Annotated in this window: 91 protein-coding genes (1 of these 91 running past the window's edge); 44 read left to right on the top strand and 47 right to left on the bottom strand. The window is 46.6% G+C overall.

What is annotated here, in order from left to right; all coding sequences use genetic code 11:
• From M2134_RS05440 to M2134_RS05380, 13 genes are all read right to left on the bottom strand, one after another.
• Nucleotides 1-209, bottom strand: partial view of an EpsG family protein gene (locus M2134_RS05440; protein WP_280750949.1) — the 5' portion only. 982 nt of this gene lie to the left of the window's left edge; only the first 209 of its 1,191 coding nucleotides appear in the window; the start codon lies at nt 207-209; the stop codon falls past the left edge of the window.
• A 7-nt stretch (nt 210-216) separates the two neighbouring features.
• A complete protein-coding gene (locus tag M2134_RS05435; protein WP_280750948.1) occupies nt 217-1,293 on the bottom strand; it encodes a polysaccharide pyruvyl transferase family protein in 1,077 nt (358 codons plus the stop codon).
• 4 nt (nt 1,294-1,297) lie between these two features.
• Nucleotides 1,298-2,491 (bottom strand): Coenzyme F420 hydrogenase/dehydrogenase, beta subunit C-terminal domain, encoded by a 1,194-nt coding sequence (locus tag M2134_RS05430; RefSeq protein WP_280750947.1) that lies wholly within the window; start codon nt 2,489-2,491, stop codon nt 1,298-1,300.
• Nucleotides 2,491-3,513, bottom strand: a complete 1,023-nt coding sequence (locus M2134_RS05425) for an acyltransferase (RefSeq protein WP_280750946.1) — start codon at nt 3,511-3,513, stop codon at nt 2,491-2,493. Before M2134_RS05425 ends, M2134_RS05430 begins: the two co-directional genes overlap by 1 nt.
• Before the next feature lie 16 nt (nt 3,514-3,529).
• On the bottom strand, nt 3,530-4,729 hold the full coding sequence (locus M2134_RS05420) for a hypothetical protein (protein ID WP_280750945.1): 1,200 nt from the start codon (nt 4,727-4,729) through the stop codon (nt 3,530-3,532).
• A gap of 1 nt (nt 4,730) precedes the next feature.
• A complete protein-coding gene (locus tag M2134_RS05415) occupies nt 4,731-6,263 on the bottom strand; it encodes a lipopolysaccharide biosynthesis protein (protein WP_280750944.1) in 1,533 nt (510 codons plus the stop codon).
• Nucleotides 6,264-6,674: 411 nt separating this feature from the next.
• Nucleotides 6,675-6,959 (bottom strand): hypothetical protein, encoded by a 285-nt coding sequence (locus M2134_RS05410; protein WP_280750943.1) that lies wholly within the window; start codon nt 6,957-6,959, stop codon nt 6,675-6,677.
• A 452-nt stretch (nt 6,960-7,411) separates the two neighbouring features.
• Nucleotides 7,412-7,711: a type II toxin-antitoxin system RelE/ParE family toxin gene (locus M2134_RS05405; RefSeq protein WP_280750942.1), complete on the bottom strand. Its 300-nt coding sequence runs from the start codon at nt 7,709-7,711 to the stop codon at nt 7,412-7,414.
• The gene (locus tag M2134_RS05400) at nt 7,708-7,956 is read right to left on the bottom strand and encodes a hypothetical protein (protein ID WP_280750941.1); all 249 of its coding nucleotides are present in this window, start codon (nt 7,954-7,956) and stop codon (nt 7,708-7,710) included. Before M2134_RS05400 ends, M2134_RS05405 begins: the two co-directional genes overlap by 4 nt.
• Nucleotides 7,957-8,381: 425 nt before the next feature.
• The gene (locus tag M2134_RS05395) at nt 8,382-8,585 is read right to left on the bottom strand and encodes a hypothetical protein (RefSeq protein WP_280750940.1); all 204 of its coding nucleotides are present in this window, start codon (nt 8,583-8,585) and stop codon (nt 8,382-8,384) included.
• Nucleotides 8,586-9,054: 469 nt separating this feature from the next.
• Nucleotides 9,055-9,438, bottom strand: coding sequence for a GxxExxY protein (locus M2134_RS05390; RefSeq protein WP_280752527.1), 384 nt, complete (start codon nt 9,436-9,438; stop codon nt 9,055-9,057).
• A gap of 1,687 nt (nt 9,439-11,125) precedes the next feature.
• On the bottom strand, nt 11,126-12,319 hold the full coding sequence (locus M2134_RS05385; protein ID WP_280750160.1) for an MraY family glycosyltransferase: 1,194 nt from the start codon (nt 12,317-12,319) through the stop codon (nt 11,126-11,128).
• 2,022 nt (nt 12,320-14,341) lie between these two features.
• Nucleotides 14,342-16,225, bottom strand: coding sequence for a glycoside hydrolase family 97 protein (locus M2134_RS05380; protein ID WP_280751508.1), 1,884 nt, complete (start codon nt 16,223-16,225; stop codon nt 14,342-14,344).
• A 134-nt stretch (nt 16,226-16,359) separates the two neighbouring features.
• Between M2134_RS05380 and M2134_RS05375 the strand changes: the two genes are divergently transcribed.
• Nucleotides 16,360-16,806, top strand: a complete 447-nt coding sequence (locus M2134_RS05375; RefSeq protein WP_280751417.1) for a YhcH/YjgK/YiaL family protein — start codon at nt 16,360-16,362, stop codon at nt 16,804-16,806.
• A gap of 28 nt (nt 16,807-16,834) precedes the next feature.
• Here the strand turns inward: M2134_RS05375 and M2134_RS05370 are convergent, their stop codons facing one another.
• The 7 genes from M2134_RS05370 to M2134_RS05340 form a co-directional block, all read right to left on the bottom strand.
• Nucleotides 16,835-17,173 (bottom strand): STAS domain-containing protein, encoded by a 339-nt coding sequence (locus tag M2134_RS05370; RefSeq protein WP_280751418.1) that lies wholly within the window; start codon nt 17,171-17,173, stop codon nt 16,835-16,837.
• A 13-nt stretch (nt 17,174-17,186) separates the two neighbouring features.
• Nucleotides 17,187-19,118, bottom strand: coding sequence for a SpoIIE family protein phosphatase (locus M2134_RS05365; RefSeq protein ID WP_280751419.1), 1,932 nt, complete (start codon nt 19,116-19,118; stop codon nt 17,187-17,189).
• A 95-nt stretch (nt 19,119-19,213) separates the two neighbouring features.
• Nucleotides 19,214-20,692, bottom strand: a complete 1,479-nt coding sequence (locus M2134_RS05360; RefSeq protein ID WP_280751420.1) for a GNAT family N-acetyltransferase — start codon at nt 20,690-20,692, stop codon at nt 19,214-19,216.
• Nucleotides 20,689-23,148: an acyl-CoA reductase gene (locus M2134_RS05355; protein ID WP_280751421.1), complete on the bottom strand. Its 2,460-nt coding sequence runs from the start codon at nt 23,146-23,148 to the stop codon at nt 20,689-20,691. The genes M2134_RS05360 and M2134_RS05355 overlap by 4 nt, the downstream gene beginning before the upstream one ends.
• 7 nt (nt 23,149-23,155) lie before the next feature.
• Nucleotides 23,156-24,283 carry a hypothetical protein gene (locus M2134_RS05350; protein WP_280751422.1) on the bottom strand — a complete coding sequence of 376 codons (1,128 nt, stop codon included), beginning with the start codon at nt 24,281-24,283 and terminating at the stop codon, nt 23,156-23,158.
• A gap of 14 nt (nt 24,284-24,297) precedes the next feature.
• On the bottom strand, nt 24,298-25,566 hold the full coding sequence (locus tag M2134_RS05345) for a hypothetical protein (protein WP_280751423.1): 1,269 nt from the start codon (nt 25,564-25,566) through the stop codon (nt 24,298-24,300).
• 224 nt (nt 25,567-25,790) lie between these two features.
• Nucleotides 25,791-26,207, bottom strand: a complete 417-nt coding sequence (locus tag M2134_RS05340; RefSeq protein ID WP_280751424.1) for an organic hydroperoxide resistance protein — start codon at nt 26,205-26,207, stop codon at nt 25,791-25,793.
• A 153-nt stretch (nt 26,208-26,360) separates the two neighbouring features.
• On the opposite strand from M2134_RS05340, the gene ruvB reads away from it, so the two are divergent.
• The 5 genes from ruvB (at nt 26,361) to M2134_RS05315 (ending at nt 32,703) form a co-directional block, all read left to right on the top strand.
• The gene (ruvB, locus tag M2134_RS05335; protein WP_280751425.1) at nt 26,361-27,386 is read left to right on the top strand and encodes a Holliday junction branch migration DNA helicase RuvB; all 1,026 of its coding nucleotides are present in this window, start codon (nt 26,361-26,363) and stop codon (nt 27,384-27,386) included.
• Between the two features lie 3 nt (nt 27,387-27,389).
• On the top strand, nt 27,390-28,892 hold the full coding sequence (locus M2134_RS05330) for an oligosaccharide flippase family protein (protein ID WP_280751426.1): 1,503 nt from the start codon (nt 27,390-27,392) through the stop codon (nt 28,890-28,892).
• 53 nt (nt 28,893-28,945) lie between these two features.
• The gene (locus tag M2134_RS05325) at nt 28,946-31,081 is read left to right on the top strand and encodes a S46 family peptidase (RefSeq protein WP_348525027.1); all 2,136 of its coding nucleotides are present in this window, start codon (nt 28,946-28,948) and stop codon (nt 31,079-31,081) included.
• A gap of 135 nt (nt 31,082-31,216) precedes the next feature.
• On the top strand, nt 31,217-31,927 hold the full coding sequence (locus tag M2134_RS05320; protein WP_280751428.1) for an RNA polymerase subunit sigma-70: 711 nt from the start codon (nt 31,217-31,219) through the stop codon (nt 31,925-31,927).
• A 47-nt stretch (nt 31,928-31,974) separates the two neighbouring features.
• The gene (locus tag M2134_RS05315) at nt 31,975-32,703 is read left to right on the top strand and encodes a DUF3307 domain-containing protein (protein WP_280751429.1); all 729 of its coding nucleotides are present in this window, start codon (nt 31,975-31,977) and stop codon (nt 32,701-32,703) included.
• 137 nt (nt 32,704-32,840) lie between these two features.
• Here M2134_RS05315 and M2134_RS05310 read toward each other — a convergent pair whose 3' ends face one another.
• Nucleotides 32,841-33,926 (bottom strand): TlpA disulfide reductase family protein, encoded by a 1,086-nt coding sequence (locus tag M2134_RS05310; RefSeq protein WP_280751430.1) that lies wholly within the window; start codon nt 33,924-33,926, stop codon nt 32,841-32,843.
• A gap of 18 nt (nt 33,927-33,944) precedes the next feature.
• On the bottom strand, nt 33,945-35,114 hold the full coding sequence (locus M2134_RS05305; protein ID WP_280751431.1) for a C1 family peptidase: 1,170 nt from the start codon (nt 35,112-35,114) through the stop codon (nt 33,945-33,947).
• Between the two features lie 204 nt (nt 35,115-35,318).
• Between M2134_RS05305 and M2134_RS05300 the strand changes: the two genes are divergently transcribed.
• On the top strand, nt 35,319-35,582 hold the full coding sequence (locus tag M2134_RS05300; protein WP_280751509.1) for a tetratricopeptide repeat protein: 264 nt from the start codon (nt 35,319-35,321) through the stop codon (nt 35,580-35,582).
• Here M2134_RS05300 and M2134_RS05295 read toward each other — a convergent pair.
• The 13 genes from M2134_RS05295 to M2134_RS05235 all read right to left on the bottom strand — a co-directional run bounded on the left by M2134_RS05295 (nt 35,579) and on the right by M2134_RS05235 (nt 51,432).
• Nucleotides 35,579-37,336, bottom strand: a complete 1,758-nt coding sequence (locus M2134_RS05295) for a TonB-dependent receptor (RefSeq protein WP_280751432.1) — start codon at nt 37,334-37,336, stop codon at nt 35,579-35,581. The two genes, M2134_RS05300 and M2134_RS05295, sit on opposite strands and share 4 nt — an antisense overlap.
• A gap of 7 nt (nt 37,337-37,343) precedes the next feature.
• On the bottom strand, nt 37,344-40,343 hold the full coding sequence (locus tag M2134_RS05290) for a tetratricopeptide repeat protein (RefSeq protein ID WP_280751433.1): 3,000 nt from the start codon (nt 40,341-40,343) through the stop codon (nt 37,344-37,346).
• Between the two features lie 346 nt (nt 40,344-40,689).
• Nucleotides 40,690-42,009, bottom strand: a complete 1,320-nt coding sequence (locus M2134_RS05285) for a TldD/PmbA family protein (protein ID WP_280751434.1) — start codon at nt 42,007-42,009, stop codon at nt 40,690-40,692.
• A gap of 1 nt (nt 42,010) precedes the next feature.
• Nucleotides 42,011-43,543: a TldD/PmbA family protein gene (locus M2134_RS05280; protein ID WP_280751435.1), complete on the bottom strand. Its 1,533-nt coding sequence runs from the start codon at nt 43,541-43,543 to the stop codon at nt 42,011-42,013.
• A gap of 34 nt (nt 43,544-43,577) precedes the next feature.
• The gene (locus M2134_RS05275; RefSeq protein WP_280751436.1) at nt 43,578-44,801 is read right to left on the bottom strand and encodes an anaerobic sulfatase-maturation protein; all 1,224 of its coding nucleotides are present in this window, start codon (nt 44,799-44,801) and stop codon (nt 43,578-43,580) included.
• A gap of 162 nt (nt 44,802-44,963) precedes the next feature.
• The gene (locus M2134_RS05270) at nt 44,964-45,548 is read right to left on the bottom strand and encodes a hypothetical protein (protein ID WP_280751437.1); all 585 of its coding nucleotides are present in this window, start codon (nt 45,546-45,548) and stop codon (nt 44,964-44,966) included.
• 136 nt (nt 45,549-45,684) lie between these two features.
• A complete protein-coding gene (folK, locus tag M2134_RS05265; RefSeq protein ID WP_280751438.1) occupies nt 45,685-46,152 on the bottom strand; it encodes a 2-amino-4-hydroxy-6-hydroxymethyldihydropteridine diphosphokinase in 468 nt (155 codons plus the stop codon).
• A 4-nt stretch (nt 46,153-46,156) separates the two neighbouring features.
• A complete protein-coding gene (gene queA / locus M2134_RS05260) occupies nt 46,157-47,209 on the bottom strand; it encodes a tRNA preQ1(34) S-adenosylmethionine ribosyltransferase-isomerase QueA (protein ID WP_280751439.1) in 1,053 nt (350 codons plus the stop codon).
• Nucleotides 47,210-47,239: 30 nt separating this feature from the next.
• A complete protein-coding gene (gene truB, locus M2134_RS05255) occupies nt 47,240-47,962 on the bottom strand; it encodes a tRNA pseudouridine(55) synthase TruB (RefSeq protein WP_280751440.1) in 723 nt (240 codons plus the stop codon).
• A 9-nt stretch (nt 47,963-47,971) separates the two neighbouring features.
• Nucleotides 47,972-48,769: an undecaprenyl-diphosphate phosphatase gene (locus M2134_RS05250; protein ID WP_280751441.1), complete on the bottom strand. Its 798-nt coding sequence runs from the start codon at nt 48,767-48,769 to the stop codon at nt 47,972-47,974.
• Complete coding sequence (locus tag M2134_RS05245) at nt 48,766-49,008, bottom strand: DUF3098 domain-containing protein (protein ID WP_280751442.1); 243 nt, start codon at nt 49,006-49,008, stop codon at nt 48,766-48,768. The genes M2134_RS05250 and M2134_RS05245 overlap by 4 nt, the downstream gene beginning before the upstream one ends.
• A gap of 23 nt (nt 49,009-49,031) precedes the next feature.
• Nucleotides 49,032-49,910, bottom strand: coding sequence for a permease-like cell division protein FtsX (locus M2134_RS05240; protein ID WP_280751443.1), 879 nt, complete (start codon nt 49,908-49,910; stop codon nt 49,032-49,034).
• Nucleotides 49,911-50,106: 196 nt separating this feature from the next.
• Nucleotides 50,107-51,432, bottom strand: coding sequence for an ATP-binding protein (locus M2134_RS05235; protein ID WP_280751444.1), 1,326 nt, complete (start codon nt 51,430-51,432; stop codon nt 50,107-50,109).
• A 500-nt stretch (nt 51,433-51,932) separates the two neighbouring features.
• On the opposite strand from M2134_RS05235, the gene M2134_RS05230 reads away from it, so the two are divergent.
• On the top strand, nt 51,933-52,676 hold the full coding sequence (locus M2134_RS05230; RefSeq protein ID WP_280751445.1) for an ABC transporter permease: 744 nt from the start codon (nt 51,933-51,935) through the stop codon (nt 52,674-52,676).
• A gap of 1 nt (nt 52,677) precedes the next feature.
• Complete coding sequence (locus tag M2134_RS05225) at nt 52,678-53,448, top strand: ABC transporter ATP-binding protein (protein WP_280751446.1); 771 nt, start codon at nt 52,678-52,680, stop codon at nt 53,446-53,448.
• Between the two features lie 100 nt (nt 53,449-53,548).
• Here M2134_RS05225 and M2134_RS05220 read toward each other — a convergent pair whose 3' ends face one another.
• On the bottom strand, nt 53,549-55,042 hold the full coding sequence (locus M2134_RS05220) for an acetyl-CoA hydrolase/transferase family protein (RefSeq protein WP_280751447.1): 1,494 nt from the start codon (nt 55,040-55,042) through the stop codon (nt 53,549-53,551).
• A gap of 106 nt (nt 55,043-55,148) precedes the next feature.
• Nucleotides 55,149-55,604 (bottom strand): hypothetical protein, encoded by a 456-nt coding sequence (locus M2134_RS05215; RefSeq protein WP_280751448.1) that lies wholly within the window; start codon nt 55,602-55,604, stop codon nt 55,149-55,151.
• 265 nt (nt 55,605-55,869) lie between these two features.
• Between M2134_RS05215 and miaB the strand changes: the two genes are divergently transcribed.
• On the top strand, nt 55,870-57,243 hold the full coding sequence (miaB, locus tag M2134_RS05210; protein ID WP_280751449.1) for a tRNA (N6-isopentenyl adenosine(37)-C2)-methylthiotransferase MiaB: 1,374 nt from the start codon (nt 55,870-55,872) through the stop codon (nt 57,241-57,243).
• A 95-nt stretch (nt 57,244-57,338) separates the two neighbouring features.
• On the opposite strand, the gene M2134_RS05205 is transcribed toward miaB, so the two are convergent.
• From M2134_RS05205 to M2134_RS05185, 5 genes are all read right to left on the bottom strand, one after another.
• A complete protein-coding gene (locus M2134_RS05205; RefSeq protein ID WP_280751450.1) occupies nt 57,339-59,669 on the bottom strand; it encodes a beta-galactosidase in 2,331 nt (776 codons plus the stop codon).
• Between the two features lie 137 nt (nt 59,670-59,806).
• Nucleotides 59,807-61,732, bottom strand: coding sequence for a family 43 glycosylhydrolase (locus M2134_RS05200; RefSeq protein ID WP_280751451.1), 1,926 nt, complete (start codon nt 61,730-61,732; stop codon nt 59,807-59,809).
• Between the two features lie 6 nt (nt 61,733-61,738).
• Nucleotides 61,739-64,345, bottom strand: coding sequence for an alpha-L-arabinofuranosidase C-terminal domain-containing protein (locus tag M2134_RS05195; RefSeq protein WP_280751452.1), 2,607 nt, complete (start codon nt 64,343-64,345; stop codon nt 61,739-61,741).
• A gap of 26 nt (nt 64,346-64,371) precedes the next feature.
• Nucleotides 64,372-65,913: an alpha-L-arabinofuranosidase C-terminal domain-containing protein gene (locus tag M2134_RS05190; RefSeq protein ID WP_280751453.1), complete on the bottom strand. Its 1,542-nt coding sequence runs from the start codon at nt 65,911-65,913 to the stop codon at nt 64,372-64,374.
• A 155-nt stretch (nt 65,914-66,068) separates the two neighbouring features.
• Nucleotides 66,069-67,373 carry a BNR repeat-containing protein gene (locus M2134_RS05185; RefSeq protein ID WP_280751454.1) on the bottom strand — a complete coding sequence of 435 codons (1,305 nt, stop codon included), beginning with the start codon at nt 67,371-67,373 and terminating at the stop codon, nt 66,069-66,071.
• A gap of 374 nt (nt 67,374-67,747) precedes the next feature.
• Between M2134_RS05185 and M2134_RS05180 the strand changes: the two genes are divergently transcribed.
• From M2134_RS05180 to M2134_RS05170, 3 genes are read left to right on the top strand one after another with little or no spacing between them, the layout of a single operon-like run.
• A complete protein-coding gene (locus tag M2134_RS05180) occupies nt 67,748-69,721 on the top strand; it encodes an alpha-L-arabinofuranosidase C-terminal domain-containing protein (RefSeq protein ID WP_280751455.1) in 1,974 nt (657 codons plus the stop codon).
• 12 nt (nt 69,722-69,733) lie between these two features.
• Nucleotides 69,734-72,097, top strand: a complete 2,364-nt coding sequence (locus M2134_RS05175; protein ID WP_280751456.1) for a glycoside hydrolase family 127 protein — start codon at nt 69,734-69,736, stop codon at nt 72,095-72,097.
• Nucleotides 72,098-72,105: 8 nt separating this feature from the next.
• On the top strand, nt 72,106-72,798 hold the full coding sequence (locus tag M2134_RS05170; RefSeq protein WP_280751457.1) for an NUDIX domain-containing protein: 693 nt from the start codon (nt 72,106-72,108) through the stop codon (nt 72,796-72,798).
• 79 nt (nt 72,799-72,877) lie between these two features.
• On the opposite strand, the gene M2134_RS05165 is transcribed toward M2134_RS05170, so the two are convergent.
• Both M2134_RS05165 and M2134_RS05160 read right to left on the bottom strand, forming a co-directional pair.
• Nucleotides 72,878-75,019, bottom strand: coding sequence for a trehalase family glycosidase (locus M2134_RS05165; protein ID WP_280751458.1), 2,142 nt, complete (start codon nt 75,017-75,019; stop codon nt 72,878-72,880).
• 30 nt (nt 75,020-75,049) lie between these two features.
• Nucleotides 75,050-76,636: a glycoside hydrolase family 31 protein gene (locus tag M2134_RS05160; RefSeq protein ID WP_280751459.1), complete on the bottom strand. Its 1,587-nt coding sequence runs from the start codon at nt 76,634-76,636 to the stop codon at nt 75,050-75,052.
• A 673-nt stretch (nt 76,637-77,309) separates the two neighbouring features.
• Between M2134_RS05160 and araD the strand changes: the two genes are divergently transcribed.
• The 4 genes from araD to M2134_RS05140 are packed head-to-tail and all read left to right on the top strand — an operon-like array spanning nt 77,310 to nt 82,888.
• Nucleotides 77,310-77,993 (top strand): L-ribulose-5-phosphate 4-epimerase, encoded by a 684-nt coding sequence (araD, locus tag M2134_RS05155; RefSeq protein WP_280758142.1) that lies wholly within the window; start codon nt 77,310-77,312, stop codon nt 77,991-77,993.
• Nucleotides 77,994-78,047: 54 nt separating this feature from the next.
• Complete coding sequence (gene araA, locus M2134_RS05150) at nt 78,048-79,544, top strand: L-arabinose isomerase (RefSeq protein WP_280751461.1); 1,497 nt, start codon at nt 78,048-78,050, stop codon at nt 79,542-79,544.
• A 12-nt stretch (nt 79,545-79,556) separates the two neighbouring features.
• A complete protein-coding gene (locus tag M2134_RS05145; RefSeq protein ID WP_280751510.1) occupies nt 79,557-81,158 on the top strand; it encodes an FGGY-family carbohydrate kinase in 1,602 nt (533 codons plus the stop codon).
• 50 nt (nt 81,159-81,208) lie between these two features.
• The gene (locus M2134_RS05140; RefSeq protein WP_280751462.1) at nt 81,209-82,888 is read left to right on the top strand and encodes a sodium:solute symporter; all 1,680 of its coding nucleotides are present in this window, start codon (nt 81,209-81,211) and stop codon (nt 82,886-82,888) included.
• Between the two features lie 563 nt (nt 82,889-83,451).
• Here the strand turns inward: M2134_RS05140 and M2134_RS05135 are convergent.
• The 3 genes from M2134_RS05135 to M2134_RS05125 are packed head-to-tail and all read right to left on the bottom strand — an operon-like array spanning nt 83,452 to nt 86,246.
• Complete coding sequence (locus M2134_RS05135; protein ID WP_280751463.1) at nt 83,452-84,453, bottom strand: glycoside hydrolase family 43 protein; 1,002 nt, start codon at nt 84,451-84,453, stop codon at nt 83,452-83,454.
• A 29-nt stretch (nt 84,454-84,482) separates the two neighbouring features.
• Complete coding sequence (locus M2134_RS05130) at nt 84,483-85,154, bottom strand: DUF2461 domain-containing protein (protein ID WP_280751464.1); 672 nt, start codon at nt 85,152-85,154, stop codon at nt 84,483-84,485.
• 39 nt (nt 85,155-85,193) lie between these two features.
• Nucleotides 85,194-86,246: a winged helix DNA-binding domain-containing protein gene (locus M2134_RS05125; RefSeq protein ID WP_280751465.1), complete on the bottom strand. Its 1,053-nt coding sequence runs from the start codon at nt 86,244-86,246 to the stop codon at nt 85,194-85,196.
• A gap of 218 nt (nt 86,247-86,464) precedes the next feature.
• On the opposite strand from M2134_RS05125, the gene rsmH reads away from it, so the two are divergent.
• The 27 genes from rsmH to M2134_RS04995 form a co-directional block, all read left to right on the top strand.
• Nucleotides 86,465-87,376: a 16S rRNA (cytosine(1402)-N(4))-methyltransferase RsmH gene (gene rsmH, locus M2134_RS05120; RefSeq protein ID WP_280751466.1), complete on the top strand. Its 912-nt coding sequence runs from the start codon at nt 86,465-86,467 to the stop codon at nt 87,374-87,376.
• Between the two features lie 26 nt (nt 87,377-87,402).
• Entirely contained in the window at nt 87,403-87,747 is a 345-nt protein-coding gene (locus tag M2134_RS05115; protein WP_280751467.1) for an FtsL-like putative cell division protein, read from the top strand.
• Nucleotides 87,748-87,749: 2 nt separating this feature from the next.
• Nucleotides 87,750-89,906 (top strand): penicillin-binding transpeptidase domain-containing protein, encoded by a 2,157-nt coding sequence (locus tag M2134_RS05110; RefSeq protein ID WP_280751468.1) that lies wholly within the window; start codon nt 87,750-87,752, stop codon nt 89,904-89,906.
• 6 nt (nt 89,907-89,912) lie between these two features.
• Nucleotides 89,913-91,376: a UDP-N-acetylmuramoyl-L-alanyl-D-glutamate--2,6-diaminopimelate ligase gene (locus tag M2134_RS05105; RefSeq protein ID WP_280751469.1), complete on the top strand. Its 1,464-nt coding sequence runs from the start codon at nt 89,913-89,915 to the stop codon at nt 91,374-91,376.
• A gap of 9 nt (nt 91,377-91,385) precedes the next feature.
• Nucleotides 91,386-92,651, top strand: coding sequence for a phospho-N-acetylmuramoyl-pentapeptide-transferase (mraY, locus tag M2134_RS05100; protein ID WP_280751470.1), 1,266 nt, complete (start codon nt 91,386-91,388; stop codon nt 92,649-92,651).
• A gap of 1 nt (nt 92,652) precedes the next feature.
• Nucleotides 92,653-93,987 (top strand): UDP-N-acetylmuramoyl-L-alanine--D-glutamate ligase, encoded by a 1,335-nt coding sequence (gene murD, locus M2134_RS05095; RefSeq protein ID WP_280751471.1) that lies wholly within the window; start codon nt 92,653-92,655, stop codon nt 93,985-93,987.
• A gap of 11 nt (nt 93,988-93,998) precedes the next feature.
• Nucleotides 93,999-95,285 carry an FtsW/RodA/SpoVE family cell cycle protein gene (locus M2134_RS05090; RefSeq protein WP_280751472.1) on the top strand — a complete coding sequence of 429 codons (1,287 nt, stop codon included), beginning with the start codon at nt 93,999-94,001 and terminating at the stop codon, nt 95,283-95,285.
• The gene (gene murG / locus M2134_RS05085) at nt 95,282-96,388 is read left to right on the top strand and encodes an undecaprenyldiphospho-muramoylpentapeptide beta-N-acetylglucosaminyltransferase (RefSeq protein ID WP_280751473.1); all 1,107 of its coding nucleotides are present in this window, start codon (nt 95,282-95,284) and stop codon (nt 96,386-96,388) included. Before M2134_RS05090 ends, murG begins: the two co-directional genes overlap by 4 nt.
• Complete coding sequence (gene murC / locus M2134_RS05080; protein ID WP_280751474.1) at nt 96,388-97,776, top strand: UDP-N-acetylmuramate--L-alanine ligase; 1,389 nt, start codon at nt 96,388-96,390, stop codon at nt 97,774-97,776. The genes murG and murC overlap by 1 nt, the downstream gene beginning before the upstream one ends.
• Nucleotides 97,776-98,504: a cell division protein FtsQ gene (locus M2134_RS05075; RefSeq protein WP_280751475.1), complete on the top strand. Its 729-nt coding sequence runs from the start codon at nt 97,776-97,778 to the stop codon at nt 98,502-98,504. The genes murC and M2134_RS05075 overlap by 1 nt, the downstream gene beginning before the upstream one ends.
• Before the next feature lie 5 nt (nt 98,505-98,509).
• Nucleotides 98,510-99,898, top strand: coding sequence for a cell division protein FtsA (gene ftsA, locus M2134_RS05070; RefSeq protein ID WP_280751476.1), 1,389 nt, complete (start codon nt 98,510-98,512; stop codon nt 99,896-99,898).
• 23 nt (nt 99,899-99,921) lie between these two features.
• Nucleotides 99,922-101,262 (top strand): cell division protein FtsZ, encoded by a 1,341-nt coding sequence (gene ftsZ, locus M2134_RS05065; RefSeq protein ID WP_280751477.1) that lies wholly within the window; start codon nt 99,922-99,924, stop codon nt 101,260-101,262.
• A gap of 29 nt (nt 101,263-101,291) precedes the next feature.
• Entirely contained in the window at nt 101,292-101,741 is a 450-nt protein-coding gene (locus M2134_RS05060) for a GatB/YqeY domain-containing protein (protein WP_280751478.1), read from the top strand.
• A 13-nt stretch (nt 101,742-101,754) separates the two neighbouring features.
• Complete coding sequence (locus tag M2134_RS05055; RefSeq protein ID WP_280751479.1) at nt 101,755-103,173, top strand: carbon starvation protein A; 1,419 nt, start codon at nt 101,755-101,757, stop codon at nt 103,171-103,173.
• 110 nt (nt 103,174-103,283) lie between these two features.
• A complete protein-coding gene (locus tag M2134_RS05050) occupies nt 103,284-103,976 on the top strand; it encodes a CDGSH iron-sulfur domain-containing protein (protein WP_280751480.1) in 693 nt (230 codons plus the stop codon).
• 296 nt (nt 103,977-104,272) lie between these two features.
• Nucleotides 104,273-105,553, top strand: a complete 1,281-nt coding sequence (locus tag M2134_RS05045; protein WP_280751481.1) for a putative DNA modification/repair radical SAM protein — start codon at nt 104,273-104,275, stop codon at nt 105,551-105,553.
• Entirely contained in the window at nt 105,550-106,314 is a 765-nt protein-coding gene (locus tag M2134_RS05040) for a TIGR03915 family putative DNA repair protein (protein WP_280751482.1), read from the top strand. Before M2134_RS05045 ends, M2134_RS05040 begins: the two co-directional genes overlap by 4 nt.
• A gap of 71 nt (nt 106,315-106,385) precedes the next feature.
• A complete protein-coding gene (locus M2134_RS05035) occupies nt 106,386-106,814 on the top strand; it encodes an N-acetyltransferase (protein ID WP_280751483.1) in 429 nt (142 codons plus the stop codon).
• 12 nt (nt 106,815-106,826) lie between these two features.
• On the top strand, nt 106,827-107,093 hold the full coding sequence (locus M2134_RS05030; protein WP_280751484.1) for a GNAT family N-acetyltransferase: 267 nt from the start codon (nt 106,827-106,829) through the stop codon (nt 107,091-107,093).
• A gap of 1,091 nt (nt 107,094-108,184) precedes the next feature.
• Nucleotides 108,185-108,253: a hypothetical protein gene (locus M2134_RS15765; protein WP_348525030.1), complete on the top strand. Its 69-nt coding sequence runs from the start codon at nt 108,185-108,187 to the stop codon at nt 108,251-108,253.
• 54 nt (nt 108,254-108,307) lie between these two features.
• Complete coding sequence (locus M2134_RS05025; protein ID WP_280758141.1) at nt 108,308-108,412, top strand: hypothetical protein; 105 nt, start codon at nt 108,308-108,310, stop codon at nt 108,410-108,412.
• Nucleotides 108,413-109,130: 718 nt separating this feature from the next.
• Nucleotides 109,131-109,406 (top strand): NVEALA domain-containing protein, encoded by a 276-nt coding sequence (locus tag M2134_RS05020; RefSeq protein ID WP_280751485.1) that lies wholly within the window; start codon nt 109,131-109,133, stop codon nt 109,404-109,406.
• Nucleotides 109,407-109,534: 128 nt separating this feature from the next.
• Nucleotides 109,535-110,656 (top strand): 6-bladed beta-propeller, encoded by a 1,122-nt coding sequence (locus M2134_RS05015; protein ID WP_280751486.1) that lies wholly within the window; start codon nt 109,535-109,537, stop codon nt 110,654-110,656.
• Nucleotides 110,657-111,087: 431 nt separating this feature from the next.
• The gene (locus M2134_RS05010; RefSeq protein ID WP_280751487.1) at nt 111,088-113,028 is read left to right on the top strand and encodes a transglutaminase domain-containing protein; all 1,941 of its coding nucleotides are present in this window, start codon (nt 111,088-111,090) and stop codon (nt 113,026-113,028) included.
• Between the two features lie 392 nt (nt 113,029-113,420).
• Nucleotides 113,421-113,693, top strand: coding sequence for an NVEALA domain-containing protein (locus tag M2134_RS05005; protein WP_280751488.1), 273 nt, complete (start codon nt 113,421-113,423; stop codon nt 113,691-113,693).
• A 67-nt stretch (nt 113,694-113,760) separates the two neighbouring features.
• The gene (locus M2134_RS05000; protein ID WP_280751489.1) at nt 113,761-114,888 is read left to right on the top strand and encodes a 6-bladed beta-propeller; all 1,128 of its coding nucleotides are present in this window, start codon (nt 113,761-113,763) and stop codon (nt 114,886-114,888) included.
• 108 nt (nt 114,889-114,996) lie between these two features.
• Nucleotides 114,997-115,343: S26 family signal peptidase (locus tag M2134_RS04995; protein ID WP_280758140.1), on the top strand; the 347-nt coding region annotated here is incomplete at its 3' end.

Genomic DNA, 115,343 nt, shown 5'->3' with positions numbered 1-115,343 from the left:
TTTGGAACACTAAAAAAGTAGTCTTGATAGGCGGCGATATCACCAGCCATTTCTTTTGTAGTATTCAATAAGCCTAAATAAGAAGACATGAACAACCCTAAAATAAGAAGGTCTGCACTTTTAGTTTCTTTCTTCCAGCAATACATGGCATAAGAAACTATTCCCACTAAGGGGTTCAATAAAAAAAGTAATAAGAACAATAGTATCATACTCTTTTTAAAAACAGGATTTCAAGAAACCAATTGATAATTTTCGTATCTCATCCAGTTTTGCATAAATTGACGGATAGTCAATCTTTTGCTCCAATACATTATCTATATCCCTAACATCTTTCACCAAATGGTTTTCTAATCCCACATACTCCAACAAGGTCTCTATCCGATTGCTTCCTCCTCTTGGCAAATCAACAACCACAAATGGCTTTTCAAATAAAAGAGCAAATACAGTAGCATGGAAAGAGTTGGTTACAACATATTTCGCATTTCTAATTTCATTTAACCACTCCTGAACAGTGATATGTTGTAGATGCCTTATGGTATCCCAAAATAAGCCGGGCTCTTCAACATATGTACAAGAGAGTTCATTATGCTCCATCCCTCTCTCTTTTGCCCAACGAGAGAGTTCGATAGATTGCTTGGGCTTGCTAAGCATAATAGAAACAATTCGATTGTTTTCCTGTAAGGGATATTCCTTTAGAAGAGTTGATTCATAAAAATCACGCGCAAAAAGCAATGTGGGATCGACTACCAATTCCGCCTCTCTATCAAAATAGTTTTTACAGATCTCCACACCTGTATTTTCCCGAACCGAGACTTTTGCAAATGACTGAAGTAATTGTTTGATTAAGGCGGTGTTCTGTGGTGTATCATTCCACTCAGAGAGTCCAAAAGAGGCCGCATAAGAGATTTTTTTTACACCTTCCTGCGGAATAAAGTCCAAGAAATAATTAAGCCCTACCATTCGCCAATTCCATCGCCATACCTGATCACTCCCTACCACCACGGCATCAAAATTTTCCTCGGGAAATCCTTTGATTATGGATGATTGTGTTTGATACAACTTTGTTTTAGGCAAAAGATATTGCCGGGAAAATTGCTTAAAACGCAGCCAACCCCATATATGTTTGTACGACAAATGATGGTATAACCAGCGTAACAGATTCGTATAATCAGGGATGCGATTGATAATCCAAACATCATGTCCAAGCTCTCTTATTTTAGACAATAACGCATAGGTTTGCAATACCGCACCATAGTTTTTCGCATAATGGAATGTTAGGATACCTATTTTCATTTAACTATCTTTTATATATAATCCCTTTGACCACTCTTATGCCACTTCCGCCTAAGGCTTTCAGCATAAGCGATTTGGCTTTTCGGGTTAAGCGCGTAAGAAAAGGGTGTTTATTATATTTTAATATCAAACGATAGACCGACTCCCTGTATTGAATCTCTTCAAAGAACCGCTCTCTGTTTCTATGTTTCTTCGATGAGATGGCAATCGAAGGGTTATACGTTAGTACATCTTCGTAGTTAGCCTCCCAACAGGAAAGATCTTGTGTGTTTATAAAGTTGGCCACTTTCGTGGTATTTTCTATCACTACACTTAAACCTTTATTATCATCTATCTTAGGCATAACACGTTGTATGCCCCAGAAATCAGCGATAGTCAGATCACTTCCGCTTTTTAGTTCTTTACTTGGACAAATATAACAAGAAGGGCGTAAATAGAGATCAGAAAGGAATCCTTTTATGTATGTGTTTCTGCTTGAGAGCTCCAAAATCTTCGCCTCCTCTTTGGTGGCAGTATGATTCAGTGCAAAAGCATATTTTTTCCAACCATAGGTTTTATCCCGGAAGTTGATATATTGTATTGACTCTCTATTTCCGGCTGTTTCGTCTAAATACATACGCCAGACCTTCGGGGAAGGCACGCCATGGCAGATAAAATCCACAAGCAGTAAGTTGTCATATTCCTTACGCAGAAAGATCTTTAAGCCGGCAATCTGACAAGGTGTGCCGGAAAACAAGACAAGGCGTCCGGAGCCTAAAAACTGTTTGGCTTCCTGGTAGGTATTCTCTATTCTGCTTTGCACATATTTCGAGCCACGAAAGGCTGCCAGTCCCTCTTTTGTTTCCGTATAGTCATGTTTCACCTCCCAATTCTCGTCAAAGCGAGCACCAAAAACAACACCACCCGCCTCGATCACTTGCTCGGCCAATAATGTAAACACGCCTCCCGAAGAGCTTTGTCGGCGGATCTCTTCATTCTTGTTTTTGGCAGCATACACATGTATGGGAGTACGGGGAGCCCCTTGATGGAGTACAGGACATACCTTTTCACACAAACCGCAATCAATGCATATCCCAATATCTACCTTCGGATAAAGAAAACCTTCCTTATCCTCAGAGATAGAAATACAGTGTTTGGGACAACTCTGCACACAGGCAGAGCAACCGCAACAGTTTGCTTTTTCTGTAATTCGTATCATTAGAATCCTAAATATCCGGCAATTCGAGAGAAATACCTCTTAGAAGTCGCAATAAACAAAGATGAACACAAAAGTACCATGAATGCTTTTATAAACCAGGGCAGTGTAACAGGAAGCAAGCCGATAGCAGAAATAAAAAAGCAATGGCAAAGATAAATACCAAAAGATTGATTGCCAATATAGACAAAGAGCTGACATAAGAGATTCTTTACATTATATATAACAGATTCTGTATAAGAAGAAAACAACACCATGATACATCCAAAAGCATATACAAAAGCCGACAACTTGATACCAAATCCTTTTTGGTGATATGAATAGAAGAAATGACTTTCAGCAATAGATAATAGCCAGCCCAAAAAAAATAGGATCAAATAGGGTAATAGCTTATAATCACGTTTTGCATTCTTCCCCAAGTAAAGCCCTATGGCAAAAAACAGCATCCAAACAGGGAACAAACCTGCATATATCAGTAAAGGGATACTTACTCCTTTGATATGTAGTAAATAGGTAATCAACACAATCGAGATCATCGTTATTATACCGCTATAAATCACTCCTCTCAGTTTGAGCTTTGTTAAAATATTCGAAATACAGTAATATTGGAAAATAAGCGCTATAAAATAATAGACAGAATAGCCACATAAAAAGAGAAGAGAAAGAGCCATCAAGGGATTCTTTCCTCCATAAAGATCCATCACAAAATAGGGTATAGACCACAACAAACAAGGGTAATAAATTTTCTTAAGTTGCTTCTTCAGAAAAAGTTTTTTCTCATCTACCTTCATCTCTTTTTTTCCTATAAAGTATCCGGAAATCGCGAGAAATAAAGGAACAGCCACATTTAACAACTGCCGAAAAGCCAAATTAAATTCCTCATATACATTAAATTCAGATAGATCGATAGAGGGTGTTGTGTGAATAAAAACCACCAATGTAATGGCTATACCACGCAAAAAATCAAAATAAGTCTCCCGTTTGGGATTAACTTTTTCTTGGAGTCTGTTTTTTAGTTGAAACATCTACGGTTTGTCTTAATTACACTTTTCTTTTCCCTACCTGATACATTTTCTTTAAAAAATCCTTAAAACCACCCGAAGGGATATGGAGAATGGCCCATTCCTTAAAAACAACAGGAATACTACTTATATATGTAAATAAGGTTATTTGTTTTTTCAGATAAGGATACATTTCCAAATAGGTATCGTTATGAGTAATGCATTTTGCTACCAAAGTTTTCAGATATTGCTGTTTGTGTCTTTTGTAGTAGTCGATATCAAACATCGCATTATAGTAATCCAACCGTCCTAAGATATCTAACGCCAAGAGTGTTCGCGTGCATTTTTCACATCGACCACAATTCGTTGCAGTCATTGTACATACATTTAAGTACTTATAAGATGGTGCATATTTAGATACTTCTTGTGTTTTTTCTAAGCGCGACAAAGTGCCTCCTTCTGAGTAAAGCCTTAGGTTTTCTGTTGAAAACATATCCAAAACGAGAAGCTCCCCATACCCTGGAGAGATTGTGCTCATGTTGCGTACTGAAAATTCAAAAAAGGAATGCGATGATGCATAATAATAAGTTGCATATAATTTTTGAAGAACAAAAACAGCAAACATACTGGTAAAGGTATGTGTAACAAAATGTTCTTGTTGAAACATATCCATAATATTTGAATTCACTTCAACAAAGTCAAATCCATATTCTTGTGAAAATGCCTTTGCCTGTTGTTTCCTTGCTTCAAATAGCTGCGTAGCTCGTTCTCCTTCTCCATGCGAACCCACATTAAAGAATGTAAGATGTGTTATGTTGTGTTTCTTCATCTTCGTATTGGTATGCGAAGCTAAAACATGCAATGAGTCTATACCACAAGAGATCCCCGTTCCTACTCCGCTGCCACAAGGCAGCTCTTCTTCATCTACATCCGCCTCAAGGCGAATGGCATACATACGAGGATTTGCTTTAGAGAAAGAATCGATTAAATAAGTGGTGATCTGATAGTAGAGAGACTCACCCATAGGAGCTTCACAAATGATGTCATGATTGTTTTTCATGGCATAATGTAATATTCCAATTACAAAAGCATCCGAACGTTCATCACACAAGTAGTCTTTATATCGATTATCCACTTCAGCCCAAACGGTTTTCTTCTCGCCGTCAACAAATATGTCTGAAACTAAACGAGTCAAAGAGTTACCATTCGGTTCAATTCTTGGCTTTCCTATTTTTATCATATTATCGTTTAAATATTTTTTGTATTCCTTGAAGCAAAAGCCCCTTTTCTCCTTTATCTAATCCCCAAAGCCATATAAACAATCCGGTAACACCAACACACCATAAAGCATACAAACCTACAGATAGGAAATTGGCTATATTGCCAAAAAATAGCTTAGGGATGTATGAGGCAGATAAGGAAAATATTAAAATCAGTGAGACAGGGTATATTACTACCCGAAAATAGGCAGCAACCGGGAAAGAGACTGTCTTATACAAGACGGCCAACCGCATAAAGAGCCCAATAAAGTCGATAACAACTGCTATGTAAAATGTAGTATATACCGGATAGCCTAATTTGTACGCAATCCAGGTTAATGCCGCTATCAGAACAAACCCTACAGAAATAACTAACTGATAATTACGGATCTTTCCGGAGGCTTGTGAAACATAAGCTATTGGAGAGTATGTTGCTTGTATTAGCAAGTCTATTAATACTAATTGCGTAAAAAACACCGCATACTCAGGAACAGTTTTCAACCAAAGGCCTAAGATATATTCCGTATTAAACAAGATTGGAATGGCTAAGATAAATAGTAAAAAAAAGGAGGCCTTGGATGAGGTAAACACCAGTCTATACATGTATGTAGTGTTGCCTTCGGCATACGATTTTATGATTTGAGGACGTGTGGCCGTCATAAAATTTGCAACGAATGAATTAACGGCAGCGTTAACCTGCATAGCAACTGCCCGAGCGGCATTTAATGTAGGTCCAAAAAACATATTAATAAGGATATTAACCCCTTGGGTGCTTAATAGGTTGGTAATAGTGCCTGAAAGCATCCAGCCAGAAAAAGAGAATAATCCTTTCAATAGATTTTTATCCCAAATCCATCGCACGCGACACTCTTGGAAAGATCGTACGCAAACGATCCGATAAGCAAAACAGACCATGCAAGAGACAAGAAGCATTAGTAGTCCATAAAGCCATAGCTTATCCACGTTGATGATTTGAAGTAAAAATATTAATACTAATCTCAGTACCGCATCACCAATAGAGATATATGCATAAATAGACATGCGTTCATGAGCGATAATCGTTGCGTTATAAGAGACTGTCAGTAAATTTACTACAAATGTTAATACTGAAAAATGATAAATCCAAATGGCGGCATCAAACCTCTCAGCGGGGATAACCAGTTTATTACAGACAAACCAAAGACCAACCGTCTCGGCTAAAATCACAGCGATTATTGATAGGATGCAATAGGCGATAAAAGACATAGAAAAGACATCTTGAAGCGCTTCTCTATTGCCTTTGCCCATTTCATAATTCAAATAACGTTGCGTTGCTGTACTCAATGAACTATTCAAGAAAGACAGCATCGCGACCACCCCGCCTACTACATTATAGATACCAAAATCCTCCACACCCAATACCTTCAGAACTATACGAGAGGTGTAGAGTGATATGAACATTAAAAGCAACATGCGCATATACAGATAGCCTGTATTCTTCGCAATTCTTTTATTGTTTGCAGATATATCAGTCATGTAGGTTTGTTGGCTTTATTTGGCTAAAGCCATTTTTCAAGGGCGATGCCCATTCATTTGATTCACTTTATATATTTCCACCACCCCACTTTAAGGAGCTTTAGTTCGTTTTCTTACTTCGTGCGACTTGGTGTACTTGGTGGTTAGTTTTTTTACCACAAAGGGGCGCGAAGGCGCACGAAGGGGTTGTTTCTTTTCCTTGGTTGTCCGTCGGTTAAAACCGACGGCAATCGATAGGGCGATGCCCGTTCATTTCATTCACTACTTCTCTTACTTGGTGCGACTTGGTGAACCTTGGTGGTTAGATTTTTTTACCACGAAGGGGCGCGAAGGCGCACGAAGGGGTTATTTATTATTTAAAGCTTCGAATACTTTCTTGTATGGTGGATTTCACCGTGTTCCAATCTGCTTTTAGAAGTACCAGTGTCGATTCTTCGACTGTAACTGTTCGTAACATCTAAATTGTGTTTGGGGCACTTGGGTTATTGTAGCAATGAAAGCTAAAGATTTACGTTCTAAACTCCTTATCCCTAAAGCGATCTCTTTTAGCCGCTCTATGCCGTAATAATCGCGGATAAAAAGCCAGTCTTCCATAAGGCCATAGTCTAACACCCGTCCGACAATAAATGCCGCGTGTTTGTCCATATCTATATCGGCAGGATCTACATCCCAAAACAGATTCGCAGAAAAAGCCATAATTATATTAGTTGAAGTTGTAAAGATACTATTTTAATGGATAATTGATAAACTGTGGGGGTGTTTCTTTCCTTAGTGCGACTTGGTGAACCTTGGTGGTTAGTTTTTTACCACGAAGGGGCGCGAAGGCGCACGAAGGGGTTAGATTCCCTTTAGGCATATTCTATGATCAGCTTGGGGTCTATCTGGAAGACGTTATATCTTTATACTTTGTTTTCATTTCTTTACTTGGTGCGACTTGGTGAACCTTGGTGGTTAGATTTTTTACCACAAAGGGCGCGAAGGCGCACGAAGGGGTGTTTTTTTCTTTACCGTCGGTTAAACCGACGGCAAGAGATAGGGCGATGCCCGTTCATTTCATTCACTACTTCTCTTCCTTGGTGCGACTTGGTGTTACTTGGTGGTTAGTTTTTTTACCACAAAGGGGCGCGAAGGCGCACGAAGGGGGTGTTTTACGCCAAGTCCCGGGGGTTGGCACGACAGCACCAAATACGGGTTATAACAATATTATTACCATCTACAAAATAGACCACCTTGAAGATACCATCTTTTATAATTAAAGATCGAAATATGTATTCTCTCCCTTTCAAGTAAGGCTCAACAGCTGCCATATAAGGATGAGTACGTAATATTTCTATTTCATCCAGGATTAAATTATAAATTCTTGTAGCAATATGCACCCCCTTCGGGAAATAGAATTCATATATGTTATCCAGGTCTTCCCTTGCTGTATCATACCAAATAATATTCATAAGGTATGCCTTTTTCGCATCTCTTCCTGAGTCGTGAAATGGCTGTCATATCCCTCGTTGTAGGCTTGCATGGCTTCATCGGCAGAAGACTGGATTTCTTCTACTGAATACATACAAGGGTATTTGGGGCGAGTCAGCTTCTTTACCATTTGTGATACCTCATTCAACACCTCTTCACTATCTATATCGTTCAAGATGAGTTGCACTAACTCGGCCTTTTTTGCTTTCAATTCCAGTAAAGTCATAGTAGTCTGTTTTATTCAAAGATAGTAAAATTCTTTTAGAACCACAGAGTTTTTGTTTGTTTCTTTCCTTGGTTGTCCGTCGGTTGAAACCGATGGTAAGGAATAGGGCGATGCCCGTTCATTTCATTCACTACTTCTCTTACTTAGTGCGACTTGGTGAACCTTGGTGGTTAGATTTTTTACCACGAAGGGCGCGAAGGCGCACGAAGGGGTTAGATTCCCTTTAGGCATACTCTATGATCAGCTTGGGGTCTATCTGGAAGACGTTATATCTTTATACTTTGTGTTAATTTCTTTACTTGGTGCGACTTGGTGAACCTTGGTGGTTAGTTTTTTTACCACGAAGGGGCGCGAAGGCGCACGAAGGGGTGTTTTTTTCTTTACCGTCGGTTAAACCGACGGCAAGAGATAGGGCGATTGCTATTTTATATACTAATGTTATACTTTTCTAACCACACTTGTTTGTGCTGTACTACCGCATCCTGAATGTCTTGAAATAGTTTTTTGTGAACTAATTGGTTTTTATTCTTTGCCACTTTTGCTACTTCAGTCATCAACTGAGCAAGATGTTCATCGGTAGGTTCTTCCATACCTGTTAAGCGATAAGATTTCATTTGCTTCTTTGTCATAATCACCTCCCTCTCGTTTTATTCAAAGATAGTGAAATTCTTTTAGAACCACAGAGTTTTTGTTTGTTTCTTTCCTTGGTGCGACTTGGTGAACCTTGGTGGTTAGTTTTTTTTACCACGAAGGGCGCGAAGGCGCACGAAGGGGTTATATTATTTTAAAAAACCGATTAAATAATTCGTTTAATACTTGAGGGTCTCTGCGTTGTAGGCTCATTTAGTTTTTGTTTGTTTCTTTCCTTAGTGCGACTTGGTGAACCTTGGTGGTTAGTTTTTTTTACCACGAAGGGGCGCGAAGGCGCACGAAGGGGTTATATTATTTTAAAAAACCGATTAAATAATTCGTTTAATACTTGAGGGTCTCTGCGTTGTAGGCTCATTTAGTTTTTGTTTGTTTCTTTCCTTAGTGCGACTTGGTGAACCTTGGTGGTTAGATTTTTTTACCACGAAGGGGCGCGAAGGCGCACGAAGGTTATAATACTATTCTTTTGATGCCTTCTTTTAGATGCCTTACGTTAAAGTTAAACAAAAAACCTAATGTTATCTCAGACAACTTCATGTAGTTTATTGTTTGTGCAAAATGGATATCGGTAAATGCTTTTACAGCTTTGTTCTCTATAATCAACTGATCTCTTTCTACCAGGATATCAACCCTGTAACCGCAATCGATTAATTCTCCTTTATAGACTAAAGGCATTTCTTTCTCTTCTTCAACAAACAAACCGGCTTTTCGTAGTTCGTATGCAAGGCACTTTTGATAAGCATTTTCTAATAATCCTGGTCCTAATTCTGTGTGAACCTCAAAGGCACAATTTAGTACTATTGTTGCGATTCGTTCCTGTTCTGTTGTTACCATAGTCTTGTTTTGATTGTTTACTCACAAAGATAATGGTTTTTGAACAACGAAGTAACGCGAAGGTTTATATTGTTTGTTTCTTTCCTTAGTGCGACTTGGTGAACCTTGGGGTTAGTTTTTTTACCACGAAGGGACGCGAAGGCGCACGAAGGTTTATTCTGCTATTACTTGGTGCGACTTGGTGTACTTGGTGGTTAGTTTTTTACCACGAAGGGGCGCGAAGGTGCACGAAGGTTTATTCTGCTATTACTTAGTGCGACTTGGTGAACCTTGGGGTTAGTTTTTTACCACGAAGGGACGCGAAGGCGCACGAAGGTTTATTCTGCTATTACTTGGCGCGACTAGGTGTACTTGGTGGTTAGTTTTTTACCACGAAGGGACGCGAAGGCGCACGAAGGGTTATTCTGCTATTACTTAGTGCGACTTGGTGAACCTTGGTGGTTAGTTTTTTTACCACAAAGGGGCGCGAAGGTGCACGAAGGTTTATTCTGCTATTACTTAGTGCGACTTGGTGAACCTTGGGGTTAGTTTTTTACCACGAAGGGACGCGAAGGCGCACGAAGGTTTATTCTGCTATTACTTGGCGCGACTAGGTGTACTTGGTGGTTAGTTTTTTACCACGAAGGGACGCGAAGGCGCACGAAGGGTTATTCTGCTATTACTTAGTGCGACTTGGTGAACCTTGGTGGTTAGTTTTTTTACCACAAAGGGGCGCGAAGGCGCACGAAGGTTTATTCTGCTATTACTTGGTGCGACTTGGTGTACTTGGTGGTTAGTTTTTTACCACGAAGGGACGCGAAGGTGCACGAAGGTTTATTCTGCTATTACTTGGTGCGACTTGGTGAACCTTGGTGGTTAGTTTTTTACCACGAAGTAGCGCGAAGGCGCACGAAGGTTTATTCTGCTATTACTTAGTGCGACTTGGTGTTACTTGGTGGTTAGTTTTTTACCACGAAGGGGCGCGAAGGCGCACGAAGGTTTATTCTGCTATTACTTGGTGCGACTTGGTGTACTTGGTGGTTAGTTTTTTACCACGAAGGGACGCGAAGGTGCACGAAGGTTTATTCTGCTATTACTTGGTGCGACTTGGTGAACCTTGGTGGTTAGTTTTTTACCACGAAGTAGCGCGAAGGCGCACGAAGGTTTATTCTGCTATTACTTGGTGCGACTTGGTGTGTACTTGGTGGTTAGTTTTTTTACCACAAAGGGGCGCGAAGGCGCACGAAGGTTTATTCTGCTATTACTTAGTGCGACTTGGTGAACCTTGGTGGTTAGTTTTTTACCACGAAGGGACGCGAAGGTGCACGAAGGTTTATTCTGCTATTACTTGGTGCGACTTGGTGTGTACTTGGTGGTTAGTTTTTTTACCACGAAGGGGCGCGAAGGTGCACGAAGGGTTATTCTGCTATTACTTAGTGCGACTTGGTGAACCTTGGTGGTTAGATTTTTTACCACGAAGGGGCGCGAAGGTGCACGAAGGGTTATTCTGCTATTACTTGGTGCGACTTGGTGAACCTTGGTGGTTAGTTTTTTTACCACGAAGGGGCGCGAAGGCGCACGAAGGTTTATTCTGCTATTACTTGGTGCGACTTGGTGAACCTTGGTGGTTAGTTTTTTTACCACGAAGGGGCGCGAAGGCGCACGAAGGGGACTAATTAATAATTAATCATTAATAATTAATAATTACTCACGCTCTCTTCTCCTTCCGGTGTATGTCCACTTGGGATTTGGGGGTGGGAGGCGTCACCTCTTGGGTGGCGACGGCGGGCTGAGCCTGTGATGCTGCCTGTGCCTTATGACCTTTCATCAGCCAGATGTTTAAGGCGATCCATGAGAGGAGGTTGGCCAAAAAAATGAGGTTGATATCGAAGCCTTTGGAGAGGCAGAAGATATTGAAGATACCGTATAGGTAGGTGATCAGGATGATGGTGCCTGCCGTTTGTCGCGTGCTGAAGCCTTTTGCCAATAACACATGGTGGATATGGTTTCTGTCGGGCAGGAAAGGGCTCTGGTGGTGAGCGATACGCACGATCATCACACGCACCACATCGAACATCGGGATAAACAGGGTGGAGAAGGCGACCATATAAAGAGGTACTCTCGATAGGTGGGGCGCCACGATGGAGATATTGGTGGAGAGGCTCAGGCAGAGGTAGGCCAATAGATAACCTAAGGTCAGGCTACCGGTGTCGCCCATAAAGAGCTTCTTGCGTTGCTCTGCCTTACCATACAGATTATAATAGATAAAGGGGAGCAATACGCCGATGGTGGTCACGCTGATCAGGGCATAGCCCCACATCTGGCTCACGACAAACAGGGTGCTCAGGATAATCAGGGAAACGACACTGATGCCGGCGGCGAGTCCGTCGACCCCGTCAATAAAATTCATGGCATTGATAATCAGCACCACCAACAAGATGGTAAAAGGAATACCCAGCCAGGGGGCTATCTCATAGATGCCAAAGAGTCCGTTCAGGTTTTTCAGCCAGAGCCCGGAGAGGGGCAGGAAGGAGGCGACGAGGAATTGCACGTAGAACTTCGTACGATAACGCAGGCCTACCAGGTCGTCGCGCACGCCGATCAGATATAATAATAATGATCCACAAACAAAAAAAGCTATTTGTGACATCACCTTTCGAAAACCAATGGATAAATCAAAACCGGATAATAAATAAATGCCGATACATAAAAGACAGGCAAATAATACAACCGGTAAAAAAGAGAGTCCCCCTAAACGAGGAATATTCCCCGCGTGAACTTTCCGTTCGTCTGCCTCGTCATAGAGTCTTTTTTTATGACTGACCTTTAAGATTCCCGGCAGAAAAGCTGAAGTCAAAACGACTGATAAACAAAACGTTATCAACACAAATAACCATTCCATACTAACCAGATTTATACATCCATGTCCCGTCAGTCCCATACCGGGAAGACCCCCTCAAGTCAAATCTGACGACAAAATTACTTTAATAATCAACGTGTAAAAGATAAAACGGTAAAATAATAATCTATTTCACGGTAAATCTAATCATCCCAAAAAAATAGTAGAAGCATTATTTTATTTTGCCCCCTCAGCGAAATAACAAACCAGGGTGTGGAATTGTTCAAGGGGTGTTCAAAAAAAAATGGGATTTTTTTTTGGAGAAAGGAGAAAGGAGAAGGGGAGAAAGATAATGTCGGTAGGAGTTAAATCCCGCAGGGATTTCCTATTCGTAACCCTCGGTAAGAGAGCGAAGCGAACGACCGGGGGTATTCCGCTAATAATAACTAACGAACCCGGAATGGGTTCAACCCACTTCGGGGTTGCTTGTAGAGTAGGTCTTGTCTATCTGCCTACCTACCACGGGTTTGCTTCGCTACACCCGCGGTTACGAATAGGAAATCCCTGCGGGATTTATATGAAAATCTTCCCATCCCCTCCGATCCCCCCCAGCAGCCTGAGGCAACTGGCTACAGAGCTCCCTTCTCCTTTCTCCCTTCTCCCTTCCAATCCCAGCAGCCTGAGGCAACTGGCTACAGAGCGGGGCAATCTACGATTGCTATAAGAATTGCTCTGCGCTCCGCTAAGCGAACGTTGTTTAATCATTAACCATTAACAATTGCCCCCCCCTTTCTCCTTTCTCCCCCTTCTCCTTCACTAATCACTAACCACTAATCACTCCCTTTCTCCTTTCTCCTTTTCTCCTTTCTCCTTTTTTTTCGAAATGTTAAAAAATAATTTTTAAGCAAAAAGGCCTTTTTTGTAATAAATCCATACGTTAAAAAGTGTTACTCGCGGGACTAATTTAAAATAGCCCTACGTTTTTGCGCGAAAAATCGGGCGGAAGTTTTAAATCGTAAGTTGGGGGTTTTCGGCGAAGTGGGCTAAATTAACATAATTTAAGGTGTTTGGCGGGGTGAAAAAAGGAGGTATCGGCGGGGGTGGGGTGGGGGGAGAGGTTGACCCAAAAATGTATTGATAAATACTCAACACAAAGGCACGGAAAAAAGTGGAATACAGAGGGCACAGAGAAGCGCTATTGGCGCCTTCTCCCTCTGTGAACTCCATCTTTCAACTAATTCTTAGTGCCACTTGCAGGCATTGATCGATTGGGCGCAAGAGCATATCGATACCATTATGCAACATAGAGGGGGTAGAGAAGTTAGGAGAAGTTAGAGAAGTCAGAGAAGTTAAAGGTAAGCAATCATAGATTGCCCCGCTCTGTAGCCAGTTGCCTCAGGCTGCTGGGATTCAAATGAGAGGGGATGTGAAGGTTTTAGAAAGCCCGAAAGGGCTTCAACTTGGATAACCCCGTGCAAACCGTAGGTACAGCTCGGGGTTGAAGTAAGGTCTATATAATGAGCTCCGTAGGAGGTCAACTGTTGAGCCCCTACGGAGCTCGTTTTTTATTATACTCTCGTCCCCCGAGCTGCGCCTTAACGGCTTGCACGGGGTTATCCAAGTATAAGTCCTTCCGGACTTCAGTATATTCCAACCTTACAAAATTGGAAGATTTTCTTTATATGGCTGAAGGTTACAGTGGCCTGGAAGGCCGAGTCCCAACGGGTAAGCAGGCTGAAGGCCTGCGCCACCCTGGGTATCACGACAATACAAGAAATTGAGTTCTGAAGGAACGATAGATAATATGATGGGATATATGGCGATAGCGCCTGTAAATAGTGGATTTCTTCTTTCGTTCTTACAGAACTCATTTTTATGTATCCATGGAATCCCAGGGTGGCGCAGACCTCTGGCCTGCTTACCCGTGGGCTAAGTCTTCGTCCCGCTGGGACTCGGCCCTTCAGGCCCTCTGTGGCCTTCAGCCATGAATATATATTTCCACCTTACTTAATCTAAAGCCCCCCCTTTCTCCTTTCTCCTTTCTCCTTTCTCCTTTCTCCTTTCTCCTTCAACACTCCCTTTCCCCTACCGTATGACTGCCACAAATCCACCACGGGGGAGACAGTCGACAGCTATACTTTCTTTGTTGGTGATTTGCGTGGGAGCCTCTATGCGAAAGCTTCTTTCCTCCTGTCCGTCTTTGATCAGGGTGATTGTTTTAGGGGAATCTGTCAGGAAGTGGGTGGCAAAAGTCAGTGTTCTGCGTTCGTTTGTACCGTTGAGGCCACCGATATACCATACTTCCCCTTTGCGACGGGCTATGACAACCTCTTCACCCGGATAGCCGGCCAACAATTTCGTCTCATCCCAGGCAGTGGGTAGTCCCGACAGGAATCTCTTCACCTCATCGGGCAGGGCGGAGTAGCTCTCCGGACGGTCGGGCATATGCTGCAAGGCCGATTCGAACACAACCGGAAGCGCCAACTCGTGTCCGTGTGAGGTGATGTGCGGATGTTGCGAGTCAGAGAAGGTGCCGGGTGTATAGTCCATCGAACCGATCACGTTACGGGTGAACGGTAGGGTCGCGTTGTGTGCAGCCGCCCGCTCGGTTAATATCGGTAGGTTGTTATACCATTCGGCGCCATACACCGCCTCCACAGTCATCAGGTGCGGATAGGTTCGTTGCCAGCCACGGGGAATGGTGGCACCGTGGAAATTGATCATCAATTGATATTTGGAGGCATCCTCCAGCAGATCGATATAATAGTCCATCATCTTTGCGCCATCGATGGCAAAGAAATCGATCTTGATGCCTGAAACGCCCATTTCGTGAAGTTGCGCGTATTCTTTTTCCCGGTTCTCCTTATTGTTCAGGCGATCCAACGGCCCGGGAGCACCCGGCCCAATCCAGCTCGTTCCCGAGTTATACCACAACAGCGGTTTAACCCCTTTCTCCCGGGCATATTGCAGGGCATCCTGTATGGTTCCGCCGTTGGTCATCACATCCCATTCCCAGTCGATCAGGTTGTAAGGCCAGCCCATATCGGCTGCCAGGTCGATATATTCTTTCACCAATTGGAAATCTCGCGAGCCATGGTTATGCCCCCAGTAGATCCAGGCGGCAGCACCCGGCAGAATCCAACTGGTGTCGGCCACTTTGTTGGGATCCGACACATCGGTCACCAGGGTGGATTCGATAATATCGGCCAGCGTTCCGACGATCAGGACGCGCCAGGGAGAGGTGTAGTTCTTGTTGAAAGCGATCTTCTCATCCGGGCTGCACACCTGGTATTGGTCGGAGTGATCGCCATTGTATAAGCGAGAAGCGCTGTTGCCCTTCCGAATACCTGCTTCGGTGATCAATACAAAAAGAGAATCCTGCGGTTCAACCAACGCCGGGTAACCCCAAAGTGGCGAAGGACGTCTCCCTTTCGACTCCCCGTTGGTGGCCAAGGGGAAAAAGCCTTCGTAATCGATGGCATATTGTTGCATCCATCGGTTGGTTCCTTCGGGAATGGGATAGGTGGTGAGCTCCTTTGTCAGGTAGTCGCCTTCGGGGTTAGTCGTTTCTACCACATACCGGAAAGCCACTCCGTCGTTATACACCCGGAAAACTATCTCGATTGTTTGTTGCTGTTCGTTCTCAAAGCGGAAGGTACGTTCTGTGCCCTGATTGGTGCAATGGCTTTTCTTTCCGGTTATCATACGATAGTCCTCGTTGATCGGCAGAGCATCGGAGACGGCCATCAGCTTGAGGTGATCGAACTTATATTGTTCGGTTTCCACGCCTAACACCACATCGGAAAGGAGGCGTTTCGTTTGGCTTCCTGCCAGGTAGTCAATATAAAAAAGGGCTTTACCGTAACCGCTCTCCTGGGTATCTTCTACTTGCACAGTCAGGGCAATTTTCCCATTGGGCGATACAATCTTCCCCGGATCAGACGTGCAGGATGACAGAAAAAGAAACATCAAGGGTATGATGCAACAATAGATAGGTTTCATGTGGGAGTCTTTAGATGGTTTATACTCTTTGTTACTGCAAAAATAGAGCAATTAGTTATTATTTTGTAGTTTTATGCGGAAAATCATTAAAGAGAAAGAATATGATACATGATTCATTACAAAACACAGCGTGGGTAGAGGCTTTACACCCGTTGTTTAAGAAGGCTTTTGATTATATTCATTCCACAGACCTGAACAGTCTGTCGGATGGACGTTATGAACTAGAAGGCGCGGATATGTGGATGAATATCAACACCATCGAAGCGAAGACCACAGAGACGGCAGCGATGGAGACGCATGATAAATATATCGATATACAAATGCCGCTTTCGGGTGTGGAAACGATTGGTTGGAAGGCAGGTAGCGATTTGCAGGACACGACCAAGTCCTATAATGAGGAAAAGGACATCACCTTCTTTGGCGACAAGCCCACCTCGTACACGACGATCCATCCGGGTGAGTTCGCGATCTATTTCCCGGAAGACGGACACGCGCCGGGCATCGGCGAGGGCACGATCCGCAAGGTGGTGGTGAAGGTGAAGCTATAAGGAGAAAAGAAAAGATCAGATAGCCGCCCTATCGTTCGACTGAACGGTGGGGCGGTTTCGTTTTTGAGGATTCGAACGTAAACAGGGCGGAGAATCCGGTCATGTCGAATACCTCCCTGATCTCCGGTTTTAAGTCGCGGATGGTCAGTTGACCCTCACTGGCTATGACTGCTTTCTGAAGCAGGAGGAATTGGCGGAGTCCCGAGCTGCTGATGTATTCAAACGCGCTGCAGTCGAGTAGGATATTCGCTTGCGGGGTGGCTAATGGGAGTATTTGTTTTTCGAAATCATGTGAGCTAAGTGTATCCAGACGCCCTTCGATGCTGACGTGAGTGATTCCTGCTTCTTCGTTGATTTTAATTTTCATCGTAAAGTCTCCTTTATTTAATATAGTGGATTGCTAAAATTGTTAAGTCATCGCTTTGTTCCGCTCCGTTCACATGCCGGTTGACCGATTCCACGATGGTGTGAATAAGCTCTCTGGGCGATTGCGAAGCGGCGTTTTCCAATTCCTGTATCAGCCGTGTCTCGTGATATAAGGCCTGTTCCCGGTTCTCCGCCTCTGTCAGTCCGTCGGTGTAGAGGAACAGGGTGGATCCTTTCTCTATGGTCATCGTTTCGAATTGGTAAGGGAAACCGTCGAACAAACCTACCGCCATATTGGGTTTTACCTTCATAAAAGAGACCTTACCTTCGGGCGTGATCAATACAGGCGGATTATGCCCAGCATTGCAATAAGAGAGTGTGCCGGTTGAAAGATTCAGTATGCCGATAAACAGGGTAACAAACATATTCGCATCGTTTGTTTCGGCTATGGAGTTGTTCATCGACAAGACAATCTGAGCGGGATCGTCATAGTGCGTGGCCACCGAACGAAACAGGCTACGAGTTACCGCCATAAACAAAGAGGCAGGCACTCCTTTGTCGGATACATCTCCGATGGCGAAGTATAATCGATCGTTGTCGATGAAAAAGTCATACAGGTCACCTCCTACCTCTTTGGCAGGGCGCAACAGGGCAAACAGATCCAGATCGTTTCTGTCGGGGAAAGGCGGAAATATCTTGGGAATCATGCCCATCTGTATCTCACGGGCAATGTGCAGTTCGCTTTCGATACGTTCTTTTTTCGAGGTGGTCTCTTTCAATTCACGGGTGTAGTTGACCAGCTCTTGCTGCATAAAAGAGAATGAATTCTTCAACTCCATCATTTCATCTTTCGACTTGATATGTGGCAACTCGGCGTGGAAATTTCCCCGGGCAATCTCTCTGGCCGAATGGGAGAAGTCTGAGAGCGGTTTGCTTAGTTTATGCACGATACCCCGGCACAGGACATATAGGAACAGTAATCCGATAAGAAAGAAAAGGAGGGTGATGATTCTTGTTTTACGAAGCTCCCAGAAGATCTCCTTCTTATGGGTCACCATGCCCAGCGACCAACCATTGGAAGGAAGCGCTGTGTAATAGATATACGACTTGATATAATCGTCGACGGAGGTGTTTTCCAGTTCGGCCATGCCCGACTCTCCATTGGTCATACGTGTTCCCGCCTCCTTCAGAGCATCGATTCCAAACCTTTCCGCCACGCTGAATATCGATTCGTGCATGATGTATTCTTTGCGGGGATGGATGATATAGGTGCCGTTATGGGCAAGCAAGACCGAGTAGCTCGATGGATAGGGTTTCACTTCGTTGACCAGATCGGTTAGCCAGTCGAGCGAGACATCCGCCGTTAACACGCCGATAAAGGCGCCTTCCCGGTCGTAGAGCGGGGTGGAAAAGGTGGTCATCAACATCTGTCCTCCGCCTTCGTCGTAGTATGGATCTGTCCAATATGGACTGTTCAGCCGTTTAGGCGCCGCATACCATTCCATGGAGAAGTAATCATACTGCTCTGTTCCCAACTGAATGGTCTCGATTTCTTCTCCCTGACGACTGGAAAAGGGGGAGAAGTAATATCCCTTCTCCTCAAAATAATGGGGCTCGAAAGCCACCGCGCAGCCAAAGATATAGGGGTTGCTCTCGAGGATATCGCGTGTCAGACTGAACAGTGAGTCCGCCTCGATGCCCCGGTCGATGATCGCCCATTGGAAGTTATTATGTACTGTTTTGATGGAGGTAAATACATTCTCAATCTTATATTGCGTGATGGCCAGCAGGTTTTTGGCTTTGCCATGCGCCGAGTCGCGAATCGTACGACCGGTAAAGACCGAAAAGAATAAAAAAGAGATCAGAAAGATCGTTATCGTGCTCAATAAGACATAGAAACTAAGCTTGGCGGAAAACGAATACTGTATCTTTTTTATCCACTTCATGTCTGATTTGTTGATTTCAATCGTTAGAAAGCAAATATAAGATTAAATCACGTACTCTCCTTTTATCTTCGGAATAAATACAAATACCCAATATACTATTTTGTGCCATTTTCGTTTATTTCTTTATATCTCTCTTCAATAAAGTCGAGCATCCAGCTGTCTTTCTCCGGATCGGCCAACAGGGTCTCTTCTCGTATCCATGCCACATCGGTGGTATGTTGCATGATCAACAAATCACCTTTCTCTGTGCCCGGAAGTATGCCGGTGAATATGAAATTGGACTTCTCAGCCTCCTCAATGGCATATTCCAGGTGCGGATCGTTCATATAGAGATAGAGACACCAGGTTTTTGTCTTCTTAAATTCGGAGAGCTTTAACATACGACTTAAGAACGGGCTTAAATCGGCGCCTATCTGTTTCACAAAGACAATACCCAACTCAAACGTATCGTTGCGTTGAAGAGCTATGTCACATGCCGCAGGAAGGTCGCTCATCGCTGTCAATACTTCGTATGCAACATGGATGCGCTCGTAAATGCGTTTTATTTTATCGGCATGACGTGAAGGCAGGTATATCAGGCTTTTTCGATCGGTTATACTCTTATAGTATAGGATAAAAGTTTGCCGTTCAGACCTCTGCTTATCAAATTTTTTGAAATTTACGCTATTAGGGATATAATTGATCAAGGCTCCACAAGGCTTCAACCCGGCATTCAACGACACGCGCTGACTGGCTAAATGAATTGTCACACATTCGGTAAAGACGCCATTCCGACCGGAGCGAGCTATTTCATCCCGAAGAGCCAGAGCAAGTGATTCGGCAAGATGAAGTCCCCGGAATACCGGAGAGACCACTAACGAGCCCATTTCCATAATTCCTTTGGTTGCTTCCTCTTCTTTTCCGATGACAACTCCTGCCACTTCATTGTCTGAAGCAACCGCTGTCATAATGATCGTATCATCCCGCATAGCCTCTTCGCACAGATACCTGGGGTCGTACAACGCAAATTTCAGGTAAGAATAGCCATAAGCCGTGTACAGACAACGAGCTACATTCAAGGCTTCTTTTTCTTCAAACAGATGAACACGAATGTCTTCCGGTGTGTAATGAACAGCCGGTTTTGTTTCGTGTTTATATTCGGTGACCTGTGGGTTATTGATATGCTTTATCAGAATGGTTTCTTTCCCCTCAACGCCCAGATATCTGTATTCCAACTTATCGACCATCCGGGAAATGATATAGGTGCCCAATCCTTTTTGGTTGACGGCATCGTCTACACTATGGATCTGTGTCGGGTCGAACTGTTGCGCGTTTTCCCAGATAAAAGGAATGCCTAACTCGCGTATTTTGATTTCAATATACGACGAGGTATCTGTGATAAATACATCAAAAAAGTATTCTTCGTTGTTATCGAACGCATATTGAACGACGTTGGAAAGGACCTCTTCCAGCGCCAGTTGAAATTGTTTGTTTTCTTTCTCCGAAAGTCCTCTTTCCCTGCATAAAGCTTCGACAAAACTCAACGCCGGAGAAATGCACAAAAGATTGTTGGTAAGTTCTAATCTTAATTTCATTTTAACGTTCTCTTATCAATGATGTGTTTTAACTTGCCGCTATGACCGATATACTCCATATCAGCCTCTTTCATTTTTGACAACTCAACATCTAAATAACCGTAATCCAAGGCCTCTTCGAATGCGCTATCCTGTTCGCGCAAGGCAGCGATAAGCTCTTCTCTGGAGAAATGAACCAATCCGGTACGGAAAATAAGTCTCTCCACTTCACCGTCTTCTATGAATAATTGTAGTTGAGTGGGTTCGAGGTAGTTGTTTATAATTCCCGACAGTTTCATATAATTCAGGAAGCAACCTCCGACCCGGAAAATGTCTCCATACCTTCCTTGCAGCTCAAAACGCGGATTTTTCCGTCCACATGGACAATCATCTTCGATCCATCGCCCCAGGTCGCCGATCTCATAACGGCTCACGTCATGTCCTTCTCTGAATTTAGGCGAAAGTATGATACGTCCCGTTTCTCCTTTTTCTACCGGCTCATCGCTATCCATCCGAAGAATTTCCATATCCATGATGCCGGTGGCTAAATGATGGATTCCTCCTTCGCAGTATTCACAGGTATAACCGATCGGTCCCACATCGTTGGAGCCATAGCTGACAGACGAGATGATTTCCACACCAAATGTTTTTTTCAGCATCTCTTTGTCAGCCGGAGTCATGAACTCTCCGCCGTAATAGAGTTTCTTCACTCCGCCGTATTGTTGAAGTGCTGCCTTATGTTCCCGGAATAATTTTAATAGATACGAGGGCATTCCTACCAATGTGTTAATGCCTAGTTCAACGATATAATCGACGACCTCTTTTGTGTCGGATACTTCCGACATCGGATAATGTTTCGCATTCGCCAGTTCCAGGATGCATCCGAAACTGATAAATCCGCCATACAAATGTCCTACACTGAAGAGATTCATTACTTTATCTGTTTTCGGTTGCAGACCGATGGCAATCAGTGCTTCCGCAATACACCGCATCTCAAAATGATAATCGCGGTAAGAGTAAGGCGACAAAATTGTTTTCCCGCTCGAGCCACCGCTTTTCACATACAGTTTGCCGCTTTCTTCCCGAACCGGCAAAGCCATGAAAGCCTCTTTATCCATGATCGGCGTTTGGGTGGTAACCGGTTCGTATGGTTTTAGCTGATCGAAAGAGGCGATTTTTTCCAACTGTGACGAAATAACCGAAACACGCTTACAATAACAAGAAAGCGCAGAAACGCCATCGTGAGGTTCGCCGGGGTAGGAGGCGAATACACTGCCACATTCCACGATCCGGGTTGCTCCACAAACAGTAAACAGTTCTGATAACTCATATAATTCGTCCAACCCACAACCCAGCGAGACTGTTTGCAGAAACCGGCTCATCGGCAGGAAATAGCTGACCATCTCCTCTCGTTTCATCGGCTTCAACCAAATCGTGCGGAAAAGCGGAGAAGGGGTCAGCCCGGGAGAACGATTGATGTAGATCCGGAACGTCTGGTCGTCGGCTTCTATCAGTTCGCCTTCGTCCATACAACTTCCCAGTGTCACCATCAGGTTGGAAGAGGTGATTTGTGCCTGTTCGGCGCTCCCCATCGGCATCAGTGGTATTTGTGGGGAGACTGTCTCCAGGGCTTTCTTCAGCCGTTCGGCTACCGCCGGCAGCTCTTCATACGCACCTTCATAATATAAGCATTGCGGACTGGAACAAGCCTGCTGGTTTCCATCGCATATATCACGGGCAATGCCCAACAGGTTTTCATCGGTCAACCCTTTTGGGGTGAGGTAGCCAAAGCTAAGATGATGCCCCCAGGCAATAACCGGCGTTTGTGTCATCGAGCGAACACTTTCTATCGCTTCCGTTCCGCCCCAGGCCACAATAGAAGAGGCAAAATCGAACAAACGCTTCAAGGTCTCTTTTTCCGACGACGAAATATCCAGGGCATAGATATAATCTTTCAATGTGCCGGTGGCATCCGATTGGATCAGGCGATAAAGCAAGAGGGCTGAAAAACCATTCTCTTTGCTGCTCAACTTAACGATGTTGATGTTGCCTGTCATCAGCCCTTCCAGCACACTCAGTGCGCCTAACCCGGGCGCATTGCCCGCAGCAACGTGACAAAGCACGCCCAGCGGTTTGTAACATTCCAATATGTTTTCTTCCATATTAAAACGACGGAATACAAAAGGATCGATTCGCCCCAATTCATGACAAATTTTCTCCGTCATATATGACTTGCTGAAGGCCGTAGCCAATCCGCAGACTGTCGCTTTGGCCTCCTCTGCCTCCATGCCGGAGCGGATCAAGATCGCTTCCAATTCCGCATCGCCTTTTGCCAATCGGGAAGATAGAATTTCTCCGGCATTCAGTAATGCCTGTGTTGCAAGAGGTTTTCCTATCGTTTGAAGTATCGATTGTTCGATTTGTTCAATCTGATAAGAGTCCTGTATTTCGCCATTCAATAGATGTATCTTTTCCATAATCAACTTATTTTTTCAAAAATTCCGATGCGGCAATGGCACAACTCTTGTTCTTAGATGTTCCTGCGCGGCCCAGGATTTCAAAGTAAGGCGTTTCTAATCCGCAACCGCATTGCTCGGCAGGATAGAGAACCGCTTTGTCACCCATAACAATACTATGGGCTGGCGCTGACGAAATATAAGGAGAAACAAACTGAAGAAAACCCGGTTCGCCCATCGGCAAGACCTCAAGCGTTTTCATATCGCGAATAAACACACGCGACCAGGTCGGCACATGAAAATGATGGTGTTTACATTCCAGGTAAGGGATGGAATGTTCGACCGAACCAAACCCGTCGCAAAAACGATGATTGGGGATACCCAATATCTCCTCGCCTAATTGATATAATGCTAATTTCGATATTTGTTTACCGGCATATCCTTTCCAGCCACCTCCGAAAATGGTGCAAGAGTCAGGATGCAACTTCACCGGAGGCATCTTCAGATCACGCATCTGCTCTAATGTGAAATAAAAGAACGAGGGAAATCCCAGAATCCGGACAGGCAAACCTTGTGCGGCAAAGCGTTGAAAAGCGCGAATGATGCCAAACACATCAAATTCGTATCCTCCGCGACCGTTTTGTTTCAGGGCATATTCCACTTCGTTGACTTTCGTATATTTCAGCAGTCGCTTATCGGTGTTCGCTGTCCCTAAGGTTGAATCTTTCGGGATTTCATACGAATATAAGATGTAATTACAGACCTGTTCCGGTGCAACAAACCCCAGGTATTCCATCTCAAAATCAACCATCTGAATACCTAATCCGAGTGAGCGGGCATCAAAAAACATCTGGCTCATCTGACCGGTGGTGCCCGAAGAGGTAAAATGCTCCGCTACCATTTCATCCGGGATGCTTTTCACTACGTGCGTTTTGAAAAAGTCAGCATACAAAAAGGGTATATTCGCACAATCGTCGACTGTCATGAGCGAATCGATATCGAACTGTTTCTTCTCCAACAAACGGGCGTAGAAGGCATTGTTTTGTTGATGAAAACGAGTAATCTCCTTCATCCCTTCCACAAAAAGCCGGTTCATTTCCGGAGAATGATTATAGGCATCCGAACTATTACATAAAAAATCTGCGTGTTCTAACATGGCTGTTTCTCTTTTTAGCGTTTGATCCTATTATCGATGATACGTTTTATCTTACCGGTGCGTTCATTGTATTGCAAATCTTCAATCGTTCCGAAAATAAATTCCGGGGCATGAATATGTCCGGCTTCCATTTCTTCAACAAACGAATGACGTTCTTCGAATAAAATGCGCAGGTAGTCGGAACTATAGCGACAGGCATGCTCCGGATCATCGGTGGCAATGCGGAGGGTAAGCTTGTCTTTTCCATTAATATGACTAACTATCAATTGATAATTCAAGACATTTACTTCTTTCACTTGCGCCAGAATGCCCCGTATATCATCGTAATAAATCGAGATCGGTCCAATACGAGCCCCCTCTTCCGAACGCCCCAGGAGTTTGAACTTTCGGTTGAAGGTTCCTTCCGGTTCCAGCCATACTCCTCTATCTCCCAACGGATAGCGGATCATGGGTTGCAATAGGCGATACAGGGAGGTAACGACCAATTTGCCCTCGCGGTTGGCTTCGCGGATGACTTCGCCGGTATCTTCGTCGATAATTTCCAGAATAATGGCATGATCAAACGAACGGTGCTCGTTGAATCCGCAAGAGTCATCACAAAAGCCGCCCAATCCGCCATCCACCAAGGCATAGCAATAGGAACGTATTTGAACTCCCGGACTGATTGATGCGACAAATTCCCGCTGATCGGGGAAGAAGGTTTCTCCGCCAAAATAAATTTTATCGACAAACGAAAGGTCGATACTGTGTTCCTTGGCATATTGATAGATGGACATGAATGTGGTTGGCACACCGGCCAATACATTGATACGAAACTGAAGTATATAATGCACCATGTCCGCTATGGGTGTCGATCCCATAATCGGGTATTCCGTCACCTCTATCGGACAATCCAGCATATTGCTGTGAGAAAACAAAAAGCTTCCATACAATTGGCCGCCATAGAAAAGATTAGCTATTTTATCCCCTGTCTTGATACCATTATACATCAAAGCAAGTCCGCTTAACCGACTAAGAGTACCCCATTCCTCTTTTGTGTAGATGGAAAACTTGGGTGCGCTCGTCGTGCCGCCGCTTTTAAATGCGACACCACCCTGCATGACGCCGGTCAATAGGGTGTTGCTCTCGTCCGATGTGTTGGCATCCCAGAACAATGTCTGATCCAAAATCGGTAGTTCCGCTACGGAGGAGATATGCTCCGGTAGATTTTTGTATAACTCGCTGTAGAATGGTGAATGCTTTCGCGCATAGCTTATGACATAATCTTCATTGTAGAGTTTCATAAGGGTATTATTTTTGATTCGTTATTATAATGGATAAAACAAATGAAATCGGAATTTGTTCGCTCTTTTCATGTTGTTTTTAAGCCGCTGGGAGCAACCGCGTCTCAATCAATTAGGAGAACTTCCTCGCTCCCCCAAAAAGAAAACAGGCTGCGATCAAACGATCCGCAGCCTGTCCCATTAGGTTATGCAAAACAAGGCATCACTGCCTGATTAAAAAACCTTTATTCTGTTACTGTCTGTAATTCTACCTCTATGTTTCCTCGTGTGGCGCGTGAATAGGGGCAAAAAGCATGAGCTGCTTCGGCCAGTTCTTTCGCCTGTTCAGGGGATATACCGGTTGTTTTCACCACAATGACGGCGGATAGCTTAAATCCGTCGCTTACTTCGTTTAACGTCACCTTCAACGTCACTTCCGGGCGGATGCGCACCCCTCTATCAAGGGCCATCTTCATGTAGGCGCCTGAATAACAAGCGGAATAACCGGCGGCAAACAATTGCTCGGGATTGGTGTAATCGCCACCCGGACCTCCCATTTCCTTGGGGGGACGCAAATCAAGATTAATCACTCCATCTGACGATGTTACTCTTCCGGCTCTGCCACCTGTGTTGGTAGCTACGGCTGTATACAATGCTTTCATAATTCAATTTTTAATTGTTTATATATAGAAAACAAGACTGGAAGCGGAATTGTTTTAGCGGCGTAAACCCGTAGGACTCTTAAATTCATAATTCATAATTCATAATTAACAAACATATTATTACCTTTGTCGCTAAAACAGGAAGACACACACATGGAAGACGAATTCGATATACGCGAGGGTAGGATACCTGAAAATGAACGGGAATTTGAAAACGCCCTGCGCCCTTTGTCTTTCCATGACTTCAGTGGACAGGCCAAGGTAGTTGAGAACCTGAAGATCTTTGTGATGGCGGCGCGCATGCGTCGGGAAGCTTTGGATCATGTCTTGCTTCACGGTCCTCCCGGACTGGGGAAGACCACCCTTTCCAATATTATTGCCAACGAACTGGGGGTAGGCTTTAAGGTCACCTCCGGACCGGTATTGGATAAGCCGGGCGACCTGGCCGGCGTATTGACCTCCCTGGAAAAGAATGATGTACTCTTTATCGATGAGATCCACCGACTCAGTCCGGTCGTGGAGGAATATCTCTATTCGGCGATGGAGGACTACCGTATTGATATCATGATCGACAAGGGACCGAGTGCCCGTTCGATCCAAATCGATCTGTCTCCTTTTACATTGGTGGGGGCTACGACACGCAGTGGTCTTTTGACCAGTCCGCTCCGTGCCCGCTTCGGGATCAATATGCACCTGGAGTATTACGATGTGGAGACGCTGACGAAGATCGTACAACGTAGCGCTGATATTCTGCAGGTGCGATGCGAAGCCAATGCGGCTCTCGAGATTGCTTCGCGCAGCCGCGGCACGCCGCGTATTGCCAATGCCTTATTGCGCCGCGTGCGCGACTTTGCCCAGGTGAAAGGCAATGGCGATATCGACAAAGCCATAGCCTGCTATTCCCTCGAAGCGCTCAATATCGACCGCTATGGCTTAGACCAGATAGACAACCGCTTATTGACCACCATTATCGATAAATTCAACGGAGGGCCGGTTGGCCTGACCACGATCGCGACGGCTTTGGGCGAAGATCCCGGCACATTGGAGGAGGTCTATGAGCCTTTCCTGATCAAAGAGGGATTTATCAAACGTACGCCGCGCGGCCGCGAAGTGACGGAATTGGCCTATACCCACCTGGGGCGCAAGCGGGCCTCTTCCCAAGGATTCTTATTCGACTAAGCAATGGCCGGAGGAATGAAAAGTCTGGCCAAAGACACGGCCATCTATGGAGTAAGCAGTATCTTGGGAAAGATGCTCAACTGGCTATTGGTGCCGATGTATGTGCGGGTATTCGATGGAACGGGCGAGTTCGGGATCTACTCCAATGCCTTTGCCTGGGTGGCTATCTTACTGGTTATTCTTACCTATGGCATGGAGACGGGCTTCTTCCGCTTCATCAATAAAAAAGAGGAGAAAGAGCCGATGCGGGTGTATGCCACCACCTTGTTCAGCCTGGCGATTACCTCTGCTCTTTTCGTTGTGATTACCTATATCTTCATAGACCCGATCAGTCGCCTATTGCAATACGAAGCCTATCCCGATTACCTGAAGATGTTGTTTCTGATTGTCGGGTTGGATGCTTTCTGTTCGATTCCTTTTGCTTTTCTGCGCTATCAGAGTCGGCCGGTACGCTTTATGGCAATCCGCCTGACAAATATCGGGCTCAACATCGGGCTTAACCTGTTTTTCTTTCTTCTTTGCCCGGTTATCTGGAAGAGTATGCCGGAGGCGATCAGTTGGTTCTACCGCCCCGATTATGGCGTAGGTTATGCCTTTGTGGCCAATGTGATTACTTCTGTCGTTACCCTGTTATTGCTTATCCCCTCCATGCGTCCGGCATTCAAAAGCAAACCCAGTTTTCCTTTGTTGCGGCAGATGTTGCGTTACTCGTTCCCGATCCTGATCCTGGGTATTGCCGGGGTATTCAATCAGACGGCGGATAAGATCGTTTTCCGCTTTCTGTTCGATGATACACAATATGCCGACGAACAACTGGGTATCTACAGCGCCTGTTTCAAGATCGCGGTGATTATGGTCATGTTTATACAGGCATTCCGTTATGCCTACGAGCCTTTTATATTTGCTAAAAACAAAGAGAAAGGCAACCTGCGGGTCTACAGCGAAGCCATGAAATACTTTATCATCTTCGGGGTTTTTATCTTCCTGGGGGTGATGTATTACCTGGATATTGTCAAACTATTGTTCCTGACCCCCGACTATTATCCCGGATTGAAGGTCGTACCCATTGTGATGGCGGGCGAGTTTTTCTTTGGGATCTATTTCAACCTCTCGCTCTGGTATAAACTGACCGACCAGACCCATTGGGGCGCCTGGTTCTCGTTGGCGGGATGCGTCGCTACGGTATTGATCATTGTCGGGTTTGCTCCTGCCTACGGTTTTATGGCTTGTGCCTGGGCTTCGTTCTGTTGCAATCTGTTGATGATGCTGATCTCTTACTTCGTCGGGCAGAAGAAATACCCGATTGCGTACGATCTGCGTTCGGCAGCGTTATATATAGGGATCGGGATTCTATTGTTCGCGGCAGGTATGGCTATCCAATGCGAATCGATCTGGCTTCGGTTGGGGCTGCGGACGCTCTTGTTATTTGTCTATATAGGCATCGCTGTTCGCCGGGATATCGCCTTGCGCGATATGCCTTTTATCGGAAAATACTTTAAACGCTAAACAAAAAATAAATGTCAAATCAATCAATTAAAAAGGGAAATAAAATGAAAGTTATGAAGAGATTAGGAGTGATCCTGTTATTGGCTGTCATGACGTTAGGCAAGGCCTATGCGGATGAAGGCATGTGGGTTCTGAAAGAATTGAACAAAGTGAATCTGGCACGTATGGCGGAACTGGGCTTTACGCTTCCGTATGAGGAGCTGTATAACGAAACAGACCCGTCGTTGAGCAATGCAGTTGTTATCTTTGGTGGTGGCTGTACCGGTATTACGGTTTCCGAACAGGGGCTGTTGTTCACCAATCATCATTGCGGTTACGGTTCTATCCAGCAGCTGAGTAGCGTGGAACACGATTACCTGAAAGACGGTTTTGTTTCTCAACGTCTGGAAGATGAGTTGCCGGTTCCCGGACTGAGTGTGCTTTATCTGAAAGAGATCGTCGACGTGAGCGATCGCGTCATAGGCCAGATTGAAAGCGCGGATACCGAATTCAGACGCCTGAATATGGCTGATTCCATCGGACGCGTTATCTGCGACGAGGTAGGTCGGAACCAATTCCTTTCGGCCGATGTGGTTCCTTTCTATGCCAATAATAAGTATTTCTTAGTGGTATACGAAGTTTTCCGCGACGTGCGCATGGTGTTTGCACCGCCCAGCTCGGTAGGAAAATTCGGTGGCGACACCGATAACTGGATGTGGCCACGCCATACCGGCGACTTCTCTGTGTTCCGTGTGTACGCAAATGGCAACAACGAAGCGGCAGAATATGACCCGGCCAACAAGCCTTACCGTCCGAGATATGTGGCAGAAGTATCTATGCAGGGTTATCAGGAGCATGATTATGCCATGACAATCGGTTTCCCGGGAAGCACCAGCCGCTATCTCTCGTCCTGGGGTGTGAAGCAACGGATGGAAGACTCGAACGAGCCTCGTATCAAAGTGCGCGAAGTAAAACAGGGCATCTGGAAAGAAGCGATGTTGGCCAGTGATGCTGTTCGCATTAAATATGCCTCTAAGTTTGCCGGAAGCTCTAACTATTGGAAGAACTCTATCGGCATGAACCGTCAGTTGAAGAACCTGAACGTGATTGAACGCAAGCAGGAAGAAGAGGCTGCTTTCGCTAAATGGGTAGCTGCCGATGCCGGCCGTCAGGCGAAATATGGTGAAGTGCTCGACCTGTTGAAGAATGGGTATACCGGAACCGACGACTATACACGCAATGCCACCTTCCTGTCGGAAGCTTATATGAGCGGTGTTGAGATCGTTCGCTTGGCACGTATGGTTCAGAGCTTCGACGTGAAAGGCTCTACTGCCGAAGAGGTGGAGATTTTTATGGAAGACCGTATCCTGCCTTTCTTCAAGGACTACGAACCGACAATGGATCAGGATGTATTGGCTGCCATGATGCAGGTGGTGAAAGAGAATGTGGAACCGCAGTATCTGCCTGATATTTTCCCGAAAGTAGATAAGAAATACAAAGGGGATTACAAGAAATATGCCGCCGATGTGTTCAAGAAAACCAAATTGCTTTCGCCCGATTATATCAGAACCTTGGTGAGCGATCCGAAGGAATATAAGAAACTGCAGAAAGACCCGGCGGCCGAATTAAGCCTCTCTTCTCTGATGAGTATCTTTGAATTGCAACAGATGATGGGACAAAACTACTACGATATGGAGAAGGGCGAACGCCTTTATTTTGCCGGATTAAAAGAGATGTATCCCGAAAAGGCGCTCTCTTCGGATGCCAACTTCACCATGCGCTTGAGCTATGGCTCCATCCTGGGCTATCGTCCGTACGATGCTGCCTGGTATGATTACTATTCTACCCAGCGTGGTATCCTGGAAAAGGAGGATCCGACCAGCGATGAGTTCTGGGTACAACCGGAGATTCTCGACCTGATTCGTGGCGGCGACTACGGTGCGTATGCCAATGAAAATGGCGATCTGCCTCTTTGCTTCCTTTCAAATAATGACATTACCGGCGGTAACTCCGGCAGCCCCGTATTCGACAAGAACGGCCGCGTGATCGGTTTGGCCTTCGATGGCAACTGGGAAGCCATGAGTGGCGATATTGCCTTCGAACCCGACCTGCAACGCTGCATCGCCGTAGACATCCGCTACGTGCTCTATATGATCGACAAATGGGGCAAATGCTCCCGCCTGATTGAAGAGCTGACGCTGGCGAAGTAAGCGTTTTCAAGACAGGGGGTGCACCCTACGTCCACATAAGCCCATTAGCTTATAAATTGTTTATATAAGCTAATGGGCTTATAATTTGTATATATAAGCTTGAGAGCTTATATTTGTATAAAAAAGGGAATCACTATGAAAAGGGCAACCATATCAGCAGACATAATAGCTTCGTCGTCTCTATCAGCAAGAGAATTAGAACTACTAACTCAACATATACACAGTATTTTTGAGGAAATACAGCATTATCAGAAGGAGAATAACAAAGGAGATATAAGGATGCGCCTGGTTGCCGGCGATCTTATAGAGTGCCTTTTATTTAACCCCAATGATGCGTTACGGGTAGCCTTAATACTTAAGAGCGGTATAAAGTCGTTCCCGACAGAGGAAGTGTTAAATTATGATTTGCAAACGGATAAATATCGGAAACTGTTTGAAACATACGGCGTGCGTGTTGCTATCGGTATGGGGAATATGGATATCGAACTTGCTGATAAGAATATTTTGAAGGGTGAAGCAATTACTATTTCCGGACGATACATCTCTGAACAAAAGACATCGAATAAAGAAAGAGTAACCATAAAGAATACACTCTTCTTTGGTTCTAACAACGACTATCAAAACAACATATTCCAACCCGTATTATCACTCCTTGATACGATTTTTTCTAAAATGACACGCAAACAGAGTGAGATTATATTATGGAAACTGTTGGGATATTCTGAACAGGCGATAGCGAATAAGTTTGAAGTGTCTCAATCTTCTGTCAACCAGCACTCAAAAAATGCAGGATGGACTTCGATTGAAGAGGCTCTTGTTTTGTTTTCGACATTTGATTTCCGGTAGAGAAAAAAGGAGTTATATTTGTATTTCAACCCCAAAACCCGCGTACAATGGAAAAAATCTTATTAGCCCAACTTATTGCTCATATTATAGCTGACTTTTTTGCTCAACCCGAATGGTTTTGTCGTAAGAAGCAGCTCAATTATTTCGCTTCATGGCATGCTTATGTCCATGTTTTAATTGTTTTTACTCTCTCTTTCGGAATGACCTTTTCCGGAAGCTTTATCTGGTATGCTGTTGTTATCAGCGTAAGTCATTTTTTTATTGACGGACTGAAGTACATCATTCAGCGGCGATTTGAAAGTCTGAATAATTATTATCTATTCGTGGCAGATCAAGTGCTACATTTATTAGTTATAATCGGTGTGGTTTTTCTTTTTTGGACAATAAACCCATCAATACCTGCTTATTTGGAGTTGGTGACGATGAGGCAGCTATCCTTGTTGGCAGGAGTGCTTTTGTGTATGAAACCCGCCAACGTATTGATAAGAACCTGTCTCTCATCATTAGGATTTTACGACCCGGAGAAAGGAGGCAATGATCTCGAAAGAGCCGGACGATGGATAGGAACCTTAGAACGCCTAATCACGATGGTTTTAATTATCTTGCAACAATACACCGCAATCGGGTTTATTATTGCTGCAAAATCGATCCTGAGGTATAACGATAGTAAAACAGGCAAAACCGAATATGTATTGATCGGTACATTATTAAGTTTTGGAATTGCCCTGTTCCTTGGTATCATTATTAAAGAAGGTTTCTTTTGGATTCCCGCCTGATTGAAGAGCTGACACTGGCGAAGTAATACGTCTTTAAGGTTCTTAGAGTCTTTAAAGTCCCTAAAAATAAAAAAGTCCCTAAAGTCATCAAAGACTGTAGGGACTTTTCTTTGAGGGGGTTCTCCTCTCTCTCTCTCTTATTTTCCTTCCATTGCTTCGGCGACTGCGTTTTTCAGGGCTTCGCCGCGAAGGTTACGCTTCACGATCTTGCCGTCGGGGCCGAACAGGATGATATGCGGGATGCCGCTGACGCCATACAGGTCTGTCGGGATGCTTTGCGCGTTGAGGATCTGTGGCCAGGTGATGTCATGCTTGGGAATCGCCTCTTTGGTCTTTTCCAATTCGTCCCATACGGCTACGCCAAGCACTTCAAACTTATCACCTTTATACTTATTATATACCTCGGCGATGATCGGCGTTTCCTGAATACAGGGACCACACCAGCTTGCCCAGAAATCAACCAATACATACTTGCCCTTGCCTACATAGTCCGACAGGGAAACCTTACCGCCCTCTTCCGTTTCGATGGTGAAGTCCACGAAAGGCATGCCTTCGGCGGTTTTCTTTAATGCCTCATTCTGCGTGATGACCCGCTTGATTGCTTTTGTTTCTGCCAACCAGGGACCAACCTGCGGGATCAATTCTTCCAACTCCGCGGGTTCAGCCATATTGGAATATTCAATAAAGGCTCGGTAACCTACCGGGTTGTCGCTATTGGCTAAGAAATAATCTTTGATTTTGCCTAAGTAGACCGCGCGGAACTCATCCTGGAAATAGGCCTGTATGCGTTCTTGCTGCTCTTTCTGGTCAGCCACCTCTTCGCGGATCTCCGCTACCTTTGCCTGATAGCTCTTGATCATCGTATTGATCTCTTCCGTCATTGCGTTGAACTTCGTATTAAGCGGTGTCGTGGGTGAACCCAGATGTGTTTCGAAATCCAGATCAATCGTTCCGTTTTCGAGGATGAAATTAACATAGTTGGTACGTTCCACGTCGATGCGTGCCATGATCGGCTGGTCGATAGTTCCTGTAAAGACAAAGTTCTGCCCCTCAATAGTCGTTGAGTCTACGTTGGTGCTTTCGTCGTAAGAACGGATATAAATCATTTTCCCGTCGAACGAAGCATCGGGTAATGTGCCTTTTACCTCATACGATTTGGGCGTTTGTGTACAACCAGCTAAAAGGGTTGCGGCAACAGCAAGTAATAAATAACTGCGTTTCATTTTCATTTTGTTATGTATTTATAAATGTAATTTCGCTTTGATCTGCTTGGGAATCGCATCCTTATGTACCAGGATGAAAATGGTTTTGGCGCGTACGAAGCTTTCCGACATATTCAGGTAACCACCGAAGCGGTTGCGCTCTGTTCCCCAGGAGTTCTTGGTGATATAATAAGGTGTGCCGTTCTGGTCTTTCACCAGACCGGTGATATGCATCAGGTGGTCGTCGGTAGTCACAAACGACTCATAGCCTTGTTGACGGATCTCCGGCGTCACCTTCACCTCGGGGCAGGGGCTTTCAAACTTATAAGCCTCCTCCTGGCGTTGACCCGGGTTCATCTGTTCGAAGCGGGCACGGTCGGTTCCTGCGTAGTTGTCTACCTGCATGATGTCCGGATTGATCGCTACGCCGTTGACATGAGAGAATCCCTTTTCGCTTACATCGCCATCCCAACCAATCGTATAACCCTGTTTCAATGAGTAGTTCATGATCTCGATCAGTTCATCCAACGGTACGTTGTAGATCCGTTCATGTTCCCAGTTATCGGGCACTTCGATTTCGAAATGAGCATAATAGGGATGATGCGTATAGCTGCCAATCTCTACATAATCGTCGAGATTCAATCCCAGCGAAGCGGTAAACGATTGCGGCGTATACTCTTTTCCTTTGTATGTAAACTTTTCGGGCTTTTCACCCAGGTAGGTATCAAACAGGTGATTCACCAGTTTATAATATTCCGGACTCCGCTTTTTCATATCGATCGCCGGTTTGGCAATGGCCTCCATGAAACGAACCATTTCGCTATGGTTATGCAACTCACTGCCGTAGTTTAGTCCGCGATATACCTCTTCCGGCACAATGCCTACCTGACGGAAAGCACGGAGCGCCGTATGGGCAAGGCTTCCCTGGCTGATATTGCCATGGCCGCGGCGCAGGTAGTTGTCTTCCAACTGATTCATATACTTCTGGCGAACCAGGTACATCTCCGAGAGGTCGTATTCTCCTTTTCCCATGCGGAGCAGTTCCGCTTCCAGGAAAGAGACTGTAGCAAAGCACCAGCAGGTACCGGTAGCTGCCTGATTTTTCACCGGTGTGGCCGGCAAACGCACGATGTCTGTGAACTGATAACCCTGTCCGAAAGCGAGGCATGCAGACAAAATAAATGTGAAGGTAAGAAATGTTTTCTTCATGATCTTAATCTGTGTTTTGTGTTAGGTGTTTCTATTTTCCGCGATAAATATACGGACATTCAACGGAAATCAGTGTAATTCATCCGAAAAACAATATTTACTTAACGGCATATGAAGCCAATACGCAGATAGCGTAATAGAAAAACAGAAGCCTACTTTCGTAATTATTTCGTAGTTTTATGCAGTAAATAGTCAAAAGAGATGATGGAAGAGATCAAACAATTAATATATACCGGTCGGGTAGCAGAGGCAATCGAACAGCTCGACCGCTACCTGGAAACGAACGAAACCTCGGATGAGGCATGGTATCTAAGAGGCAATGCCTACCGCAAGTTGGGAGACTCGCGGCAGGCATTGAACAGTTACCTGCGGGCTATGGAACTGAATCCGGATAGCCCGGCTGTGCAGGCGCATAATATGCTAATCGATATCCTTAATTTCTACAATAAGGATATGTATAATCATTAGAAATTGATATTAAACCCACCCATCAGGTTGAATCCCTGCATGGGATAACCGGCATAGAGCTCATACTTCTGAAATAAGAGGTTGTTGAGCTTTACGTACAGTCCAAAGGTATCATTGATCGCGTAGGTGCCGGTGAAGTTGAGATCGTTCAGGTTCTTCATCTTCTCATCGCCAAATGCGGGACCGATGTAACGTCCTGTCTGTAGGTTATAATCCAACGCCAGGGTCAGCTTCTCTATCGGGCGAAGTGTGAAGTTGGCTGCGAATTCAAAGCCGGGAGCGCCGTACGCTTTGTGTTCCACTTCATTTCCTTCGGCATCTTCTGTGGTGACCTTCCAGTTGTTATACACCCCTTTCAAGCCCACCTCGAACAGGTTCTGATAAGCATATTTCAGAGAGGCACCAAACAGGAAGTGCTTAGCATCCGGCATAAACAGCGTCATCGCCTGGCCGAAGTCTCTGCCGTAGAGTCCGGTCGGGATAAAGAAGCAGTTGTAGTCGGTGATCTGGTATCCGCCGAACACATCAAACCAGAAGCCCGGGGCTACGCCACTTTTGATACCCACCATGGCATCCAATAGATTGTAGGACTTTGGTCCGGTGCTCCAGGGGTTGGCATAGCGGTTGACCCGTGAGAGTTCAAACAGGCTGTTGTTGCGCACGTGTCCACCGGCTTTGGCATAGAACTGGGTCTTATCGCCTATCTCCACATCGAAAGCTACATTGGGAGCGACACGGATCATGTCGAAATCGCCGGTGTTGAACATGATATGAGCACCCAACAATAAATGCCAGCGGCCTCCTTCCACCTGATAATAGGGGGAGATGGTGCCGACCAGGTAATTATTATAAGCCGAGTCGAGCGGTGAGCTATAGAAAAAATAGTTCATATTCGCCCGTACACCCACCTGCTGGGAGGTGGCGACGGGGGCAAAGAAGTCGACCGTTCCCTGTAGGCTGTTTTCGGTGACGCCGTCAATGGCTTTCTGATAGGCATACTTCTGGGAGAAGTTGGTATAACTCAGGTCTATCTTATAGCCTAAATTAGTAGCTCCGGGATTGGTAGCCAAACCGAGGTTGGCACCAAAACTCTGGTGCGTCTGGTTGGTTTCGCGATCACCGTAGGGCGACACCAAATCATCACCCTCATGCTCATCCCCGCTTACAATAGGGGAAGGATAGATGCCGAAGTAATTGAAAGCGCTGTATCCGTAATGCCCACCCAAAGTCAGGGTATGGCGATCGAACACATGGCGGAAGTTAATGCCTCCCAGGTTATCGTTCAGTTTGGCTTTGATCTTTTCATCATCCATCCACTCCTGCACATACTTGATCTTCCCGTTCGACGAACGATGTGAGAAGAATATATTCAACTGATCCTTGGGGGTACTCAGGATATGATAACCCACATCGCCACTCAGGTTGGTATAATTGCCTGCACCGAAGTTGAGGTAGCCGCGACGTTTGTTGTATTCCATCGCGGTGGCAACGTTTCCGGAGGGGAGCAGTGTCACCTCTTTGGCGGGAAAGCCGGGAATGGTCGTAGCCGAATAATCGATAGGGATCTTCCGTATTTCCGGTTCTTTCACCTTAGGCAGGCTATTCACCTTATTGGCGTCCTGCACCGTTGGGTCATATTCGCGCTCGAGTGTCATCTCCCGGTTGAGGTTTGCCTCTTCCTGGGCGTTCGCATGGAAAGAAGCCAATACAAATGTGATGGCACAAATGGCTTTTATATACTTCGTTGTTTTCATCCTCTTCTTACTCTTTGATTTTTTGTAAACGATCTTCTATCATGCCGGCAATATCGTCATTGCCTTTGTAATTGTTATTTAAGCTGTTCAGGTAGACCCGTGCCTGTACGTTATCGCCCTGGCGGATATAGATGTCTGCCCAAAGGATAAAGCCGCGTGCCAGCCAGTATTGGTGCGGGGTGCCGTTCGTGGCGAAATCATCCAACAGTTCGATGGCTTTCGCGTCTTCGTTGGTGTCGTAATAGAGCTGTGCCAACAGGTATTTGGCTTCTGCTCCGTAGGCGGTGCGGGTGTCGCGGCTTACCTCACGGAGGTCGTCCATCGCGGCTGTCGCTTTGCCTGCTTTCAGATTGGCTTTGGCACGAATATAGCGCGCCTCGGCAATCAGTTCGGGCGAGAGCTTAGCCTCTTTCAACAGTTCGCTGGCGGCAATCAGGGCATCCTGCGATTGGTTGGTGTAATAGGCCGAGCGCATCACACCCACCTTGGCAGCCTCTTTATTGACCGGATTCTCGGCAAAGAGTTGCAGTTGCTTGAATGTTTCCAGGGCATCGCCATAGCGTTCACCGATATACTCGATCTCTGCCTTGCGGGCAAGCGATTCTTCGCGGAAATTGGTATCGCCGCTATCCAACACACGGGTAAAATAGCTGTGTGCTTCGTTGTATTCTTTATTTCTGAAAGCGATATTTCCCAGGTAGTAGTTGGCATTGGAACTGAAGGCTCCACCCGGGAATGTTTGCAGATAGTTGGTCAGGCTGCGGCGTGCTCCGTCGTAATCGTTACGCATAAAGAGGCGTTCGGCAGCCAGGTAGGTGAGTGAATCCTGCTCGCTTACTTCGATGCGGACGCTTCCGCCCAGCGAATTTACATATTGTGTATAGGCATTGATATCGTTCAGTTCGATATAAACCGAACGCAGGTCGTTCAACGCCACGCGGGCCTCTTCGCTTCCCGGGTAACGGCTGATCACCTTTTTGTAGGCATCGGCAGCCTTTTGCGGTTGGTCTGTATTGAAATGGATCAAGCCCAGTTGCACGCCTGCCTTGCGCGACAAGCTACTGTTGGGGAATTGATTCATCAAAGATTCGAAGGAAGCGACCGCCTGGCTGTGTTCATTCAATAAGACATACGAGCGTCCCTTTTCGTATAAAGCATCGTCGACATACTGGGATTCCGGGAATTCACGGATGATACGATCCATTTCGCGTATCTTTCCGCGGTAGTCTTTCTGCAATCCCAACACATATCCCTTCTGATAAACCGAATAATCACCGGCTGAAGGCAATGCCTGAGCCGCCCGGTTGTAGTTGGCTTCCGCTTCAGCAAACTGGCGGTTCTGGAACAGACAGTCGCCGATCCGGTTGAAGGCATCGGCATAGGTGGCCGCCTGCTGGTTGCTTTCCAGTTGTGTATATTGGCGGAAGGTTGCCAATGCTTCGTGATAATTCTTTTGTTTGAAGTAGCCGTAGGCCATATTATAATGAGCCAGGGCATACATCTCCGTATTGCGTTGGCGGCTGTTATTGGTATACGTGCGGTAGTCCGTGATGGATTGCTGGTAGCGTTCCAAGCGATAATAGGATTCTCCGCGCCAGAAATAGGCCTCGTTACGTGCTTCAGGGTTCTGGTTCCCCATATCGATGGCCCGCGTGAAGTAGCGGATCGCCTCTTCTGTTTTTACGTTTGTAAAGGCCTGTGTGCCGAGTTGCAACAGGATATCCTGTTTGGCTTCCAGTATCTTACTGCTCGGTTGCTTGATCTTCTCGATCGAGGTCAAGGCCGCTTCGTAGTTCTTGGTGGTCAGATAAACCTCCACTAAGTAGTCGTTTACCTTATCAGCATAACGCGAATTGGGGAAATCATTCAGAAAATCTTCGAATATACTAACCGATTCGCCAAACCCGGTGAAGTTGGTTTCGTGAATAAGCAGGGCGTAATTGTAGAGGGCTACTTCGCGGATCTGCTCGTTGAACGGGGCGGTAGCCGCCGCTTCGAACGCCATACGGGCATTGTTCTTATCCTTTTGTTTCAGATAGGCCTGCCCGAGATAGAGGTAGGCATTCTGGGTCAGTTCGTCGTTTTCGCTCACTACCCGTCCTAAAGAACGGACAGCCTGGTTCTGATCTCCTTTGTTAAAGTAGCAGACACCCAGGATATACAGATCGCCCCGCTTGGGAGAGGTCGCCGCCGCTACATATTTACTCAAACGATCGATGGCTTTCTCTTCATTGCCTGTGTTGTAATAGGAGTTACCCAGCATGCGATACACCTCGGCATTGTTCTCATTGCCGGGATATAAAGAGAGCATCTCTTCGCCTTCCTGTATGACCCGTTCATATTTATTCTGGATAAAATTGATTTGGGTGATATAGTAAAGCGATTGCTCCTCGTAGGCTTTGAAATTGCGTAAGCGGGCAAATTCCTGCAAGGCATTGTCGTAATTACCTTCGGCATAGTCGATATAGGCCACGTAATAGGCTGCTGCCTCCCGGTAGGTAGACCCTATCTGCCGGATGCGGTTGAAGTAACCCTTCGCGGTGCCTCTGTCGCCTGTTTGCAATAAGGAGTAGGCTAAGCGGAACGAATAGGCCTCTTGCTGTTTCGCGCTGAGCATATCGATATTCGATTCGCGCAGCCAGAAAAGCGCTTTCTGATACTCTTCTTTCCCAAAGTGAACCGAACCGATCATGAAATTGATCTCATCCGCATGGCGCGTGTCGGGATAGGTGTCCAGAAAATCCTTTAATACCAGATCGGCCTCTCCACGTCCTTGCTGAAAAAAGGCAGAGGCGATCATGTAGTCAGCCTCCTGACGGCTGTCGGTGTCGATAGGTTGCTGCTTGAAAGCCTGAAGCTTATCGATCGCTCCCGCGTAGTTTTTCAACTCAAACAACTCTTTCCCTTCAATAAACAAACGATTGGGTGATTCGAACTGATAGGTTCGCTGCCCGATGGCCCCATGGGAGGCCAGGATCAGGCATAATGGAATAAGTAATTTTCTCATCACTGCTTAAGCTTTTTTGTACTAATACCTAACAATAGTAACTTTCTGTCAATAACAATTTTCAGTCAATAGCCACTCCCAATCAAAGTCCGCAAGGACTTCTATGTGGATAACCCCGTGCAAGCCGTTAGGCGCAGCTCGGGGTACTACCGGTCTCACAACAACCCCGTAGCGGGTTGAACCCACTTCGGGGTTCAGCGAGAGGAGCTATCTACTCCCCCGGGTTGACCCCCGGGGTTATCCAAATGAAAGTCCTTCCGGACTTTGACTGAACCGAAGGTCGTCGCTCACGGCAATAGTTACTTAACAATACTACGTGTTGCGGACAAAGATAGTGGATTGTTTGCTACAATCCACTAAAATCCACATCCTTAAATAATATAGACGGAATTTTCCAGCTTGTATTGTGTCGCGGGTCATTTCCTATCTCCAGGATATTATTGCACAAGGTCAGGATATTTCCGGTGATATTCATTTCGGAAACCGGTTGCGCTATTTTTCCGTTTTCGATCAGGAAGCCTTCGATCCCATACGAGAAATCGCCGGTCGAACTATTGCTGTTGCCGCCATTGAAGCCGGTCACCAGAACCCCTTTGTCCATATTTCGGATGATTCCCTCTTTGTCTTTCGTGCCTAAAGGCATGGTGATGATCGAGGGACCCGATATGGTCGGATCGACTCCCATCTTATTGGCGTTATAGGTATCGATGAAATAGGTTTTCAACACCCCGTTTTCAATGATCGGCATACGTCGGGTGGCAATGCCTTCCCCATCGAAATAGCGAGCACCGAAGGCACGCATCTGATGCGGCTCGTCTAAGAGGGTGAGGTTTTCCCCGGCCACTTTTTGTTGGAGCTTATCCAATAGGAATGAATTCTTCTGTTGGATAGCAGAGCCAGACATAGCGCTGATAAGCGGAGAGATCAATCGGCTGATATTGAGGTTATCGACAAGCATCGCGTATTTGCCCGACGCCACCTTACGTTGTCCCAGCTTTTGCAATACGCGCTCTAAGGCGGTGGTTCCTATCCCTTGCTTTTGCAGGGTGTCGAAATAGAGCGAAGAGTCCGACCAATAGGATTCGGGACGGGCTTCTCCTTCTCCGTGGATGCTGACACCGGCCGACAGGTGGTAGTAAGAAGAGGAGTTCTCCCCTTCAAAACCATTGCTGGCTACCCGGTAAGAGGCCTCTTTCCCATCTCCATATGAGGTATTGACGGAGATGATACGCGAATCCTTTCCCATGATCTCATCACAGGCCTTCATCGCCAGCTCCACTTTGCTGTCGGGGTCTATCGAGTCGAACCGGGCATCAAACAATTGAAGATCCGGCTCTCCCCCTTTGTAATAACGCGAAGGATCGGGCAGGGTGCGCGCTTTGTCTTCCGCCAGGAAGCGGGTGGCCTCGATGCCCCCTTTGATAAATGTTTCCAGTTCTTTCTTGTCCAGGCGATTGGTGGAGTAGCTCCCATAACGTCCGTCGACAAACAACTGGATACTCATACTGTTTTCCGATGCCTGTTGCAGGCGGTCGATCTTCCGGTCGCGCACCTCGAACGAGGAGTTCGATCCATAATAAATACTGATGCGCGAGGCCTGACATCCGTTCTTCAGGGCATATTCCATCGCCCATTGTGCCAATTTCTTATTTTCTTCCGTTATCATATTAGCTTTCTCCTCCTACCGTTAGTTTACTTACAAGGGCCGATGGCATACCGCAGGTCACCGGACAGCTTTGTCCGTCCTTGCCGCAGCTCCAGGTGCCGTTGTCCATCTTATAGTTATTGCCTACCATCGTCATGTCGGCCAACGCTTTCGGTCCGTTACCGATGATATTGATATCTTTGATCGGCTGTGTCAATTTGCCGTCTTCGATCAGGTAACCGTCTTTCACAAAGAAGGTGAAGTCGCCGGCACCGATCTGTACCTGTCCGTTGGTGAAGTTGGCGGCGTAGATACCGTTTTTCACCGTCGAGATAATCTCCTCTTCCGATACATTACCCGCCTCCATATAGGTGGCGCGCATACGCGGTATCGGCATGTGGCGGAACGACTCCCGGCGACCGTTACCCGTCGAGGCAATGCCGTAATGTTTCGCGCTGATGCGGTCGTGCAGGTAGCTGGTCAATACCCCTTCGTGTACGATATAGGTCTTTTGTCCGTCAACCCCTTCGTCGTCGATATTCACCGAACCGCGATTGAACGGAATCGTACCATCATCGACCACATTGATGTTCGCATTGCATATTTTCTTATTCAACTGGCTGGAGAATATAGAGGTGTTCTTGCGGTTGAAGTCGGCCTCGAAGGCATGCCCGATCGCTTCATGCAACAGGATACCCGATCCTCCGGCACCCATCACCACCGGCATCTCGCCTCCCTTCGGCTTGATGGCCTGGAACAGGATAGAGGTCTTTTCCACCGCCTCTTGCGCCATGGTGTCGATCAGCTCATCGGTCAGAAACTCTCTGCCCATGCGGAAGGCACGCGTGGCGTATGAGTTTTCCACCTTCTCGCCCTCCTGCATGACACACATCGCCATCATCGTCACCATCGGACGGTAATCGTAATACATCAATCCTTCCGAGTTGCAGAACAGAATATGTGAGGTGCTATCGCCGAAGGAGGCACGCACCTTGATCACCCGATTGTCTAAGGCAAAGACCTTATCATTCAGCTTCTGCAGATAGGGCATTTTCTCCTGGATAGCGATCTCGTCCCAGGCTGTTTTTACCTGATAATAATTATGGGCAATAGCCTTCTCCGTCAGATCGGCTGGCGCTTTGGCGCTGATCGTGCCCGTCGCGATACGGGCAGCCGTGCGAGCCGCCGTCAGCATCTCCTCCAGCGTGACATTTTCGACATAGGCATATCCGGTCTGATCACCGGCTAATACGCGTACCCCCATGCCGAAGTCGATATTGGAATGGGCGGAGTTGACCGCGCCATCCTGCAAACTGATATTATTACTGAACGAATGCTCAAAGAAAAGATCCGCGTAATCGCCTCCCTTTTCCAGTGCAGCCGTTAATACTTTTCGCAAATCACTCTCTGTTACTCCAAAATGCGCCAGGGCATAAGGAATACTCACCGCCTGATTGATGGCACCCGACGAAAGGGTCTCACCCAATAGCGAGGGTGCGGCTAATGATCCAAGCATCACCATTCCTCCTGTTTTAATAAATTCACGTCTTCTCATTATCTTATTGTTATCAATTATCAATTATCAATTATCAATTATCAATTAGCATCACATTCGCCGGAGGCCTCCCTGCCAGTATCTCTCTCTTCATGAAATCCATATAGGGAGCCACATGGGCAAAAAACTTTTTATATCCTTTACAAAGATAGTTCAATCCCGGTTCACCCGCTGCCGTGTGCAGGAAACGATTCTTCGGACACTCTCCATTACAGGCGAACAGATAGTCGCATGCCCGACATTCTCCGGGAAGCGTCGCCTGTTTGTTGTCGCCGAAAGCGATCTGCCGAGGGCTGTACATCATCTCAGTCAAGCTATGCGTATGGATATTCCCCAATTTGTATTCCGGGAATACATAATGGTCGCAGGCATACAGATCGCCATTGAATTCCATCACTCCGGCATGTCCGCATCGCTGAGCCATCGTGCATACGCCCGGCTCTTCGCCCACCCAGTTGGCCAGGGTCGCATCGAATAACTGTACAAAATAGGTGCCAACATCTTCTTTCACCCATTCGTCGAACAGTGCACAGAGAAAAGCGCCCCATTTCTCGCTGTCGACGCTAAAAGGAGCCAATCGTATCGCCGCGTCTTGCTCTTCGGGCGTCGTCAGGTGAGTGCCGTCATGGTGCAAGGCCACGCGCTCCACGATCGGGGCGAACTGGATATACCGGCAATCCATCTCTTTGAAGAAGTGGTAGAACTCCAACGGATAATCGACATTGTAATCGTTGACCACCGCCATCGCGTTGTATTCCACCCCATGTTTTTTCAACAGATCGATCCCTTTCCTCACCTTGAAGTAAGAGGGAAGCCCCTGCCGGTTGCGGCGGTATTCGTCGTGAAACTCCTGCGGCCCGTCGATCGAGATGCCTACCAGGAAATTATTTTCTTTGAAAAAACGGCACCACTCGTCAGTGAGCAAGGTTCCATTGGTCTGAATACAGTTATCGATCTGGCGGCCACCGCCATATTTTTTCTGTAGTTCGAGTGCTTTGCGGTAAAAGCTGATGGGGCGCATGAGCGGCTCCCCACCATGCCAGGTGAACAGAACCTGCGGCACGGTCTGGCACGCCAGATACTCCCGGACGAACTTCTCCAGGAGCTGTTCCGACATGATGTGATTCTTGATGTCCGGATACAACCTGCCCTTTTCCAGGTAGTAGCAATAGTCGCAAGCCAGGTTACAGACAGAACCAACCGGCTTAACCATCACATACACAGGTCTGGCAAATGGCGCAATAAACGAATTATTCATCCATACGAGGTTTCACGCTTTTATAATCAGACAGGAATCAGAAAGCCGAATCTGTATCCGGCTCTCATCACCTAATCCCCATCCTATACAAAGGTATGGTTTTCTGCGTAAACTCGTAAAAAGAAGAGGGATTTAAAGAAGATTTAGAAGTTGTTTTGAATTTTATTGTATGCCATTCTCATCCAAAACGATCGTAACCAGGGAATGGGTTGCATATCCTTTTGTTTCGACCGGCGCAATCGAGGATATCTCTTTCCCTTCAAACTCTATGCGCTTACAGATGGCATAAGAACAAGCCGGTTCTTGTTTCTTTTTGGGGATCTCCCAGTAAGAAACAATTTCATGTACCTCTTCATCGCCAAATAACCCCGGATATTTCAATTTGTAAGTAAGTGTTTTCATTTCCGGGCAATCATCCGCGGGAAGATAAAAATAGGAGGTAAAATAAGCATGGCCATCAATCCATGTGGAACGAAATACGGGCTGATTGACATCACTCCCTGAAAAGTTATAGATGTCATTATTCCAATTGTTACATGGCGCTGAAATAATAATATCCAATTCGTATATGGAGCCATCATTCAAAGGAGTGTTTTTTACTATAAAATCATTTCCCGAAGAATCGATGAAGTTAAAGAATAGATTGTATCCTATCTCTTCCGGCTCATGATCTCCCAAACAAGAGGATAGCTGAAACGCTGTTGTGATCAACAAGGCTATCAAACAGATTGACTTAACTGGTTTCATATTAAAACAGGTTTTATTTGTTAATGTATAAATTCGTGATGGTTTTTAGCCTTTTCAATATTTTATTATTGAATTATGTTGGTAAAAATAGATATTTTTTATTAAAAAGCAATTTCTTTTGTTTGGTTCCCCTGGATTATACCCCTCTGCAATCCGCCATTATCTCCTCCATGGTTTTGTGCAGGATGGGGTGTATGGCTTCGGGGGCGATCTCTGCCAGGGGCTGCATAACGAAAAGGCGTTTGTGCATATGCGGGTGGGGGATGGTCAATGTGTCGGTTTGCATGATAAGGTCGTCATACATCAGGATGTCGATATCGATGATGCGGTCGTGGTAGGTGCCGTGGCTCTTCTCGATGCGTCCCATTTCGATCTCGATCAGGCGGGTGGCGTTGAGCAATTCCTCGGGCGTAAGCTTGGTGACCACTATCAACGCCGCGTTTAGGAAGGAGTTGTCCGACTCGAACCCCCAGGGTTCGGTCTCATACATAGACGAAAGGGCGAGAATATCTCCCGCCCTTTCGGCCAATAAACCGGTTGCCTCAGTTAGGTTCCCGCGTTTATTTCCTATATTGGTTCCTATGCTTAGAAAGGCAATGGCCATCGTGTTAGTCAACAATCAGCATGGCGTCGCCATAAGCGCCAAAACGATATTTCTCTTTGATAGCCTCTTTATAGGCTTGCATAATCAGGTCGTATCCTCCGAAAGAGGCAGTCATCATCAACAGGGTAGATAATGGCAGGTGGAAATTGGTGATCATGCAGTTTGCTACCTTGAAGTCGTAAGGCGGGAAAATAAACTTATTGGTCCATCCTTCAAACTCTTTCAGGTGACCATCGGTGCTGACGGCTGTTTCGATGGCACGCATAACAGAAGTGCCTACGGCGCAGATACGGTGTCCGCCATCAATGCCTTTGTTTACGACATCAACCACCTCGCTGTTGATATTCATTTGCTCGGAATCCATTTTATGCTTGGTCAGATCTTCCACATCGATATCGCGGAAGTTGCCCAGTCCGGAGTGAACCGTTAGGAAAGCGAACTTACAGTCTTTGATCTCCAGGCGCTTCATCAGTTCGCGGCTGAAATGCAGACCGGCAGCCGGAGCGACCACAGCGCCCTCTTCCGTAGCAAAAATATTCTGGTAACGCTCTTCATCTTCCGGCTCGACAGCACGCTCGATGTATTTAGGCAGTGGCGTCTCGCCCAGTGCGTAGAGTGAGTTTTTGAAATCATCGTGATTCCCGTCATACAAAAAGCGCAAGGTACGTCCGCGCGAAGTGGTGTTGTCGATCACTTCCGCTACCATGGAGTCGTCTTCGCCGAAATAGAGCTTGTTGCCGATGCGTATCTTACGTGCCGGATCGACCAATACATCCCATAAGCGAAGTTCCGGATTGAGCTCGCGCAACAGGAATACTTCGATGCGCGCCCCTGTCTTTTCTTTATTGCCGTAGAGGCGGGCAGGAAACACTTTGGTGTTGTTGAAGATAAACACATCACCGGCATCAAAGTAGGCAAGCATATCTTTGAAGTTGAGGTGCTCAAACTCCCCGTTTTTACGATGAACCACCATCATACGCGCTTCGTCTCTGTTTTTGGTCGGATGCAAAGCGATCAGTTCTTGCGGCAGGTCAAATTTGAATTTTGAAAGTTTCATACCATTCTATTTTAGTTACTTTTATTTTTATCATTCCGTATCGGGTATGCCCGTTTTCTCTTCAACAGATACATGTTCGTCCAGGTAGGCGTCGATCTCCTCTACCGGCATACAGTCAGCCAGGGTTACCTCCCCTATGCGTGTGCGTTCCAGGCCGATCAGGTGTGCCCCCGATTGAAGTGCCTCGCCAATGTCGCGTGCCAACGCCCGGATGTATGTGCCTTTGCTGCACACGATACGGATCGTAATCATCGGCAGTTCACAGGCCAACAGTTCGATCTCGTCGATCACCAGCGTCTTGGCTTTCAGTTCCACCTCGCGTCCCTTCCGCGCCAGTTTATAGGCACGCTTGCCATCGACCTTACAGGCGGAATACACCGGTGGCACCTGCTGGATCGTGCCCACAAACGACTGAAGCACCTCCTCTATCTTTTCGCGGGTGATATGTTCGGTCGGGTATTCGGCATCGACCTCCGTCTCCAGGTCGAAGGAGGGGGTTGTCGCTCCCAGCTTTACCGTGGCTACATATTCTTTGGTCTGGTATTGAAATTCATCAATACGCTTAGTCGCCCTTCCGGTACATACGATCATCACACCTGTCGCCAGCGGATCCAATGTGCCGGCATGTCCGACCTTTATTTTCTTAATATTTAATTTTCGCGAAAGCTTATAGCGAAATTTATTAACCAAATCAAAAGAAGTCCACCCATAGGGTTTATTCAAAAAAATTACCTCCCCAGTTATGAAATCCATTTAATGCGTTTAGTTAATCAATGAATAGATAATCGCTATCGCACCTACCACCGCGCAATAATAAGCGAAATAGATCAGTTTGCCTTTCTTCACCAGGTTGATCATCCATTTACAGGCGATCGTACCGGTTATAAATGCCGCCAGGAACCCAACGATCAATGCCGTATAGGAAATGCCCGAGGCGGCGGGTGAGAATCCCCCTTTCATCAGATCCAGGAAAGCCTCTCCCAAAATGGGAATAAGCACCATGAGGAAAGAGAACTTAGCAACCTGCTCTTTTTTGTTTCCCAATAAAAGCCCGGTGGCAATGGTTGTGCCCGAGCGTGAAAGACCCGGCAACACGGCAACGGCCTGACCCAGTCCGATGATAAAAGCGTCTTTGAAGGATATCTCTTCCTTTTGACGTGGCTTGGCGTAATAGGAGAAGGCTAGTAGAGTGGCCGTTACCAGCAGCATGCAGCCAACTAGTAATATACCGCTTCCGAAGAATCCTTCGACATAATCCTTAAAGAAGACTCCGACAATGCCCACCGGAATCATCGAGAGCAGAATCTTACAAACCATTTGTGTCTCCTCATTCCATTTGAAACGAAAGAAGCCTTTGAACAAACCGGATACTTCGCTCCAAAGTACGACGATCGTACTGAGCACGGTGGCCGTATGTACGGCGATGGCGAACGTGAGGTTTTCCTCTCCACTCATGCCAAACAAGGCGCTGCCAATCGTGAGGTGGCCGCTGCTACTGACGGGGAGAAACTCCGTCAGCCCTTGTACGATACCTAAAATGAGCGCCTCTAACCAACTCATTCGGCCTCTTTTTTAGATTTGCTATTCTTCAGGATGCCAACCACCATCAGGGCAAACCCTAAAAAGGTGACAATCGGTGCCACAATGATGCGGCGCGTACTGAATATCTCCGGGTTAAAGGTCACCCCATCGGTGGATCCTCCACCACTCATCAACACAAATCCAAGGATGATCACGACAACCGCGGCCCCGATCAATAGGAAATTCTGTTTCCCAAAAGCAAAATCTTTCTTATCCATAATTAATAATTAACAATTCATCATTATATGTAGTACATCTCATCGCTCCGCATCCGCAAATAGCGATTGACAGCCAGGTAAGTGGCCACCACCGACAACAGGATACCCAAGGCGAAAACCGTCAGGTACACCATTAACAGGGTTGGGAGATCTATGATTTGTATAAAACCGCTTAGTTCGCCTTGTACATAATATAACGCTCCGGTCAACATGATTATTGCCAGTATGGCAGCAAAAATACCACTGACCACATTGTAGCCCACAAAAGGACGACGGATAAAACCGGCCGTGGCTCCAACCAGTTTCATGGTGTTGATCAGGAAGCGTTTGGAATAGATCAACAAACGGATCGTATTGCTGATAAGCACAAAGGAGATAACCATCAATACGATGGCCAACAGTAATAACCCAAAGCCGATCTTTGTTATATTGGTATGTACCATCTCCATCATATCTTTTCGGTAGAGCAGATCGGAGGCGGAGGTATACGACATAATCTCCCGCTCAATCGTTTTCAGGCTGTCGGGGTTGGCATATTCCGAATGAAGCTTCACCTCGATCGATGCTTGCAGCGGATTGAAGCCCAGGAATGTCTCCGGGTTTTCACCCAGCTCTTCTTCCAGTTCTTTGGCCGCCAGTTCTTTGGAAATATATTCGGTCGATTTGATAAATGGCTTGGCTTCAAGGCTTTTTTGCATGCTGCGGATATCGGCTTCCCGCAGGTTGTCTTTGAGCACGATGGAGAAAGAGATGTTTTCTTTGACGTAGGCAGAGAGCTGGTTCCCTAATAATCCCATAAGCACGATCAATCCTAAGAGAAACAGAACCAATGCGATGCTTATAATAGAGGTCAGCCGGGAATTAAAGAACGAAACAGAACTTACTTTTCTATATTCAGCCATTAGACAATACCTACTGTTTAGAAGTTAAGAGAAAAGGAGAACATGTCGCATAGGCACACTTCTCCCAATTTCCCTGCAAAAGAACAAATAATTTATGAATTGCCCTATTCGATTAGTAATAATTAACCTTCCGTGGCAACATGGGATGACGAAAGTGGCTGGAATTGACCTATGAATTTGAGAAAATACGAAGGTTTTACATATCATCCAACGTTAAGCACTTTCTTTCAATTTCATATTTGAAAAGCACTTTTTTTCTAATCGTTTCTACTTTAGCATTGAACAATTCAGGCTTAAAATTTTTACGCTGCCGTTTCACCTCACCAACTAAAGCTCGTTTATCATCCGCATAGATACCAACAATATCTATTTCGTTTTGTTCCACGCTTTTCTTTCCCTCCCACCATGAGCCAAGGCTACGAAACTCGTGACTTTCCATCATCTTTTGGCGAAAATAGATTTCAAGTGTTAAGCCCGAATAGGTTGGATAATCTTTCTTTATAATATCCGCTAATAAGGGTAAATTATGTGACTCTATCAAATCATTGTACTTGATGAAATACCTAAACCAAAAACGCAAGAACATATCGGATATCTCATAACGCACCGTTTGAGTACCTTCTTTTGCAAATATTGGGCGTTTCTTCTTGATCAATTCATAATCTTCTTCCAGGCGCTTCAAATGCCCTGTGACACTCACGCCTCCTAAGGCCTCTTCTATTTCCGGGATCGTGTTCTTTCCGTTAGCAATAGCGGTAAGAATAGAAAAATAGTTTCCGTATTTGCGTCCAAACTCTTGGATAAGCAAAATATACCCTTCGCTTAAAAATGGAGATTCAGGGCGTATCATAAAATCAACAATCGCTTCTATATCGGTTACCCCTTGATTCATGAATAGTTCAATGTATTTTGGAACACCACCGGTAAAGGTATACAAGGCCAGCAGGTCGTCGTTCGAATAATCAGATTTATAATCTTTAAGAATATCTTTTATCGCATTTGTGGAAAAAGGGGACAACTTCATAACACAATCCGCACGACCATATAAAGGTTCTTTGTATTCTTTAAAAATACGATTCATCAAAGTGTAAACGGAACCACTTACAATCAGGTTTACATGGGTCTTTTTTCTGTATCTGTCCCAAATATCCTGTATTTGGCTGTAAACAACCTGGTTGATATGAAAGAACTCTTGGAATTCATCTATGATTAAATTATATTTCTTTCGTTCTCCCAGTTCCATCAAAAAAGTAAACAGACGAGCAAAGCTTCTCTCTTCAGGTACGAATATATCAAACTCACGTGCTATCGTTTCCGCAAAGCTTTTGCAAAGAGCCGCCTCGTTTCCACGATTCACAAATAAGTAGATTGTGTCTGTTCCTTTACAACTTTCTAGTATCAGACTGGTTTTGCCTATACGCCTACGCCCTGTCAGTACAGTCATTTGAGAATGTACATGGAAGGACAAATTTCGCATTTCGCTTAACGTTTCCAGTTCTGCTTCACGATTATAAAACTTCATATCAATCTTTTGTTAAATATCACAACGGTAATTATCACCGTCGTGATATTTCACAAATGTAACGTATTGATTTGAGAAGAACAACAACTATTAGCACACTTTCGCTTTTTTCTCACAATATTTCACACCCTGAGATTTTTTTCTCACCCGGGTGAGAATTTTTTCTCATGCCGGTGAGAATTTTTTCTCACGGTTTTTTAAGGCGTGAGAAAAAATTCTCAGAGGGAGAAAAAAGGTGAGAAAAAAAGCAGATTTCCCTATAAAAAGCGTACGGAAAGATATTCACATATCTTCCCGTACGGAAAATGCATTGTCTACCTAAAGCTTAGGTAGCAAACAACTTATTTTATTAACTCTAAAATCACTGCAAATCTAAAACAAAAAAAAATAGCATCCAACGAATCATGCCTGTTTAACAAATAAAGCCCATTGCGAAACCGTTAACCGTTAATTTGTTATCTTTGTCCCTTCATTTGTTTATTATTTAAGGTAAAAAGAGAATGAATAAAGCATTGCACCAGTTGGGCGAATATGCGCTGTTGATGCGGAAGAGTATTACGATTCCGGACAGATGGAGTATGTTTTTCAAACAATTAATCAAGGAAATCTATAAGCTCGGAGTCGACTCGCTCTGGATTGTGATTATTATCTCCGTGTTTATCGGTAGTGTAATCGCCATCCAGATATCCCTGAATATCGACTCGCCGCTGATTCCGCGATTCACCATCGGCTATATGACCCGTGAGATTATCCTGTTGGAGTTCTCCTCTTCTATTATGTGTCTGATCCTCGCCGGCAAGGTGGGTAGTAATATCGCCTCGGAGATCGGCACCATGCGGGTGACCGAGCAGGTGGATGCCATGGAGATTATGGGCGTCAATTCGGCGAACTATATGATATTGCCTAAGATTGTCGGACTGATGGTGTTTATCCCGGTACTTGTGATCTTTAGTATGTTTACCGGTATCCTGGGCGGTGTGGCCGCCAGTAGCCTGATCGATGGGATGTCGCTTACCGACTTCGAGTATGGACTGCAATACTGGTATGTGCCCTTCTATGTCTGGTACTCGATTATCAAATCCATTGTGTACGCCTTTATCATTGCTTCGATCTCCTCCTATTTCGGCTATTATGTGAAGGGTGGCGCGTTGGAAGTAGGGAAGGCAAGTACCAATGCGGTGGTGATAAGTAGTGTGATGATCCTGTTGGCCGACGTTATATTAACCCAATTATTGTTGACATAGTATGGTTGAAGTAAAACATTTGGTGAAATCATTCGAGGGACGTACGGTATTGAACAATATCAATGCCCTGTTTGAAAACGGAAAGACAAACCTGATCATCGGCCGAAGCGGATCGGGGAAAACGGTGTTGATGAAGAATATCATCGGATTGATGCGTCCGGATTCGGGTGGGATCCTATACGATGGACGCGATCTGACGACCATGTCAAAGAAAGAGCTCAACCATTTGCGCCGTGAAATGGGCATGCTTTTCCAGGGATCGGCCCTGTTCGATAGTATGTCGGTACTCGAAAACGTGATGTTCCCGCTCAATATGTTCTCCAACGACTCCTTGAAAGAGCGGCGCAACCGGGCGATATTTTGCCTCGAACGGGTGAACCTGCGTGACGCGGAGGATCTCTATCCTTCGGAGATCAGTGGGGGCATGATGAAACGTGTGGCTATTGCCCGCGCCATTGCCCTACAGCCGGAGTATCTCTTCTGTGACGAACCCAACTCGGGACTCGACCCGAAAACCTCGCTATTGATTGATGAACTGATCCATGATATTACGACCGAATACAATATGACCACCGTTATTAATACGCATGATATGAACTCGGTGATCAATATCGGCGACAATATCATCTTTATTCAGGAGGGTGAAAAAGAGTGGCAGGGCACCAAAGATGATGTGATGACCTCCCGGAACAAAGCGCTTAATGACTTTATCTTTGCCTCCGACCTCTTCCGCAAGGTAAAAGAGGTAGGGATGCATATCGAAGAGGGGTAATAATCCTACATGCGTATATCGATAAAAGAAGCGGGGCTCTCTGAATCAACAGAGAGCCCCGCTTTATGTTTGCCTCACCAATGGGGTGAGTCCTGTCGGTTTATTTGTTATAAACGCTCCAGTCTACGTTGTGCATATCGCCGCTCTTAGCCAGTTCTTCGTGGAAAGCGAAGCAGCAGTGGAGGTTCTGAGGCGTATGTCCCTTGATGCCCATCTCCAGGTATTCACGCAATAAGGGTTTGTAGTCGGGATGTACACAGTTGTCGATGATGGCATTGGCGCGTTGGATTGGCGATTTGCCACGCAGGTCGGCTACGCCATACTCGGTAATAATGATCTTTACGGAGTGTTCGCTGTGGTCCATGTGGGATACCATCGGTACAAAGGCGCTGATCTTGCCCTCTTTCGCGGTGGAAGGAGTGGTGAAGATCGACAGCATACCGGCGCGGGTGAAGTCGCCTGAACCACCGATACCGTTCATCATACGGGTGCCCGATACGTGCGTTGAGTTGATGTTTCCGAAGATGTCGGCTTCCAACGCCGTGTTGATCGTTACCAAGCCCAGGCGGCGAGCCACTTCCGGGTTGTTGGAGATCTCTTGCGGACGAAGCAACAGTTTGTCTTTGAAGAAGTCGAGGTTATTGTAAATCTCTTCGATCACTTCGTTGCTAACGCTGAGTGAACAACCGCTGGCAAACTTAACACGACCCTCTTTCATTAGTTTGATCACCGCATCCTGGATCACCTCTGTGTACACATTGAAGGCAGGAATGTCTTTGTTGTCGCCCATGCAAGCCAACACCGCATTCGCTACGTTGCCTACACCACTCTGCAAGGGAACAAATCCTTCGGGCAAACGTCCGGCTTTCATCTCTTCTACCAGGAAGTTAGCTACGTTGCGTCCGATAGCCATCGTTACGTCGTCGATCGGAGCAAACGGACTGCCTTCGTTCGGCTGGTCGGTTTCCACCACCACGATCTTCGCGGGGTCTACTTTGATATAGGGGGTTCCCACGCGATCAGAAGGCGTGTAAACAGGAATCTCTTTACGGTAAGGAGGGTCGGCCGGCTCATAGATATCGTGCATACCGCGGATTTCTTTCGGATGCTTCTTGTTGAGCTCTACGATCACCACCTTGGCCATGTTACAAACTGTCGGGGCAATACCCACACCACAGGTAGGAATGATCTCACCCTCTTCTGTCACATCGGCTGCTTCAACGATGGCAACGTCTACTTTTCCCAGGAAGCCATAACGAAGCATCTGTGCCAATTCCGACAGGTGCAGGTCGTAATATTGTGTGTTACGGGCATTCAATAGTGCGCGTAAGTCTTTGTTTGATTGATAAGGAGTACGGAATTTGATTGCATTAGCACGTGCTAACGTACCGTCTAAGGAGTCCCCGGTAGATGCTCCGGTGAACATACCGATCTGAAAAGGATTGCCTTTCGCGTGTTCTTCTTCTGCTCTTTTGGCAATTGCCGCAGGTACTACTTTCGGGCATCCGGCCGGTGTGAAACCGCCAAATCCCACATTGTCATCGTGATTAACGAGTAAGGCAGCCTCTTCCGCTGTCATAAATTTTAACGCCATGATATATAGTTATTTAATAGGTAATAATTTCCTTACGCATTTAAGGCGCAAAGGTAAGAAAAAAGAACATCTTATCTGTGCAAAAGATTGGTTAAAAAAAGCAACTCTAATACTTGCGATTCAGTATTTCAGCGTAGATAACGGCTTTTCGCAGCGCTTCCGGTTCGTGAAGCTCTTCGGAAGTAACCAAAGGGGTGTAGATCTCTTCTGTGAAAATGGGTGAATCGTTCTCTCCCTGCAGGCGGATCATCCGTTCGATCTCGGTCTCTCCTGTCAGGAACGGTTGCTCGGTTCGGGTAGGAGGGGTCTTTGTTTTGGGTGATGGTTGAACGGTTTTCTTGACTTTTACCGGTTGGGGTTTGGGTTGTACCTCTTCCTCGGGGCTTAAAATGATCTCCCAGAAGCTACGGTCGGAGGCTGTCTCCGGCGTGACAATGTCACGGGGAGGCTGTGCGTTCTTCGCCTCTTCTTCCGCTTTTCTCTTCTTGCCGGAATTGATAACGCTGATCACACCGGCTACGCCGATAAGGATTAAGTAAAGCCAATCACCAATATTCTCCATAACTTTGATTATTTTTGCAGTCTGAAAACGGATGCATCGTTACAAAGATAAACATAAAAATGAAACGAAACCAAGCGGATGGATATATATAAAAGAAAATAAGGGTAACTTCACAGCCACCCTTATTCGATTTAACCAAAACCTTAACTATGAAAAAATTTACGTTTTTCGTATGCAAATATATTTAAACGTTTTAGCATTTGCAAATTTCTGTGTGCGAAAACGTTCCAAAAGTGAAAGTTTTATAATTTATTAATAAATTTAGATGGAAAAACAAGAGGCTGGGGCTGACTTAAAATCAGCTGCCGGAAACAAAGAACGAAAATTGTTCATCGAAACCTACGGGTGTCAGATGAATGTGGCCGATAGTGAGGTGGTTGCCTCTGTGATGTCTATGGACGGCTATCAGCTAACTGAAAAACTGGAAGAGGCGGATGCCATTTTTGTCAATACCTGCTCGGTACGCGACAATGCGGAGCAGCGGGTGTATGGGCGCCTTCAATACTTCCAATCGTTGAAACGTAAGAAAAAGGGCCTGATAGTAGGTGTCTTGGGATGTATGGCCGAGCGGGTCAAAGAGCAACTGATCGATGAACACGGTGTCGACCTAGTGGTGGGTCCCGACTCTTACCTGGACCTGCCCAATCTGGTTGGGGCGGTGGAGAAAGGCGAGAAAGCGATCAACGTGGAGCTCTCTACACAGGAAACCTACCGGGACGTGATCCCCTTGAAGGTGAGTGGGGTGCGTATCTCCGGTTTTATCTCTATTATGCGTGGGTGCAATAATTTCTGTACCTATTGCATTGTGCCCTACACCCGTGGACGGGAACGTAGTCGCGATGTAGAGAGCATTCTCAACGAGGTGCGCGATATGCGTGATAAGAACTTCAAGGAGGTGACGCTTTTGGGGCAGAATGTGAACTCCTACCTTTTCGAGCGAGAGGGCGAAGAGATTACCTTTCCGAAGCTGCTCGAACTGGTTGCCCGGGAGGCTCCCGCGATGCGCGTTCGTTTCACTACTTCCCATCCCAAGGATATGAGCGACGACACCTTGCATGTGATCGCCCGTAATCCGAATATATGCAAACACATCCACCTGCCTGCCCAATCGGGTAGCTCGCGTGTCCTGGATGTGATGAACCGCAAATACACCCGCGCATGGTACCTGGAGCGTATCGCCGCCATCAAACGTATTATCCCCGACTGCGCCATCTCTACCGACCTCTTTTGCGGGTTCCATTCTGAAACGGAAGAGGAGTATGAAGAGACCCTGTCGTTGATGCGTGAGGTGGGCTACGACTCTGCCTTCCTATTCAAATACTCCGAACGTCCGGGCACCTATGCCTCCAAGCATTTGGAAGACAATGTGCCGGAAGAGGTGAAGATACGTCGCCTGCAAGGCATGATCGACCTGCAAAACAAACTCTCCGACGAAAGCAATCAGCGTGATATCGGTAAGACCTTTGACGTACTGATTGAAGGCTTTTCCAAACGCTCGCGTGAACAGCTTTTCGGTCGTACGCAACAAAACAAGGTGGTTATCTTCGATAAGAGAAACTATCGGGTGGGACAGGAGGTGCCTGTTCGCATCACCCATGCCTCGTCGGCAACCCTTTTCGGTGAGCCGGTAGAACCCTAAGTAAACCCATAAAAAACCCGCACGGGGAATAATCCGTGCGGGTTAAGAGACTGAAGCCCGATCCGTATTTGTCGGACTGATTTTAGAGTAATTGTTTATTTCAGAAAAGGTTTCATTTTCAAATATATCCGATAGTCCTTGATCATCCCTGTCGCATTGGCTTCGGCGCGTGGCAGATAAGAGAAACCGGTGATGGTTTTCTCTTCGCCCAGGTCGATCACCAGTTGGTGCGGATAGGGAGCCTTTGTATTGGAATAATCGGTATGCCAGAAGGTCGATTCCTGTAGGTCGAACACATTGGTGGCAATGTTATTCGCCTCGTTGGTCTCTTCGCTGTCGGCATAATACACCTTCCAGTGCTGGCGCGATACCGGTTTGCCATCTTCACCGAGCAGTTCCAGTTCGGCCATGGCGGCATAGTTGTCGCCTCCATGTGCGTTGAGCGCTTCGAGCGCAAAATAACGTATCTTCTCCGCTTTACCGAATTTCACATGCTGCCATCCGTGACCCGGTCGGAAGCTTCCCTGGTAGGATACCTTCTCGCCCGACAGATCCAGGTTCTCGCCCAGCTTGCGGTGGGTATAGGCGCCATTGCCGCGCAACATATCGAGGATCGGCTGGCGCAGCCCGGCAACGGTGGCTTTCTCAGGCGAGGCCAGGTCGAAGATGATGATTTCGTTTTCTCCCTTTTTCAGCCAGCAGCCCGGCATATAGAGTGTCTGTTGCGGGCCGATCTCCCAGTAGCGTCCGATAGCGTAGCCGTTGATCCATACCATGCCTTTGCTCCAGTTGCGCATATCGATAAAGGTATCGCCCACCTTGTCCAGGGTGAAGGTGCCTTTGTAGTAGCCTGGCATATCTTTGACAACAGCGCCCTTCTGGTAGTTTTTCTTCTGAATGAATGAGTAGTCGACCGGGATGTTATACACCTGCCAGTTCTTCAGCTCAGTAGTCTCTTGGCCATTGGCGAGCTCCACCTTCTCGGTGATGCCTTTCCAGTCGTAGATGCCTTTCCCGAAATTCATACGTCCCATCGGTTCCACCAGGATATCCAACACGGCTCCCTCGTTGACTGCCGGCAGGTTCACCATGCCTTCGCCTTTCATGCGGCTGAGGGTGGCGATCTTCTTTCCGTCGAGGAACACCTGTGTCCAGTCGTGTGCCTCGGTGATAATCAATGACTGCGGCTTGTCGCAGGCGGTAAGCGTGGTGCGATAGAGAATGCTTCCCCATCCCTGATCGAAGAATTCCATGGATTGAATCTGTTCGCTCAATTTGGCCTCGGGCAGGTTGTCGAACAAAGACGCTACCTCCGTGAGTTCGAATTCCGGAATGGCGATGGTCGGAATCGAATCGGGAATCTTACTCAGTTTCTCCCCTTCCGGCAGGTATTGTTCGAGCAGTTGGCGCACTTCGAAGAATTTAGGCGTTACATTACCTGATTCGTTGATCGGCGCGTCGTAGTCGTACGAGGTACAGGTCGGCGAGAAGTTCGGGAAGTTGGCTCCCGCCCAATGGCCGAAGCTGGTTCCCCCATGGGTCATATAGAGACTGAAGGAAATATTTTTATCGAGCATCTCTTTCATGCCGTTCACCAGGGCTTCGGCGCTACGGGTCTCGTGTTGCGCTCCCCAATGGTCGAACCATCCCGACCAGAACTCACTACACATCAGCGGAGTCGTGGGACGCAGCTCTTTCAGGCGTTCGAATTGTTGATCGATATTGGCGCCTGTACCGAAATTGATCGTCCAGACAAGATCTTCCAACGCGTTGTTTTCGAAATTAGAGTTCCAGTCGCATTGGAAAAGAGGCACATCAGTAAAACCCGCTTCTCGTACGATATCACGTATCTGCGTGATATAGGGCTTGTCGACACCGAATGAGCCATATTCGTTTTCTACCTGTACCATGATGATATTACCACCACGTGTGATCTGCTGGTCGGCCAGTTGTTTGCCCACCTCATTCATGAACAGACGGGTGCGTTCCATGAAGTAAGGATCCGCCTCGCGCAGTTTGATATCTTTTTTCTTGAGCAACCACCAGGGGAGTCCGCCCATTTCCCATTCAGCACATACGTATGGACCGGGACGTACGATGACGTTGAGCCCGTATTGCTGTGCCAGACGGCAGAAGGCCGCGATATCTTTTTGTCCGGTGAAGTCATATTGACCCTCTTCCGGTTCGTGATAGTTCCAGAAAATATAGAGACAAACGGTATTCATGCCAAGCGCTTTCGACATCTGTATGCGATGTTCCCAGTATTCTTTCGGTATACGGGGATAATGAATCTCCGCCGCTTTTATAACATAAGGCTCACCATTCAACAGGAAGGTGTTTTCCCCGATCTCAAAGGTTCCTGTCTTGGGGGAGCATCCGGCCAAGACACATAATAGACAGAATAAGAATAAAATGTTTCTTTTCATGTTGTGTGCGTCATTAAACTGTTGGCAAAATTCCTAATAAAAACAGAGATTGTAGTAGGAGAAATGATTCAAAAAGGGTGAATTCTGAATCAAACGAATAAAAATATGCGTGAGGAGGGCCTCACGCATATCTTATATCATAACGAAGGAGTCACTTGTTTGATACTGCCGTCTTCGTTGAATTCCATTTTGTCCATACATACTTCGCGGTAGATTCCCGGATAAGGCATGGTGATGCCGTTCGGGCGCGAGATGCGATGATAGACAATATACCACTCGTCGGTTCCCGGCACCTGCAATACGGAGTTATGCCCCGTGCCATAGATGCCTCTGGAGGGATCCAGGGTGATCACGACATTGTTCTCGGGAATCGTCAACGGACCCAACGGCGATTTGGCGGTCGCGTAACGCACTTTGTAGTTCGGACTGCCCGTATCGTCTTCCGACCATAAGAAATAATACAATCCGTTCCGATAGAAAACATAAACCGCTTCCCGGAATGTCTTATCCGGAGTCATGACTTTCATCGTTTTCTTATTGATCGACACCATGTCTTTGTTGAGCTGAGCCGCCCCCAGGTAGCCATTACCCCAATAGAGATAATACTTTTTCCCTATCGGGTCGAAGAATACATCCGGATCGATCTCCTGTCCCCGGTTGATGCCTTCCGGCTTGAAGTCGATCAACGGCTTGCCGGAGTCCACAAAGGGACCTGTCGGATCGTCGGCCACGGCGACACCGATCTTTTTCGGTTCGCCCGGTTTGCCTCCGCTGAAGTAGTAATAATATTTGTATTTGTTCTTGCCTACCTCTTTTTCGATGATACAGGGTGCCCAGGCATTGCCGTCGGCCCACGACACATCGGTGCGGTGATTCAGGATAATCCCCTCCTCTGTCCACTCTTTCAAGTCGGGCGAAGAGAATGTCTTGAAGTAATAGCCGCCCCATCCTTCAAAGCCGTCGCTGGTCGGATAGATGTAGTATTTACCGGTTTTCTTGGAATACATCACTTCCGGGTCGGCGTAATAGCCCTCGATGATCGGATTCACATCCGTTGGCATCTCAAACCCTTCGGGCACGCCCCAACGGTCGGTGATGGCTTTCAGTTCGCGGCGCGTCAGCGGGATGATAGAGCCATGACGCGGGTGGAAATTCATTGAGATCTCTTTATCGATCACTTTGAACACATCCAGGTCTTTGCTTTCGCAGAACTGATACTTACCCTTCGTATAGACATCATACATCAGGATGTAGGTGTCGGAGTTGATCAGTTTGAACAGGCTCGATCCCTCTACCGCATCGCGTGTTTGTTGCTTATACCCCGGCTGCTCGATCCATTTGTCGGTGCCCAGTTCGTCGGTGATCGCCAGGCGAATACCGTTGCCATGTCCTTCCGTCTTGTAGAACATATAATAGAGCCCGTTTTTATAGACCACATCGCCATCGATACAGGATTTGCCATTCTTAGGCGTAAAGAACACCTTCGGCTCGCCCTCCAGGTCGGTGAAGTCTTCGTTGGCATAGGCATAATAGATGATATCCGGCCCATCGCCATGTTTCATCGACCAGTAAACCATATACTTTCCGACATTCGGGTCGAAAATGGTTTGCGGTGCCCAGACACGTTTGAGGTTCTCCTGGTTCGGATACTTCTGCTGGATATTAATTATGCTTGATGTCCAGTTGATCAGGTCGTTGGACTTCAGTAATACCATCGCCCGGTTAGAGTCCCATCCCTTGGAGGAGGTCATATCGGTCACCACCATATAGAATGTCTTACCATCTGCCGACCGCAGGATATGCGGGTCACGAACACCTCCGGTCGAGCTGATCTGCTTCGAGTCGAGTACGGGCTGGTTGTTGTTGAGTGCGAGGTAGTTGTAGCCATCGCGGCTGATCGCATAACAAACCGCCTCCTGTTCCACCTTATTGCCTAAGAAATAGGCAAACAGATAACCGGCAAAGTCCTTCTCTTCCGGACCGGATTTATATGCCTGCCCGTAGCTCAGCGTGGTGCCGAATAACAGGAGGGATACAAGGATTGTCCTTATGTTTTTCTTCATCGTTTCTTATTTTAATTTCAGACGTATAACAGAGAATGAATAAGCCGGCAGTTCATACGTGAGCTGTGAGGCTACTTCGATAGTCGATTCTTGAGGTCTGGCATCGCGGTCTTCCGGGTCTCCCTGAAGCACATAGACAGATGCCTGGTTGCCGGCCGGTTCCATGCCCGCCAGGTCGATCGTCGACGGAACAGCCACCGGCAATAGGTTGATCACTTTAATGATCAGGTCGTTGGTGGCCTGGTCGATCACAAACGAGGTCGCCACGCGCTTGCGGATGTCCGGACGGTTGTTCGACATCTTCACATGACTGGTCAGGTATTCATTTCCGCTATGCTCGCCAAAGAGTTTCTGCACGAAATAGCCTACTGTCGGTTTGATCTCCGTATTGGTGAAATAGATCAGGTCCGGGTTCCACTGTGTATGTCCCTCTTTCCCCAACAGCGGAGCATAGGAGGTCATTGCCACGATGTCGGCGTTGCGTTCTACGTTGATCAGGTGCAGGGCTTCGCAAAGGGCTGCTTCCAGGTTGTTATAACGGCTGGGCACATGCGCTGCGTATTCACCCAGGTACACCTGTGGCTTACTACGGTCGTAGCGGTCGTAATAATCCTGGTTGTTGATATACCATCCCGGTGACTGGTAGTAATGCTCATCGACCATAGGCAGATCGATCTTGGATGCCAGCTTCCAGCCCTCCACATAGTCGGTGCCTTCGAAGAAGGGACCCACCGTACCGATCACAACAATCTCCGGATATTTCGCTTTGATGGCATCGTTGATCATCATGAACCGCTCTTCAAACACATCGGTGATCAGGTCTTCGTTGCCGACACCGAGGTATTTCAGGTTAAACGGTTTCGGATGTCCGGCAGCCGCGCGCTTGCGTCCCCATTCCGATTTGATATCGCCATTGGCATATTCGATCAGGTTCAGGATGCTCTGTACATAGTCGTCCATCTCGCACATAGGGATACCTCCCTGTTGGCCACCGATCGGATGGTTGTGCTTGGCAGAGTTCTGACAGGGCACACCGGCAGCAACCACCGGCAGCGGCTCGGCTCCTAAGTCTTCACAGAACTGGAAATACTCGAAGTAACCCAATCCGGCGCTCTGGTGATAGTTCCAAATATTAAACTGTGGCTTGCGCTCTTCCAATTTACCGATGGTGTTTTCCCAACGATAGATGTTCTCAATGCCGTTACCGTGTGCCACACAGCCTCCGGGGAAGCGTACGAAACGTGGTTTCATATCGGCAATCACCTGAGCCAGGTCGGCGCGAAGTCCGTTCTTTCTTCCTTTGAATGTCTTTTGTGGGAAGAGAGAGATCATATCCAGGTCAACGCGTCCCGTCTGTTGCGGGATCACTTCCAAACGGGCATCATCCACCGTCTGTTTGGCGGTGATCACCACCTGCAGCTTTTTCCACTCCTTCGGTACCGAAGAGGTCGAAGCCTCTGCATACACCTCACCGTTTTTACCGGTCAGGCGAATAAGCAATTTCCCTCTTTTGGCTTCCGGGCTACGGGCGAAAACAGAAAAGTCATATTTGTCACCTGCTTTCAGGACGATGCCGTCGAATCCTTCGTTCACCAGCGCCGCTCCGGCCTGATTGATGGTCAATGCCGCGTAATGGCTGTTGTTCTCATGGATAGGCGAGGAGGTAGCAATATGGAAATCCATCTCTCCGCCTTTTGTCGACCAGGCTTTTTTGCTGTTCCACTCCGGATCTCTTCTGTTCTCATGAGGTTGGTATTCGAAATCGCGGTTTTGAACCAGTTCGGCATACAAGCCACCATCTGCTGCGTAGTTGATATCTTCAAAAAAGATACCCATCAACAGGTCGCTGATTGGCTTTCTCTTCTCCGGTTGAAGCGAGATGGTCGCCATTACCGGTGTGCGTATCACCGCCGGATCCATCGCTACGCGTTCGTTCCGGAGTATGCCGGCATAAGCTGCCAACTGTTGTGCCTTCTGCATCTTGTCGATCACCGACCAGGCCACCCGGTGGAGGGTGCCTGTCTCTTTCGCGCCGTCAATGACCAATTCGGTCTTCTGGCTCTGACGCGAATTGATCTTTTGAATCGGACTGTATGTCTTGAAGTCCTTTGTCGTACTGCTGTAGAGGCCAACCTTACCCGGTTTGTTACTTTCCCAGGTTACGATGTATTCCTTTTTCCCTGCATCGTAGGTGATGTCGGGTTTCAGGCAATTCCCTTCGGGCATAATGATCGGGTAGGACTGAGGTCCCCAGTAAACCAGATCCGGCGACGAGGCATGTGCAAAGGCAGCATCCCGGTCGTTCAGTTCCCATACACACTGCCAGGAATCATCGGGCGAATGAAACAATACCGGTTCATACATCCGTTTTTCCGATCCCCAGGCGCTGTAGTCGCTTTTTACAAAACTATGTTCCGGCCCAATGGGATGCCAGGCTTCCCGGTCGATGCTCCAGGCAAAAAACAATCCGCCACTGCCCTTCATCGCTTCGCTTGTGTAAGCAAAGATATAGGCCGAGTCCGGTTCGTTGGCGCGGATTGTAAATTGCGTGGAGGAGTAACTGATAATTCCAATAATGAGTAATAGTCTGGAAAAAATCTTTTTGAATGTCATGTTGTTATGCTTAATGAGTGGTTATCTTATTTTACCTCCAGTTGAATGATCGACATCGCCGGCACCTTCATCTCCAGCTTACCGTTCTTGATCTTCGCGCCGGTGAAGGCTTGCGGTTTGATCAGGTCAGGTTTCTCAAATGTGTTGTGATCGTTTGCCTTCGCAGAGGTAAGGATACGTGCCGTAACATTTTTCGGATTCATGCCCGATACATCGATCGTCACATCATAGCTCTTCTCCAAATCGATATTGGTCAGCGAGATATTGGTTACGCCATTTTTCTGAGAAGCGGTAGCGTCAACCACTTTCACCTGTCTGCCACGAATCTCTTTGGTCTCGGTGATGATATCCAACGGCAGGTAAGTCGCTTCCTGGTGTACCTTATACATATCGAACACATGGTAAGAAGGGGTCAACACCATCTTGTCGTCCTTCGTCAGGATCATCGACTGCAATACATTCACGATCTGTGCGATATTGGCCATCTGTATACGGTCTGTATATTTATGGAATACGCCGAATGTCAAGGCTGCAACAAAAGCGTCGCGCATCGTGCTCTGCTGGAAAAGGAAACCGGGGTTCGTGCCGGGCTCTACATCAAACCAGGTACCCCATTCGTCCACCATCAGGCCTACCCGTTTCTCTTTATCATATTTATCCATGATCTCCATATGCTTCAGAAGCACCTCTTCAATCTCCAGGCTCTTGCCGATGATCCAGTAATAATCGTCCGGTGTGAATACCGTTGCCGATCCTTTGCTGCCATTCCAGCCGGTGACAGTATAATAATGTAAAGAGACACCGTTCATTTTGCTGCCTGCTTTGTTCATCAAGACATCTGTCCAGTTATAATCGTAATCGCTGGCGCCACTACCGATCTTATACAGGCGGTTGCCATCGAAGTTACGGCAATACACCGCATAGCGTCTGTACAGGTCAGCATAGTATTCGGGAAGCATATCGCCACCACATCCCCAGCTTTCATTACCAATACCCAGGTATTTTACCTTCCAGGCTTTGTCGCGACCATTCTGACGACGCAGGTTTGCCATCGGGCTGTCACCGTCGGAGGTCATATATTCTACCCACTTAGCCAATTCTTCTACCGTGCCGCTACCTACGTTGCCGCTGATGTAAGGCTCACACTCCAACAATTCGCAGAGGTTCAGGAACTCATGGGTACCGAAGCTGTTGTCTTCTACAACGCCTCCCCAGTTGTTGTTCACCATCTTAGGGCGGTTCTCACGCGGACCGATACCATCCATCCAGTGGTATTCATCGGCAAAACATCCTCCCGGCCAACGCAGGTTGGGAATCTCCAGTTTCTTTAATGCCTCCAGTACATCCGTGCGGTATCCCTTGGTATTGGGAATAGGAGAATCCTCGCCTACCCATAAGCCGCCATAGATACAGTTGCCAAGATGCTCGGCAAAATGTCCGTAAATGTGTTTGCTGATTACACGCTCACCCTTCTCGGGGTAAATTCTGATTTGTACATCCTTTTGTTGCGCTGTTGCGCCTAACGCGACCAAAAGGAAAGTCGCCAGGCTAACCATTCTTTTTTTCATGATATTTCTACAATTTGTTTTTCGGGGACTAAAATATATATTTATTTTGGAATAAGTGTAGAAATAACAATCATTTAGAGTTAACAAATCATGCAAATAAGGGGCACAGATCTTTCAACCCCTGTTTTTCGTTGATGAAAACCCGCTTGAAGAGGCTATTTTACGGCCTCTTCCAATTCGAATACATAAATCATCTGTGGGGCAATATCCGCTTTCCCTTCGCCATCGATCTGGATCGTGTTTTGTACAAACAGGTGGCATTTGCCCTGTTCCTGCCAAAGGGTGGTGTCAAAGCTGGGTTCCCAGGCATTTACCGGAAAGCTGGAGAGATCCTCAATCTGCCATTCGTTTTTCTCTACCCGTCGGCAAGTGGCCATCGATACCTTCGTGTCGCGCTCCTCGTCCCGGAAAAAGAGGTAGAGCGAGGCAGGCTGACCTTTCCCTACCACCAACTGAGGACGTGAGATTGGGATCATTTTAGTGCCTCCTCCTTTTAAGGTGAAGGGGGTAGAGCGAAAGCCGAGGTTCAGGCTGTGCCACTTCTTGTCGTTTTGGTAGACGATATGGTATTGAGGAACCGTGTCGTTCGCCTCCCGCCAATAGGTGGCGATATATGGGTTGCCATAGGCATCGGTGGTCATCGATGTCTGGTTGATCAGTTCGCTCTCCTGGGGAATGTGACAAACGATCTCCGCGCTCTCTTGCCGGATGGGAAGAGGGTAGGGGGTGCCTTGTGAGTCGGTCCATGTTACTCCTCCATCGGTGGATTGGGCATAACAAAGGTCATGGTTGGTCTCTACCAGCCAGGACTCGCGCCATACCCAGGAGACATGGATCACCCCATGGGCATCGACACAGGCTTGCCAGTAAGCGTTTCGTTTATTCTCCCCATCGATGAGGTTGGTTTGCACACGTGTCCACTTTTGGGTCTCTGTCGAGTAACGGTTCATCACCAGGTTGCCACGTCCCGAGCTGCCGTCGCGGTACATAAAGAGCAAATCACCGTCGGGCATACGGAAAAATTCCGGGTAGGTGACATTCTCTTCGGTCTCACCGGTCATCGCCTCTTTCTCCCCCAGGGTAAGCGAGTAGGGGGCAATTCCTTTGGCATAGCGTAACGCGTGACCATGATGATCCCAGGAGACATGCAGGAAGCCTTCACCGTCAACCATAATCGAGATCACATTATGCGCATCGTTCACATTCCCTTGGTAGGGCGATGGTTGCAACCCCCACGTGGTTTCCCCCAGCTTGCGTTTCCCCAGGACCATATAGCCCTCCTGGTTATAGAAAGCGATAAACTGAGTATCCTGAAAGGTGACAAGAGAGTTTTTCCGAAAGATGGTGGTGTTAACCGAATTATTCGCCCACCCTTCCGTCACCGGAATGATCTGTTGTGCCTTGGGAGAGGTTGGAACAAGGCAAAGAAGTATCAATAGAATCGTCGATTTTAGGTTCATGATATGGTTGCTTTTGGATTGATCATGCAAAAGTCTGAAAAATAAAATAAAAACCGGTAGCTCAAATAGCTCAAAAGAGGGGAATTTTTATTCTCACCCGCATGAGAATTTTTTCTCACGCGGGTGAGAATTTTTTTTATGACTCAAAAAAGCTGTGAGAATCCCCTCCTTCCGATCAAGAATCGTGCATATAAAACAGCTGTTGGAAATATGTTATAAAACAGGGTGTGCACGATTTGCTTCGTAAAGTGTTGATTCTACACTAAAAAATAAATATACTTGCAAAGCTAAAGCTGGAGGTGTTGAAATCCGGGTGAAAATGGCATAGCGAGAAAGAAATTATACCTATTTATATATAACTAAACATTGATAGCATGAAGAAAAAATTATTGAAAGCATTTTGTCTGGGTGCCTTGCTGGCCGGTAGCACCGGTTTGTCGGCGCAACAGACCTATGAATTGACGCTGGATACCAAAAAGGTAGGCGCAGAGATTAAATCAACCATGTACGGTTTGTTTTTTGAAGACATCAACTTTGCGGCAGACGGTGGTTTGTATGCGGAGATGGTGAAGAACCGTTCGTTTGACTTCCCGCAGAACCTGATGGGATGGTACACCTTCGGGAAGGTGGAACTTAGTAAGGAGAATGCTCCGTTTGCGAACAACCCGAACTATGTGATCCTTTCCAACTCAGGACATGGACACAAGCATACCGGAATTGAAAACGAAGGTTTCCGTGGTATGGGCTTCAAAGCAAATGCCGACTATCGTTTTTCGGTATGGGCTAAGAAGGTGAATGCGACAGGCAATCAGAAGATTCGCATCAATTTGTTGGATGACAAGAATAATATCATCGGCAACAAAGAGTTGGAGATTACTTCAAACGATTGGAAAAAGTATGAGATAAAGATCGCTCCGAATAAGACGGTCGACAAGGGACGTCTGCGTATCTTCCTGGCATCCGAAGGATCGGTGGCGCTGGAGCATGTGTCGCTTTTCCCGGTAGATACCTACAAAGGACGTGAGAACGGACTGCGTGCCGACCTGGCTCAGGCCTTGGCTGATCTGAATCCGGGCGTATTCCGTTTCCCCGGTGGATGTATCGTGGAAGGAACTGATCTGGAAACACGTTATGACTGGAAAAAGAGTGTTGGACAGGTAGAAAATCGTCCGGTGAATGAAAACCGTTGGCATTATACCTTCCCTCACCGTTTCTTCCCCGACTATTTCCAGAGCTATGGCTTAGGATTCTATGAATTTTTCCTGTTGTCGGAAGATATAGGTGCTGAGCCGCTTCCAGTACTCAACTGTGGGCTGGCTTGTCAGTATCAGAACGACGACGAACATGCGCATGTGCCGGTAGACGGTTTGGATTGTTATATCCAGGATGCGCTCGACCTGATTGAGTTTGCTAATGGCCCGGTTACTTCAACTTGGGGTAAATTGCGTGCTGAGATGGGACATCCGGAACCATTCAACCTGAAATATGTAGGAATCGGTAACGAACAATGGGGATCGGAATATGTAGACCGTTTGCCGCCGTTTATTAAAGCAATCCGTGCGAAATATCCGGATATTAAGATTATAGGTAGCTCAGGTCCTTCAGCTGATGGTAAGCAATTCGATTATCTCTGGCCGGAAATGAAACGTCTGAAAGTGGATCTGGTAGACGAACACTACTACAAAGAACCAAAATGGTTCCTGGATAATGCAGCACGTTATGACGGATACGACCGCAAAGGACCGGCTGTTTTTGCCGGAGAATACGCAGCTCACGACCACCCGACAGGCAAGCAGAACAACTTCAACTCGGCGCTTGCCGAAGCAGCTTTCATGACCGGTCTGGAAAGAAATGCTGACATTGTTCACATGTGTACCTATGCACCGTTGTTTGCTCATATCGATGGCTGGCAGTGGAACCCTGACCTGATCTGGTTCGACAACCTGCGCGTGATGAAAACACCGAACTATTATGTGCAACAGATCTATGCACAGAACACAGGTACAAACGTACTGAAGCTGTTGCAAGGCAAGACACCGCTCACCGGACAGGATGGTTTGTATGCTTCTGCGGTATGGGATAAGAACGAAAGCTGTTATATCGTGAAGGTGGTGAATACGGCTACTTCAGCGAAAGAGGTGCAGATCACCTTGACCGGCCTGAAGAAAAACACCGCTTTGTCTTTGGGTGACTGCATTATGATGCAGGAAAATGACCTGAAGAAATTCAATACCTTAGACGAACCGTCTCTGATTACACCGAAGAAAACCACCGCTTCTTTAGAAGGCAATGTGTTGAAGTTGAACGCACAGAGCCAATCTTTCAATATCTATAAGATTAAACGATAAAAAATGAGTAAAATGAGTAAAAACCTATTGATTGTTGGACTACTATCTGTGGCATTCCTTGGGAATGCCCAGATAGCTCCCCAAGTGAATTATTTTAATCTGCAGGATGTAAGACTATTGGATAGTCCATTTAAAAATGCAGAAGAGCTGGACAAACAGTATCTGTTGGAGATGGATGCCGACCGCCTGTTGGCTCCTTTCTTGCGTGAAGCTGGCCTGACTCCTAAGAAGGAAAGCTATACGAACTGGGAGAATACCGGGTTGGACGGACATATCGGTGGGCATTATGTGTCGGCTCTTTCGCTTATGTATGCCTCTACGGGCGATAAGCAGATCAAAGAGCGATTGGATTATATGCTGTCGGAATGGAAGCGTTGCCAGGATGCCAACGGTAATGGTTATATCGGCGGTGTACCGGGTGGTAACGCCATGTGGGCCGATGTGGCAAAGGGTAATATCCGTCCCGGTGGTTTCGACCTGAATGGCAAATGGGTACCGCTGTATAATATCCATAAAACCTATGCCGGATTGCGTGATGCCTACCTGCATGGCGGAAGCGACATGGCGAAGGATATGCTTATCAAGATGGCCGACTGGGCGATCGCGCTGATATCGGATCTGTCGGATGAGCAGGTGCAATATATGTTGCGCAGCGAACACGGAGGCTTGAACGAGACCTTTGCCGATGTGGCAGCGATCACCGGTGATCAGAAATACCTGCAACTGGCACGTCGTTTTTCACATCAGCACTTGCTTGTGCCCCTGATGCGCGAAGAGGATACTCTGACCGGTGTGCATGCGAATACACAAATACCGAAAGTGTTGGGGTATAAACGTATCGCCGACCTAGAAGGCAATGAAGAGTGGTCGGAAGCAACGCGTTTCTTTTGGGAAACGGTGGTGGCCAACCGTTCGGTTAGCATCGGAGGAAACAGTGTGCATGAGCATTTCAATCCGACAGACGACTTTTCGGAACTGATTCGCAGTATCGAAGGCCCGGAAACCTGCAACACCTACAATATGCTTCGCCTGAGCCGTATGCTCTATCGTACTTCGATGGACAAACGCTACCTCGACTACTACGAGCGAGCGATCTATAATCATATCCTGGGATCGCAGCATCCCGAGGGCGGCGGTTTGGTCTATTTCACCCAGATGCGTCCGGGACATTACCGTGTCTACTCGCAACCGCATACCAGTATGTGGTGTTGTGTGGGATCCGGTATCGAGAACCATTCGAAATATGGCGAGATGATCTATGCGCATAGTGGCAATAATCTCTATGTTAATCTCTTTATCCCTTCCCAGCTCACCTGGAAAGAAAAGAATGTAACGATCGTTCAGGAGACACGTTTCCCCGATGAAGCAACGACACGACTGACTATTCAGCCGAAAAAAACAACCGCTTTCACGTTGAACCTGCGTTGTCCTGCCTGGGTGAATCCGGCGGAACTCACGGTGAAGGTGAATGGAAAAGCGGTGGCTGTCGCCCCCGACGCGAAGGGTTTCCTGGCGGTGAATCGCAAATGGAAGAAGAACGATGTGGTCGAGATGGAGATGCCGATGCGCCTGACCGTAGAGCAACTGCCTGATAAATCGAACTATTATTCTTTTATGTACGGTCCCTTGGTGTTGGCTGCTAAGACGGGAACGGAAAATATGACCGGTCTCTATGCCGACGACAGCCGCGGAGGACATATTGCTCACGGTACGCCTCTTCCTTTGAAAGATATGCCGATTATTGTCAGTGACACCGAGCGTGTTGTCGATGCCGTGCGCAAACAACCGGGAGAAGGGCTTCGTTTTACCTTGTCGAACCTCTATTCTGAGAAATATCCGGAGCAGATGGAATTGATTCCTTTCTTCCGTTTGCACGATAGCCGTTATATCATCTACTGGCCACAGACAACCAAAGATGGATTGGATGCCTTGAAGCGCAAGATCGAGCAGGAGGAAAAAGACCGCGCGGCATTGGATGCTGTCACGATCGATGGCGTGAAAACCGGACAGCAACAGCCCGAATCCGACCATTTTATTCAGTCGGAGAACTCCAACACAGGCTTTAGCGATGAGGTGCATTGGCGTCAGACCCGGGGAGGATGGTTTAGCTATCAGTTGAAAAACGAAGAGGGAAAAGCCGAGCAGTTGTATGTGAGCTTCCTGGAAGATACGCGTCCCCGTCAGGTGGATATCTATCTGAACGATGAGGCGATAGCCTCTGTCATTTCGGAAGATAAAAAGGCAGGTTCCATTTGGACAGCGACTTATACAATTCCCGAAAATCTGCGTGAAAATAAAATTTTAACTGTTAAATTTGTGGCGGAAAAAAACGCACCTTCAACTAAGATCGTGGAAGTAAGGTTGTTGGAAAAATAAAAACAATAATGACAGCAGCATTTTATAAAGAGCAGCATAAATTTCTTGTAGCAGTCGACTGTATTATCCTGGGTTTTAAGAATGGAAAATTATATCTGTTGATCTCAAAACGTAAATTCGAACCACTCAAAGGGCAGGATACCCTGATGGGGGGATTCTTGCGCGAGCACGAAAGCCTTTCGGAAACAGTATCCCGCGTTGTTTATGAATACACAGGCATTGAAGATGTGTATATGGAACAGGTGGGTGCTTATGGAGAGATGGGGCGTGACGAGGGTGAACGGGTTATCTCGGTCGGTTATTATGCCCTGATCGATCTGGAGATGTTCGACGAAGAGCGTTGCAAGATTCATGATGCCCGTTGGAAAGAATTGGAGGAGGTTGGTCGACTGATCTTTGACCACAATCTGATCCTAGAAGATACGATCGATCTGTTGCGCAGAAAAGCCGCTACGCAACCTATTGGGTTCAATATGCTGCCGGAGAAGTTCACGTTGCCGCAACTGCAATCGCTTTATGAAGCCATTTATCAGACAGCTTTCGACAAACGGAATTTCCGCAAGAAGATGTTAGAAATGGATATCCTGGAAAAGCAGGAAGACAAAGATAAATCAAGCTCCAAAAGAGGTGCTTTCTACTACAAATTTAATAAAGAGAAATACGATCAGCTACTGGAAAAGGGATCTTACTTTTCCATCTGATGGAATGAAAAATGAGGAATGAAGAATGAAGAATTGAAGATCGCTTAGTACCAATTCTTCATTCTTCATTCCTCATTCTTTATTTCCCAACGACCTCCACCGTACATCCGGCAGGTGCCTCTATCTTATGATTTCCATCTTTCGATAGTCTTAGTTTTATCTTTCCCTCTTTTACCGGGAATTCGATATTGGCCCATTCCAAATCCATCAGATCGGGTTGCAGGGTATAATGGTTTAGCTTCGTATCGGATTGCCTGAAGCCGGCAATGCCATTCAATACCGCTACAATACCCGGGACACCGTTGGCACCGTGACAAAGGCTTAATCCGTAAGGGCGGTTGTAGAAGACAAGCTGTTCTTTCTTTGTTTTCGTGTAGGAGAAGTTCTCCGGGAAACGTGTATGTCCCTGTTCCAGCCAGTCGCCGAAGACGGTAAACAGGAAATTCCACATCTCTCTTACCCGGCGGGCTTTGGCATAGGCCATAAACTCATAGCCTTTCTCATAGCTCACATACTCTTTGTAATAGGGGATAGTTGGTAATGTTTCAAACAGCTTGTCGTAATGGCTCTCCGGGAAAATGCCCGCAAGGATAGCCCAGTATTGCGCATGATGGGAAATACCCTCGTCTAATTCACCTTGCTTGGTATATCCATTCATAAACAAGCCTTTCTCTTCGTTCCAGAAATAGGTGAAGATAGCTTTCTTCAATGCTTCCGCTTTTGCACGATAATGCCTGGCGGCCTTTCGGTCTCCCCATTTCGTGCAGAAATCAGCACCGATCTTATAATTGTAATAAAGCATGATCTGGGCGTAGGTGGGTGTGCCTTTTCGGTCCGGTCCCTGTCGTGTTGCCCATCCGGGAACAAATCCCCAGCTCACCCCTACATTGGCGGAGATAAATCCCTTTTCATCCTGCAATGTTTCGTAAAGTCCCAATAGTTGTTCCATCCGGTCGCGATACGAGAGGATGGTTCGGAAATCTCCATATCTTTTGTAATGTTGTTGGAAGCCTATAAGCGCATGTAATGGATAATCGGGTATGCCCAGGTCGGATGTGGTGGGGTTTAGCGGCAATAGGGCTACCGATAAGCTATTCAGGGACACCTGCTTGTCGCAGAAGACATAATCGCCGCCGAAGGTGCTTAATACCGCATCCATGGACCAGGGCAGGTAGTCGCGCTTGATGCCGTCCAGGTAAAAGCCATGGGTGCTTGTGTGGAGGGATGCCACCGATGCATTCCAGATATTATTTATCCGTTCATCATCACATTCGAAAGTCATTTGGAAATCGACAGGCCACATCTTCACCGTAAATGTAACATCCGTTATCTCGCAACCCTCCTCACTGAAAAGCTTGACATAGCGCAGTCCCCTTTCGGGTAGTGTAATCCGTGTTTCAGTGGCCGACAGCGTATACGGCTCGATAGGACGTTGTTCGAAAAGGGTCGTGTCTTCATTCAGTGTCTCTTCGGGGCTTTCTCCTACGAGTGCTGTCAGTTTGCCTTTCCCTTTTACGGAAAAAGAGACCTTGCCTACCTCCAGGTGGAAGAAGTCGATCAACACATAGCCGTTTTTCTGGAGCATGATTTTGTCGTTGTCGATCGATGCGTTTCGGATTGGCAATACAGAGCTGGGATGGATAGTTACAAGTGTCTCCGGATCATCCAACGGCATACGGCCGGCTGTGCCGAATACCGGAGATGTTTCGCCCCTATTCCAGGTCGTTTTGTCCAGGCTTGCCTCCCAGCCATCGACCGACGGCTTCCCATCCAAAGATACTTTGATGGCCGGCAAGTTGTTTTCTGCCTCTACCTCGAACAATAGGCTGTGTTTGCCTTTGGGTAGCCGGATGGAGTTGTCGTTAGTCCCGGATAGTTTGCCGTTTATATAGAGCTTCGCTTTGCCTGTCGATGTCCATGCCAGGGTGGTCTCCGCAGCAAAGTGGACTGTTTTTCGGAACGAAGTGCTATAGGCAGGCGCATAAAAATTGCCGGGATACCCGACATTGACGCAACGCTCCGCCGATTCTTCTACCCTTTTCTGTTGCAGGTGGGCACTGAGTTGTCCCGGATACCAAAGGTATTCGCACTGATTCCCTTGGAAACTTTCCTGGATACTGACAGCCGGATCCAATAATGGGTCATACTGAATCGTTTGGGCTTGAAGCGCTGTCGCCAGTAAGAGCAGACTCAGGCAGCCTACTTTGTGTTTTAATTTCATGTTCTATAGATTGATGATTTATAGTTGTTTCTATTTAACCCGTTCAAAATAGGGCAACCTACTTAAAGGCACCTCTATTTCGATGCTGCGCTCCCCTTTGTATGTCTTGCCTAAGTCATCTTTCCAGCGTCCTTTGGGCAATTTGACGGTGCGTTTGTTGTCCGGAGTGACCACCGGAGCTACCATATATTTCTCTCCCAGCATGAATTGGTCTTTACATTCGGCAAACCCTTCGTTGGGGAAGGCATATTCCATATGTCTGACAATTGGCTCCCCGCTGATGGCCGATGCGCGTGCCGATGCGAGGATATAGGCGCCCATCCGCTCATGCAGGCGTGCCATCTGTACTACCGTTTCCAGATTTTCTACATTCAATACCCGCCAGGGGGCTACCGAAAACTGCATCATCGGCATCAACGCGTGCACCTGTGCCGAGCGAACGATTAGCGTCTGATCGAACTTGTCCGCTTCCAGGTTAATGAAATTCTTGATTTGCCCGCCTCCAATCATATCCGGACAGGTGTAGGCATAGCCCAGTAAACCGGCGGCTATCATCTGAGGAATAAGCGACTGCACCGCATTCCATGAATAGTTTTTGTCACCCAGACGCTGCACCAGCGCCTGCCCGCCCATTTTCCAGCCTGCCCGGTATTCATTGACAGGAAATTCCAATCCGATCTTCATCCAGGCTTCGGTATGATCTACAGATATGGCGTCTTTTTTATAAGCTATCAACTCTTTATTCGTATAAAAATTGTTGTCGCCCGCATCCAGTTTGAAACCGTCGATACCATACTCTTCTTGCATGTTTTTCAACAAGGCGACATAATGCGCAAAGGCTTCGGGGTTGGTCATGTCGTAGCAAGCGCTTTGCCCGTTCCACCAGGAGATGATTGCCGGTTTGCCTGTGTTTTTGTTTTTCAACAGATAACCTTTAGTAGCCAGTTCTCTGTATTCCTGCGTGTCGGCCGATACGAATGGGCAGATCCAAAGCATCACTTTGAAACCCATGCGATGTAGTTCCTCCACCATCGCTTTCGGATCAGGGAACTTCTCCGCCCGGAAGTCAAAATTCCCGTAATAGCGTTGCCAGTTATCGTCGATCATCAACACACCGGGAGGAAAGCCGTTGTCAATAATGCCTCTCGCATAACGCAGGATATCTTCCTGATTCTGGTTGTACATCAACTCAATCCAGGTGTTATACTGCGGCATGGCGAAGAAAAGCTCATCGGGCAACACACCGCTCGGCTTGAAATGTTTCTCGCAGGCAGCCATATAGGCCTCCCGCAAGCTATTGCCGGCATGGGTTACCGTTATCTCTTCATAATCCGAAGTGATCGAAAGCCTATTCTCCGAAACGGAAAAACGGAACGGCTTCTCACTCCACACATACCGCCCTTTGTTCGACAACAACAGAGGCACCACCTGATTATTATTGTTTTGTGTCTCCAGATTATACTCATCTAACGGCTCGATATAAGGCATACGCTCGCCATAGGCCACCACGCCGCCCCACCAGTATTCGCCCGGGAGTGCATTAATTTCATCTGCATACTGTGCATAAGCTCCGCCACAAAACAGCAAGAGCAGCAGGAGGAAGGATAATTTTCTCATATTATTCGTTCTTGTATAAATAGAATTCCTATGTATAGTTCTACTTTTTGCCGCAAAGAAACAGCATTCAACCTATGAAATAAATGGAATTATGTTCAAAATATATGAATTTAATTCAGGATGGCTGTATAGAAAAAAATTACGACTTCAGATTCATATTCCGGGCATAAAGAGGAATAAACAAAGGGTAGAAGCGAAACAGAGGTTGTCTTAACGAATGTTAAATCGATGTATTCTGCCGAAAATGCGCTTTGTCATTTTGTCAAAAACGCGGGAGTATTTTTCCAAAAACGTAGGGGTATTTAAAATTAGTCAGGCGAGAAACACTTTTTAACGTATCATATTGTACAGCAAAATGGTTGTTTTGCTTACATTTTGTATTTTAACATTTTGCTTTTGGGGAAGCCGTGGGTTGGGCTGAAAAATCGATATTCTTATGACTTATGCCGACGGGGGTTTGTTTTTCTGTTGATCGAAATGGGGCGAGGGTGGAGGCTATCTCAAATACTTTCTTATTTTTGTGATTTTAAGGGCTTTCGGGCGGTTTTCGGCGTTTTATTTGAAAAACATGTTGTAGAATATAAAAAATGTACGGCTTTTATTGGATACTTATCACTAATATTGCAAGTGTAAATGCAACACTTATTATTTAATACAGCAATACGAACAGGAAATGCTTGAAAAATTAAAAGAAGAGGTTTTCGTAGCGAACCTCGATTTAGTAAAACATGGATTGGTGATTTTCACCTGGGGAAATGTAAGCGCGATAGATAAAGAGACTGGCTTGGTGGTGATTAAACCGTCAGGCGTTTCGTATGAAACGATGAAGGCGGAGGATATGGTCGTTGTCGATCTGGAAGGAAAGATTGTGGAGGGCCGTATGAAACCCTCTTCGGATACGCCGACTCATCTTGCCTTGTACAAGGCCTTCCCGGAAATAGGGGGTATTGTGCATACCCATTCTACCTACGCGACCTCTTGGGCGCAGGCCGGCTGTGATATTCCGAATATCGGAACGACGCATGCGGACTATTTCAAGGATGATGTGCCCTGTACCCGTCAGATGACCGTAGAGGAGATCAACGGTGCGTATGAACTGGAAACGGGCAACGTGATTATAGAGCGCTTCAAAGACTTGAATGCCGAATATACGCCGGGCGTATTGGTCAACAACCACGGGCCGTTTGCCTGGGGAAAGGACGCGCATAATGCGGTGCATAACGCGGTGGTTCTGGAGCAGGTAGCCAAGATGGCCTATATCGCTTACGGGGTGAATCCGGAGCTGAAAATGAACCAGGAACTGATTAAAAAACATTTTTTCCGCAAACATGGTCCGGGTGCCTATTACGGACAATGATGGTAAACAAACAACTAAAAAAATATATTATTAACTTATTAAAACTGATATGCCATGAGTTTTGAAAATTATGAAGTATGGTTTATCACCGGAGCACAGTTGCTTTACGGTGGTGATGCGGTGATTGCCGTTGATGCACATTCTAATGAGATGGTCAAAGGATTGAATGATTCCGGTAACCTTCCTATTAAAGTGGTTTATAAAGGAACAGCCAATTCATCGAAAGAGGTTACTGCCGTTATGAAAGCAGCAAACAACGATGAGAAATGTATTGGCGTGATCACCTGGATGCATACCTTCTCTCCGGCTAAGATGTGGATACATGGTTTGCAAGCCTTAAACAAACCGCTGTGTCATTTCCATACACAGTTCAATAAAGAGATCCCTTGGGATACGATGAATATGGATTTTATGAACCTGAATCAGTCGGCACATGGCGACCGTGAGTACGGACATATTACAGCACGCTTGCGCAAACCGCGCAAAATCGTTGTAGGTCACTGGCAAGATGCAGCCGCGCAAGAAAAACTGGCTGTATGGATGCGTGTGGCCGCTGCTTGGGCTGATGCACAAGATATGTTGATTATCCGTTTCGGAGATCAAATGAATAACGTAGCCGTAACAGATGGTGACAAGGTGGAAGCTGAAATGAAATTAGGCTATCACGTGGACTATGTACCGGTGAACGACCTGATGACCTATTATACGGCTGTATCGGATGCGGATGTAAAAGCGCTTGTTGCTGAGTACTTCGCTCAATACGACCACGCGGCTGAATTAGAAGATGAAAGTACAGAAGCCTATACGAAGGTCTATAACTCTGCGAAAGCGGAGATTGCTATCCGTCGTATTCTCGAAGATATGGGCGCGAAAGGTTTCACTACGAACTTCAACGACTTAGGTCTTATGGACCAGATACCCGGACTTGCCAGCCAACGTTTGATGGAGGCAGGTTATGGTTTCGGTGGTGAAGGCGACTGGAAAACGGCGGCTCTTTATCGTACGATGTGGTTTATGAGCCAGGGTATGCCGAAAGGTTGCTCTTTCTTGGAAGACTACACCTTGCATTTCGATGGCGAGAAAAGTGCGATCCTGCAAGCTCATATGTTGGAGATCTGTCCGCTTATCTCTGCCGAGAAACCGAAACTGGAAGTACACCGCTTGAGCATTGGTATCGACAGCGAAACAGCTCGTTTGGTATTTACTGCGAAAGAGGGTGAAGGTATTGCCGCAACGATCATTGACTTAGGCAATCGCTTCCGTATGATTGTAAACAAAGTGGATTGTATCAAGAGCAAACCGCTTCCTAAGCTGCCGGTAGCTTCTGCTTTATGGATTCCGCGTCCTAACCTTGAAGTAGGCGCAGGTGCTTGGATTATGGCGGGAGGTACTCACCATACCAGCTTCTCGTACGACCTTACGGTTGAGTATATGGAAGACTACGCAGAGATAGCAGGTATAGAGCTTGTTGTTATTGATGAGAACACCAATATGTCGGAGTTCAAGAAAGAGCTTCGCATGAATGAGGTATATTATTTGCTCAACAAATAATGCTCTATCATGATGAATATTGCAGATGCAAAACAAACCATCGAATCAGGCAAGGCTATTCTGGGTATAGAGCTTGGCTCAACCAGAATAAAAGCTGTTTTGATTGATGAAGAAAATAGACCGATCGCGCAAGGTAGCCACAGTTGGGAGAACCAATTGGTGGATGGTCTATGGACATATAGTATAGAGGATATATGGAAAGGCTTGCAAGATTGCTATGCGGATCTTAGAGCCAACGTGCAGACTCGTTACCAGGTAGAATTGGAGAACCTGGCGTCTATTGGCGTAAGTGCGATGATGCACGGCTATATGCCTTTTAATGACAAAGAAGAGATCCTGGTGCCTTTCCGCACTTGGAGAAATACAAATACAGGGCAGGCTGCGGCCGCCCTGTCTGAACTTTTTGTCTATAACATTCCGTTGCGTTGGAGTATCTCGCATATCTATCAGGCTATTCTTAACGGAGAGGAGCATGTTGGGGAGATCAGCTTCCTGACTACCCTGGCAGGATATATCCACTGGCAACTGACTGGCAAGAAGGTATTAGGCATAGGGGATGCTTCCGGTATGCTGCCTATAGACCCTGACACGAAGAGCTATTATGGTCACATGGTAGATAAGTTCGACGCTTTGATTGCCGATAAAGGATACGCCTGGAAGCTGCTTGATATTCTTCCTGAGGTGTTATCGGCCGGTGAGGATGCAGGACGTCTGACGGAAGAGGGTGCTTATAAACTTGACCCGTCGGGTAACCTGAAGCCGGGTATTCCTCTTTGTCCTCCGGAAGGAGATGCGGGCACAGGTATGGTTGCTACGAACGCGGTAGAGCAAAGAACCGGTAATGTGTCGGCAGGAACCTCCTCTTTCTCTATGATCGTATTGGAAAAAGACCTTTCTAAGCCGCATGAGGAGATAGATATGGTTACTACGCCTGATGGTAGCTTAGTGGCTATGGTACACTGTAATAACTGTACTACTGACCTGAATGCCTGGGTTAATCTCTTCAGAGAGTATCAAGAATTATTGGGTGTTCCGGTAGATATGGATGTGGTGTATGAGAAGCTATACAATCACGCGCTTACGGGCGATACGGATTGTGGCGGTTTAGTCGCTTTCAACTATGTTTCAGGAGAGCCTATCACAGGACTTTCAGAAGGTAGACCTTTATTTGTACGCTCTTCAGGCGATAACTTCAATCTGGCTAACTTCATGCGTGCTCATTTACAAGCCTCTGTAGGGGTATTGAAGATTGGTAACGATATCCTCTTCAACGAAGAGAAAGTCAAGGTTGATCGTATTACCGCTCATGGAGGTCTTTTCAAAACGAAAACAGTTGGCCAACGCATTCTTGCTGCGGCACTCAACTCGCCTATCTCCGTGATGGAAACAGCCGGTGAGGGTGGTGCCTGGGGTATTGCTTTGTTGGCCTCTTATTTAGTGAATAACGAAAAGCAACAACCGTTAGCCGAGTTTCTTCATCAACATGTGTTTGGTGGTGAGGCAGGTATGGAGATCTCACCTTCAGCCGAGGATGTTGAGGGATTCAATATTTATATAGAGAACTATAAAAAGGCCCTTCCTATTGAGGAGACAGCCGTTAAATATAAAATATAGGTCACTGTAAGAAAGATATTAAACACGAACTAATAATTTAAATTACTATTATGTTAGCATTAGATTGGATTGTAATTGGAGTATTTGCGCTCGTGCTCATCGGTATTATCGTGTGGGTAATGAAGCAAAAGCAAAATGACTCGGCAGACTATTTCTTGGGAGGACGCGACGCGACATGGATTGCGATCGGTGCTTCTATCTTTGCGTCGAATATTGGTTCCGAACACTTGATCGGATTGGCGGGTGCCGGTGCGTCAAGCGGTATGGCTATGGCTCACTGGGAAATCCAGGGTTGGATGATTCTTATCTTAGGTTGGGTGTTCGTTCCGTTCTACTCTCGTTCTATGGTGTACACCATGCCGGAGTTCCTCGAGCGGCGTTATAACTCGCAATCGAGAACGATTCTGTCGGTTATCTCGTTGATCAGTTATGTATTGACCAAAGTGGCCGTGACGGTTTACGCCGGTGGTTTGGTGTTCCAACAGGTATTTGGTATCGAAGAGCTGTGGGGTATTGACTTCTTCTGGATCGCGGCAATCGGGCTGGTGCTTATCACCGCGCTCTATACCATCTTCGGAGGTATGAAATCGGTATTATACACCTCGGTATTGCAGACGCCTATTCTCTTGTTAGGCTCGCTGATTATCCTGGTGCTCGGATTGAAAGAGCTGGGCGGCTGGGAAGAGATGATGAGTATTGCGGGTGCTACACCTGTGAATGAATATGGTGATACGATGATTAACCTGATCCGTAACAATGGCGACCCTGACTTTCCTTGGCTGGGTGCTTTGATCGGTTCGGCTATTATCGGTTTCTGGTATTGGTGTACCGACCAGTTTATCGTGCAACGCGTACTTTCCGGTAAAGACCAGAAACAAGCGCGTCGCGGTACGATCTTCGGTGCTTACCTGAAGTTGCTTCCGGTATTCCTGTTCCTGATTCCCGGTATGATCGCTTACGCGCTTCATATAAAAACCGGTGCTTTCCTGCCTGTTGACGCGGCGGGTGTACATAACGCTGACGCGGCCTTCCCGACTCTGGTAGCGAAACTGCTTCCGGCCGGTGTGAAAGGATTGGTTGTTTGCGGTATCTTGGCGGCTCTGATGAGCTCGTTGGCTTCGCTGTTCAACTCGTCGGCTATGTTGTTTACGATCGACTTCTATAAGCGTTTCAAACCGAATACACCGGAAAAGAAACTGGTGGCTATCGGTCAGGGTGCTACGGTGGTTATCGTGATCTTAGGTATCCTCTGGATTCCGATCATGCGTAGTGTGGGCGATGTGCTTTATACCTACCTGCAAGACGTTCAATCGGTACTGGCACCGGGTATCGCGGCTGCCTTCCTCTTGGGTATCACCTGGAAACGTACCAGCGAGAAAGGTGGTATGTGGGGCTTGATCGCCGGTATGGTGATTGGTTTGACTCGTCTGGGTGCCAATGTGTATTACAGCAACTTCCCGGATGCGGCTCAGAACCTGTTCAAGACTGTCTTCTATGATGTAAACTGGTTGTTCTTCTGCGGATGGATGTTCCTGTTCTGTATCCTTGTGGTAGTGGTTGTCAGCTTGTTTACCAAAGCGCCTTCTGCTGAAAAGATTCAAGGTTTGGTATTTGGTACGGCAACACCGGAACAGAAAGCCGAAACACGTGCCAGCTGGAATAAGTGGGATGTGATCCATTCCTGCATTATCTTAGGTATCACAGCTGCTTTCTATTTCTATTTCTGGTAAGAGATATTGATATGAATAGATAAAAAAGAGCGGAGGTTCCTCAAGGGAATCTCCGCTCTCTTTTTTAGTGGAAGTGGTGATCGTTTTGCACTTAGTAGTTAAAAGTAGTCAAAGTAGTTAGAGTAGTCAGAGTCGCAAAAAGATCACAACTAACGCTAACTACGCTGAATGATATTTAGCCTTATAGGTGCCCATGTTTGGATGAACGTGTTTGTATGACTGAAGGCCATCCGGGCCTGAAGGGCCGAGTCCCGGAGGGACGAAGACTTAGCCCACGGGTAAGCAGACTGAAAGTCTGCGCAACCCTGGGTATCACGACAATACAATGAGTGGAGTTCTGAAGGAACGATAGATATGAGGTGATAGGATGTATGGAGATTGGATTTCTTCTTTCGTTCTTGCAGAACTCATTTTTACATATCCATAGAGTCCCAGGGTGGCGCAGACCTTCGGCCTGCTTACCCTGGGCTAAGTCTTCGTCCCGCTGGGACTTGGCCTTGCAGGCCTGCTGTGGCCTTTAGCCATACAAACACGTTCATCCAAACATGGGCCTATAAGGCTAACTACTTAACAATTTTACCAACCACCAATTTATCACCCGACAGGTCGACCTCGAAGAGATTGGGAATACGGATATATCGTCCGTTTACGTCTTTATGGCTATGCACCGACATCAGCCATTTGCCCTCAAGGGTCTGAAACAGCATGCCGTGTCCGAAGTTCGGAGGCGTGATCGGGTCCTTCTCCTGGATCCAGGGGCCGTCGATAGTGCCGCTTTCCGAATACACCACGCCTTGCGTATACACATCATGGATCCAGCTTGTCCATATCATACCTAAACGTCCTGTGCCGGTACGGAAGAGGTAAGGACCATCGGTTACCTTATGAGGAACGATCTTGCCGTCTACCTCTTCGCGGTTCCAGGGCGAATCTTTGGCGCGAAACAGGATCTTTCCTTCTCCAACGGATCCGCTGAGGTCGGGCTTTAATTCGATCTTCTCCATCGTTCCGTTGCCGTTCTGCAACCATTCGTGGCAATAGATCATATAGGGCGTCCCGTCTTCAACCCAGAAGGTGCCGTCGAGGGTCAGCATCTTCGCCGGCAGATAGGTCTCGTCGGCCATCGGCAGGTAGGGACCCTCCGGGCGATCGCTCACCAATACATGGCTTGCCCGGCGTTCCAATGGTCTTCCGTTGACCGTGTCGACCATGATCGCGTTGTTTGTGAAGGTGGCAAAGTAGTAATACTTGTCTTTGTAGGCATGCAACTCAGCTGCCCAGATCATCGGATTAGGACCCATCCAGGAGTCGGGATCGGTCTTGGCGACATGATAGGGACCTTCCCATAGTTTCAGATCCGGGCTCTTCCACAAAAGACCTCCGGTGCCGGTCATGTAATACATATTCGTTTCTTTATCCGCGAGGATACAAGGGTCGCTCAGGCGGATAGAGTCTAACGGGATGTTTTTCCTTACTTCCCGTTGGTTTCTGTTTTGTGCCGACAGATACTGTCCCATCGTATACGCCAAACAGAAAAGGATCAAAAGATAAATTCGTTTTTGCATACTAAAAAGGTATTAAAGTGAAAAATAAGTTATCCATGCATGGTTTCGTCGATGGTGTAGTTGATAAACCTGTTCAACGGATAAATCAACTCCAGGCGTTTCAGGCTTTCCGTAAGCGCGTCCTCCGCGTCAAAGAAATCATCTTCTACAAAGTTCGAACAGGTGTAGTTTTTATGTTTCAGCCATTCGCCGCCCTCCGCATCGGCAGGAAAGGGAGCCGGCATGCGTTTTAGTTTATATGTGTCGTCCATCTTATAGTGGCGCGTGAAAGCCGGATCCTCCACAATCGAAACGAACTCTTCCATATTGTCGTATATGTCCTGCCGGAGCGCTTTCAACAGGGGAGGGTCGAGGTGCCAGACGCCGCCGGCAAACAGGGAGCCTCCGGGCTCTAAATGAATGTAATAGCCGCCTCGTTGATTCAGCTTGCCCCCTTGGGTGATAAAGGCACCGAAATGGGTCTTGTAGGGCGTCTTATCCGCCGCGAAGCGTGTGTCTCGGTAGATACGGAAGATCGAATCTTTTGTTGTCGTGGCGGCGGCTTCGGGGTCAAACTTGGCAATGCCGACGATCATATCGTCCACCAAGGCTTCGAATTGCTTTCGGGCTACCTGGTATTTCGCTTTGTTCTCTTGAAACCAGGTGCGGTTGTTGTTGCTTTGCAACTCTCTTAAAAAGTCGAATATTTCTTTTGTTTGCATCTTCGTAATAGTTATAAATGGCTGATAAAGGTAATGAATTTATAGAAAACGGAGATACTCTTGGATGGCGGCTTGCACCAAACGCTCTGTTTTTTGGGATGTTTTTTTGAAAAAAGAGATCTCCACTTCCGGCATTTTCTTCTTCGTTACCTTCTTCCACGAGCCGATGATACGCCCATTCAACATAACGGTAGGACTGAACAATCCGTTTTTCGTCATTACCTTTCCGTAGTGCTCGTCTTCGATCAGCTCCGAACGATCCTTGTAGCTGACCACGAACTCATCGAAAGGAGGAAGCAATAAGGCGGAGTCTTTTCCCTTTTCCGGTATCCGGATATCATTTTTCATCCAGAACTCTCTGCCGTTCAACGTCTCCGAGACAAACTGCTCTTTCACCATCTCCAGGGCACTTCGGGCTTCGGTGATAAGCAATCCGGACCACCAGATGAAATCTTGCAGTGTCGCCGGGCCGTGACTGGAAAAGAATTTATAGGCCAGCGTAGCCAATGCCTCCTCTTTGTCGAAAGAGCGAGTCTTGGGCACGCGCTCCTCTAAGAGGGCGTAGGTGTGTTTGATGCCTTTGGCGACTCCGTTGCATACGATCCCTTCTATTTCAGCCTGTGACAAGATAATACTCAGCTCCCGTTCGTCGATCTCTATCCCCTCGTTTTTTAGCTGTTCGTCGATCTCCTGCTTGGTGAGGTGTCCCTGTTTTTCTAAGGTGTTGATCACCTGAACGCTTCTGCGGGGCATACTTGCTTCGTCAATCCCTATCATCTTAGCATACGAGAGGAATACGGGTTTCAAACGCGATGTGGATAGTGGGATCATCCAGTGAATATCTTCGGCGGAAACAAAGTGCCAGGTTGGACGTAGGATATGTGTGCGAATGATGCGTCCCGCGTCGAGCGCCTCTGTTACTCGTTGATGGCTGGCGTCTTCCAACCGGTTCCCGATGCCCCATTTGGCCATTTCCGATGCTTGCGATTGCATGGCGCCCATATAGGAGACCACCTCTTCGGGCTCTTTTAGTCGGTTTTCGGCCAATAGCTGATTGTACAGGCGGATCCCCAGGATATCTGTCGAATTCATCTTTGTTATTTGTTTTTGTAGTGAATGTTGCAAACCTACGGATTATATATGGTTTTAGGGTGACCTGTTGAAAACTTTTTGGCTACTTTTTCTTTTTATTGTTTGGAAGTTATAGAAAGAATGTTGTAACTTTACGATGAAAATGATAACCCGTCTGCTTTTTAGGTGATTAGGTGGGTTTAGTTTAAGGAATGGTTTAATGTAATAGTGTCCGAAAAGTGGCTGAAGTTTCTTATCATACTCCCGTTTTATTAAAAGAGAGCCTGGATGGGTTGGCTGTGAAGCCTGCCGGTGTATATGTGGATGTAACTTTCGGTGGTGGCGGACATTCCCGTGAGATATTGAAACAGCTCCGTGGTGACGGGCGTTTGTATGGTTTCGACCAGGATGCCGACGCCGAACAGAATATTCCCGAAGATCCTCATTTTGTGTTTGTGCGGAGTAACTTCCGTTATCTCTACAATTTCATGCGTTATCATGATCAGGTAGGCGCGGTGGATGGGCTGTTGGCCGATCTGGGCGTTTCGTCTCATCATTTCGATGAGGAGGAGCGGGGTTTCTCGTTTCGTTTTGACGGGCCGTTGGATATGCGGATGAACTGCCGTTCGGGGCGTACGGCTGCCGATATTGTCAATCAATACACCGAAGAGCAGTTGGCCGACCTGTTTTATTATTATGGCGAGCTGAAGCAGTCGCGTAAGCTGGCGTCTGTGCTGGTGCGTAGCCGTCAACAACAGCCTATACAAACCATTGCTCAGTTTATTGATCTTGTCAAGCCCTTAGGCGGAAAGAATAAAGAGAAGAAGTATCTGGCGCAGGCTTTTCAGGCGTTGCGCATCGAGGTGAACGACGAGATGAGCGCCCTGAAGGAGATGCTGGAGCAAACGCTTCGCGTGTTGAAGCCCGGTGGGCGGTTGGTGGTGATCACCTATCATTCATTGGAAGACAGGCTGGTGAAGAACTTTTTGAAGAGTGGTCGTTTTGACGGGAAGAGCGAGCAGGACTTTTATGGCAATGTATTGACTCCATTTCGGATCGTTGAGAAGCTGGTTGTCGCCTCCGACGAAGAGGTGGAGCGAAACCCACGGTCGCGTTCAGCCAAGCTGCGCGTGGCGGAGTTGATAGGATAACAAAAAAAGAAAAAGAGATATAACCCATGGCACAACCGAACAGGAAAAAGAAAAAAGAAAAACGCTTCTCACTGCTCTATATCTTAGGGGGAGGCATTTTGAAGGAGGACTTCATCGTGAAGCACACCAAGATGATTGTGTTGGTCGTTGTGCTTCTTTTCTTTTTTATCGGAAACCGTTATACCTGTATGCAGAAACTAAAAGAGATCGATCGGTTGCAACAGCAGTTGCAGGATGTGCGTTTTGAAGCCTTGTCGATCTCGTCAACCCTAACGGGGCATAGTCGTCAGTCGCAGATCGAATCGTTGGTGGAAGAGCAGGGATTGGACTTGAAAAGCGCCAAGACACCTGCTTATGAATTGTATAAATAACTATGTCGGAAGAGAAGGAATTACAAGAGAAAACGCGTCAGGATAATAAGATTTTTGTCTATTATTTCCTTGTTGTTGTGTTGCTGCTGGGGGTGGCATCGGCTATCGTTTTCTGTGCTTTCAAAACAGCCTTTGTGGAAAAAGACAAATGGATCGCTGTGGGTGAAAGCCAGAAGCGTCCGGATCGCCTGGTATTGCCCGGGCGAGGCAATATCTATTCGGCGGAGGGAAAGCTAATGGCCACCAGCGTGCCTCGTTATAATCTATATATCGATTTCAGAGCGGATGGATTCAAACCGGAGGTTTTTCAGCAATCGCTCGATTCGTTGTCGTATTATCTTGCCAACAAATTGAAAGACAAAACGGCCGCCGGTTATAAAACTCATTTGCAAAATGGGCTGAAAGGCAAAAGTCGCCAGTTCCCGATTTGTCGCCAGCGGGTGTCGTATGCCGATCTGAAAGAGATCAAAACCTATCCTTTCCTTCGCTTGAATCGTAATGTCAGTGGTTTTTATACCAAAGAGATGGTGCAGCGCGAGAAACCGTTTGGTACACTGGCTTCGCGTACCATAGGTGATATCTACGGGGAACTGGAGGCCACGGGTGTTTCGAAAGGAAAGAATGGCCTGGAGCTGAAATATGATTCGCTGTTGCGTGGAGAGGCAGGCCTGAGCTCGGTACGCAGAGTAGGGGGGAGCTGGACCAATGTGACGGAGATCGAACCGATTGACGGGATGGATGTGTGGACTACCATCGATATCGATATTCAAGACTTTACGGAGAAAGCGTTGGTTGACAAACTGAAAGAGATCGATGCCGAATCGGGTACGGCTGTGGTGATGGAAGTGGCCACGGGCGAGATCAAAGCCATTACCAATATGGGACGTATCCGCGAGGGTGTGTATGGCGAGACGAAGAACCATGCCGTGGCCGACGAAACAGAGCCCGGATCGACCTTTAAGGTGGCCTCTATTATGGTGGCGTTGGAAGATGGCGTCTGTCAGCCGGGCGATTCGGTTGATACGGGTAACGGACTCTATATGATAGCCGGCCAACGTATGACCGACCACAATCTCAACAGAGGAGGATATCAAACGATCACTGTGGAGAAGGCTATTTGGGTATCCTCCAATATCGGGGTTTCAAAAACAATTCTGGATGGATACGCTGATAAACCGGAAAAATTTGTAGAGGGGCTTTATCGTATCGGTATGAATGCCGACCTGGATTTGGAGATCCCCGGTTCGGGAAAGTCTAAGATCCGAATGCCGAATGTCGACAGAAGCAATTGGTCGAAGACGGCACTGCCCTGGATGTCGATTGGCTATGAAACACAAATTCTTCCGATACAAACACTGACGTTCTATAATGCCATTGCCAATGGCGGCAAGATGATGCGCCCTTATTTCACCCGGGAGATTACGAACCAAGGGAAGGTGGTGGAGAAATTTTCACCGACTGTATTGATCCCCTCCATTTGTTCGAAGAAGACCCTGGCGATTGTACAGGATATGTTATTGGGTGTGGTGGAGAATGGAACGGGGACGGACGTGAGATCGAATATGATCCGGATAGCCGGGAAGACCGGTACGGCGCAGATCGCCTCGGGCGGTGTCTATCGCACGGCGGGTCACCAGGTCTCTTTCTGTGGCTATTTCCCGGCAGACGATCCGCAGTATTCCTGTATTGTGGTGATTCGTCAACCGCGTATTGGTTATCCGTCGGGGGGAACAATGTCGGGCGTCGTGGTGAAAAATATCGCGGAAAGAATATATGCCCACCAGATGTCGTTCGATCTGCGTAAGATCGATCGTGACTCGATGGCGGTGATGACGCCCCATGTGAAAGGGGGCGATCGCAAAGCGGTGGAGCAGGTGCTTCGTCGGCTGGATGTGAAAGCGGAGACCGGCGAACCGGAAACCGACTGGGTGGTGGCTGTCGCGGAAGGTGAGAAAGAAGAGGTGGTGTTGAAAGATCTTGCCGTATCGAATGGCAAAGTGCCGCGTGTGATCGGGATGGGTGCCAAAGATGCCATTTACCTGCTGGAACAGGCGGGGCTACAGGTGCATCTCTCGGGCGTGGGCAAGGTAATCAGCCAGAGCATTCAGCCGGGACAACAGGCCGTGAGAGGTCAAACGGTAACGTTACAATTGAGATAACAAGATATGAAACTAAAGGATTTAATAAAGGCATTAGACAAGCCGGATATACGCGGAACTTTGGATATCGATATCCTGCGCATAGAGTCCGACTCGCGGAAGGTAGAGGCGGGTACGCTGTTTGTCGCGGTGAAAGGCGTTTCTGTCGACGGTCATGACTATATAACGAGTGCTATCGAAAAAGGAGCGGTCGCTATCGTGTGCGAAAAAATGCCCGAGGAGGTGTCTGCTGCCGCAACCTATATTTGTGTAGGCGATTCGGCGGAGGCTTTAGGTGTGTTGCTTTCGGCCTGGTATGACCATCCGTCGGCTAAGCTCACGTTGGTAGGCGTAACCGGAACAAACGGGAAGACGACCATCGCTACACTCCTGTATGAGATGTTTCGTATGATGGGATACAAGGTGGGACTGATATCGACCGTTTGTAATTACATAGACGATGAGGTCGTGCCGGCTACGCATACAACGCCCGACGCACCTACATTGCAGGCGTTGTTTGACCGGATGGTAAAAGCCGGATGTTCCTATGCGTTTATGGAGGTGAGTTCGCACGCGGTCGATCAGCGACGGATCAGTGGATTGACCTTTAAGGGAGGCATCTTTACCAATCTTTCGCGCGATCACATGGATTATCACCTGACGGTAGAGAATTACCTGCATGCCAAGAAACGTTTTTTCGACGATTTGCCGAAAGAGGCTTTTGCCTTGACCAATATAGATGATAAGGCCGGGCCGGTCATGCTGCAAAATACAAAGGCACAAAAACTCTCTTATTCCCTGCGGACGCTGGCCGATTTCAAAGCCAAAATACTGGAATCACACTTTGAAGGAACGGCTTTGCAGATCAATGGGCAAGAGGTGATGGTGCATTTCGTGGGGCGCTTCAATGCCTATAATCTGTTGGCTGTCTACGGCACGGCGGTGGCCTTGGGGCGCAAGCCGGAAGAGGTTCTCCTGGTGCTCAGTGCCTTATTGCCTGTCTCCGGTCGGTTCGAAACGGTTCTCTCACCGCTGGGGTATACGGCGATTGTCGATTACGCGCATACACCGGATGCTTTGACCAATGTGTTGAACGCCATCGGTGAGGTGTTGGACGGCCGCGGCCGGGTGATCACCGTGGTGGGTGCCGGCGGAAACCGTGATAAAGGCAAACGTCCGCTGATGGCAAAAGAGGCGATCAAATACAGCGACCAGGTGATTCTTACATCCGACAACCCTCGTTTCGAGGAGCCGGACGAGATTATCCAGGATATGGTGGCCGGACTGAATGCTGACGAAATGAGTCGCACGCTTTGTATTACCGATCGTACCCAGGCTATACGCACGGCAACGATGCTGGCGAAAAAGGGTGATGTCATTCTGGTGGCCGGCAAAGGCCATGAGGATTATCAGGAGATAAAGGGTGTGAAACACCATTTTGACGACCGGGAAAAGCTGAGAGACATATTTGCACAACAACAATCAAAATAAACATAACGCATGTTATATTATCTGTTTAATTTTCTGGATGAATGGATCGATCTGCCGGGAGCAGGGATGTTCCGGTATATCTCTTTCCGTTCGGGGCTGGCTCTGATCCTCTCCCTGTTTATTACGACCGCTATCGGGCGTCTGATTATAGATAAACTGCGCCGTATGCAGATAGGCGAGACCGTGCGCGACCTGGGCTTGGAAGGACTCTACAGCAAGAAAGGAACGCCGACTATGGGCGGTATCATTATCATTATTGCTATCCTGATCCCTACGCTCCTTTGTTGCCGATTGGACAATATATATATTCTCCTGATGATCATTACCACCCTTTGGTTGGGGGCGATCGGGATGACCGACGACTATATCAAGGTATTCAAGAAAGACAAAGAGGGGTTGCGCGGGCAATTCAAGGTGATTGGCCAGGTAGGTCTTGGCTTGATTGTCGGTTTGGTGCTGTATCTGAGTCCCGATGTGGTGATCCGGGAGAATATGGAGGTCTATAACGGAGAGAACCAGATCGAAGAGGTGCGTTTTCATGCGGATGAAACCAAATCGACCAAAACGACTATTCCTTTTCTGAAGAATAACAATTTCGACTACCAGATGCTTGTCGGCTGGGCAGGCAAATACAAACAGCCGCTGGCCTGGATCGTTTTTGTGTTGGTGGTAATCTTTATTGTCACGGCGGTATCCAACGGTGCGAATCTGACCGATGGCTTAGACGGCTTGGCGGCGGGAAGCTCCGGGATTATCGGGGTCGCCCTCGGGATCCTGGCCTATATGTCGTCGCACGTCAATTTTGCCTCCTTCCTGAACATCATGTATATACCCGGAGCGGAGGAACTGGTAATCTTTTCCGCGGCGTTTATCGGGGCAACGGTTGGTTTTCTTTGGTATAATGCCTATCCGGCGCAGGTGTTTATGGGCGATACGGGTAGCTTGACCATCGGAGGTATCATTGCCGTATTTGCAATCGTCATCCGGAAAGAATTATTAATTCCGATCCTATGCGGTATCTTCCTGGTGGAGGTTGTCTCGGTGATTATTCAGCGTTTCTATTTCAAATACACCAAAAAGAAACAAGGAGAAGGGATGCGGGTCTTTAAGATGACCCCATTGCATCATCACTTCCAGAAGCCGGGCAATGCAGGTATACAGGCTATCATCCAGAAACCATATCATGTGATACCGGAATCCAAGATTGTGATTCGCTTTTGGCTGATCGGCATTATCCTGGCGGTGATCACGATTGTAACACTTAAGATGAGATAAAATGAAGCGGATTGTCGTATTAGGTGGCGGTGAAAGCGGAACCGGAGCGGCTGCTCTGGCGAAGGCGAAAGGCATGGATGTCTTTCTGTCGGATTTCTCGACGATAGCCCCTGTCTACCAAGAGATGTTGAACGCGCGTGGTATTGCCTGGGAAGAGGGAAAGCATACGGAAGAGCTGATCCTCAACGCCGATGAGGTGGTGAAAAGCCCGGGTATATCGGATAAGGCTCCTATCATCAAGAAGCTGAAAGAGAAAGGCATCCCTATTATCTCGGAAATAGAATTTGCCGGTCGGTATACGCATGCCCGGATGGTCTGTATCACCGGTAGCAACGGGAAGACAACTACTACGATGCTGATCTATCACATCCTGAAAGAGGCGGGACTCGATGTCGGTCTGGCGGGCAATGTAGGCAACAGCCTGGCGCTTCAGGTGGCGGAAGATCCGCATGAGGTGTATATTATTGAATTGAGCAGTTTCCAATTGGACAATATGTATGATTTCAAGGCGGATATTGCCGTCTTGTTGAATATAACACCCGATCACCAGGATCGGTATGATTATCAAATGCAGAATTATGTGGATGCCAAGTTCCGTATCCTGCGTAACCAGACGGAGGAGGATGCCTTTATTTTCTGGAACGACGATCCGGTGATCTCCCGCGAACTGGAGAAGCTGCATCCTCAGGCAACTCTTTATCCTTTTGCCTTGGAACACAAACAAGGGGTAAAGGCTTATCTGGAAGACAGTCATCTGGCGATAGAAACAACCCATGGTAAGTTTACGATGGAAGAAGACCTGTTGGCGTTGACGGGAACGCATAACCTGTATAACTCGATGGCTTCGGGCATTGCGGCGAAGGTACTCGATATTCAGGACGAAAAGATCCGTGCCTCGCTGAGCGACTTCAAAGGCGTGGAACACCGATTGGAGAAGGTGGCTCGTGTGCGTGGAGTCGATTATATCAACGATTCGAAGGCGACGAATGTGAACTCCTGCTGGTATGCCCTGGAGAGTATGCAGACCAAAGTGGTGTTGATTCTCGGAGGAACCGATAAAGGGAACGACTATACCGAGATCGAGGAGCTTGTCAAAAACAAGGTGCGCGCGTTGATCTTTCTGGGTGTTGACAATACAAAGTTGCATGCCTTCTTTGATGGTAAGATAGAGCAGATTGAAGATGCCCGCTCTATGCCCGAGGCTGTAGCGATCGCCTATCGCCTGGCTCAGAAAGGGGATACGGTATTGCTCTCTCCCTGTTGCGCCAGCTTCGATTTGTTTAAGAACTACGAAGATCGGGGTGAGCAGTTTAAGGAAGCGGTAAAAAACTTATAAAAAAGGAAAAGGTGGATTTAGCAAGTAAACTATTTAAGGGCGACCGGGTGATATGGATTCTCTTCATGTTCTTTTGCCTGGTTTCGTTGGTGGAGGTGTTTAGCGCAACCAGTACGTTGGCTTATAAACATGCCAACCATTGGGTGCCCATCGCTCGTCATGCCTCTTTTCTGGTAGGCGGGTTTGTGTTGATTCTGGTGATTCACAATTTTCCCTGTAAGGTGTTCTCGCTGTTAGTCCTGCTTTTACCTGTCTCCATTGTCTTATTGTTGCTTGCCCCCTATATCGGGGAGGATATCAACGGGACCACCCGATGGATCAGGCTTTTTGGTATACAGTTTCAACCCTCGGAGTTAGCCAAACTCTCTTTGATTGTTTTCACCGCTTTTATGCTTAGCCTGCGAAACCGGTATACGGACAAGCAGATTTATAAAACGATATTGATTGCCGCGGGGATCACCTGTGGAATTATTTTTGGCGATAATATCTCTACGGCAGTTATGCTTTTTGGTGTCTGCTATCTGATGATGTTCATTGGTCAGCTTCCTCTGAAGCGAATGCTCCGCTTGGGAGCCATTCTTTTTGTCGGATTGGTTGTTTTTCTGGTGTTGCTCTATATCACTCCGGTTGAGCATATACGAAAAATGCCTGATTGGTTGAGGGGGCGCCTTCTGACCGGTAAAGGGCGTATCGAACGGACTGTTCATCCGGCCGAAGAACTGGTGGATGCCAATGGGGTGGTGAAGATTACAGACGATCACCGTCAGGAGATTCATGCTAAGATTGCGATTGCCCGGGGAGGTGTGATCGGAAGGATGCCCGGACACGGACAACAACGCGATTTCCTGCCTCAGGCCTATTCTGACTTTATCTATGCTATTATCATTGAGGAATTAGGATTTGCCGGAGGGATTGTGGTGCTTTTGTTATATCTCACCCTGTTGTTTCGTGTCGGAATTATTGCCCGGCGTTGTGAAAAACCCTTTCCGAGGTTTCTTGTGTTGGGCTGTGGCCTGATGATTGTTGTACAGGCATTGGCCAATATGGCGGTGGCTGTCGATCTTATTCCGGTGACGGGACAGCCTTTGCCACTGATCAGCCGCGGGGGGACGTCGACCTTGATTACCTGTGTCTATTTTGGTATTATATTGAGCATTAGTCGTTTTGGTGCCGGCATGGGCGATGAAGAGGATGAGCCGGAAGAGGACAATGTATTACATACAGATATGAATGAGCAAGAGATAGAATCGGTGCTCGCCTCCATAGAGGTGGAGACCTTAGAAGAAGCAAACGTATGAAACCTTATAGATTGATTATCAGTGGTGGTGGCACAGGCGGACATATCTTTCCGGCCATCTCGATCGCTAATTGCTTCCGGGAACGCTTTCCGGACGCGGAGATACTTTTTGTTGGTGCTGAGAACCGGATGGAGATGGAGAAGGTGCCGGCTGCCGGTTATTCCATTGTGGGATTGCCTGTGAGTGGATTGGATCGGGCGCATCCGCTGAATAACTTCAAGGTGATAGCCCGTTTGCTGAAAAGCCTGCGTCTTGCCAAGAAAACGATTAAGGATTTCAAGCCCGATATGGCTATTGGGGTGGGCGGATATGCCAGTGGCCCGACGTTGTGGATGGCTTCATCGGCCAGGGTGCCTATTCTGTTGCAGGAGCAAAATTCGTATGCCGGAGTCACCAATAAATTGTTAGCCAAAAGAGCCGATAAGATATGTGTGGCCTATGAAGGCATGGAGAAATTTTTTCCGAAGGATCGAATTGTCCTGACGGGTAACCCGGTGCGCAAAGACCTGGAACAGGCGAAAGGAAAACGGGAAGAGGCATTGGCCTTTTTTGGTCTTTCGCCGGAAAAGAAAACCATATTGATTGTGGGAGGAAGCCTGGGTGCCGGTACGGTTAACCGAAGTGTTCAGGAACATCTGGAGGCGATAGCCGGTTCCGGGGTGCAGTTTATCTGGCAAACGGGTCGCTATTACTTTCAAGAGGCGCAAAATAAACTGGCACCTTATAAGTCGCCTGCTATCTGGTGTTCTGAGTTCATTACGCGTATGGATTATGCCTATGAAGCGGCCGACCTGGTTATCTCCCGTGCCGGAGCCAGCTCTATCTCCGAACTCTGCTTGTTGGGGAAACCGGTGATACTGGTTCCTTCGCCCAATGTGGCGGAAGATCATCAAACCAAAAATGCGATGGCTTTGGTAGAAAAAGAGGCTGCATTATTCGTTCCGGATAGGGAGGCTGTGGAAAAGTTAATACCTTTGTCCTTGGAAGTGGTTGCCGACGAGAAGCGTTTGGCGAGCCTGAGTCGACATATCTCTGCTATGGCCGAGCGCCGGAGCGCGGAACGGATCGTAGATGAAATAATGAAAGTAATAGAAGTACGATAATGCATTTAAACGATATACAATCTCTCTATTTTGTGGGTGCCGGTGGAATTGGCATGAGTGCCCTGGTGCGCTACTTTCTTTCGAAAGGGAAAAAGGTGGCGGGCTACGACAGGGTCTCTTCTGTTCTGACGGAGAAGTTGAATGCCGAAGGCGCTGATATTCATTATGAGGATAATGTGGCGTTGATACCTGCCTGGTGTAAAAATCCGGCGGATACGTTGGTCGTATATACGCCGGCCGTGCCCAACGATCATACGGAACTGGTCTGGTTTCGTGAACATGGCTTCACGGTGATGAAGCGGGCACAAATATTAGGGGAGATCACCCGCTCTGCCCGGGGACTTTGTGTTGCCGGAACACATGGCAAGACAACTACCTCTTCGATGACCGCTCATGTGTTGAAACAGTCGCATGTGGATTGCAATGCCTTTCTGGGTGGCATATTAAAAAACTGGGGGTCGAACCTGATGCTGTCGGACAAGAGTGACTTGACGGTGATTGAGGCGGATGAGTACGATCGTTCGTTTCATCAGTTGACACCTTATATGGCGGTGATCACCTCCGCCGATCCGGATCACCTCGATATCTATGGCGATGCCCAAAGCTACCGGGATAGCTTCGAACATTTTACCTCCCTGATACGTCCGGAAGGCTGCTTGATTATGCGAAAAGATATAGCGGTGACTCCACGGTTGCAACCGGGTGTCCGCCTGTTTACCTATTCGGCGGAGGAGGGTGGTGATTTCTATGCGGAAAACATACGCATTGGCAACGGAGATATCTTTTTTGATTTCATTGGGCCGGATGTGGCTGTCAGAGATGTCTCCCTGGGCGTGCCTGTTCAGGTGAATATCGAAAATGCCGTAGCCGCTATGGCGGTAGCCTGGCTCAACGGGGTGACGGAAGAGGAACTAACACGGGGAATAGCCAGCTTTGCCGGTCCGGAGCGTCGTTTCGACTTCCAATTGAAAGAGGAGGATATTGTATTGATTGATGATTATGCCCATCATCCGATGGAACTGGAAGCCAGTATCCGATCGGTCAAAGCGCTTTATCCCGACCGGAAGGTGACGGGTATTTTCCAGCCTCATCTCTATTCCCGTACCAGGGACTTTGTGGATGGTTTTGCGGAAAGCCTCTCTTTGTTGGATGAACTGATCCTGTTGGATATCTATCCGGCTCGGGAATTGCCTATTCCGGGCGTTACTTCGCAGCTGATCCTGGACAAGGTGACGTTGTCGGACAAGAGGTTGTGCCGGAAAGAGGATCTGTTGGATTGGGTCGAGGGACATGCTTTTGATATTGTATTAATGTTGGGTGCCGGAGATATCGACCGCTTGGTTAAACCGGTCAAAGAAATATTGGAAAAAAAGAGAGATAAAATGTGATGGTTCGTCTGTTCTCCATATTGATAGCCCTGTTGCTTGGCTTTTATATTGTGTTGGCCTCTGTCTTTCTGAAAGATCGGTCGGTCGCCAAAACATGTGAAGGCCTGGAAATAATCGTGCGCGACAGCCTGGATAAGCATTTTGTCAGCGAACAGGATGTGATCTCTTTATTGAAACGAGCCGATCTTTCTCCTATCGACAAGCCGATGTATGCTGTCAATACGGAGCGGATCGAAGAGGAATTGATGAAGAATCAGATGATCTCCCGTGTGGAGGTCTATAAAACACCTTCCGGGAAAGTCAAACTGGAGGTAAGCCAAAAGATGCCACTCCTTCGGGTAATGAGCATTCATGGAAGTTATTATATTGATAACGCGGGTAGTAGTATGCCGCTGAGCCAACGCTATGTCGCCCATGTGCCGATTGCCACCGGGCATATCGAAAAAGCGTTTGCCATGAATGAATTATACAAATTTGCCTTATTTTTGCATAAGAATGAATTCTGGAACAACCAGATAGAGCAGATTAATGTCACTTCGAAGCATGAGATTGAGCTTGTGCCACGCGTAGGGAACCATCGTATTCTCTTAGGTAGTATCGATAACTACGAAGAAAAATTGGCTAATTTGCAGTTGTTTTATAAACAAGCCATCCCTAAAATGGGTTGGAATAAATATAGTGTGATCAATCTTACGTATAAGAATCAGATAGTATGTACGAAAAAATAAAGGATATGGCATACAGAGACTTTATAGCAGTAATCGACCTGGGCACATCGCGTCTGATCGGTATGGTCGGACAGAAAGATAGCGCCACAGGTGTTATCAGTGTTCTGGCTTTCGACGAAGAAGAAACGGATCATGCGATTCGCCGCGGGATCATCTTCAATATTGAGAAGACTGCGGAAAGAATCAAACGTTTGGTCGCTAAGCTCGAAGCCAAGCTGAAAGGTGGGAAAATTGTAAAAGTCTATGTGGGTATCGGAGGCCAATCGCTTCATTCGATGGATTATTCTGTTGTGAAGGAGGTGGCTGAAGAGGCTGTCATGACGGAGGAGATTAAGGCATTTCTTTTGGAAGACTGCCGTACTTTCCAACCGAAGGGATTGGTTGTCTATGACATTGTTTCGCCCACCTACTACATCAATGACAAATTGGAGCAGAATCCGGTAGGTGTTCCTTATAGTAAGATAGAGGCGCATTATAAGTTGATCGTAGGGCGTCCGGCTATCCGTCGGCATATAGAGAATACGATCGAGCGCGTAGGCCTTGAACTGGCGGGCATTCTTATCTCTCCTTTAGCGCTTTCGGATGTGGTCTTTAGTGAAGACGAAAAGAAACTGGGGTGTGCTCTGGTTGATTTTGGTGCCGGTGTCACTTCGGTGACGGTGATGAAAGGAGGCAAACTGGATAAGTTGGCTGTGATACCTTTAGGCAATGATCTGATAACGAAAGACCTGACCACGCTTCACTTGGTGGAGTCGGAAGCCGAACGTATTAAATTGGAATACGGGAATGCGGTGGCTGATCTGGAAACAGAGGAGGCTATTCGGGTAAATTCAGTTGATGGTGTAGGTATTCGTGAGCTCAAACTGGCGGATGTCCATTATGTGATCGAATCTCGCGTGAAGGAGATTCTGGAGAATGTATTTGCGCAACTCGGCGCGGAGGATAGTCTGAGAGGACTGGGTGCCGGCGTGGTGATCACCGGAGGAGGAGCTGACCTGCGTGGTCTTATGGAGGCAATGCATAAGCAGTTGAAGATGGATATTCGTTGGGCCTCTTTACGTTCCGGTTTGCAAAAAGAAAATATGGCGGTCTCTGTGCCGGAATACTATGTTGCTTTAGGTCTCTTGTCGCAGGGAACGGTAAATTGTGCCTATGTTCCGCCGGCTCCTGTTTCGCCTACTCCTACTCAACAGGAAATTTTCTCGGGAACGGAAGATAGTGCAGAATCAGAGAGAATTGCGAAAGAAAAAGAAGAAGAGCGTAAACGCAAAGAAGAAGAGCAGGAAAGAAAAAGACAGCAGGGAAAAACGAATAACCCCACTCAAAAAGGTTTTAAGAAGTTTATTGCGAAAAGTGCTGGTAAGATTAATGACTTGTTTGAGGGATTGGATTAATAATAATAGAAAGTGTATAAGCTATGGACAAAGATACATTATTGGAATTTGATTTCGAAACAGGGAATCCTACTATCATAAAGGTTATTGGAGTAGGAGGAGGTGGCGGTAATGCTGTGAGCCATATGTACGAGGAGGGGATACAAGATGTGTCGTTTGTTTTGTGTAATACCGACCGTCAGGCGTTGGATCGTTCCAGTGTGCCAGAGAAGATCATATTAGGAAGAATGATCACGCAGGGACTGGGCGCGGGAAACAAACCGGAGAAAGCCCGTCAGGCAGCTGAAGAAAGCGCGGAGGAGTTGCGTGAAATGCTGTCGGATGGCACCAAGATGGTGTTTATCACGGCGGGTATGGGTGGAGGCACCGGAACAGGGGCGGCTCCTGTTATCGCGAAGATAGCCCGTGATATGGGACTGTTAACGGTAGGTATCGTTACGATCCCTTTCCTTTTTGAAGGTGAGAAGAAGATACTCCAGGCATTGAATGGGGTAGAAGAGATAGCGAAAAGCGTGGATGCCTTGTTGGTGATCAACAATGAGAAGCTGCGCGATATATATTCCGACCTAACGGTGATGAATGCTTTCCGTCGGGCAGATGATACGCTGACTACGGCAGCCAAGAGTATCGCTGAGATTATCACAATGCCGGGTCTGATTAATTTGGACTTTGCCGATGTGGAAACTACCATGAAAGATGGTGGTGTGGCATTGATGAGTAATGGCTACGGGGAAGGTGAAGGACGTGTTCGCCAGGCGTTGGAAGATGCGCTTAATTCACCGTTGCTTGGAAACAAAAATGTGAAGAACGCGAAACGTGTGCTTCTGAATGTTTGTTTCAGTCAGGATTCCGAACTATTGATGGAAGAGATGACCTACATCCATGAGTTTATGGCTGAAGCCAATCGGTATGTAGAGGTTATTTGGGGAACAGCCCTTGACAATACGCTGGGGGAGAAAGTCAAAATCACCATTTTGGCTACCGGGTTTACGACCGAGGATATTCCGCAAATTGCCGAGAAACGACTGCGCGAATCGGAAGGACAGGAAGACTTGGAAAAACAACAGGAAAAGGAGCGTGAAGAGAGTGATCTTATTGCGAAATATTATGGAGAAGGGACGCGTGGAGGAAGACTGAAACAGCGTGCTCATACGGTTGTGCTGGCTAATCATGAGCTGGATGACGAAGCGATGATCGCCTTATTAGAAGAGAATCCACCCTATAACCGGGATGCGAAGCTGGTGGCTCGATTGCGCTCGAAAACCAAACCGGAAGAGGCAACCGCAACGCTCTCCGAACCTCAAAAAGAAAACGAAGAAAAGACAGGAGGTGATTCGGCTGTCATCTCGTTTTTTAACGAATAATGAATCAATAATCTTAAAACAATAGAACAATGAACCTGTTTGATCAAATCAGTGAAGACATTAAAGCGGCCATGTTGGCAAAAGAGAAGGTACGCCTGCAGGCGCTGCGTGGAATAAAGAAAGAATTTCTGGAAGCTAAGACAGCGAAAGGTGGAGATGGCGAGTTGACTGACGAAGCCGCCGTGAAGATTCTTCAGAAGATGGTGAAACAACGCAAAGACAGTGCCGCCATTTATAAAGAACAAGGACGTGACGACCTGGCCGCTCCGGAATTGGAAGAGGTCTCTTATATCGAAGTGTATCTGCCGAAACAGATGTCCGCGGAGGAGTTGGAAGCGGCCTTGAAAGCCATCATTGCTGAGGTAGGGGCTGCCGGCCCTCAGGATATGGGTAAAGTTATGGGTACGGCTACCAAAGCGTTGGCTGGTAAGGCGGAGGGCAAAGCGATCTCCGAAACGGTTAAGCGGCTTTTGTCTTAATTTGCCGGAATAGATGATCACTTTTACCTGTTGTCTATTTTTCCTGATAATAGGCTATTTCGTGTATGGCCGTTTCGTGGAGAAGATATTCGGGGTAGATCCCGATCGTCAGACTCCTGCTTACGCCCAACGCGATGGTGTAGACTTTCTGCCTATGCCTACCTGGAAGGTTTTTATGATCCAATTTCTGAATATCGCGGGACTGGGACCTATCTTTGGCGCAATCATGGGAGCGAAGTTCGGTATGTCCTCCTTCCTGTGGATCGTATTAGGCACGGTCTTTGCCGGTGCGACGCATGACTTCCTGGCCGCTATGCTCTCTTTGCGCCATGACGGAGAGAGCCTGCCGGAAATGGTAGGGCGTTACCTGGGAAGCCGCTTCAAACAGTTTATGCGCGTATTTACCATTGTCTTGATGGTGTTGGTGGGCGCTGTGTTTGTGGCGGGTCCGGCGGGTCTGTTGGCAAATCTGACCGCAGAGCACCTGGATCTTACCTTTTGGATCATTGTGATCTTTATCTATTATATGATAGCGGCGGTATTACCGGTCGATAAATTGATCGGGCGTATATACCCCATTTTTGCTGCCGCCTTGTTGTTTATGGCAGTTGGCATATTGGTGATGCTGTTCGTGCATCATCCTCCTATTCCGGAGATTACGGATGGATTATATAATACACACCCCAATCAGCTACCAATTTTCCCTATAATGTTCGTGAGTATTGCCTGTGGAGCTATCTCCGGCTTCCATGCCACGCAAAGTCCCCTGATGGCGCGAACCATAAAAAGCGAGAAATATGCCCGTCCGGTATTCTACGGCTCTATGATTACCGAAGGCATCGTAGCGCTGATCTGGGCTGCTGCCGCTACCTATTTCTATCATAATCATGGCATGGCGGAAAGCAACGCGGCTGTTATTGTTGACAGTATCACGAAGAACTGGCTGGGAACCGCCGGCGCTGTCCTGGCTATTCTGGGGGTGATCGCGGCACCTATCACCACCGGCGACACCGCCTTCCGATCCGCCCGCCTGATCGTGGCCGATTTCCTTCATTGGGAACAGAAAACACTCTGGAAACGATTGGCGATCAGTATCCCCCTCTTCCTGGCGGGTATTGCAATTCTGCTTTATAGTATGAAAGATAAGGATGGCTTCGATATGATCTGGCGCTATTTTGCCTGGACCAATCAAACACTGGCCATTTTTACCTTATGGGCATTGACTGTCTATCTGACGAAAGAGAAAAAATTATACATCATCACCCTGATCCCCGCTTTGTTTATGACTGCCGTATGTACGACCTATATCTTTGTCGCTCCTGAAGGGTTCGGGTTAAGTACCGCACTTTCGCAAATCATTGGAGTAGGCATAGCGCTGATCACCCTTTGTTGGTTTATCCTCTGGAACGTCAAACGTAAGAAAGAGGCATAAGCCTATCTCCTTCTACATAAATAATAACGGTTTTTTGCCAGGCAATTCAAACAAATAATATAGTTATTTGTTACTTTCATATAAGAGAGTTTTCATAATTATATTGCCATATGAACCAATCAAACAAAAAGAAAATTAAAATTACCAAGGATGGACCTTATCAGGTTACAGGCCATATCCCTTTTAATCAATTACGCTTTGTCGCCGATAAAAAAGGCGCTTCAAGCGCTTATAAAGAAATTCAGCAATACAAGGTAGATGAAACCTATTACCTGTGTCGCTGTGGCAGATCCAACAACTATCCGTTTTGTGACGATTCTCATCTGAAGGGTGAGCCATTCAATGGAACAGAGACCTCCGGGCATAAGAGTTATGACCAGATGGCGGAGAAGATAGAAGGTGTTCAGGTAGATCTCTTGGATGCTGAAGAACTATGCGCGGTAGCTCGCTTTTGTGATACCTATGGCTCCACCTGGAACCTGGTAGCGGAAAACAACGATCCGAAGAGTGTAGAAATAATCAAACAACAATGTGCGAATTGTCCGAGTGGTCGTTTGACGATGGTCACGAAAGAGGGCGAAATTCAGGAAGAGGAATTGCCACAGGAAATAAGTATGCTCGAAGATATCCCTGCCGAGGCGCATGGACCGATCTGGGTGAAGGGTGGTATTCCGATTGAAGACGCGAACGGACGTTTTTATCCGATTCGTCAGCGCGTTACTTTATGTCGTTGTGGCAAATCCAAAAACAAGCCATTTTGCGACGCTTCCCACATGCAAAATCAGGGAGAATTGAAAGAATAATCGTTTTATTGGAAAAAAAGGAACAATTTGTGAACAATTTATATTGTAGCTTGTTATTAGTATAAAGTGTTTTTCATGGTATTAGAATTAGGTTTAATTAGGTAGATCCGTCTTATTCGTGAGAATGGGACGGTTTTTTTTGTTTTCACCTGTTCATAACTTTCCACTAAGCAATCGGGCGTCCTCTCTTATTTTCGCTATTTTTGTAGAAAATAGGATGCGCCCTAGCATAGCTCAAGCAAGCTTGGCTCTGCGTTCGGCTTTCGCTATTTTTGTCCTACCTATAATAGTGAGTCATGGATGAAGGCGTATTAGAAAAACTAAAGGTATTGGCGGAATCAGCCCGCTATGATGTCTCCTGCTCGTCGAGCGGCACGACGCGTTCCAACAAAAAAGGAACGATCGGCAGTGCGGCCGGATGGGGCATCTGCCATAGTTTTGCCGAAGATGGCCGATGCATTTCGCTATTGAAAATCATGTTGACCAACTACTGTATATACGATTGCGCCTACTGCATCAACCGCCGAAGCAACGACATCCGCCGCGCTACGCTTTCCGTTTCCGAACTGGTCAGTATCACCATCGAATTTTATCGTCGAAATTATATCGAAGGCTTGTTTCTCAGCTCCGGTGTCGTGCGCAATGCCGACTATACGATGGAGCGCCTGGTGCGTATCGTAAAGGATCTGCGCCTGGTGCATAAGTTCAACGGCTATATTCATATGAAAAGCATTCCGGGAGCCAGCGAAGAATTGGTGCGCGAAGCCGGGCTTTACGCCGATCGTATGAGTGTGAATATCGAGATCCCGAACGAAGCCAACCTGCAAAGCTTGGCTCCGGAGAAGACATTTCAGAGTGTGTTCACACCCATGCGCTACATTCAGCAGGGGATGTTGCAGAGTGCCGACGAACGGAAACGCTTTCGCCATGCGCCTCGCTTCGTGCCGGCCGGACAGAGCACCCAGATGATTGTCGGTGCCACGCCCGACACGGATAAAGATATTCTGCGTGTATCGTCGGCTCTTTATCAACGCCCGAGCATGAAACGGGTCTATTATTCCGGTTTTGTGCCTGTTAATTCATATGACAACCGCCTGCCCGCCCTGAAACAGCCTCCGCTGGTGCGCGAGAACCGTTTGTATCAGGCCGACTGGCTGCTTCGCTTCTATCAGTTCAAGGTAGATGAGATTGTCGACGATGCCTATCCCGACCTTGATTTGGAGGTCGATCCCAAACTGGCCTGGGCCTTGCGCCATCCGGAATGTTTCCCGGTAGATATCAACAAAGCGGACTACGAGATGATCCTGCGTGTGCCCGGCATCGGGGTGAAATCGGCTAAACTGATCGTTGTCTCGCGCCGCCATAACCGACTCGGAGCGGAACAGCTCAAGAAAATGGGCATCGTCATGAAGAAAGCGCAGTATTTCATTACCTGCCACGAACTGTCCATGCATACCATCAACGAGTTGCGTCCCGAGAATGTGCGCCTTATTTTAACACAAAAAGCAGGCGGCAGGAAACGCCGACAGGATGAGAACCAACTGATCCTTCCTTTTGAAGAACATTCCGACGCATGATTATTTTCATCTACGATAACAGCCTGGAGGGATTGTTGACCGCTGTCTTCGATGCCTACTCCCGAAAAACATTCCCCGACATTTTGCAGGGAGAGGAAGAAGCGTTGCCGCTCTTCTACGACGAACTATACCGAGTGATCACCGATACCGCCAAGGCCGACCGGGTATGGAAGGCGCTTGAGAAGAAATTATCGAAGGTGGCGTTGTCGGAGATCACCGTCAGCTGGCTGTCGGAACTGCCCGAAGTGGGCCCCTTGATCTTTCGGTATATCCGAAAAAACATCGATGCACCGCAGTCGGTTGAGATGAATTTTGGCGATCCGGACGTATTGGCCCTATCCAAGATATGGAAGAAGGTGGGCCAGGAAAAGTCACGCTTGGTGCAATTCCTCCGTTTCCAGAAAGCGGCCGATGGCACCTACTTCGCTGCGATGGAGCCACTATACAATGTATTACCCCTCGCCATCCCTTTCCTAAAGGATCGGTATGCCGATCAACGCTGGCTGGTCTACGACCTGAAGCGGGAATATGGCTACTATTACGACCTGCAGGAGGTGATCGAAGTGCGCTTCGAAAAGAAGGAGGAACACCTGCTCTCCGGCTTCCTCAGCGAAGAGATGATGGACAAAGACGAGAAGTTATTCCAGCAGATGTGGAAACAATATCATACCTCCATAGCGATACAAGAGAGAAAAAATCCTAAATTGCAGCGCTCCTTTATGCCAGTCCGCTTTTGGAAGTACCTGACAGAAAAGAGATAAGTCATAATTGATAATTGATATTTTTTAAAATTCTTCATTCATAATTCTTCATTCATAATTCATAATTAAAAATGATCCGCCCCTACATCCCATCCGATATCAGCCGCATGAGCAGCATCTGGCTGGAGGCCTCCTTGTTGGCCCACGATTTTATTCCCCGCTCGTTCTGGGAAGGCAAAGAAAGTGATATGCAAAATATCTACCTGCCTTCCTGTGTCAATTATGTCTATATAGAAAATATAACCGGCGAAGTTGCAGGATTTATTTCCGTAAACGACGGCTTTATTCCTGCCCTGTTTGTGGCTCCCAGTATGCAAAAGCGCGGGATCGGAAAACAATTATTGGATTATGTGAAACGAACCCATGCGCATCTGTCGCTTCATGTCTATGCCAAAAACCACCAGGCGATCTCTTTTTACGAAAAGCAGGGCTTTCGGATCACGGAAGAGCGCACCGAAAGGCAGTCGGGCGAACAGGAATATGTCATGGAATACCCCTAACACAAGAAAGATATGGAGTTAGAGATCAAACACCTACCGGAAAAGAACCGTTTTGAAACCACCGTAGATGGGTTTACGGCATTCGTAAACTACCGGATTGCAAACGAAGCGTTAGATATTTTGCATACCGTTGTACCCAGAGCCATCGAAGGACAAGGAATTGCCGCCGCCTTGGTGAAACAGGCTTATGACTATGCGCGCGCAAACGATATGCGATGCCAAGCCACCTGCTCGTATGCCGTCGTCTGGCTGCGCCGCCATCCTGACTATGTTGATTGAAAGGCTGCACGTAGGGCTCTCTGTTGGCTGAGCATGCTCGGTCATTTGGCTCACCATGCTCAACCAATTGGCTCACCATGCTCAGCCAGTTGGTCGACCATGCTCAGCCAACAAATACTCCTGCAGTCATCATTCAGTTTCACCTACCAGGGTTGTAATCAAAGGTGCAAAGGAAAAGGGGATATAGTGGTTAGTGGTTAGTGATTGCGCCGAAGAGATAGGTGTTTTTTCAAATAGGAGGGAATGTGAAGATTTATGAAGGAGCGCTGTAAGCGCGATTCAACCCAGCCCATGGGTGACCGCAGGGAACCCTGGGTATCAGAGTATAATAATAATGGAGTTCTGAAAGAACGACTATATACACAAATACCTAATAGTCACTCTTTGGCTAAGGCCGATCTTCGATTCAGAGTTCCATTTACTTTAACCTAAACCACCCAGGGTTCCCTGCGGTCACCCATGGGCTGGGTTGAATCGCGCTTGCAGCGCTCCTTCAAAAACCTTCAATTCTTACAATATCTGAAGACGCCCCTTTCTCCTTTCTCCTTTCTCCTTCACATATTCCAATATCTGAAGACAGGTAATAACCGTATCCTCTTTGATGATAGTAATCTCTTTGAATGAAGAGTTGCCAGGCTGAGCTACAAAGAGACGAGGAAAACCCTTTGCCCGTTCCTCCAAGTCGTCTTGAATAGCTTTTTCAAATAATTGCTGTATTTTCTCTTGATAAAAAGGGAAGTATCCCCATGTTGTAGCGCTCTTCCATATAAAAAGAGCATACTTATTCCGCAGATTAGAGAAAGAATAATAATAGGAATACCTACCTTCTGATACATTTTCACACGTCGCACCACCTTGTTTCAATGGAAAAAATAATCTTTTTTACTGAGATTTTGCTGAGAAGATCATTTCTCAGTAAAATCTCAGTAAATATTTTTGGAATTTACATGTATGTTCTTTTCATTTACCGGAGAATAAAAAAACAATGTTATTATGAAACGAGATAACTTTGATTATCCGGTTTGTGTAGACAGGGAAGACCAAATGAATAAACTCAACGGCTTCCCCTACGGAATACCGGAGAGAAGCCATTGGTAATTCTGGATACAGCCGCCACCTGTGGCTGTGCCTCACCGAGTTTTGAATTGAAAATCGCTTAGCGAAGCGTAAAGCAAAAACATCCGGCACAACCCGGAGAGACATTGCAGGTAAAGGTGGTTTATACCCCCAAGGATACGGGCTTCTTTAGCGAAACCATTACTGTTAAGTGTAATACGGAGAAATGGATAAAGCTAACGATAAGTGGAGAAGTGTTTTAACGCAAAAGAAACTTGGTGCGCCTTCGTGTTACTTGGTGGTAAAAACTCATTGTGGTATTATTCACCACGAAGTAATACAAAGGCACACAAAGAAGAAAAGAGACCGGAAAAGAACGTTAATGCAAAAGAAACTTAGTGTGACTTAGAGATACTTGGTGGTAAAAAACTCGTTGTAGCATTATTAACCACAAAGTAACGCAAAGGCGCACAAAGAAGAAAAGAGACCGGAAGAACGTTAATGCAAAAGAAACTTAGTGTGACTTAGAGATACTTTGTGGTAAAAAACTCATTGTAGCATTATTAACCACGAAGTAATACAAAGACACACAAAGTATAGAGTGAATGAATTAAAGTAAAATTAGGGGACAGATGCTAAAAAAAGCAAAAGGGAGAAACAACGTTCGCTTCCCGAAGGAACAGAAGCAACTGCTCTAAGAGTTGATATGATAGAAGCAGCCTCCCCCACTTGCCCCTCCTAACCATTTAATAAGAACCAACGGTCGCTTAGCGAAGCGTAAAGCAAAGGAGGTCGCTCATTATGAGCAAAGATACTTAGAAATGCTGAAAGGACAAAAGTCAGGCGTCCTATACACAAACCTTGTACACTTTCTAAAAGTAAGTAAGACATGTGTTTACGACGTAACCCATAATCCGCGGAAGGAAAGTAGGTGAGGTTGTGGATAGGAAATAAATTAATAACATCTTAATAATTAAGATTATGAAAAAGAAAATCATAGGATTTGTAATGGTTGTTGCGATAGCTATTACGGCAGGGTGGAATGTGTATCAGAATGAGAAAGAAATAGGACTCTCTGATTTGGCCTTAGCGAATGTGGAAGCGTTGGCAAACTGCGAAAGTGCAGTAGAATTCAAGAGAGGAAGAGCTGTTAAGATGACATGCGTAAATACATCAGGATCATCATATATATTGGATGCATGTGATTTCGACGATAACTATCCTGGAATGTGTCAAGGGAGAAAAGCAAATAGCTAGTTCACCCTCAAACAGAGAATCGACAAAATAAGCATTGGGAGAAGCAGTCGTTTTTTAGAAAACGAAACTGAAATATGAGCTGCTTCTCCTACTTATATAGTTTATTTTCATAATAAATAACAGTTAGTATGATATCCTTTATTTTGATTTTTTGCTTATGTTTCTTTGCCTCTTGCAATAGCAAACCAGTTCACAACAATGAGGTAAAAACCATCAATGTTTCATTCAATGGCAATGAAAGCGTAAATCTGTCGGAATTTGTTGATAGTCTGCAATATATCGTATTAGAAGACTACGATGAATCCTCTATGATACAAGAGATAACAAAACTTGAAATCGCGGACTCCTTACTCTTCATATTGGACAAGGAAATGAAAAAAATCCTATGCTTCCACGAGAACGGCGCTTTTCTAAGAACGATTGGCAACGTAGGTGGAGCTCCTGGAGAATATATAGCGATAGACGACTTTTGCCTGAACGAAAAAGGCGAATTGATTGTATTGGACAGAAGCGGAAAGAAGATTCTAATCTATGATCATAACGGTCATTATAGGACAAGCTATAAAATTGACATGACAGGGACTCAAATAGCTGCCATAGGGGATAAATATCTTTTCTACACACGGGGGATTGACTATCACACTATGAAAAAAGAGTATGGATATAACCTTTTTTTAACGGATAGTACCTGTCAGGTTGAAGAGATGTATTTCGCCTATAATGAGGCAACGGATGACTTTCTCTTTGGGAAAGTGTTCGACGTGGATGTCGATTTCAAAGAGGTTCTTTTTAACTATGCTGTTTATGACACTATCTACCAATTCGATACGAAAGGAATTGTTGATAAGTTTTTTATCAACTTCGGTGACAAGAGGCTGCCCGTGGAAAATATGACAACGGATAATAATAACACTTACTTCGCCGCATCAAAGTATGCTACTATTATAGGTGTTCGTTCAGCGGGTGAGTATTGTTTTATTAATTATACCTATAAAAATAGAGTAAGGTTGTTATTTGTTAAAGATGATAAAGTTACGAATGCTCAATTTGTTGAAAACGACATCGATAACACACTCTATTTGTTGATGCCCGATAAAGTGATCGGAGATCATGCTTATTATATAAGAGAATCATCAGACATGACTAATTATTACAATCAGGACACAGTATGGGTAAACACAAAGAACGGGATAAAGAAATATATAACTACAGAGTCAAATCCAGTCATCGTAAAGGCTTTCTTAAAATAGTATTAATCATCGTATTACTGTCTATTACAGCATGCATCAAAAAAAACAAAAATCAAAGGCGTATCACCATTTTTGACGAATTTGTTGATATTGGTGCGTTCTCGCATAATACATACTTTGAATATGCGATAAAACTTGAAAACTTAACCTCTGACACATTATTTGTCAAAAAAGTAGAAACGTCCTGTGAGTGTGTATCAGTAGTTAAGAATATAGATAAAATCGATCCTCACAATGTCGACTCTTTCATCGTATCGCTTGTGTTTGAAACAAAAGGGTACATAAACAGAGGATTCTCTTTTTATCTGGAAGATGAGCAAGAGCCTTATTCTGTTATATTTGAAGGTGAAATAAACAATTGATATGATTTAAAAACTTCAGAATGTCTTTTTTAGAATTAACAACGTAAAAAACCCTGTAAGTTGTTTATAATGAAATACATTTATCCCTTCTTTTTCATTTTGTTAGTATCTTGCTCTCAAAAAGCAAATTTAGACCTCGCCCTCCAATCCGCCGGTTCCAATCGCCCCGAACTGGAGAAGGTCTTGGATCATTACTCTGCTTCCCCTTCCGATAGCCTCAAGCTGCGGGCTGCGGTTTTCCTGATCGAGAATATGCCCTATTACTTCAGCTATAGCGGGGAGGATCTGGAGAAGATCAAAGAGGCTATGCGGTGGATGAAAAAGGATAATGAACATATTCCCGACAGCATTATCCGGGCAGCAAACGATTTCTCTACCCAAAGCCTCCGCAAAGTATATGATGCCCAGGTGATCACGGCGGATTACCTGATCCGCCATATCGACCAATGCTTTCGCAATTGGCAGGAACGCCCCTGGAACCGCCATCTCTCCTTCGAGGAGTTCGCCGAGTGGCTATTGCCTTACCGCGTTGGTCTGGAACCCTTGGAGGAGTGGATGGAACCCTACCGGGAGAAGTACGCCACGGCATTGGACTCACTCTATCAGGGAACGGATCCCATCGAGGCAGCCAATCTACTAAGCCTTTATCTCGGGCAGACGGAGAAAATCACCTTTAACTCTGATGTGCAATATATCAATCCCGGTCCGCTCTTCTACTTGGATTGTATCAGCGGAAGCTGTCTTGATCTGAGAGATGCCTCAATCTATATTCTCCGGGCAATAGGTATTCCGGCAATGGCTGACTTCTTCCGCATTTCGCCTACGGAAGGAAACGGCATGCATACCTGGGTGGTGATCCGTGATACGACAGGACGGGACGTGGCTTTCCGCAGCCCCGGCCTTGAAGTGAGCCGCAGTCTGCCTGCGGATTATCAAAAAGGAAAAGTCTACCGCAAATGCCATGGTTTGCAACCCCTCTCACAAGATATTATAACCGATCCCCGGATTCCCTCCTTCTTCCGCTCACCGTTCCTCCGCGATGTGACGGAAAGTTATAGCGGAAAGAACCGCCTCGAAGTGGAGGTGGCGGAAAAAGGACATGAATATATCTATCTGGGTGTACATACCTCATGGCGTACGATGCCTATTGCCATGGCAAAAGTTCGGGGAAGAAAGGCTGTATTTGAAGATGTGGAGAAAGGACTGGTCTACCAACTGTTGGCAGCCGAGGGGGAGCAGTTATCCGTAGCGGGTTATCCGGTTCTCTTCGGGGAGGACTCCACCCGCGTGTTTGTGCCCGATACGACCCGGAGGCAAACGCTTCACCTCTACCGTAAGTATTTCCTGGCGGATTGGCTCTACAGGTATATGAATTACATGATCGATGGAACAATAGAAGGGGCTGTCGATAAACATTTTCAGAACCAAACATTCTACTACCAACTGCAAGACTCGATCAGAAACGAGATTGTAAAAAGTTATTTTCCCAACCCGGCAGAAAAGACCCGCTACGTCCGTTTCTCCTCTCCTTATAACCGGCGTATCGACCTGGCAGAGGTCTCCTTCTTTACGCCGGAGGGACAGATTCCACCCGCGAAGATTGCTCTTTCGGGAGGCCCCTCCCTGAATATCTATAAGAACGGGTTATTACAGAATATAAGCGACGGGGATCCGCTCACCTATTATGCTTCGGCGGATACGTCGGCCACGGTGGTGTTTGATCTGGGGGAAGCCGCTTCGCTTACCCACATAGATATCCTGCCACGAACGGATGATAATTTTATTCGTCCCGGTGATGTGTATGAGCTGCATTACCAGGCAGGAATAGAAGGGTGGAAAAGCTTGGGGCGCCAACAGGCAACAGCATGGAAAGGTCTCATATACGACAATGTGCCTACCAATGCCCTGTTATGGCTTCAAAACCATACGCGAGGAAAAGAGGAACAGGTGTTCTATATGGATGGAGAGGAGCAGGTGTTTACGGGGAAGAAGAGAGTGGTTAATTATTAATTATTAATTGTTAATTGAAGATCGTTTAGCGAGCATAATAACAGATAAAAAAACTTGGTGCGCCTTCGTGTTACTTGGTGGCTAAAAAATATATATATCTTAAGGAGGTTTTCACCACGAAGTGACACAAAGGCGCACAAAGTAAAGAAATAGAGAAAAAGAAGAGATATATAATAACAAGAGGCAAAGAAAGGGGAGAAACATTTCATAATACGCGGAAGTATTGCTGTTTGAGCAGCGAATGATGTTTCTCCCCGGACTTGTCCTCCCAAAGGAAGGAGGTGTCAGGCAAAGATAAGTAAATATTATATACAATCTGCAGAAGAAGAGTAGGTGGCTTGTAGAGAGAAAAAGAATTAACAATATAAATAAAAAATTAGACATATAAAAATATGAAAAAGAAAATCATAGGATTTGTAATGTTTGCAGCGATAGCGGTTGCTGCAGGATGGAATGTGTATCAGAATGAGAGCAAAATCTCTCTATCTGACATAGGGCAAGCTAACGTTGACGCATTAGCCGCAGGCGAATCATCAAATAATAATCAAAATCCATGTAAATGGAAGCATGTAAGTTGTGGTTTTTTTTCTGGTAGTCGAGAAGTATGTCTCACAGATGGAGATGGAAATACTTGTCCTTGTGGATATGTAAGTAGAGATTGTTAATCCAAACAATGGGCATCAACGTCTTAAAATGGCGTTGATGCCTTCATTCTTAATTAAAAAATGCGATATGATATTAGTTTTTGTGTTTATATGCTTATTATTGAATAGTTGTAGTGAAAAAGTAGAATCGGATCATATCATACACTCCGATGCGATTCAAAACAGCAAAGCGTGTACGAATTTAGCGGATTTATTTGATGTTGAGTTTATTCCGTTAGAGACATTAGATGAATCATTATTGGGGCGTTCGGTTGGGAAAGTCGTAAAGAAGAATGGTCAGTTCTATATATCTTGTGATCGTAAATACATACTTGTCTTCGACCATGCCGGTAAATACCTATTTCAAATAAACAAACAAGGGGGAGGCCCCGGGGAATACACGAATCTATCGGACTTTGATGTGACGGAGGAAGGAGATATTGTCGTATTAAATTCTTCAAAAATAATCAAATATGATCCTTCGGGCAATATGATCGCTTCATTTGACATAGATATAACCGGTTTTAATTTATCTATTTTAGACAAAGACAGAATGCTTGTCTGTGCTTCCGGTGAAGATTACTTATTATATGCAATCGATACCCAAGGCCATGTATTGTCTAAAGATCTTTATAACAAAGGTAAGACTTCTATGGGGAAAAACATTGCATTCAACTATTTGCCAAAGCAAGGCTTTATATATCAGTATGAATTTACAAATACATTTATGATTTATGATAAAACGCGAAATTCGTTTAATGAACAATGTCTGATTCCTGTTGAAATGAACGTGATAAATATGTCTGACGACAAGAGAATGAGGGATAGACACGGCTATGACTATTATGAAAAACTTCCACAAACCAGGTTGTTAGGGGGCGTATCCATGTACTCTGATTATCTTTTGTTCTCTATAGGTAGCAACAGCGATGGTTTTTCAGTTTACATTGCAGACAATGTGAAAAATAACAGTTGGATTATTTCTGATAAAACAAAAAGTGACATTGGTTCCTTGTCTCCATTTGTTTTATTAAATAATGTAAACAAGTGTATTTCTGACGATTGTTTTGTTACATATATTGCAGTTGACCAACTTGTTGAAGAATTGGAATTGGGGCATCAATTCCTAAACGAGCCACTTACCTCTTATTTCAACAGAATTGAAAAACCAGAGGAAGAAAACCCTGTTTTGATTTTGCTGAAGATAAAAAAATAAACTTCGTGCGCCTTAGAGATGCTTCGTGGTTTAAAGAAAAGAGAATAATTGCGGTTTTATGTTGAACCACCAAGTGACATAAAGGCATACAAAGTAAACAATAAAACAATGAAAACACTCAAACCCATCCTTCGTAAAGCGGCGCATATCCTGGTCGACGTGGTCTTCTGGTTGATGATGGCGGGGCTTGGCTGGCTCTTTTTGCAGGTGTTTGTGTTTACCTCGTTTAAGATACCGAGCGATTCGATGGAGCCGGCATTGGAGGCGGGGGATAATGTGTTGGTATGGAAAGGGATTCCCGGGGCACGGTTGTTTAATATCTTCGACACACTCAATGAGGAACAGGTGGAGATCTACCGTCTGCCGGGCATACGACGGATACGGCATAACGATGTGGTGGTGTTTAACTTTCCGCATCCCAACCACTGGGGGAAGGTGGAGATGCATATTATGAA

The organism is Parabacteroides sp. PM6-13 (genome assembly GCF_029892605.1).
In the GTDB taxonomy this organism is placed as follows: Bacteria; Bacteroidota; Bacteroidia; order Bacteroidales; family Tannerellaceae; genus QVMG01.
This window is presented reverse-complemented; position numbering and strand designations above follow the sequence as displayed.

Excerpts from the sequence above, each read along its gene's own strand:
- murC (WP_280751474.1), top strand. The coding sequence starts at position 96,388 with ATGCATTTAAACGATATACAATCTCTCTATTTTGTGGGTGCCGGTGGA.
- queA (WP_280751439.1), bottom strand. The coding sequence starts at position 47,209 with ATGAAACTTTCAAAATTCAAATTTGACCTGCCGCAAGAACTGATCGCT.
- M2134_RS05405 (WP_280750942.1), bottom strand. The coding sequence starts at position 7,711 with ATGAATATTATTTGGTATGATACAGCAAGGGAAGACCTGGATAACATA.
- M2134_RS05020 (WP_280751485.1), top strand. The coding sequence starts at position 109,131 with ATGAAAAAGAAAATCATAGGATTTGTAATGGTTGTTGCGATAGCTATT.
- M2134_RS05315 (WP_280751429.1), top strand. The coding sequence starts at position 31,975 with ATGGAAAAAATCTTATTAGCCCAACTTATTGCTCATATTATAGCTGAC.
- M2134_RS05190 (WP_280751453.1), bottom strand. The coding sequence starts at position 65,913 with ATGAAAAAAAGAATGGTTAGCCTGGCGACTTTCCTTTTGGTCGCGTTA.
- M2134_RS05175 (WP_280751456.1), top strand. The coding sequence starts at position 69,734 with ATGAGTAAAAACCTATTGATTGTTGGACTACTATCTGTGGCATTCCTT.
- M2134_RS05115 (WP_280751467.1), top strand. The coding sequence starts at position 87,403 with ATGGCACAACCGAACAGGAAAAAGAAAAAAGAAAAACGCTTCTCACTG.
- M2134_RS05365 (WP_280751419.1), bottom strand. The coding sequence starts at position 19,118 with ATGAAGTGGATAAAAAAGATACAGTATTCGTTTTCCGCCAAGCTTAGT.
- M2134_RS05285 (WP_280751434.1), bottom strand. The coding sequence starts at position 42,009 with ATGATAACGGAAGAAAATAAGAAATTGGCACAATGGGCGATGGAATAT.
- M2134_RS05235 (WP_280751444.1), bottom strand. The coding sequence starts at position 51,432 with ATGAAGTTTTATAATCGTGAAGCAGAACTGGAAACGTTAAGCGAAATG.
- M2134_RS05355 (WP_280751421.1), bottom strand. The coding sequence starts at position 23,148 with ATGGAAAAGATACATCTATTGAATGGCGAAATACAGGACTCTTATCAG.
- M2134_RS05225 (WP_280751446.1), top strand. The coding sequence starts at position 52,678 with ATGGTTGAAGTAAAACATTTGGTGAAATCATTCGAGGGACGTACGGTA.
- M2134_RS05165 (WP_280751458.1), bottom strand. The coding sequence starts at position 75,019 with ATGAAATTAAAACACAAAGTAGGCTGCCTGAGTCTGCTCTTACTGGCG.
- M2134_RS05305 (WP_280751431.1), bottom strand. The coding sequence starts at position 35,114 with ATGAAGAAAACATTTCTTACCTTCACATTTATTTTGTCTGCATGCCTC.
- murG (WP_280751473.1), top strand. The coding sequence starts at position 95,282 with ATGAAACCTTATAGATTGATTATCAGTGGTGGTGGCACAGGCGGACAT.
- M2134_RS05200 (WP_280751451.1), bottom strand. The coding sequence starts at position 61,732 with ATGAAGAAAAACATAAGGACAATCCTTGTATCCCTCCTGTTATTCGGC.
- M2134_RS05280 (WP_280751435.1), bottom strand. The coding sequence starts at position 43,543 with ATGAGAAGACGTGAATTTATTAAAACAGGAGGAATGGTGATGCTTGGA.
- M2134_RS05245 (WP_280751442.1), bottom strand. The coding sequence starts at position 49,008 with ATGGATAAGAAAGATTTTGCTTTTGGGAAACAGAATTTCCTATTGATC.
- M2134_RS05005 (WP_280751488.1), top strand. The coding sequence starts at position 113,421 with ATGAAAAAGAAAATCATAGGATTTGTAATGTTTGCAGCGATAGCGGTT.
- M2134_RS05370 (WP_280751418.1), bottom strand. The coding sequence starts at position 17,173 with ATGAAAATTAAAATCAACGAAGAAGCAGGAATCACTCACGTCAGCATC.
- M2134_RS05390 (WP_280752527.1), bottom strand. The coding sequence starts at position 9,438 with ATGGTAACAACAGAACAGGAACGAATCGCAACAATAGTACTAAATTGT.
- ftsA (WP_280751476.1), top strand. The coding sequence starts at position 98,510 with ATGGCATACAGAGACTTTATAGCAGTAATCGACCTGGGCACATCGCGT.
- M2134_RS05230 (WP_280751445.1), top strand. The coding sequence starts at position 51,933 with ATGAATAAAGCATTGCACCAGTTGGGCGAATATGCGCTGTTGATGCGG.
- M2134_RS05040 (WP_280751482.1), top strand. The coding sequence starts at position 105,550 with ATGATTATTTTCATCTACGATAACAGCCTGGAGGGATTGTTGACCGCT.
- M2134_RS05325 (WP_348525027.1), top strand. The coding sequence starts at position 28,946 with ATGAAGAGATTAGGAGTGATCCTGTTATTGGCTGTCATGACGTTAGGC.
- araA (WP_280751461.1), top strand. The coding sequence starts at position 78,048 with ATGAGTTTTGAAAATTATGAAGTATGGTTTATCACCGGAGCACAGTTG.
- M2134_RS05135 (WP_280751463.1), bottom strand. The coding sequence starts at position 84,453 with ATGCAAAAACGAATTTATCTTTTGATCCTTTTCTGTTTGGCGTATACG.
- M2134_RS05395 (WP_280750940.1), bottom strand. The coding sequence starts at position 8,585 with ATGACAAAGAAGCAAATGAAATCTTATCGCTTAACAGGTATGGAAGAA.
- M2134_RS05195 (WP_280751452.1), bottom strand. The coding sequence starts at position 64,345 with ATGACATTCAAAAAGATTTTTTCCAGACTATTACTCATTATTGGAATT.
- M2134_RS05000 (WP_280751489.1), top strand. The coding sequence starts at position 113,761 with ATGATATTAGTTTTTGTGTTTATATGCTTATTATTGAATAGTTGTAGT.
- M2134_RS05050 (WP_280751480.1), top strand. The coding sequence starts at position 103,284 with ATGAACCAATCAAACAAAAAGAAAATTAAAATTACCAAGGATGGACCT.
- M2134_RS05185 (WP_280751454.1), bottom strand. The coding sequence starts at position 67,373 with ATGAACCTAAAATCGACGATTCTATTGATACTTCTTTGCCTTGTTCCA.
- M2134_RS05410 (WP_280750943.1), bottom strand. The coding sequence starts at position 6,959 with ATGGCTTTTTCTGCGAATCTGTTTTGGGATGTAGATCCTGCCGATATA.
- M2134_RS05220 (WP_280751447.1), bottom strand. The coding sequence starts at position 55,042 with ATGGCGTTAAAATTTATGACAGCGGAAGAGGCTGCCTTACTCGTTAAT.
- M2134_RS05010 (WP_280751487.1), top strand. The coding sequence starts at position 111,088 with ATGAAATACATTTATCCCTTCTTTTTCATTTTGTTAGTATCTTGCTCT.
- M2134_RS05055 (WP_280751479.1), top strand. The coding sequence starts at position 101,755 with ATGATCACTTTTACCTGTTGTCTATTTTTCCTGATAATAGGCTATTTC.
- M2134_RS05240 (WP_280751443.1), bottom strand. The coding sequence starts at position 49,910 with ATGGCTGAATATAGAAAAGTAAGTTCTGTTTCGTTCTTTAATTCCCGG.
- M2134_RS05125 (WP_280751465.1), bottom strand. The coding sequence starts at position 86,246 with ATGAATTCGACAGATATCCTGGGGATCCGCCTGTACAATCAGCTATTG.
- M2134_RS05170 (WP_280751457.1), top strand. The coding sequence starts at position 72,106 with ATGACAGCAGCATTTTATAAAGAGCAGCATAAATTTCTTGTAGCAGTC.
- mraY (WP_280751470.1), top strand. The coding sequence starts at position 91,386 with ATGTTATATTATCTGTTTAATTTTCTGGATGAATGGATCGATCTGCCG.
- M2134_RS05180 (WP_280751455.1), top strand. The coding sequence starts at position 67,748 with ATGAAGAAAAAATTATTGAAAGCATTTTGTCTGGGTGCCTTGCTGGCC.
- M2134_RS05300 (WP_280751509.1), top strand. The coding sequence starts at position 35,319 with ATGGAAGAGATCAAACAATTAATATATACCGGTCGGGTAGCAGAGGCA.
- M2134_RS05435 (WP_280750948.1), bottom strand. The coding sequence starts at position 1,293 with ATGAAAATAGGTATCCTAACATTCCATTATGCGAAAAACTATGGTGCG.
- M2134_RS05275 (WP_280751436.1), bottom strand. The coding sequence starts at position 44,801 with ATGAATAATTCGTTTATTGCGCCATTTGCCAGACCTGTGTATGTGATG.
- M2134_RS05430 (WP_280750947.1), bottom strand. The coding sequence starts at position 2,491 with ATGATACGAATTACAGAAAAAGCAAACTGTTGCGGTTGCTCTGCCTGT.
- M2134_RS05380 (WP_280751508.1), bottom strand. The coding sequence starts at position 16,225 with ATGTTTCTTTTTCTGTCATCCTGCACGTCTGATCCGGGGAAGATTGTA.
- M2134_RS05345 (WP_280751423.1), bottom strand. The coding sequence starts at position 25,566 with ATGAAACTCTACAATGAAGATTATGTCATAAGCTATGCGCGAAAGCAT.
- M2134_RS05250 (WP_280751441.1), bottom strand. The coding sequence starts at position 48,769 with ATGAGTTGGTTAGAGGCGCTCATTTTAGGTATCGTACAAGGGCTGACG.
- M2134_RS05215 (WP_280751448.1), bottom strand. The coding sequence starts at position 55,604 with ATGGAGAATATTGGTGATTGGCTTTACTTAATCCTTATCGGCGTAGCC.
- ftsZ (WP_280751477.1), top strand. The coding sequence starts at position 99,922 with ATGGACAAAGATACATTATTGGAATTTGATTTCGAAACAGGGAATCCT.
- M2134_RS05330 (WP_280751426.1), top strand. The coding sequence starts at position 27,390 with ATGGCCGGAGGAATGAAAAGTCTGGCCAAAGACACGGCCATCTATGGA.
- M2134_RS05320 (WP_280751428.1), top strand. The coding sequence starts at position 31,217 with ATGAAAAGGGCAACCATATCAGCAGACATAATAGCTTCGTCGTCTCTA.
- M2134_RS05030 (WP_280751484.1), top strand. The coding sequence starts at position 106,827 with ATGGAGTTAGAGATCAAACACCTACCGGAAAAGAACCGTTTTGAAACC.
- M2134_RS05415 (WP_280750944.1), bottom strand. The coding sequence starts at position 6,263 with ATGACTGATATATCTGCAAACAATAAAAGAATTGCGAAGAATACAGGC.
- M2134_RS05310 (WP_280751430.1), bottom strand. The coding sequence starts at position 33,926 with ATGAAACGCAGTTATTTATTACTTGCTGTTGCCGCAACCCTTTTAGCT.
- M2134_RS05140 (WP_280751462.1), top strand. The coding sequence starts at position 81,209 with ATGTTAGCATTAGATTGGATTGTAATTGGAGTATTTGCGCTCGTGCTC.
- M2134_RS05105 (WP_280751469.1), top strand. The coding sequence starts at position 89,913 with ATGAAACTAAAGGATTTAATAAAGGCATTAGACAAGCCGGATATACGC.
- M2134_RS05045 (WP_280751481.1), top strand. The coding sequence starts at position 104,273 with ATGGATGAAGGCGTATTAGAAAAACTAAAGGTATTGGCGGAATCAGCC.
- folK (WP_280751438.1), bottom strand. The coding sequence starts at position 46,152 with ATGGCCATTGCCTTTCTAAGCATAGGAACCAATATAGGAAATAAACGC.
- M2134_RS05425 (WP_280750946.1), bottom strand. The coding sequence starts at position 3,513 with ATGTTTCAACTAAAAAACAGACTCCAAGAAAAAGTTAATCCCAAACGG.
- M2134_RS05375 (WP_280751417.1), top strand. The coding sequence starts at position 16,360 with ATGATACATGATTCATTACAAAACACAGCGTGGGTAGAGGCTTTACAC.
- M2134_RS05270 (WP_280751437.1), bottom strand. The coding sequence starts at position 45,548 with ATGAAACCAGTTAAGTCAATCTGTTTGATAGCCTTGTTGATCACAACA.
- M2134_RS05400 (WP_280750941.1), bottom strand. The coding sequence starts at position 7,956 with ATGACTTTACTGGAATTGAAAGCAAAAAAGGCCGAGTTAGTGCAACTC.
- M2134_RS05035 (WP_280751483.1), top strand. The coding sequence starts at position 106,386 with ATGATCCGCCCCTACATCCCATCCGATATCAGCCGCATGAGCAGCATC.
- murD (WP_280751471.1), top strand. The coding sequence starts at position 92,653 with ATGAAGCGGATTGTCGTATTAGGTGGCGGTGAAAGCGGAACCGGAGCG.
- M2134_RS05205 (WP_280751450.1), bottom strand. The coding sequence starts at position 59,669 with ATGAAAAGAAACATTTTATTCTTATTCTGTCTATTATGTGTCTTGGCC.
- M2134_RS05075 (WP_280751475.1), top strand. The coding sequence starts at position 97,776 with ATGGTTCGTCTGTTCTCCATATTGATAGCCCTGTTGCTTGGCTTTTAT.
- M2134_RS05340 (WP_280751424.1), bottom strand. The coding sequence starts at position 26,207 with ATGAAAGCATTGTATACAGCCGTAGCTACCAACACAGGTGGCAGAGCC.
- M2134_RS05350 (WP_280751422.1), bottom strand. The coding sequence starts at position 24,283 with ATGTTAGAACACGCAGATTTTTTATGTAATAGTTCGGATGCCTATAAT.
- miaB (WP_280751449.1), top strand. The coding sequence starts at position 55,870 with ATGGAAAAACAAGAGGCTGGGGCTGACTTAAAATCAGCTGCCGGAAAC.
- M2134_RS05160 (WP_280751459.1), bottom strand. The coding sequence starts at position 76,636 with ATGAGAAAATTATCCTTCCTCCTGCTGCTCTTGCTGTTTTGTGGCGGA.
- M2134_RS05295 (WP_280751432.1), bottom strand. The coding sequence starts at position 37,336 with ATGAAAACAACGAAGTATATAAAAGCCATTTGTGCCATCACATTTGTA.
- M2134_RS05360 (WP_280751420.1), bottom strand. The coding sequence starts at position 20,692 with ATGAAATTAAGATTAGAACTTACCAACAATCTTTTGTGCATTTCTCCG.
- M2134_RS05290 (WP_280751433.1), bottom strand. The coding sequence starts at position 40,343 with ATGAGAAAATTACTTATTCCATTATGCCTGATCCTGGCCTCCCATGGG.
- M2134_RS05145 (WP_280751510.1), top strand. The coding sequence starts at position 79,557 with ATGAATATTGCAGATGCAAAACAAACCATCGAATCAGGCAAGGCTATT.
- ruvB (WP_280751425.1), top strand. The coding sequence starts at position 26,361 with ATGGAAGACGAATTCGATATACGCGAGGGTAGGATACCTGAAAATGAA.
- M2134_RS05060 (WP_280751478.1), top strand. The coding sequence starts at position 101,292 with ATGAACCTGTTTGATCAAATCAGTGAAGACATTAAAGCGGCCATGTTG.
- M2134_RS05110 (WP_280751468.1), top strand. The coding sequence starts at position 87,750 with ATGTCGGAAGAGAAGGAATTACAAGAGAAAACGCGTCAGGATAATAAG.
- M2134_RS05420 (WP_280750945.1), bottom strand. The coding sequence starts at position 4,729 with ATGATAAAAATAGGAAAGCCAAGAATTGAACCGAATGGTAACTCTTTG.
- truB (WP_280751440.1), bottom strand. The coding sequence starts at position 47,962 with ATGGATTTCATAACTGGGGAGGTAATTTTTTTGAATAAACCCTATGGG.
- M2134_RS05015 (WP_280751486.1), top strand. The coding sequence starts at position 109,535 with ATGATATCCTTTATTTTGATTTTTTGCTTATGTTTCTTTGCCTCTTGC.
- M2134_RS05130 (WP_280751464.1), bottom strand. The coding sequence starts at position 85,154 with ATGCAAACAAAAGAAATATTCGACTTTTTAAGAGAGTTGCAAAGCAAC.
- araD (WP_280758142.1), top strand. The coding sequence starts at position 77,310 with ATGCTTGAAAAATTAAAAGAAGAGGTTTTCGTAGCGAACCTCGATTTA.
- M2134_RS05385 (WP_280750160.1), bottom strand. The coding sequence starts at position 12,319 with ATGGAATGGTTATTTGTGTTGATAACGTTTTGTTTATCAGTCGTTTTG.